This is a genomic window from Streptomyces sp. NPDC048257, from assembly GCF_043201855.1.
GTDB lineage: Bacteria > Actinomycetota > Actinomycetes > Streptomycetales > Streptomycetaceae > Streptomyces.
This window is the reverse complement of record NZ_JBICZI010000007.1, coordinates 111390-225545: the sequence shown is the minus strand read 5'-3', so window position 1 is coordinate 225545 and position 114156 is coordinate 111390. Positions and strand designations below refer to the sequence as shown.

Annotated in this window: 98 protein-coding genes, 1 tRNA gene and 3 pseudogenes (2 of these 102 running past the window's edge); 41 read left to right on the top strand and 61 right to left on the bottom strand. The window is 71.4% G+C overall.

The features are described from left to right. Positions 1–223, top strand: the final stretch of a protein-coding gene (locus tag ACGFZK_RS17850; RefSeq protein ID WP_393849797.1) for a M28 family metallopeptidase. The gene continues 1328 nt to the left of window position 1, outside the view; the window shows 223 of its 1551 coding nt (coding positions 1329–1551); the start codon falls outside the window, past its left edge; the stop codon is at positions 221–223. A gap of 97 nt (positions 224–320) precedes the next feature. Here the strand turns inward: ACGFZK_RS17850 and ACGFZK_RS17845 are convergent, their stop codons facing one another. Beyond that, complete coding sequence (locus ACGFZK_RS17845) at positions 321–1259, bottom strand: SAM-dependent methyltransferase (RefSeq protein WP_393849842.1); 939 nt, start codon at positions 1257–1259, stop codon at positions 321–323. Between the two features lie 155 nt (positions 1260–1414). Between ACGFZK_RS17845 and ACGFZK_RS17840 the strand changes: the two genes are divergently transcribed. Both ACGFZK_RS17840 and ACGFZK_RS17835 read left to right on the top strand, forming a co-directional pair. Beyond that, a complete protein-coding gene (locus ACGFZK_RS17840) occupies positions 1415–2617 on the top strand; it encodes a sensor histidine kinase (RefSeq protein WP_393849796.1) in 1203 nt (400 codons plus the stop codon). A 17-nt stretch (positions 2618–2634) separates the two neighbouring features. Then, positions 2635–3309, top strand: a complete 675-nt coding sequence (locus ACGFZK_RS17835) for a response regulator (RefSeq protein WP_393849795.1) — start codon at positions 2635–2637, stop codon at positions 3307–3309. 253 nt (positions 3310–3562) lie between these two features. Here ACGFZK_RS17835 and ACGFZK_RS17830 read toward each other — a convergent pair whose 3' ends face one another. Together ACGFZK_RS17830 and ACGFZK_RS17825 are read right to left on the bottom strand one after the other, a co-directional pair. After that, complete coding sequence (locus ACGFZK_RS17830) at positions 3563–4990, bottom strand: ATP-binding protein (protein ID WP_393849841.1); 1428 nt, start codon at positions 4988–4990, stop codon at positions 3563–3565. Positions 4991–5142: 152 nt separating this feature from the next. After that, entirely contained in the window at positions 5143–5355 is a 213-nt protein-coding gene (locus ACGFZK_RS17825) for a hypothetical protein (protein WP_393849794.1), read from the bottom strand. 175 nt (positions 5356–5530) lie between these two features. Between ACGFZK_RS17825 and pglX the strand changes: the two genes are divergently transcribed. Next, the gene (gene pglX / locus ACGFZK_RS17820; RefSeq protein ID WP_393849793.1) at positions 5531–9061 is read left to right on the top strand and encodes a BREX-2 system adenine-specific DNA-methyltransferase PglX; all 3531 of its coding nucleotides are present in this window, start codon (positions 5531–5533) and stop codon (positions 9059–9061) included. Here pglX and ACGFZK_RS17815 read toward each other — a convergent pair. Both ACGFZK_RS17815 and ACGFZK_RS17810 read right to left on the bottom strand, forming a co-directional pair. Beyond that, positions 9058–10410 (bottom strand): PH domain-containing protein, encoded by a 1353-nt coding sequence (locus ACGFZK_RS17815; protein ID WP_393849792.1) that lies wholly within the window; start codon positions 10408–10410, stop codon positions 9058–9060. The two genes, pglX and ACGFZK_RS17815, sit on opposite strands and share 4 nt — an antisense overlap. Further along, positions 10407–10898 (bottom strand): PH domain-containing protein, encoded by a 492-nt coding sequence (locus tag ACGFZK_RS17810; RefSeq protein WP_393849791.1) that lies wholly within the window; start codon positions 10896–10898, stop codon positions 10407–10409. The genes ACGFZK_RS17815 and ACGFZK_RS17810 overlap by 4 nt, the downstream gene beginning before the upstream one ends. Positions 10899–10929: 31 nt before the next feature. Between ACGFZK_RS17810 and ACGFZK_RS17805 the strand changes: the two genes are divergently transcribed. From ACGFZK_RS17805 to ACGFZK_RS17795, 3 genes are read left to right on the top strand one after another with little or no spacing between them, the layout of a single operon-like run. After that, positions 10930–12072: an NADH-quinone oxidoreductase subunit D gene (locus ACGFZK_RS17805; RefSeq protein ID WP_393849790.1), complete on the top strand. Its 1143-nt coding sequence runs from the start codon at positions 10930–10932 to the stop codon at positions 12070–12072. A 37-nt stretch (positions 12073–12109) separates the two neighbouring features. After that, a complete protein-coding gene (locus ACGFZK_RS17800) occupies positions 12110–12958 on the top strand; it encodes an arylamine N-acetyltransferase (RefSeq protein ID WP_393849789.1) in 849 nt (282 codons plus the stop codon). Between the two features lie 29 nt (positions 12959–12987). Continuing rightward, the gene (locus tag ACGFZK_RS17795) at positions 12988–13203 is read left to right on the top strand and encodes a hypothetical protein (protein ID WP_393849788.1); all 216 of its coding nucleotides are present in this window, start codon (positions 12988–12990) and stop codon (positions 13201–13203) included. 69 nt (positions 13204–13272) lie between these two features. Here ACGFZK_RS17795 and ACGFZK_RS17790 read toward each other — a convergent pair whose 3' ends face one another. The 4 genes from ACGFZK_RS17790 to ACGFZK_RS17775 form a co-directional block, all read right to left on the bottom strand. Continuing rightward, positions 13273–14301: a hypothetical protein gene (locus tag ACGFZK_RS17790; protein ID WP_393849787.1), complete on the bottom strand. Its 1029-nt coding sequence runs from the start codon at positions 14299–14301 to the stop codon at positions 13273–13275. A 98-nt stretch (positions 14302–14399) separates the two neighbouring features. Continuing rightward, positions 14400–15392, bottom strand: a complete 993-nt coding sequence (locus ACGFZK_RS17785) for an ABC transporter substrate-binding protein (protein WP_393849786.1) — start codon at positions 15390–15392, stop codon at positions 14400–14402. A 66-nt stretch (positions 15393–15458) separates the two neighbouring features. Then, on the bottom strand, positions 15459–16124 hold the full coding sequence (locus ACGFZK_RS17780; protein ID WP_393849785.1) for an ABC transporter permease: 666 nt from the start codon (positions 16122–16124) through the stop codon (positions 15459–15461). A gap of 3 nt (positions 16125–16127) precedes the next feature. Further along, a complete protein-coding gene (locus ACGFZK_RS17775; protein ID WP_393849784.1) occupies positions 16128–16850 on the bottom strand; it encodes an ABC transporter permease in 723 nt (240 codons plus the stop codon). A 150-nt stretch (positions 16851–17000) separates the two neighbouring features. Here ACGFZK_RS17775 and ACGFZK_RS17770 point away from each other — a divergent pair, with 150 nt between their 5' ends. After that, positions 17001–17963 (top strand): ABC transporter ATP-binding protein, encoded by a 963-nt coding sequence (locus ACGFZK_RS17770; protein ID WP_393849783.1) that lies wholly within the window; start codon positions 17001–17003, stop codon positions 17961–17963. A 147-nt stretch (positions 17964–18110) separates the two neighbouring features. On the opposite strand, the gene ACGFZK_RS17765 is transcribed toward ACGFZK_RS17770, so the two are convergent. Further along, positions 18111–19220, bottom strand: coding sequence for an alpha/beta hydrolase (locus ACGFZK_RS17765; protein WP_393849782.1), 1110 nt, complete (start codon positions 19218–19220; stop codon positions 18111–18113). Positions 19221–19372: 152 nt separating this feature from the next. On the opposite strand from ACGFZK_RS17765, the gene ACGFZK_RS17760 reads away from it, so the two are divergent. The 6 genes from ACGFZK_RS17760 to ACGFZK_RS17735 all read left to right on the top strand — a co-directional run bounded on the left by ACGFZK_RS17760 (position 19373) and on the right by ACGFZK_RS17735 (position 24339). Continuing rightward, on the top strand, positions 19373–21223 hold the full coding sequence (locus tag ACGFZK_RS17760; RefSeq protein ID WP_393849781.1) for a phosphatidylglycerol lysyltransferase domain-containing protein: 1851 nt from the start codon (positions 19373–19375) through the stop codon (positions 21221–21223). A gap of 97 nt (positions 21224–21320) precedes the next feature. Next, positions 21321–22193: a dihydropteroate synthase gene (folP, locus tag ACGFZK_RS17755; protein WP_393849780.1), complete on the top strand. Its 873-nt coding sequence runs from the start codon at positions 21321–21323 to the stop codon at positions 22191–22193. A 25-nt stretch (positions 22194–22218) separates the two neighbouring features. After that, positions 22219–22662 (top strand): nuclear transport factor 2 family protein, encoded by a 444-nt coding sequence (locus ACGFZK_RS17750; RefSeq protein WP_079154223.1) that lies wholly within the window; start codon positions 22219–22221, stop codon positions 22660–22662. A 129-nt stretch (positions 22663–22791) separates the two neighbouring features. Next, on the top strand, positions 22792–23151 hold the full coding sequence (gene folB / locus ACGFZK_RS17745) for a dihydroneopterin aldolase (protein ID WP_030010912.1): 360 nt from the start codon (positions 22792–22794) through the stop codon (positions 23149–23151). Next, on the top strand, positions 23148–23756 hold the full coding sequence (folK, locus tag ACGFZK_RS17740) for a 2-amino-4-hydroxy-6-hydroxymethyldihydropteridine diphosphokinase (RefSeq protein ID WP_393849779.1): 609 nt from the start codon (positions 23148–23150) through the stop codon (positions 23754–23756). The genes folB and folK overlap by 4 nt, the downstream gene beginning before the upstream one ends. 97 nt (positions 23757–23853) lie before the next feature. Beyond that, positions 23854–24339, top strand: coding sequence for a DUF3180 domain-containing protein (locus ACGFZK_RS17735; RefSeq protein WP_393849778.1), 486 nt, complete (start codon positions 23854–23856; stop codon positions 24337–24339). Positions 24340–24387: 48 nt separating this feature from the next. Here ACGFZK_RS17735 and folE read toward each other — a convergent pair whose 3' ends face one another. The 6 genes from folE to dacB form a co-directional block, all read right to left on the bottom strand. Next, positions 24388–24996, bottom strand: a complete 609-nt coding sequence (gene folE / locus ACGFZK_RS17730) for a GTP cyclohydrolase I FolE (protein WP_393849777.1) — start codon at positions 24994–24996, stop codon at positions 24388–24390. A gap of 123 nt (positions 24997–25119) precedes the next feature. Next, positions 25120–27144, bottom strand: coding sequence for an ATP-dependent zinc metalloprotease FtsH (gene ftsH, locus ACGFZK_RS17725; RefSeq protein ID WP_393849776.1), 2025 nt, complete (start codon positions 27142–27144; stop codon positions 25120–25122). A 183-nt stretch (positions 27145–27327) separates the two neighbouring features. Then, positions 27328–27888 carry a hypoxanthine phosphoribosyltransferase gene (gene hpt, locus ACGFZK_RS17720; RefSeq protein ID WP_243339812.1) on the bottom strand — a complete coding sequence of 187 codons (561 nt, stop codon included), beginning with the start codon at positions 27886–27888 and terminating at the stop codon, positions 27328–27330. A gap of 66 nt (positions 27889–27954) precedes the next feature. Then, positions 27955–28992, bottom strand: coding sequence for a tRNA lysidine(34) synthetase TilS (tilS, locus tag ACGFZK_RS17715; RefSeq protein ID WP_393849775.1), 1038 nt, complete (start codon positions 28990–28992; stop codon positions 27955–27957). Between the two features lie 225 nt (positions 28993–29217). After that, a complete protein-coding gene (locus tag ACGFZK_RS17710) occupies positions 29218–30360 on the bottom strand; it encodes a zinc-dependent metalloprotease (RefSeq protein WP_393849774.1) in 1143 nt (380 codons plus the stop codon). Positions 30361–30398: 38 nt separating this feature from the next. Beyond that, positions 30399–31877 carry a D-alanyl-D-alanine carboxypeptidase/D-alanyl-D-alanine-endopeptidase gene (dacB, locus tag ACGFZK_RS17705; RefSeq protein ID WP_393849773.1) on the bottom strand — a complete coding sequence of 493 codons (1479 nt, stop codon included), beginning with the start codon at positions 31875–31877 and terminating at the stop codon, positions 30399–30401. A gap of 135 nt (positions 31878–32012) precedes the next feature. On the opposite strand from dacB, the gene ACGFZK_RS17700 reads away from it, so the two are divergent. Both ACGFZK_RS17700 and ACGFZK_RS17695 read left to right on the top strand, forming a co-directional pair. After that, positions 32013–32507: an inorganic diphosphatase gene (locus ACGFZK_RS17700; protein WP_008742522.1), complete on the top strand. Its 495-nt coding sequence runs from the start codon at positions 32013–32015 to the stop codon at positions 32505–32507. A gap of 196 nt (positions 32508–32703) precedes the next feature. After that, positions 32704–34347 carry a threonine/serine exporter ThrE family protein gene (locus tag ACGFZK_RS17695; RefSeq protein WP_393849772.1) on the top strand — a complete coding sequence of 548 codons (1644 nt, stop codon included), beginning with the start codon at positions 32704–32706 and terminating at the stop codon, positions 34345–34347. Positions 34348–34469: 122 nt separating this feature from the next. On the opposite strand, the gene ACGFZK_RS17690 is transcribed toward ACGFZK_RS17695, so the two are convergent. The 9 genes and pseudogenes from ACGFZK_RS17690 to ACGFZK_RS17650 all read right to left on the bottom strand — a co-directional run bounded on the left by ACGFZK_RS17690 (position 34470) and on the right by ACGFZK_RS17650 (position 43840). Then, positions 34470–35180 carry a DedA family protein gene (locus ACGFZK_RS17690; RefSeq protein ID WP_393849771.1) on the bottom strand — a complete coding sequence of 237 codons (711 nt, stop codon included), beginning with the start codon at positions 35178–35180 and terminating at the stop codon, positions 34470–34472. Between the two features lie 120 nt (positions 35181–35300). Next, positions 35301–36059, bottom strand: a complete 759-nt coding sequence (locus tag ACGFZK_RS17685; protein ID WP_393849770.1) for a MerR family transcriptional regulator — start codon at positions 36057–36059, stop codon at positions 35301–35303. Between the two features lie 76 nt (positions 36060–36135). Next, the gene (locus ACGFZK_RS17680) at positions 36136–36948 is read right to left on the bottom strand and encodes an ABC transporter permease (protein WP_393849769.1); all 813 of its coding nucleotides are present in this window, start codon (positions 36946–36948) and stop codon (positions 36136–36138) included. Next, a complete protein-coding gene (locus ACGFZK_RS17675) occupies positions 36945–37922 on the bottom strand; it encodes an ATP-binding cassette domain-containing protein (RefSeq protein WP_393849768.1) in 978 nt (325 codons plus the stop codon). Before ACGFZK_RS17675 ends, ACGFZK_RS17680 begins: the two co-directional genes overlap by 4 nt. A 76-nt stretch (positions 37923–37998) precedes the next feature. After that, a complete protein-coding gene (locus ACGFZK_RS17670; protein WP_393849767.1) occupies positions 37999–38628 on the bottom strand; it encodes a PadR family transcriptional regulator in 630 nt (209 codons plus the stop codon). Between the two features lie 23 nt (positions 38629–38651). Next, positions 38652–39164 (bottom strand): DinB family protein, encoded by a 513-nt coding sequence (locus ACGFZK_RS17665; RefSeq protein WP_393849766.1) that lies wholly within the window; start codon positions 39162–39164, stop codon positions 38652–38654. Between the two features lie 113 nt (positions 39165–39277). Next, a pseudogene (mrdA, locus tag ACGFZK_RS17660) lies at positions 39278–41353 on the bottom strand (penicillin-binding protein 2); the annotation flags it as partial. Positions 41354–41414: 61 nt separating this feature from the next. Continuing rightward, on the bottom strand, positions 41415–42872 hold the full coding sequence (locus ACGFZK_RS17655) for an aldehyde dehydrogenase family protein (protein WP_393849765.1): 1458 nt from the start codon (positions 42870–42872) through the stop codon (positions 41415–41417). An 89-nt stretch (positions 42873–42961) separates the two neighbouring features. Next, entirely contained in the window at positions 42962–43840 is an 879-nt protein-coding gene (locus tag ACGFZK_RS17650) for a helix-turn-helix domain-containing protein (protein WP_393849764.1), read from the bottom strand. Positions 43841–44181: 341 nt separating this feature from the next. Here ACGFZK_RS17650 and ACGFZK_RS17645 point away from each other — a divergent pair, with 341 nt between their 5' ends. Further along, positions 44182–44691: an ATP-binding protein gene (locus tag ACGFZK_RS17645; RefSeq protein WP_393849763.1), complete on the top strand. Its 510-nt coding sequence runs from the start codon at positions 44182–44184 to the stop codon at positions 44689–44691. A gap of 131 nt (positions 44692–44822) precedes the next feature. Here ACGFZK_RS17645 and ACGFZK_RS17640 read toward each other — a convergent pair whose 3' ends face one another. From ACGFZK_RS17640 to ACGFZK_RS17630, 3 genes are all read right to left on the bottom strand, one after another. After that, positions 44823–45068 (bottom strand): DUF397 domain-containing protein, encoded by a 246-nt coding sequence (locus tag ACGFZK_RS17640; RefSeq protein ID WP_393849762.1) that lies wholly within the window; start codon positions 45066–45068, stop codon positions 44823–44825. Positions 45069–45187: 119 nt separating this feature from the next. Continuing rightward, the gene (locus tag ACGFZK_RS17635) at positions 45188–47233 is read right to left on the bottom strand and encodes an FUSC family protein (RefSeq protein WP_393849761.1); all 2046 of its coding nucleotides are present in this window, start codon (positions 47231–47233) and stop codon (positions 45188–45190) included. A gap of 105 nt (positions 47234–47338) precedes the next feature. Further along, positions 47339–48514 (bottom strand): DUF2786 domain-containing protein, encoded by a 1176-nt coding sequence (locus ACGFZK_RS17630; RefSeq protein WP_393849760.1) that lies wholly within the window; start codon positions 48512–48514, stop codon positions 47339–47341. 275 nt (positions 48515–48789) lie between these two features. Between ACGFZK_RS17630 and ACGFZK_RS17625 the strand changes: the two genes are divergently transcribed. After that, positions 48790–50505 (top strand): bifunctional 3'-5' exonuclease/DNA polymerase, encoded by a 1716-nt coding sequence (locus ACGFZK_RS17625; protein WP_393849759.1) that lies wholly within the window; start codon positions 48790–48792, stop codon positions 50503–50505. Positions 50506–50518: 13 nt separating this feature from the next. Here ACGFZK_RS17625 and ACGFZK_RS17620 read toward each other — a convergent pair whose 3' ends face one another. The 4 genes from ACGFZK_RS17620 to ACGFZK_RS17605 all read right to left on the bottom strand — a co-directional run bounded on the left by ACGFZK_RS17620 (position 50519) and on the right by ACGFZK_RS17605 (position 54491). After that, positions 50519–51769, bottom strand: a complete 1251-nt coding sequence (locus tag ACGFZK_RS17620; RefSeq protein WP_393849758.1) for a hypothetical protein — start codon at positions 51767–51769, stop codon at positions 50519–50521. A 60-nt stretch (positions 51770–51829) separates the two neighbouring features. Continuing rightward, on the bottom strand, positions 51830–52345 hold the full coding sequence (locus ACGFZK_RS17615) for a SigE family RNA polymerase sigma factor (protein ID WP_393849757.1): 516 nt from the start codon (positions 52343–52345) through the stop codon (positions 51830–51832). 160 nt (positions 52346–52505) lie between these two features. Beyond that, positions 52506–53027, bottom strand: a complete 522-nt coding sequence (locus ACGFZK_RS17610; protein WP_393849756.1) for a GNAT family N-acetyltransferase — start codon at positions 53025–53027, stop codon at positions 52506–52508. A 225-nt stretch (positions 53028–53252) separates the two neighbouring features. Beyond that, positions 53253–54491: a serine hydrolase domain-containing protein gene (locus tag ACGFZK_RS17605; protein WP_393849755.1), complete on the bottom strand. Its 1239-nt coding sequence runs from the start codon at positions 54489–54491 to the stop codon at positions 53253–53255. A 168-nt stretch (positions 54492–54659) separates the two neighbouring features. Here ACGFZK_RS17605 and ACGFZK_RS17600 point away from each other — a divergent pair, with 168 nt between their 5' ends. The 9 genes and pseudogenes from ACGFZK_RS17600 (at position 54660) to ACGFZK_RS17560 (ending at position 63609) form a co-directional block, all read left to right on the top strand. After that, positions 54660–56210 (top strand): PQQ-binding-like beta-propeller repeat protein, encoded by a 1551-nt coding sequence (locus ACGFZK_RS17600; RefSeq protein WP_393849754.1) that lies wholly within the window; start codon positions 54660–54662, stop codon positions 56208–56210. A gap of 9 nt (positions 56211–56219) precedes the next feature. After that, positions 56220–57035 (top strand): hypothetical protein, encoded by an 816-nt coding sequence (locus tag ACGFZK_RS17595; protein WP_393849753.1) that lies wholly within the window; start codon positions 56220–56222, stop codon positions 57033–57035. Between the two features lie 165 nt (positions 57036–57200). After that, a pseudogene (locus tag ACGFZK_RS17590) lies at positions 57201–57512 on the top strand (hypothetical protein); the annotation flags it as partial. A 215-nt stretch (positions 57513–57727) separates the two neighbouring features. Continuing rightward, positions 57728–57964: pseudogene (locus tag ACGFZK_RS17585) on the top strand (EsaB/YukD family protein); the annotation flags it as partial. A gap of 134 nt (positions 57965–58098) precedes the next feature. Then, positions 58099–58548, top strand: a complete 450-nt coding sequence (locus ACGFZK_RS17580) for a DUF6507 family protein (protein WP_393849752.1) — start codon at positions 58099–58101, stop codon at positions 58546–58548. A 69-nt stretch (positions 58549–58617) separates the two neighbouring features. Beyond that, positions 58618–61356, top strand: a complete 2739-nt coding sequence (locus ACGFZK_RS17575; RefSeq protein WP_393849751.1) for a hypothetical protein — start codon at positions 58618–58620, stop codon at positions 61354–61356. Beyond that, positions 61353–62228, top strand: coding sequence for an immunity 49 family protein (locus tag ACGFZK_RS17570; protein ID WP_393849750.1), 876 nt, complete (start codon positions 61353–61355; stop codon positions 62226–62228). The genes ACGFZK_RS17575 and ACGFZK_RS17570 overlap by 4 nt, the downstream gene beginning before the upstream one ends. A 273-nt stretch (positions 62229–62501) precedes the next feature. Continuing rightward, positions 62502–63146, top strand: coding sequence for a hypothetical protein (locus ACGFZK_RS17565; protein ID WP_393849845.1), 645 nt, complete (start codon positions 62502–62504; stop codon positions 63144–63146). After that, a complete protein-coding gene (locus ACGFZK_RS17560) occupies positions 63031–63609 on the top strand; it encodes an immunity 49 family protein (RefSeq protein WP_393849840.1) in 579 nt (192 codons plus the stop codon). Before ACGFZK_RS17565 ends, ACGFZK_RS17560 begins: the two co-directional genes overlap by 116 nt. A 213-nt stretch (positions 63610–63822) precedes the next feature. Here ACGFZK_RS17560 and ACGFZK_RS17555 read toward each other — a convergent pair whose 3' ends face one another. From ACGFZK_RS17555 to bldG, 11 genes are all read right to left on the bottom strand, one after another. Further along, a complete protein-coding gene (locus ACGFZK_RS17555) occupies positions 63823–64011 on the bottom strand; it encodes a hypothetical protein (protein WP_393849749.1) in 189 nt (62 codons plus the stop codon). 400 nt (positions 64012–64411) lie between these two features. Beyond that, a tRNA-Thr gene (locus ACGFZK_RS17550) sits at positions 64412–64485 on the bottom strand. A 415-nt stretch (positions 64486–64900) separates the two neighbouring features. Further along, positions 64901–66469 (bottom strand): alpha/beta hydrolase, encoded by a 1569-nt coding sequence (locus tag ACGFZK_RS17545; protein ID WP_393849748.1) that lies wholly within the window; start codon positions 66467–66469, stop codon positions 64901–64903. Between the two features lie 216 nt (positions 66470–66685). Beyond that, positions 66686–67897 carry a DNA polymerase III subunit delta' gene (locus tag ACGFZK_RS17540; protein WP_393849747.1) on the bottom strand — a complete coding sequence of 404 codons (1212 nt, stop codon included), beginning with the start codon at positions 67895–67897 and terminating at the stop codon, positions 66686–66688. An 83-nt stretch (positions 67898–67980) separates the two neighbouring features. Beyond that, entirely contained in the window at positions 67981–71262 is a 3282-nt protein-coding gene (gene tmk, locus ACGFZK_RS17535; RefSeq protein ID WP_393849746.1) for a dTMP kinase, read from the bottom strand. 207 nt (positions 71263–71469) lie between these two features. Next, entirely contained in the window at positions 71470–74283 is a 2814-nt protein-coding gene (gene topA, locus ACGFZK_RS17530) for a type I DNA topoisomerase (protein ID WP_393849745.1), read from the bottom strand. A gap of 633 nt (positions 74284–74916) precedes the next feature. Then, positions 74917–76431 carry a methyltransferase gene (locus ACGFZK_RS17525; protein WP_393849744.1) on the bottom strand — a complete coding sequence of 505 codons (1515 nt, stop codon included), beginning with the start codon at positions 76429–76431 and terminating at the stop codon, positions 74917–74919. A 151-nt stretch (positions 76432–76582) separates the two neighbouring features. After that, the gene (locus tag ACGFZK_RS17520) at positions 76583–77149 is read right to left on the bottom strand and encodes a small secreted protein (RefSeq protein ID WP_393849743.1); all 567 of its coding nucleotides are present in this window, start codon (positions 77147–77149) and stop codon (positions 76583–76585) included. 164 nt (positions 77150–77313) lie between these two features. Beyond that, positions 77314–79716 (bottom strand): sodium-translocating pyrophosphatase, encoded by a 2403-nt coding sequence (locus tag ACGFZK_RS17515; protein WP_393849742.1) that lies wholly within the window; start codon positions 79714–79716, stop codon positions 77314–77316. A 268-nt stretch (positions 79717–79984) separates the two neighbouring features. Continuing rightward, the gene (locus ACGFZK_RS17510; protein ID WP_393849741.1) at positions 79985–80425 is read right to left on the bottom strand and encodes an ATP-binding protein; all 441 of its coding nucleotides are present in this window, start codon (positions 80423–80425) and stop codon (positions 79985–79987) included. A 122-nt stretch (positions 80426–80547) separates the two neighbouring features. Further along, positions 80548–80889, bottom strand: a complete 342-nt coding sequence (gene bldG / locus ACGFZK_RS17505; protein ID WP_008743037.1) for an anti-sigma factor antagonist BldG — start codon at positions 80887–80889, stop codon at positions 80548–80550. A 70-nt stretch (positions 80890–80959) separates the two neighbouring features. Here bldG and ACGFZK_RS17500 point away from each other — a divergent pair, with 70 nt between their 5' ends. Beyond that, positions 80960–83455, top strand: a complete 2496-nt coding sequence (locus ACGFZK_RS17500; RefSeq protein ID WP_393849740.1) for a DEAD/DEAH box helicase — start codon at positions 80960–80962, stop codon at positions 83453–83455. Positions 83456–83503: 48 nt separating this feature from the next. On the opposite strand, the gene ACGFZK_RS17495 is transcribed toward ACGFZK_RS17500, so the two are convergent. The 7 genes from ACGFZK_RS17495 to ssd are packed head-to-tail and all read right to left on the bottom strand — an operon-like array spanning position 83504 to position 88388. Further along, positions 83504–83845 carry an Rv3654c family TadE-like protein gene (locus ACGFZK_RS17495; protein ID WP_393849739.1) on the bottom strand — a complete coding sequence of 114 codons (342 nt, stop codon included), beginning with the start codon at positions 83843–83845 and terminating at the stop codon, positions 83504–83506. Then, complete coding sequence (locus tag ACGFZK_RS17490; protein WP_393849738.1) at positions 83842–84231, bottom strand: TadE family type IV pilus minor pilin; 390 nt, start codon at positions 84229–84231, stop codon at positions 83842–83844. The genes ACGFZK_RS17495 and ACGFZK_RS17490 overlap by 4 nt, the downstream gene beginning before the upstream one ends. After that, positions 84218–84415 (bottom strand): DUF4244 domain-containing protein, encoded by a 198-nt coding sequence (locus ACGFZK_RS17485; RefSeq protein WP_393849737.1) that lies wholly within the window; start codon positions 84413–84415, stop codon positions 84218–84220. Before ACGFZK_RS17485 ends, ACGFZK_RS17490 begins: the two co-directional genes overlap by 14 nt. A gap of 49 nt (positions 84416–84464) precedes the next feature. Beyond that, positions 84465–85211, bottom strand: a complete 747-nt coding sequence (locus ACGFZK_RS17480) for a type II secretion system F family protein (protein WP_393849736.1) — start codon at positions 85209–85211, stop codon at positions 84465–84467. 29 nt (positions 85212–85240) lie between these two features. Next, complete coding sequence (locus tag ACGFZK_RS17475; protein WP_393849735.1) at positions 85241–86131, bottom strand: type II secretion system F family protein; 891 nt, start codon at positions 86129–86131, stop codon at positions 85241–85243. Beyond that, positions 86128–87276: a TadA family conjugal transfer-associated ATPase gene (locus tag ACGFZK_RS17470; RefSeq protein ID WP_393849734.1), complete on the bottom strand. Its 1149-nt coding sequence runs from the start codon at positions 87274–87276 to the stop codon at positions 86128–86130. The genes ACGFZK_RS17475 and ACGFZK_RS17470 overlap by 4 nt, the downstream gene beginning before the upstream one ends. Continuing rightward, positions 87273–88388 (bottom strand): septum site-determining protein Ssd, encoded by a 1116-nt coding sequence (gene ssd, locus ACGFZK_RS17465; RefSeq protein WP_393849733.1) that lies wholly within the window; start codon positions 88386–88388, stop codon positions 87273–87275. The genes ACGFZK_RS17470 and ssd overlap by 4 nt, the downstream gene beginning before the upstream one ends. Positions 88389–88966: 578 nt before the next feature. On the opposite strand from ssd, the gene ACGFZK_RS17460 reads away from it, so the two are divergent. Then, positions 88967–89806, top strand: a complete 840-nt coding sequence (locus ACGFZK_RS17460; protein ID WP_393849839.1) for an HAD family hydrolase — start codon at positions 88967–88969, stop codon at positions 89804–89806. A gap of 407 nt (positions 89807–90213) precedes the next feature. Here ACGFZK_RS17460 and ACGFZK_RS17455 read toward each other — a convergent pair whose 3' ends face one another. Continuing rightward, the gene (locus ACGFZK_RS17455; RefSeq protein ID WP_393849732.1) at positions 90214–91035 is read right to left on the bottom strand and encodes an oxidoreductase; all 822 of its coding nucleotides are present in this window, start codon (positions 91033–91035) and stop codon (positions 90214–90216) included. Positions 91036–91144: 109 nt separating this feature from the next. Here ACGFZK_RS17455 and ACGFZK_RS17450 point away from each other — a divergent pair, with 109 nt between their 5' ends. Beyond that, positions 91145–92167: an ATP-binding protein gene (locus ACGFZK_RS17450; RefSeq protein WP_393849731.1), complete on the top strand. Its 1023-nt coding sequence runs from the start codon at positions 91145–91147 to the stop codon at positions 92165–92167. On the opposite strand, the gene ACGFZK_RS17445 is transcribed toward ACGFZK_RS17450, so the two are convergent. Further along, positions 92121–93428, bottom strand: coding sequence for a hypothetical protein (locus ACGFZK_RS17445; RefSeq protein WP_393849730.1), 1308 nt, complete (start codon positions 93426–93428; stop codon positions 92121–92123). The genes ACGFZK_RS17450 and ACGFZK_RS17445 overlap by 47 nt on opposite strands. A 235-nt stretch (positions 93429–93663) precedes the next feature. Here ACGFZK_RS17445 and ACGFZK_RS17440 point away from each other — a divergent pair, with 235 nt between their 5' ends. From ACGFZK_RS17440 to ACGFZK_RS17415, 6 genes are all read left to right on the top strand, one after another. After that, positions 93664–96096, top strand: coding sequence for a SulP family inorganic anion transporter (locus ACGFZK_RS17440; RefSeq protein WP_393849729.1), 2433 nt, complete (start codon positions 93664–93666; stop codon positions 96094–96096). Positions 96097–96255: 159 nt separating this feature from the next. Continuing rightward, complete coding sequence (gene acs, locus ACGFZK_RS17435; protein ID WP_393849728.1) at positions 96256–98253, top strand: acetate--CoA ligase; 1998 nt, start codon at positions 96256–96258, stop codon at positions 98251–98253. Between the two features lie 195 nt (positions 98254–98448). Further along, positions 98449–99882 (top strand): Na+/H+ antiporter NhaA, encoded by a 1434-nt coding sequence (gene nhaA, locus ACGFZK_RS17430; protein WP_393849727.1) that lies wholly within the window; start codon positions 98449–98451, stop codon positions 99880–99882. Between the two features lie 60 nt (positions 99883–99942). Further along, on the top strand, positions 99943–100401 hold the full coding sequence (locus ACGFZK_RS17425) for a phage holin family protein (RefSeq protein ID WP_393849726.1): 459 nt from the start codon (positions 99943–99945) through the stop codon (positions 100399–100401). After that, positions 100398–101357 (top strand): alpha/beta fold hydrolase, encoded by a 960-nt coding sequence (locus ACGFZK_RS17420; RefSeq protein ID WP_393849725.1) that lies wholly within the window; start codon positions 100398–100400, stop codon positions 101355–101357. Before ACGFZK_RS17425 ends, ACGFZK_RS17420 begins: the two co-directional genes overlap by 4 nt. 164 nt (positions 101358–101521) lie before the next feature. Then, positions 101522–101695 carry a hypothetical protein gene (locus tag ACGFZK_RS17415; RefSeq protein WP_393849724.1) on the top strand — a complete coding sequence of 58 codons (174 nt, stop codon included), beginning with the start codon at positions 101522–101524 and terminating at the stop codon, positions 101693–101695. A gap of 30 nt (positions 101696–101725) precedes the next feature. On the opposite strand, the gene ACGFZK_RS17410 is transcribed toward ACGFZK_RS17415, so the two are convergent. From ACGFZK_RS17410 to nth, 3 genes are all read right to left on the bottom strand, one after another. Next, a complete protein-coding gene (locus ACGFZK_RS17410) occupies positions 101726–102928 on the bottom strand; it encodes a MarP family serine protease (RefSeq protein ID WP_393849838.1) in 1203 nt (400 codons plus the stop codon). A gap of 13 nt (positions 102929–102941) precedes the next feature. Beyond that, a complete protein-coding gene (locus ACGFZK_RS17405; RefSeq protein ID WP_393849723.1) occupies positions 102942–103664 on the bottom strand; it encodes an NUDIX hydrolase in 723 nt (240 codons plus the stop codon). Positions 103665–103762: 98 nt separating this feature from the next. Then, the gene (gene nth, locus ACGFZK_RS17400; protein WP_393849722.1) at positions 103763–104620 is read right to left on the bottom strand and encodes an endonuclease III; all 858 of its coding nucleotides are present in this window, start codon (positions 104618–104620) and stop codon (positions 103763–103765) included. Between the two features lie 269 nt (positions 104621–104889). On the opposite strand from nth, the gene ACGFZK_RS17395 reads away from it, so the two are divergent. Then, positions 104890–105564, top strand: coding sequence for a Crp/Fnr family transcriptional regulator (locus ACGFZK_RS17395; RefSeq protein WP_003981529.1), 675 nt, complete (start codon positions 104890–104892; stop codon positions 105562–105564). Between the two features lie 121 nt (positions 105565–105685). After that, entirely contained in the window at positions 105686–106492 is an 807-nt protein-coding gene (locus ACGFZK_RS17390; protein ID WP_393849721.1) for a nucleotidyltransferase domain-containing protein, read from the top strand. An 18-nt stretch (positions 106493–106510) separates the two neighbouring features. Here the strand turns inward: ACGFZK_RS17390 and ACGFZK_RS17385 are convergent, their stop codons facing one another. The 5 genes from ACGFZK_RS17385 to ACGFZK_RS17365 form a co-directional block, all read right to left on the bottom strand. Then, entirely contained in the window at positions 106511–106810 is a 300-nt protein-coding gene (locus tag ACGFZK_RS17385; protein ID WP_393849720.1) for a hypothetical protein, read from the bottom strand. Beyond that, positions 106807–107652: an MBL fold metallo-hydrolase gene (locus ACGFZK_RS17380; RefSeq protein ID WP_393849719.1), complete on the bottom strand. Its 846-nt coding sequence runs from the start codon at positions 107650–107652 to the stop codon at positions 106807–106809. The genes ACGFZK_RS17385 and ACGFZK_RS17380 overlap by 4 nt, the downstream gene beginning before the upstream one ends. Continuing rightward, entirely contained in the window at positions 107649–108557 is a 909-nt protein-coding gene (locus ACGFZK_RS17375; RefSeq protein ID WP_393849718.1) for an NUDIX hydrolase, read from the bottom strand. The genes ACGFZK_RS17380 and ACGFZK_RS17375 overlap by 4 nt, the downstream gene beginning before the upstream one ends. A gap of 216 nt (positions 108558–108773) precedes the next feature. Beyond that, complete coding sequence (locus ACGFZK_RS17370; protein ID WP_393849717.1) at positions 108774–109247, bottom strand: RidA family protein; 474 nt, start codon at positions 109245–109247, stop codon at positions 108774–108776. Then, positions 109244–109405: a DUF4177 domain-containing protein gene (locus tag ACGFZK_RS17365; protein ID WP_007264966.1), complete on the bottom strand. Its 162-nt coding sequence runs from the start codon at positions 109403–109405 to the stop codon at positions 109244–109246. The genes ACGFZK_RS17370 and ACGFZK_RS17365 overlap by 4 nt, the downstream gene beginning before the upstream one ends. Positions 109406–109549: 144 nt before the next feature. Here ACGFZK_RS17365 and ACGFZK_RS17360 point away from each other — a divergent pair, with 144 nt between their 5' ends. After that, positions 109550–110533, top strand: coding sequence for an ArsA family ATPase (locus tag ACGFZK_RS17360; protein ID WP_393849716.1), 984 nt, complete (start codon positions 109550–109552; stop codon positions 110531–110533). Continuing rightward, on the top strand, positions 110530–111798 hold the full coding sequence (locus ACGFZK_RS17355; protein ID WP_393849715.1) for an ArsA family ATPase: 1269 nt from the start codon (positions 110530–110532) through the stop codon (positions 111796–111798). The genes ACGFZK_RS17360 and ACGFZK_RS17355 overlap by 4 nt, the downstream gene beginning before the upstream one ends. 29 nt (positions 111799–111827) lie before the next feature. Here the strand turns inward: ACGFZK_RS17355 and ACGFZK_RS17350 are convergent, their stop codons facing one another. After that, on the bottom strand, positions 111828–112178 hold the full coding sequence (locus tag ACGFZK_RS17350; protein ID WP_181382488.1) for a WhiB family transcriptional regulator: 351 nt from the start codon (positions 112176–112178) through the stop codon (positions 111828–111830). Between the two features lie 384 nt (positions 112179–112562). Here ACGFZK_RS17350 and ACGFZK_RS17345 point away from each other — a divergent pair, with 384 nt between their 5' ends. Continuing rightward, positions 112563–114156, top strand: partial view of a transglycosylase domain-containing protein gene (locus tag ACGFZK_RS17345; RefSeq protein ID WP_393849714.1) — the 5' portion only. It continues 713 nt past the right edge of the window; only the first 1594 of its 2307 coding nucleotides appear in the window; its start codon is at positions 112563–112565; its stop codon lies beyond the right edge, outside the window.

Sequence of the window (114156 nt, the reverse complement as noted above, 5' to 3'; positions counted from 1 at the left end):
GCAGGCGGGCGTCGCCTACGACGTGAACTACCACGGCAAGGGTGACGACATCACCAACATCGACCAGAAGGCGCTCGACATCAACGTCGACGTCATCGCGGACGCGGTCGGTCACTACGCGCACGACCTGGCTCCGCTGTCGAAGCCGGTCGTCTCGCAGCCGACGGGCGGCTCGGGCAGCGGCGGCGGCCTGCACCAGGGCCACGACGAGGTCAAGCAGTAGGCAGGCACATGAGGGGAGGGCCGGGATCCGCCACAGGGTCCCGGCCCTCTCCGTCGTCCGGCGGGTCAGTGCCGCTCGCGGATCAGCCGTTCGCGGATCAGTGCGCCGCGCCCGGTTCCGGCCACGCCGCGATGCCGACCGGCTGCACCAGCCAGCCGAAGGCGCCCAGCCCGGCCCGGTCCGTGAGCTCCGCCGCCTCGCCGGCCGAGGACAGGGCCCGTACGTAGGCCACCGGGTCCGCCGAGGCCAGGGCCAGCGGGGGCCGGGCGCCCGAGACACCGAGGGCGGTCAGCGCCTCGCGCTGGGTCAGCAGCACGGCCCCCGGCCCCGCACAGGAGTCCAGCGCCACGTGCGCGGTGACATCGCAGGAGCCGTCCGGGACCGGCGGGACCTCCCGGCCGGCGCGGAAGCCCGTCAGGGTGCCGTACGGGGGCCTCGCGTCGCGGGTGTGGGCGTAGTCCACCGCCACCGCCAGGCCGCGCTCCAGGGTCCCGGTGGCGGCCGCCCATGCCTCGTCGCGGCTCCGGCCGATCTCCGTGCGGCCGCCGCCGGGCCACCACCGCTCCAGCCAGGCCCGGTCGGCGTCGTCCAGCGGGCCGCCCGCGCTCTGCGCACCGTCCCGTGCGACCAGGACGTAGCGCCCGTCCTCGGCGACCTCCAGGGGCACGTTGTCCAGCCATTCGTTGGCGAAGAGCAGCCCCGTCGTCCCCTCGGGCGGGGCCGTGACCCAGCGGATCCGCGGGTCGGGCCCGGCGGGCCGCTCCGCCCGCTCCACCGCGTACGGGCGCACCCGGGCGGCCGTCTCCGGCTCCAGTGCGGCGAGCACCCCGGCCAGCAGCTCCCCGCGCCCCGCACCCATGTCGACCAGGTCCAGCTCCGCCGGGTGCCCGAGCTCGGCGTCCACCCAGCGCAGCAGACGGGCCACGGCGGCCGCGTACAGCGGCGAGGCGTGCACGGAGGTCCGGAAGTGCCCGGCGGGCCCCGGCCCGCCGGGCCGCACGTAGAAACCGTCGGGCCCGTACAGCGCGGCCTCCATCGCCCCGCGCCAGCGGACCGGACCCACACCTTCACCCTGAGAGCTCACCGGACAAAGGCTAAGGTCACCGTCCACCTTGGGGAGTACGTCCCCGGCGGCAGATTCGGACCTCTGGTTGACTCCAGCACCTATCTGCGTTCCCTACTCTGGGTTACGTGCAGCGCCTCTACGACTTCCTCCGCAGACACCCGACGGGCGTCGACAGCTTCTGGGCTGTCCTCCTCTTCGGGATCGGGATGCTGCAAGTCGCCGACGACAGTTTCAGCAGCACCACCGCGCGGCTGCTGGCCGTCCCGGCGGTGGTCGCGATGAGCGTCGTGGTGGCCCTGCGCCGCAAGTGGACGCAGGGCATGTTCTGGCTGGCCGTCGGCACCGGCGTCTACAAGCTGATCACCCATACCGAGGTGAACAACGCCGACCTCGCGATGCTGATCATCCTGTACACGGTCGCCGCCTCGGCGGAGATCTCACGGCGGATGTCCCGTACCGCGTTCGCCATCGGAGTCCTCGCCTCCCCCCTGTACGCCCTGCGCTTCCAGGTGGACAAGGGCGACTTCCGCGACGACGTCCTCTTCATGCTCTTCGCCATCGTCCCCTTCGTCCTCGCCTGGGTGCTGGGCGACTCCCTGCGCACCCGCCGGGCCTACTACGCCCAGCTCGTCGAGCGCAACGAGCGCCTGGAGAACCAGCGCGAGGCCCAGGCCAAGGTGGCCGTGGCCGGCGAGCGCGCCCGGATCGCCCGCGAGCTGCACGACGTCGTCGCGCACAACGTCTCGGTGATGGTGGTCCAGGCGGACGGGGCGGCGTACGTCATGGACGTGGCCCCCGAGCAGGCCAAGGAAGCCCTCCAGACCATCTCCGGCACCGGCCGCCAGGCGCTGGCCGAGATGCGGCGGCTGCTGGGCGTGCTGCGCACCGGCGAGCCGCAGGAGTCCGAGGACTACGTGCCCCAGCCGGACGTCGAGCAGATCGAGGTCCTGGTCGAGCAGGTACGGGCGGCCGGGCTCACGGTGGACTTCGAGGTCGAGGGCGCGCCGCGGCGGCTGCCCAGCGGGGTCGAGCTGACGGCGTACCGGATCGTGCAGGAGGCACTGACCAACACCCGCAAGCACGGCGGCCCGGAGGCGAAGGCCAGCGTCCGGCTGGTCTACTTCGACGACGGGCTTGGCCTGCTGGTCGAGGACGACGGCCGGGGCGCGGCCCACGAGCTGTACGAGGACGGCGGCGCCGACGGCGCCGGGCACGGACTGATCGGCATGCGCGAGCGGATCGGTATGGTCGGCGGAACCCTGGACGCGGGGCCCCGGCCCGGTGGCGGCTTCCGGATCAGCGCACTGCTCCCCCTGAAGAAGAGATGACGAGGACGAGGTAACTGATGTCCATCCGAGTGATGCTGGTCGACGACCAGGTGCTGCTGCGCACCGGCTTCCGGATGGTGCTCGCCGCCCAGCCGGACATGGAGGTCGTCGCCGAGGCGGGCGACGGCCTGGAGGCGCTGGAGGTGCTGCGGGCCACGAAGGTGGACGTGGTGCTGATGGACGTCCGCATGCCCCGGCTGGACGGGGTCGAGGCGACGCGACGGATCTGCGAGCCGGAGGAGCACCCGAAGGTGATCATCCTGACCACCTTCGACCTGGACGAGTACGCCTTCTCGGGCCTGAAGGCGGGTGCGAGCGGGTTCATGCTGAAGGACGTCCCGCCGGGCGAGCTGCTCGCGGCCATCCGCTCGGTGCACAGCGGGGACGCGGTGGTGGCCCCGTCCACCACGCGGCGCCTGCTGGACCGCTTCGCGCCGATGCTGCCGACGACCACGCAGGAGCCGCAGAACAAGGAGATCGAGCGGCTGACGGAGCGCGAGCGCGAGGTCATGCTGCTGGTGGCGCAGGGCCTGTCGAACGGCGAGATCGCGGCCCGGCTGGTCCTCTCCGAGGCGACGGTGAAGACCCACGTGGGCCGCATCCTCACCAAGCTGGGCCTGCGCGACCGGGTCCAGGTGGTGGTCCTGGCATACGAGACGGGCCTGGTCCGCGCGGGCGGCAACGCGGGCTAGCTAGGGGGCGTCCTGCCGATCGGGCCGGATCGGGGAGCGGTGCCTGGTGCGTGCGGTCGCAAGGCCGGGGAGGGAGCCGACGCGGAGCGCCGGCGGCCGACGAGAACGCGGCGGGCGTGCGTGCCGGGTGTCGCGAGCCCGGCCTGATCGGCAAGACGGGCCCCAGGGCTGCCTTCGGGCCCCCTGGTCGCCCGGCCCGAGGGGAACCCCCGCCGGAGCGGGCGCCTGCGCGAGCCCCTCCTGCCGTTCGGTCCTATCCGAAGAGCCCGGCAGGGGTCACCCGGCCGTAAAGCTCTTCGAGACCGATCAAGAGCACGTCTCCCCCGCCCCGCGCCACCTCGTCTCGCAGTGCGTCGCTGAATCCCCCCGCGCTGAAGCAGGCGAGCGCACACCGGGTGACGTCCATTCCGCGCCCGGCGAGCACCTCTCGCGCGCGCCGGAGCCTCTCCACGTGGTTCTGCCCCATGACCGTCCCCCATTTGGCCTCGCCCAGCATCGCCACCGTCGGCCTCCTGCCTCCGGTCCCGGATTCGACGACGGCGACGTCGATCTGGATCTGCCGGCGGGTCGCGGGATCGGACACGATGCCGCCACCCACCTGACCGAACGAGGTACCGAGCAGGGACCTCCCCGGGCCGAGCACGTACTCACGACAGATCGCCTCGAAGTGCGGTCCTGCCACCTGCGCCGCGAAACGCTCCGCCGACTGCGCCCAGACCTCGGCCGCGTGCCCGCTCTCCAGCCGGGCCCACGCCGGACGCATCACCGCCTCATAGAAGTTGATCAAGGGCTCGGTGATCCGGTACTGGGATTTCCCGGCCCGGAAGAGATCCGCTTCCCGCACCAACAGGTGACTGTCCTCCAGCACGTTGAGCGGGTGGGAGATGTCCACCGACTTGCGGCCGATGTAGCCCGCGATCCCGCCCCTCGTGCTGTTTCCCTGAGCCACCGCGGCGAGCACCGAGTGATACAGGGCGCCGTCACGGATGTCCGCTTCTTCGGCGAGCAGGTACCGCGCCTCGCGGAAGAGCGGGCTGTACGGCGACAGGACCGTACGGCAGATCCAGTCGCCGAACCCTTCCAGGCTCCCGGGAACGTCATCCGCCAGGAACTGCCGCCGGTAGGCGGGCGTACCACCGAGCACGGCGTGGAGCCGGGCGGCAAGGGCGGGACTTCCGGCGACGTCCCAGAAGTCGGCGGCAGCTCGATATCCGAAGGGTCGCACCACCAGTTCCAGCTGCGCCCGCCCCCGCAACGGCGCGGTACTGGCGAGCAGCCCTCCCATGACGGACATCGCCGATCCGCACAGGAGCAACCTCATCCGGTTCTCCTCGACCTGGTACCGGTCGATCTCCCGCTGGATGAGCGAGGGCAGTTCCGGTGCGGCCTTCGCCAGGTAGGGAAACTCGTCGATGACCACGAGCAGTGGCCCGGTCCCCCGGTCAGCGGCGCCGAGCCCGAAGAGGTACGAGATCGCGTCGTCCCAGGTGGCGAAGGAGAAGGGGACCGGGGAGCCCGCGTGTTCCGCCAGCGCTGCCCCGAACTGACGCAGAGACTCCGCCTCGGTCGCAGCCGTGGCCCCGAAGTAGAAGCCCTGCTGCTGCTCCACCAGGGCGCGCAGCAGGTAGGTCTTGCCCATGCGCCGCCGGCCGCTGACGATGCCGAGCATCGCGTGCGGCATCGGTCTGCCCACGAAGGCGGTGAGGCCTTCCCACTCCGCACCGCGATCGAAGACGTGGGACGGCTTGCTCGGCCCTGAGCGATGACGCAATTCTCGTTCTCCTTAGGAGTACACCCCTAAGGAGTGTACTCCTCACCACACGCCCGCCCCGGTCATTCAGTGGGCCCTCCGCCGGCAAGGAACTGCCGAGCGCCGAACCCGAGAAACATGAGCCCCGCGAAGGTGGCCCCGCCGGCCGCACACGAGGCGGCCAGCCCCTCCTTGGCCACCATGAAGATCGCAAAGGCGACCACCGCACCAACGAAGCTGCCGATCGTGATGATCGCCAGCCAGACGCCCCGAAATGCCGGGTTGTTAGCACTCATTGAGACTCCCCTTCGCCGCGGCCGGGTGGAGTCGGTCGACTGCACCGCCAACGAAGAGGCTAGAGGAGCGAGCTAACACTCTCAAGCTTTTACGACACTCTCACGGTGATAACCTGAACGGGATGGACCGGAAGCCCGGGCGCACCGCGAGAACCACCGACCCAGGAAGCGGCACATGATCTCCAGCAACCTCCTGCCCCAGGACCTGGCGCGGCTGGCCACCCTCCTCGGACGAGACCTGCGCGAGCGCGCCCGGACCGGTACGGCCACCGCAGCCCTGGCGGACGAGTACGAGCACCTCAGGGCGAAGTCACTCATCTCCGCCACCTGGCACAGCTGGCTGGACGAAAAGGTCGCCCAAGTGGCCGCTGCCTGGGTGCTCGCCACGGCCATCGTCAGGTTCTGCGAGGACAACGAGCTGCTCGACTCGCCCGCCATCGTCGGGGCCGAAGACGGGGCGCACGCGCGTGAAGTGATCATCAACGCAGTGGACCGGCTCAGCTCCCAGCCGACGATGGCCCAGGTCTTCAGCCGGCGGACGAACCCCATGTGGAGGATCGAGCCCAGTCAGGAAGCCTGCGCCGCGCTCCTGGCTTTCTGGAATCTCCGCTCCCCGGACGGTCTCCTCGTCCACGACTTCACGGACGAGTCACGAGGAACCCGCTTCCTCCTGGACCTGTACTCCGGCCTCAACGAGCAGGCCCGCACGGTGTACGGATCGGTGCCGACCCCAGAGTTCGTGGTCACCCTCATCCTCGATCTCACCCTCGATCCGGCGCTCGACACGTTCGCGCCTTCCCTCTCGGCGCTACAGGAGTTCCGGGCCATCGATCCCGCCTGCGGGTCGGGAAACTTCCTCATCGGCGCCTTCGATCGCCTCTTCCGGCGATGGACCGACATCGGAAGCGACATGAGTCCGTGGCAGCGGGCCGCCCGAGCCCTGAGATCACTTCACGGGTGCGACATCGACCCCTGTGCGGTGAGCATCACTCGCTTCCGTCTCCTCATCGCCGCCATGAACGCCACGGGGGAACGGCGCCTGGACGACGTGCCGGACCTGCCCATCGTGGTCACGGCTGCAGATGCGCTGATCAAGGGCCTGGGTACCGAGCCCACCCCCTCCCTCTTCCGATCGGAACCGGACCCGACCGAGTCCGGGCCGGAGCAGGAGTTCGCCGAGTACGCGGACCGGCACGGGCTCTTCGGTCCCGACGGCTACGACGTGGTGGTGTCCAACCCGCCGGCCGTCACCGTCAAGGACAAGGCGCTGTTCGCGACCTACCGCGACGCCTACCAGAGCTGCAGCGGGCGCTACGCACTGACGGTTCCCTTCACGGAACTCGCCTTCCTCCTCACCAGGAGGAAGGCGGGCCACGTCGGTCAGCTGTTGGCCAATTCCTTCATGAAGCGGGAGTTCGGTCAGCAGCTCGTCGAGCGTGTGCTGACCCAGGTGGAGATCTCTCACGTGATCGACACGTCAGGGGCCTACATCCCCGGCCACGGCGCACCCACGGCCATCCTGGTCGGGCAGAGCCGCACCCCTGATCCGGCACGGCCCGTTCATGTCGTCGTGGGGCGCCGAGGCGAACCCGAGGCCCCCGAGAACCCGGGCGAGGGTCTCGTCTGGCAGTCACTGCGTCGCATGTCCTGTGCGACCGACGTCGCTGACCTGTGGGCCGAGTCCTTCCTCCAGGACCGTGGTGAGCTGGCCGCCTTCCCGTGGAACTTGGCGGACTCGTCCGTCAGGGACCTGCTGCACCACATGGAACGGGGGGAACGGCTCCGCGAACGTGTTGCCCGGATCGGCTACGGGGCCAACACGGGTTCCGACGACGCGTTCTGCGCTCCGGCGCACTCGTTCGACCGCCATGGCACGGAGAAGCAGGCCCGCGTACAGGTACTGACCGGTTCCGGGGTGCGCGACTGGGGTGCGCACGCCGACTCCGAGGCGTTCTTCACCCGCGGGGGCAAACACCTCGAGCTCCTCGATCTGGACCAGCTTCCGGGTCACAGCCGCCGCCTGTGGCCCTACAAGTCGGATCTGAGCCAGCGCGCCGGTATCAAGAAGAGATCGCAGTGGTACGACTGGCATCAGGTCGCCCCGGCCTGGAACGTGCACCCGTGGTCCATCACCTTCCCCTGGGTGTCCACGCACCCGCACTTCAGCCTGCTCCGGGGCTCCCTGGTCCCGCTCAACTCCGCGCCGGTCATCAAGCTCCCGCCGAACGCGTCGGACACGGAACACCTCCAGCTGCTGGGAGTCCTCAACAGCTCAGCCGTCTGCTTCTGGCTCAAGCAGATGAGCCAGAGCAAGGGGCAGCCCAGAGCAGGTCAGCTGCGTGGTGGCGAGTCATGGGAAAAGATCTACGAGTTCACCTCGACCCGGCTGCTCGACCTGCCCCTGCCCGGCACGTTCCCTGCCGGCCATGCCGAAGAGCTCGACCGCCTCGCCACCCAGCTGACGGCATACCGATCGGAAATGTCCGCCCCCGATACGCGGCTCACCCCGGAATACCTGGCATCGGCGGAGCGCCGATACGCTGCGGCGCGCGCCCGGATGGTGAGTCTCCAGGAGGAGCTGGACTGGCAGGTGTACGGCATGTACGGACTGCTCCCCGACGACAGCCACGTGACCGGGCCGCTGCCGGACGTACCGGCGATCGAAGTCGGCCGGCGCGCGTTCGAGATCGTGCTGGCGCGCCAGGTGGCGAGCGGCGAGTCCTCCTCGACATGGTTCGAGCGGCACGGGGTGCTCCCCGTGACCGAACCTCCCCGTGATTGGCCGCCCGCATATCGGGACCTCGTGCAACGCCGCATCGAGGCCATCTCCGGGAGTCCTGTGCTGGCTCTGCTCGAGCAGGCGGAGTACAAGCACCGCTGGTCGGTCCCGGACTGGCCGAACATGGTCCAGGCCACCCTTCGGGACCGCATGCTCGACCTCTGCGAAAGTCCCGGTCTGTGGCATGTGGAAGAGAACGGGCGAAGCCGCCCGGTCACCCACACCGTGCGGGAACTGGCCGAGCTACTGGAGGAGGACGGGGAGTTCGTCGCTCTCGCGTCCCTCTACGCCCCTGAGGCGCGCTTCCTCGACACGGTGAGAAACCTGATCGCGGACACCCATGTCCCTGCGGCCGCGGCACTGCGCTACAAAGCATCCGGGCTGGCCAAGCGGCGGCGATGGGAGGTGACGTGGGAACAGCAATGGCGGCAGGAGCAGGCCCGAGGACACGCAGATGATCAGGGGCCCGGCGTCGGCAACGGCGCATCGCCCGTTCCGCCACGCTTCACCTCCGCGGACTTCCTCAAGCCGTCCTACTGGCAGCAACGCGGCAAGCTCGACATCCCCAACGAACGGTTCACCTCGTATTTGCCGCCCTTCTCTCCGCTGTCATCGACCACGGTGATCGGCTGGGCCGGATGGGACGCCGAGGAGCGCGCGAGGGCACTGCTCGGTCTCCTCGAATCCAGCGCCGCCGCCCTGGCCCAAAGCCCGGAGTCGGCACTGCCTCTGCTCGCGGCGCTGCAGGAAGTCCTGCCCTGGGTACCCCGGACCGGATGCGGACTCGGCCCGGTCGAGCCCTCGCACGCGTACGACGAGATGCGGGTCGCCTTCAACCATCACCAAGACGAGCTCGGGGTCTCCGCGGACGCCATCGCGTCCTGGCGTCCTCCCGCCCCGAAGCGGGGGCGGCCGCGCCAGAGCTAGGCCGTCTCTTCCGGCGCCGTCATCCAGCGGTCCGGGCGGGCCGAGGCGCGGGAGGTGCGGGAGCGGGCGGCCTGGGCGTGGAGCAGGGCCGCGGCCTCGGGTTCCGGGCGGAGCCGGGCCGTGACCGTGCAGTTCGCGCCGGTGTCCACGTGGACGTCGGCCACGCCGCGGGATCGGGCCCACGGGCCCTGCGCGAAGCGCACGCTCTGCACCTTGGCGTGCGGGACGATGTCCGTACGCAGGCACAGGCGGCCGTGCCGGGCGGCGAACACCTCCGGGGAGACGGCCAGGGCGTAGCCCTTCCACCACACCGGGACCACCCAGCGGGATCCGGCCCGCGGGGAGCCGGAGAAGGACAGGGCCGCCAGGTCCACCCCGGGCAGCACCCGGGCGATGACGGCGACGGCGGCGTCCCGCGAGGCCACCGGGACCAGGACCGAGTTCTTCGAGCCCGCGACCTTGAGCTCCACGCGGACCAGGCCGCGCCGCCGCCACAGCAGCGGCTCCACGATCCGTACGCATTGCACGCGCCCCGGCGGCACGGTCTCGTGGGCCCGGTCCAGCATGCCGTGGTCCAGGCGCAGCCCGTCCGGGGACTCGGCGACCCGCCAGTCGTACTCGGTCAGGAAGCGGCCCGCGGTGCCCGCCCAGACCGCGCCGAGCATCGGGAGCACGGAGACGAGGGCCGCCCACGGGCTGGAGCTGAGCCACCACACGACGGCCGGCACGATCAGCCCGGGGACCAGCAGGACCCAGACTCCCAGGTTGAGCAGCAGGGACACGACGAGCTCGCGCGGGGTCACCCGCAGCAGTTCGCGTTCGGGGGCCTCGCCCAGCCGTACGGCCTCCTCGGGGGCGAAGCCCGCCGCCCGGGCGAGGAGTTCGGCGCGCAGGGCGACGGCGTCCTTCTCGCTGAGGAAGGACAGCTGGTCCTTCTCCTCGGTGCCGATGACGTCGAGCCGCAGACTGGCGACTCCGGTGAGCCGGGCCAGGAGCGGCCGGGTGACGTCCACGGCCTGGAGCCGGTCGAGGCGGATGTGCGCGGTGCGCCGGAAGAGGAGCCCGCTGCGGATGCGCAGTTCGGTGTCGGTGATGGCGTAGTGGGTGAACCACCAGCTCAGGAAGCCGTACATGCCGAACACCAGGATCAGGCCGGCCACCGCCGCCACCCGCAGGAGGGTGGAGAGGTCGGCCACCCATCTGCCGGCCCGGTCGCCCTGCTGGGCGATCACGCCGACGGTCGCGGCGATCGGCACCCAGGCGCGGCGCAGCGGGGTGAAGGGGTGCAGCCGGCGTTCCGTGACGGAAAGGGCCTGCTCCGCGGCGCCGTCGGCCGGTGCGGGGCTCACAGACCCGCCGACCTTGCCTCGCCGAGGGCGCTGAGCCGATCGCGCAGCCGCTCCGCCTCGGCCGGCAACAGCCCGGGGATCTTGGCGTCACTGGCCGCCGCAGCCGTGTGCAGCTGTACGGAGGCCAGGCCGAAGCGGCGCTCCAGGGGGCCGGAGGTGACCTCTACCAGTTGCATCCGGCCGTACGGGACCACGGTCTCCTCCCGCCAGAGCACGCCCCGGCTGATCAGCAGGTCGTCCGCGCGCTCGGCGTAGCGCCAGGACCGCCAGTTCCGGCCCAGGAGCGCCCAGCCCCAGGCCAGGACCACCAGCCAGAACGCTCCGACGGCCGCCCACGCCGGGCCGAGCGTCAGCCCCAGGACGACGCCGGTCACCACGGCGGGCAGCACCGTCCAGATCACCAGCAGCGTCCGCCGCAGAGTGAGCAGCCCGCCCGGCAGCGCCACCCATGCGGGTCCGCCCGTCTCACCCATCGTCCCCGTTTCCATGGGTCCACACTAGGGCTGAGACAATGCCCGCATGACGGAGACCACGGTCGGTATCGGCGGAGCGGCGGAGAGCACCGACATGGTGCTCAACATCGGCCCCCAGCACCCTTCCACGCACGGCGTGCTGCGCCTGCGCCTCGTCCTGGACGGCGAGCGGATCGTCAGTGCCGAACCGGTGGTCGGCTATATGCACCGCGGCGCCGAGAAACTCTTCGAGGCCCGTGACTACCGGCAGATCGTGATGCTCGCGAACCGGCACGACTGGCTGTCCGCGTTCTCGAACGAGCTGGGCGTGGTCATGGCCGTCGAGCGGATGCTCGGCATGGAGGTGCCCGAGCGGGCCGTGTGGATGCGGACGCTGCTGGCCGAGCTGAACCGGGTGCTGAACCACCTGATGTTCCTCGGCTCGTACCCGCTCGAACTGGGTGGAATCACCCCGATCTTCCACGCGTTCCGGGAGCGCGAGGAGCTCCAGGCCGTCATGGAGGAGATCTCCGGCGGCCGCATGCACTACATGTTCAACCGGGTCGGCGGCCTGAAGGAGGACCTCCCGGCCGGCTGGCTCGGCCGGGCGCGCGCCGCGATCGCCGACGTCCGGACCCGGATGGACGTCTACGACAAGCTGGTCCACGGGAACGAGATCTTCCGCGCCCGGACCCGCGGCGTCGGGGTGCTGTCCGCCGAGGCGGTGCACGCGTACGGGGTCTCCGGCCCGATCGCCCGCGCCTCCGGCGTCGACTTCGACCTGCGCCGCGACGAGCCGTACCTGGCCTACGGCGAGCTCCAGGACGTCCTGAAGGTGGTCACCCGCACCGAGGGCGACTGCCTCGCCCGCTTCGAGTGCCTGCTGGACCAGACCCACAACGCACTCGACCTGGCCGTGGCCTGCCTGGACCGGATGGACGTTCTGCCGCCGGGGCCGGTCAACCAGCGGCTGCCCAAGGTCCTGAAGGCGCCGGAGGGGCACACGTACGCCTGGACCGAGAACCCGCTCGGCATCAACGGCTACTACCTGGTCTCCAAGGGCGAGAAGACCCCGTACCGGCTGAAGCTGCGCAGCGCCTCGTACAACAACATCCAGGCGCTGGCCGTGCTGCTCCCGGGGCAGCTGGTCGCGGACATGGTGGCGATCTTGGGTTCGCTCTTCTTCGTGGTCGGCGACATCGACAAATAGCCCGTCCCGGGGACATGTCCGGATCTAGGGTGGGTCCATGATCCCTGGTATATACACCGATTATCTGGGCCGGATCGGCATCACGGACCCCGGATCCCCCTCCGCCGAAGGGCTGTTCGCGCTCGCGCGGGCCCATCTGGAGCGGATCCCGTTCGAGAACACCGAGATCCAGCTGGGCCGGCCGCCGGACATCGACCCCGAGCTGTCCGTGCGCCGCCTCGGCGAGGGGCGCGGCGGGTACTGCTTCCATCTCAACGGCGCCTTCGCGGCGCTGCTGGAGCACCTCGGGTACGACGTGACGCGCCACCTCGGGGGCATGTGCGCGGACCGGGACTCCGAGGAGGTGAGCGGAGACCACCTCACCCTGACCGTACGGATCGACGGGCAGGTCTTCTTCGTGGACGTCGGCCTGGGCGACGGACCGCCGGAGCCGCTGCCGCTGCGCGAGGGCCGGTACGAGCGGGGCTTCCGGTACGGCCTGAGGCCGCTGGGGAGCCCGGACGCGGCCGACGCCGGCTGGACCTTCCTCAACGAGGACTCGCCCTTCCCCGCGATGAACTTCCGCTCGGCCCCCGCGGCCATGGCCGACTTCGCGGACGAGCACCTGCGGCTGTCCACCGCCGAGGACTCCCCCTTCCTGCAGTCCTTCTTCATGCTGCGGCGCACCGCCGGGGCCGTCGACCGGCTGCACGGCAGGACCTTGATCCACCTCGACCCGCAGGGCGGGAGCGACAAGCGCGAACTGGCCTCCCCGGAGGAACTCTTCGACGCCATGGCCACGGTCTTCGGGCGGGAGCTCGACGACCTGACGCACGCGGACCGGGCGTCGCTGTGGGCGCGGGTGCAGCGGGCGCACGAGGCGTGGCTCGCCTCCCAGCAGGGCTGATGTCGGTGCGGCAGGGCACACTGGGCGCCATGTCCCACTCTCCCCGCCGGGCCTGCCCCGCCTGCGGCCGCGACTGCGCCGTCACCGCCGGGCGGATCGCCCGCCACGATCCGCCCGGAGGGCGGGGCCGCGGCGACCTGGTGTCCTGCCCCGGATCCCGGGCCCGGGTGGTGCTCGGCGCCTCCGCGCCGACGCTGGACGGCTTCGTGCTGTCCGAACACCCGGGGCAGCTACCGCTGTTCTGAGGCTCCGGGTTCGGGGGTTTTCCCCCGCGGCGCGCGGGTGCCGACCGGATGTCGGGGGCCGGCGGTGCCCTACGAGATCGCGGTGCGGAGGCGGGCCACGTCGATCGGCTCGGTCTCGTCATGGGCCGTCAGGTCGATGACCTGGCCCACCGCGCGGGTCTCGTCGGTCGCCGGCTTGAACTCCGGCTCCACGACGGCCTGCGCGGACTCCGCCTTGTGCACCGCGAGGGCCTCGGCGCCGACCACGTCGGCCAGGTCCTCGTTCTGGACCGCCTCGATCGCCGCGCGGGCCTGCGCCGCGTTCTTGGTGCCGAAGAAGTCGAAGCCGCCCTCGACGCGGGAGGCCGTACGCCGCTGGGCCGCGTACGGGGCCACCGCGGCCGCCGGGCGACGTGCGGGCAGCGAGGCCGCGACCGCGGGGGCCGGTGAAGGGGTCTGCGCGTGGCCGCGACCGGGATCGTGATCGGGGTCCGGCTCCGGGGCGGACGGCGCCGCGGGCAGTTCCCGCGTCTGCATCCTGCGGGCCAGCGCCCCGAGGGCCGCGTGGGCCCGGGCGTAGCCCACCGCGGTGGGCGCGCCCGCCGAGGTGCGCTCCTCGGTGACGGCCGGAAGTTCCTTCGGCGCGGCGGCGGCCGGAGCTGCGGAGGCCTCGATGGCGAGCAGCCGGCGGCCCTCCAGGGCGCTGGCGCGCTCGGTCTCGGCGGTCGCGTACCGCCGCAGCAGCGCCGCGTGCTCGCCGCGCAGGCCCGCGAGTTCGACCCGCTTGGCGCGCAGCTTGGTGTCGAGCCTGGCCCGCAGCATCCGGGCTTCCTCGAGGTCGGATTCGAGCTCGGCTATCCGCTCGTCCGTCCGCCACTCGTCCTTGACGCGCTCGCGCCCGAGCTCCGCGACGCGGCGGCCCGCCGAGCGGTCCCAGGCGCGCATGACGACGGCGCCGGCGACCCCGGCGGCGGCCGTGACGGCCACGAGCAGCCGCAGCGCCATCGGTTCCGCCAGCAACCAGGCCGCGCCCGCGCCGGCGACGGACACGCCGGCCACGGTCGTCGGCGTGAGCAGCCGGTGCAGGGGTTCGGGATTGCGGTGGCGTCCACGGGGCATGGCCCGAAATTTACAGGGCACGGGGGTCGAGTGGGATACCCGCCCGGCAAACTCTTCCCGGGCGGTTACCGCACATTTCTCCATCAACCCCGTGAGCGCTACTTCTTCAGCAGGCCCTTGGCCTCCAGATAGGCCTTCGCGACGTCGGCCGGCTTGGCGCGCTCGGCGTCCACCTTGCGGTTCAGATCGACCAGATCGGCCGTCGTGAGGACCTTGGTCAGCTTGTCGAGCGCGGCCGCGACCTCCGGGGCGCCCGCGTCCTTGGCGTTGACCACCGGCAGGACGTTGTCGGCGTTCTGGAGCTTCTTGTCGTCGTCCAGCAGGACCAGGCCGTAGCCGTCGAGCGTGGCGTCGGTGGTCGTGGTGAGCACGAGCTGGTCGGCGCCGTCCTTGACCGCCTGCTTGGCCTGCGGGGTGCCGACGCCCTTCGGGTCGATGCCGGAAACCTGAATTCCGTACGTCTTGGTCAACCCCGGTGCGCAGAAGGGCCGGACGCTGCATTCGTCGCCCGCAGCGATCTTCACCTTGAGTCCGGACTTACCAAGATCGGAAAGCGTCTTCAGGTTGTTCTTCCCGGCGAATTCCCTGGTCACCGCGAATGCGTTCTGGTCGACCGCCTCTCCGGCGGCCAGCGCCTTCAGGCCGAGCGGGGCCGCGAGCTTCTCCAGGCCCGCCACCGTCGCCGCGACGTCGCTGGAGGCGACCGGCTTCTCCTCGGGCGCCTTCGGGCCGTTCACCTTGGCGTTGAGGAACTCCGCGAGGGTGGCCGCGTACTCCGGGACGACGTCGATCTCGCCCTTCTCCAGCGAGGGCTCGTACAGCTCACGGTTGTTGACCGTCTTGACCGACGTGCTGTAGCCGGCGTCCTTCAGCACCTGCGCGTACAGCTCGGCCAGCACGTTCGACTCGGTGAAGCCGGCCGCGCCGATCACCAGGCTGCCCTTGCCGCCGCCCGCGGACGAGGAGGAGCCGGCGGAGGCCGCGCCGCCGTCCTTGCTCTTCTCCAGGCTGTCGCCGCCGCACGCGGCCAGCGACACCGTCAGCGCCAGGGCGCCCAGGGACGCGCCGAGGACGCGCGTGGTCTTGGTCATGGAGGTACTCCGTTTCGAGGCGATGGACAGGGATCAGCGGGGTCGGCGGGAACGGGATCAGCGCGATCAGCGGGACGCCGCCCGCGGCAGCAGCCGGTCCGCCGCCACCAGCGCGCCCTCCACCAGCAGGGCGAGCGCGGCCACCAGCAGGGCGCCGGCGACGACCTGCGCGGTGTTGTACGTGTTGAAGCCGGCGGTGATGATCCGGCCGAGCCCGCCCTGGCCGACCATGGCGGCGATCGTGGCCGTGGCGATGACCTGCACGGCGCCGGAGCGCAGCCCGGTCATCACCAGGCCGCGCGCGAGCGGCAGTTCGACGCGCAGGAAGAGCTGGCTGCCGGACATGCCCATGCCTCGGGCGGCCTCCACCACCGAGCGGTCCACCTCGCGCATGCCGACGTACGCGTTCGTCAGCAGCGGCGGGACGGCGAACAGCACGAGCGCGGCGATGGTGGGCAGGTAGCCGGCGTTGCGCAGCGGGGAGACCATGAACAGCGCCAGCACCGCGAAGACGGGGACGGCGCGGCCGATGTTGGAGATGTTGATCGCGAGGGAGCCGCCCCTGCCCAGGTGGCCGAGGTACAGGCCGATCGGCAGCGCCACCGCGCAGGCGATCGCGAGCGCGACCCCGCTGACGTAGACGTGCTCGCCGAGCCGGTGCCAGACACCGCTCTCCCCCGACCAGTTGGCGCCGTTCGCCAGCCAGTCCCAGGCCCCTCCGAGGACGCCCACGGCTCAGACCCCCTTCCCCGGCACCGGGGTCGGGGCCGGATCCACGGACCGGCCGCCGGCACCGGCCCGGGTCCACGGGGTGAGCAGCCGCTGCAGGCCGAGCAGCAGCAGGTCGGCCACGAGCGCGAGCAGCACGCACAGCACGGAGGCGGTGAGCACCTGGGCCTTGAAGGAGCTGTTCACAGCCGGGGCGATGAGGTTGCCGAGACCGCCCTTGCCGACGATGGAGCCGACCGTGGTCAGCGCGACCGTCGAGACGGTGGCGATCCGTACGCCGGCGAGCAGCGCGGGCAGCGCGAGCGGCAGTTCGACCTGCCACAGCAGCCGCCCCGGGCCGTACCCCATGCCGCGCGCGGCCTCCCGTACGTCCTCGGGGACGGCCTCCAGGCCGGCCAGCACGTTGCGGACCAGGATCGTCAGCGAATACAGCACCAGCCCGGTCACCACCAGCGACGCCGAGAGTCCGAAGACCGGCAGCAGCAGGGAGAACATGGCCAGCGAGGGGATCGTGTAGAGCAGGGTGGTGAGGGCCAGGACGGGCGCCGCCCAGTGACGGCCGCGGCGGGCCAGCAGGGCGAGCGGTACGGACACGGCGATGCCGATCAGGACGGACACGCCCGTGATCCATATGTGTTCGAGGGTGGCGTCGGTGAGTTCCTGGGAGCGGGAGGTGACGTAGTCCCAGCAGATCCAGTCGTTCGCCACCAGGCAGTTCTGCCCGGCCATGCCGCTCACCCCCCACTGTTCGAACGTACGTCTTCACGATCACCCGGTCAGAGCGACCCTAACCCCCGCCACCCTCAATGGCCGGATTCCTTCGCAGTGGGGCAACATGCCCTTCACAAATCAGCGGCGGCCGTGGGGAAGGATGGGTCCGTGATCCGATTCGAGCATGTGACCAAGCGCTACCCCGACGGGACGACTGCCGTCGAGGACCTGTCCTTCGAGGTCGCGGAGGGGGAGCTGGTCACGCTCGTGGGACCGTCCGGTTGCGGCAAGACGACCACGATGAAGATGGTCAACCGCCTCATCGACCCGACCGCCGGCCGGATCCTGCTGAACGGCGAGGACATCGCGGCCGCCGATCCGGTCGAGCTGCGCCGCCGGATCGGGTACGTCATCCAGCAGGTCGGGCTGTTCCCGCACAAGACGGTGCTGGAGAACACGGCGACCGTGCCGCAGCTGATCGGCACCCCGAAGGCGCAGGCCCGCGCCCGGGCGGCCGAGCTGCTCGAACTGGTCGGCCTGGACCCGTCCGTGTACGGGGGCCGGTACCCGGAGCAGCTGTCGGGCGGGCAGCGCCAGCGCGTCGGCGTGGCCCGCGCGCTCGCCGCCGATCCGCCGGTGCTGCTGATGGACGAGCCGTTCGGCGCGGTGGACCCGGTGGTGCGCGAGCGGCTGCAGAACGAGTTCCTGACGCTGCAGCGGACGGTACGCAAGACGATCCTGCTGGTCACCCACGACCTGGAGGAGGCGATCCGGCTCGGCGACCGCATCGCGGTCTACGGGACGGGCACCATCGAGCAGTTCGCCCGCCCGGCGGCGGTGCTCGGGGCGCCGGCCACCGAGTACGTGGCCTCCTTCGTCGGCGCCGACCGGGGGCTCAAGCGGCTCGCGGTCACCGCGGTCGAGGCGGCGGACCTGGCGCCGGCGGAGGGGAAGGCCCCGGCGGCGTCGGTGGAGCTGGGGGCGACGCTGCGCGAGGCACTCGCGGCCCTGCTGCAGGAGGACTCGGGGCGGATCGGGGTCACGGACCCGGAATCCGGCGCGCTGGCCGGCGTACTGACCCCGGAGGGCGTGCACCGGGCGCTGCGCCGGGCCCGGCTGCAGGAGGCGTAGCGCCCCGGCACGCGGGACCAACGGGACCCGCGGGAGCCCCGGAAGCTCCGGAGCCCCCGGGAGCCCCGCAAGCCCCGGACACAGCTGTGACCGGCCTCGGGAGGCCGGTCACGGGTGCTGCGGCGCCGGGTGGGCGCGCGGGGCGGTTCAGGCCTCGATCCGGCCGCTCATCCACGTCAGCATCGGCGGGATCTCCCGTCGCCACGTGTTGAAGTTGTGGCCACCGCTGTCGAGGATGATGGAGGAAACCCGGTCCGGGCCCTGCACCTTCTTGATGAACTTCCGGGTGTCGCCGAGGTTCGGCTCGCCCTTCTCGCTGCTGGTGACGAGGAAGGACGTACCGGACGGCTTCTTGTTCTCGATGCTGTGCAGAACGTCCGCACGCTTCTTCAGCTTCTCGTCCCCGTGGAACAGGTCACCGGTCGTCGGGTCGTCCGGGGCGTCGTAGTACGCGGACAGCCCGGCGGCCGCGCCGAAGGTCTGCGGGTAGTGCGCGGCGATCTTCAGGGCGCAGTAGCCGCCCGTCGAGTTGCCGATGAAGCCCATGTTCTGGGGCTTCTTGCCGACCCGGAAGGTGTTCGTGATGGCCTGCGGGAGGTCCTCGCCGAAGAAGGTCTCGGTCTGCGGGCCGCCGGGTATGTCGACGCACTCGGTGTCGCGCGGGGGCGCGATGGTGGGCCGCAGCATGACCAGGATCATCGGCTTCATCTTGCCCGACTTGGACAGGCTGAAGGCCTTCATGGGGTAGTCGAGCCCTTTGATCAGGTTCTCGGCGGTGCCCGGGTAGCCCGTCAGGACGATGGACGCGGGGAAGTTCCGGTCCTTGTGCTGGGGCTGGAAGTACTCCGGCGGGAGCCAGACGTAGCCGGGGCTCGTTATCTTCGACTTCTGCCCGGTTATGGCAACCTTCAGGATCTGACCACCGACCTGGGGCTTGGCGCCACCGGGTACGTCCAGCTTCTGCTTGTCGACGACCTTGATGTCCTTGCTGCTCATCGAGTGGTCGACGACCTTGCCCATGGACGTCTCCTGACCGAGCAGGTCGGCCCAGGAACCGTAGAAGAGGAACGACTTGTTAGCCGCGAGCCCCACAGCCGAGAACAGCGCCAGCTGGGTCGCCAGCAGGAGACCGATCCGGCCGGCGAACGCGCGCCAGGTGCGGCCCGAGAGCTTCGGCCAGAACCAGACCGTGGCTGCGAACAGCAGCACACCGGCGAGGATGGCCAGCGCCAGAACCGTATTACTGGTGAGACCCATGAGCAGTCAGTCGACTTTCTGGTGGCAGGACTGTTTTTTTCCGACGAAAGAGTGAACCCGCTCCTCGTCGATGTCGTCCTAAGGGACGCACCACACACCGGAGGCTGTCGCGGTCTTCGGCCACATGATCTCTCGCGGAGCAACGGGAAGCGATGTCTAGCAGGATAGATGGCGATAAGTCGGGACAGGTTCCGAGCAGGGTCCGCCGAATCCTCAGAGGACCACGGCCGGAGTCGGTGCCCGGCCTGGTAGGTACGGCCGTCATGATCGTCGGCCTTCTGGACATCGCGGCAGGGGTGTTCCCGCGTTTCCGGCACAGCCGGATCCACGCGGTCGCCGAAGTCCTGCCCGGCTCCTTCGGGCCGTTCGCGGCCGCTCTCTCGATCAGCGCGGGCGTCCTGCTCCTGCTGCTCGCCCACGGCCTCAAGCGCCACAAGCGGCGGGCCTGGCGTGCCGCCGTCGTCCTGCTGCCCGCGGGCGCCGCGGCGCAGTTCGCCTACCGCCACTCGGTCGTCAGCGTGGTCATCTCGGCGGTGCTCCTCGCACTGCTGCTGCGCCACCAGAACGAGTTCAAGGCGCTGCCCGACCCGCGCAGCCGCTGGAAGGCGCTCGCGAACTTCGTGCTGATGAGCGCCGGCTCCATCGGGCTCGGCCTGGTGATCGTGAACGTCCACCCGGGCAAGGTCGTCGGCAACCCGGGCCTGTACGAGCAGATCACGCACGTCGTCTACGGCCTCTTCGGCTTCGAGGGCCCCGTCGACTACGCGGGCCGCGTGTCCTGGACCGTCGGTTACTCCCTCGGCGCCCTCGGCATGCTGACCGCCCTCACCACCGTTTACCTGGCCTTCCGCCCCGAGCACCCGGCCGCCCGGCTCACCGCCGACGACGAGGGCAAGCTGCGCGAGCTGCTCACCAAGCACGGCGGCCGGGACTCGCTCGGCCACTTCGCGCTCCGCCGCGACAAGGCCGTCGTCTTCTCCCCCAGCGGCAAGGCGGCCGTCACCTACCGCGTCGTCTCCGGTGTGATGCTCGCCTCCGGCGACCCCATCGGCGACGTCGAGGCCTGGCCCGGCGCGATCGAGCGGTTCATGGAGGAGGCCAAGGCCCACTCCTGGACCCCGGCCGTCATGGGCTGCAGCGAGACCGGCGGCGAGGTCTGGACCCGCGAGACCGGTCTCGACGCCCTGGAGCTGGGTGACGAGGCGATTGTCGATGTCAAAGACTTCTCCCTCTCGGGCCGCGCCATGCGCAATGTCCGCCAGATGGTGAAGCGCATCGAGCGCAACGGCTACACCACCAAGGTCCGCCGGGTCAGCGAGCTCACCGAGGCCGAACTGGAGCAGGTGCGCGGCGCCGCAGAGGCCTGGCGCGGCACCGACACCGAGCGCGGCTTCTCGATGGCGCTGGGCCGGGTCGGCGACCCGGGCGACGGCGACTGCTTCATCGCCACCGCCCACCGGGTGGAGGAGGGCGACACCAGCCCCTTCGGCGACCTGAAGGCTGTCCTCCACTTCGTCCCGTGGGGCACCGACGGCATGTCGCTGGAGCTGATGCGCCGCGACCGCGCCGCCGACCCCGGCATGAACGAGCTGCTGATCGTGGCCTCCCTGGAGGCCGCCCCCGGCCTGAAGATCGAGAAGGTCTCGCTGAACTTCGCGATGTTCCGCTCGGCCCTCGCCCGCGGCGAGAAGATCGGCGCCGGCCCGGTCCTGCGGATGTGGCGCAGCCTGCTGGTCTTCCTCTCCCGCTGGTTCCAGATCGAGTCGCTCTACAAGTTCAACGCGAAGTTCCGCCCCCGCTGGGAGCCCCGCTTCGTGGTCTTCCGCACCACCCGCGACCTGCCCCGCATCGGCTTCGCCGCGATGCAGGCCGAGGGCTTCGTCACGCTGGCCCTGCCGCGGCTGTTCGCCAGCCGCCGCCGTCCCAAGCCGGTGCGCACCTGCACCCACACCCACATGACGACCGTGCCCAAGCAGCAGGACCGCGAGGTCCAGGCTGCGTAGGCCCTGGCCACGCGGGTACGAGACCCGTCAGCCGGGCCCCGGCCGCCGAGAGGCGCCGGGGCCCTGTCGTATCCAGGTCAGCCCTACCCTTGGACCTATGAACACGAAGCGCGGAGCCACCGGCAGGGGCCGGGTCGCAGGTCTGCCGGACTGGGACCGCTGCGGGGTCATGGGTGTCGTCAATGTCACCCCCGACTCCTTCTCCGACGGTGGTCGCTGGTTCGACACCACCGCCGCGGTCAAGCGCGGCCTCGACCTCGTCGAGCACGGCGCCGACCTCGTCGACGTCGGAGGCGAGTCCACCCGCCCCGGAGCCTCCCGCGTCGACGAGGAGGAGGAGCTGCGCCGGGTCGTCCCCGTGGTCCGCGGACTCGCCTCCGAAGGCGTCACCGTCTCCGTGGACACCATGCGCGCGGCCGTCGCCGCCCGGGCCGTCGAGGCCGGCGCCGCCCTGGTCAACGACGTCAGCGGCGGTCTGGCGGACCCCGGGATGATCCCGGCCGTCGCCGCCGCCGAGGTGCCCTTCGTGGTGATGCACTGGCGCGGCTTCAGCGCCGGCATGAACAGCCTCGCCGTCTACGAGGACGTGGTCGCCGAGGTCACCGCCGAGCTGCGGGCCCGGATCGACGCGGTCGTGGCCGGCGGGATCGCCCCCGAGCGGCTCCTGGTCGACCCCGGTCTCGGCTTCGCCAAGAACGCCGACCACGACCTGGCCCTGGTCGCCCACCTGCCCGAGCTGCGCGCCCTGGGCTTCCCGCTGCTGGTCGCCGCGTCGAGGAAGCGTTTCCTCGGCCGTGTCCTGGCCGGCGGGACCGACGCCGCCCCGCCGCCCGCCCGCGAGCGGGACGCCGCCACGGCCGCCGTCTCCGCGATCGCCGCCCACCAGGGCGCCTGGGCGGTCCGGGTGCACGAGGTACGGGCGACCGCCGACGCCGTCCGCGTGGCCCGCGCCGTCGAAGGGGCACTCTGATCCTCACCCACCGACAAGGAGCACCGTGAGCAGAACCGACATCGAGGCGGTCGAAGAGGTCAACACGGCCTTCTACGAGGCAATGGAGCGGGGGGACTTCGACTCACTGTCGGCGCTCTGGCTGGAGGACGAGATCTCCTGCGTCCACCCCGGCTGGCCGGTGCTCTCGGGCCGCGGCGAGGTCCTGCGCTCGTACGCGCTCATCATGTCGCACACCGACTACATCCAGTTCTTTCTCACCGACACCAAGGTGGCCGTCATCGGCGACACCGCGCTGGTGACCTGTACGGAGAACATCCTCAGTGGCGGCCCCGCCGAGGACGGCGGAGAACTGGGTCCGCTCGTCGGTCAGCTGGTCGTCGCCACGAATGTGTTCCGACGCACATCCGAGGGCTGGCGACTGTGGTCCCACCACGGTTCTCCCGTCCTCACGGAGTCCGACGAGGACGACGAGGACGACGCCTCCTGACCCCTCCGGCGGGATCCGGAGTATTTCGCAGGTAAATTCGAAGACGGACGACGCCGACCGCACTCGGCGCAGCCATGGCCCCGGGGAGCCCCGGGACCGGAAGCACATACGAAAGCAGGAGTGATTCGCGTGGATCGTGTCGCGCTGCGCGGCCTCAAGGCTCGCGGGCACCACGGCGTCTTCCCCCGGGAGCGCGAGGAAGGCCAGACCTTCATCGTCGACCTCGTGCTGCACCTCGACACCCGTCCCGCCGCGGCCGGGGACGACCTGGCGAAGACCGTGCACTACGGGGTCGTCGCCGAGGAGGTCGTCGACGTCGTCCAGGGCGAGCCCGTCGACCTGATCGAGACCCTGGCCGAGCGGATCGCCCAGCAGTGCCTCAAGCACGAAGCGGTGGCGCAGGTGGAGGTCGTCGTCCACAAGCCGGACGCGCCCATCACCGTCCCCTTCGACGACGTGACCATCACGATCACCCGGAGCCGCGCATGAACAACGGATTGAACGCTCAGAGCGACCCCACCGTCCAGCCGGTACCCGCCTCCGTCGTCGAAGCGGTCGACGCGGCGGACGTCACCCTGTCCAACCCCAAATGGGCCGTCATCGCGCTCGGCGCGAACCTCGGCAACCGCCTGGAGACCCTGCAGGGCGCCATCGACGCCCTCGGCGACACCCCGGGCATGCGGGTCAAGGCCGTCTCCCCGGTCTACGAGACCGAGCCCTGGGGCGTCGAGCCCGGCGCGCAGCCCTCGTACCTCAACGCGGTCCTCGCCGTGAAGACCACCCTGCCGCCGTCCTCGCTCCTGGAGCGCGCGCACGCCGTCGAGGAGGCCTTCGACCGCGTCCGCGAGGAGCGCTGGGGCCCGCGCACGATCGACGTGGACATCGTCGCGTACGCCGACAGGGTCTCCGACGACCCGGTCCTCACCCTCCCGCACCCCCGCGCCCACCAGCGCGCCTTCGTGCTGGCCCCCTGGCACGACATCGACCCGGAGGCCCGGATCCCGGGCCGCGGAGCGGTCGCCGCGCTGCTGGCCGAAATCGGCCTGGTCGGCGTCGCACCGCGCCCCGACCTGGAGCTCCACCTCCCCGAGTAGTCGTCAGCACCCGCCGGACACCAGGCCTCACCATGGATACCGTTAGAAGTCTCTTTAGCCTGGTGACGGCTACACGCTGAAAGTGGGGAACGGGCAAGTGAAGCAACTGAGGCCGGCGGTCCTGGCAGGCATCTTCGTGGTCGCCGGGGTCCTGTCCTGGGCGGGTGCGCGCCTGTGGAACGCCTACGGCTCCCTGCCGGGCGTTCCGCTGGCAGCGCCGATCGTCCTGGGCGTCATCGCGGCGGTGCTGCTGGCCACGGCCCTGTCCATGCGGGCCCGGCTCAAGGCCCAGCGCGAGCGGCGACCGGGCGCCAAGGGCGTGGAGCCGCTGATGGCGGCCCGCGCGGTGGTCTTCGGCCAGGCCAGTGCCCTGGTGGCGGCGCTGGTGGCGGGCATGTACGGCGGCGTGGGCGTCTTCCTGCTGACCGACGCCCTGGACGTCCCCGCCCGCCGCGACCAGGCCTGGTACGCCGGTTTCTCGGTCCTGGCGGGCGCGGCGGTCATCGCCGCGGCCCTCTTCCTGGAACACGTCCTCAAGCTCCCGGAGGACGACGAGACCCCGGAATCCCCGGCGCGCGCCTGACCCCGCCGGCCCGGGGCCCTACGCGCACCGGGCCGGGCCTGAGCGGAGCTAGCGGGCGATGATCAGGCTCATGGCCTCGTTGCGGGTGGCGGGGTCGCGGAGCTGGCCGCGGACGGCCGAGGTGATGGTCTTCGCGCCCGGCTTGCGCACGCCGCGCATGGTCATGCACATGTGCTCGCACTCGATGACCACGATGACCCCGCGCGGGTCCAGGATCTCCATCAGGGAGTCCGCGATCTGGGTGGTCAGCCGCTCCTGCACCTGCGGGCGGCGGGCGAACACGTCCACGAGGCGGGCCAGCTTCGACAGGCCGGTGATCTTGCCGTCGGTGGACGGGATGTAGCCGACGTGCGCGACACCGTGGAAGGGCACCAGGTGGTGCTCGCAGGAACTCATGACCTCGATGTCCTTCACCAGGACCATCTCGTCGTGGCCCAGGTCGAACGTCGTCGTCAGGACTTCCTCGGGCTTCTGGTAGAGGCCGGCGAATATCTCCCTGTACGCCCGGGCCACACGCGCCGGCGTCTCCAGGAGGCCCTCGCGTTCCGGGTCCTCGCCGACCGCGATCAGGAGCTCGCGAACCGCCGCCTCGGCGCGCTTCTCGTCGAACTCGCCGATCCTGCCCTCTTCGCCGGTCAGGGTCACTGGGTCGGTCATTTCTTCCTCGTTCCTGTGTGCAAGTGCGCGCGGCCACCCAAGTATGACCAGATGAAAGTGCCGCGCCCCCCAGGCTAGAACCTGGGGGGCGCGGCTTCCATTCCGGGTGGACGGGCTCGCGGACTAGTCCGTGAGCTCCTCCGGCGAGGCCTCGGGGGCCTTCTCCACGGACACGGCCGACGCGGTCGACGTGCCGTTCGCCGAGTTCGTCAGCTGGAGCTCCTTGGGAGAGAGCACCGGCGGACGGGTGGAGGGGGTGCGGCGGGAGGAGCCGGTCCACGCGGGACGGGCGGGACGCTTGACGATCGTGGAGAAGATCTCGGCGATCTGCTCCTTGTTCAGCGTCTCCTTCTCCAGCAGCGCGAGGACCAGGTTGTCGAGGACGTCACGGTTCTCGACGAGGATCTCCCAGGCCTCGTTGTGCGCGGTCTCGATGAGCTTCTTGACCTCTTCGTCGACCAGCGCCGCGACCTCTTCCGAGTAGTCCCGCGGGTGCGACATCTCGCGTCCCAGGAACGGCTCGGTGTTGTCGCCGCCGAACTTGATCGCACCGAGACGCTCGGTCATGCCGTACTGCGTGACCATGGCCCGCGCCGTGGCGGTGGCCTTCTCGATGTCGTTCGCCGCGCCGGTGGTCGGGTCGTGGAAGACCAGCTCCTCCGCCGCGCGCCCGCCCAGCATGTACGCCAGCTGGTCGAGCATCTCGTTGCGCGTGGTCGAGTACTTGTCCTCGTCGGGCAGGACCATGGTGTAACCCAGGGCCCGTCCGCGGGACAGGATCGTGATCTTGTGGACCGGGTCGGAGTTCGGGGAGGCCGCCGCGACCAGGGCGTGTCCGCCCTCGTGGTACGCGGTGATCTTCTTTTCCCGGTCCGACATGATCCGGGTCCGCTTCTGCGGGCCCGCCACGACGCGGTCGATCGCCTCGTCCAGTGCGTGGTTGTCGACCAGCTTCTTGTCCGAGCGGGCCGTGAGCAGCGCGGCCTCGTTCAGGACGTTGGAGAGATCGGCACCGGTGAAACCGGGCGTACGGCGGGCGACGGCGCCCAGGTCGACGTCCGGGGCGACCGGCTTGCCCTTCTGGTGAACCTTGAGGATCTCCAGACGGCCCTGCATGTCGGGACGGTCGACCGCGATCTGCCGGTCGAAGCGGCCCGGGCGCAGGAGCGCCGGGTCGAGGATGTCCGGACGGTTCGTGGCGGCGATCAGGATGACCCCGCCCTTCACGTCGAATCCGTCCATCTCGACCAGCAGCTGGTTGAGGGTCTGCTCGCGCTCGTCGTGACCGCCGCCGAGACCCGCACCGCGGTGCCGGCCGACGGCGTCGATCTCGTCGACGAAGACGATCGCCGGGGCGTTGGCCTTGGCCTGCTCGAACAGGTCACGGACACGCGAGGCGCCGACACCGACGAACATCTCGACGAAGTCGGATCCGGAGATCGAGTAGAAGGGGACACCGGCCTCGCCCGCGACGGCGCGCGCCAGCAGGGTCTTACCGGTGCCGGGCGGGCCGTACAGCAGCACACCCTTGGGGATCTTGGCGCCGACGGCCTGGAACTTCGCCGGCTCCTGGAGGAACTCCTTGATCTCGTGGAGTTCCTCGACGGCCTCGTCCGCGCCCGCGACGTCCGCGAACGTCGTCTTCGGGGTGTCCTTGGTGATGAGCTTGGCCTTGGACTTCCCGAAGTTCATGACCCGGGAGCCGCCGCCCTGCATCTGGTTCATCAGGAACAGGAAGACGACGACGATGAGGACGAAGGGCAGGAGCGAGAGCAGCACGCTCAGGAACGGGCTGGTCTTGTCCGGCGCGACCTTGTAGCCGTCGGGGATCTGGCTGGCTTCGTACTTCTTCTGGAGATTGTCCGCGAGCTGAACGCCCTGGTCTCCGATGTAGTTGGCCTGGAACTTGCTGCCGGAGTTGTCGCCGAGCTTCTGGTCCTTCTTCAGCTCGACCTTGATCATCTGGCTGTCGCCGGTGGTGAGCTCGGCGCTCTGCACCTGGCCGCTGTTGATCGCCTTGATGACCTCGCTGGTGTCCACCGTCTTGTAGCCGCCGCCGGAGCCGACGACATTCATCAACACGACCACGGCGAGGACGGCCAGCACGATCCACATGACCGGCCCACGGAAGTATCGCTTCACGTCCATCCATACGGGGCGCCAGGCACCCCGTCCCTCCTGCCCGTAGGTAAATGCTGCTGTGAGTAAAGACTGTTCTTCGGAATGTACCCCTGAATTGTCACCCGCGGCCTCGTGGGACGGCTGACAGACCCGCCTTCCCCTGCTCCAACGGCGGGAATCGTTCCAGGGTTCCCCTTCCGGGGCGCCGGTTCAGCCGCCGTAGACGTGCGGGGCGAGCGTGCCGACGAACGGCAGGTTGCGGTACTTCTCCGCGTAGTCGAGGCCGTAGCCCACCACGAACTCGTTCGGGATGTCGAAACCGACCCACTTCACGTCGATCGCGACCTTCGCCGCATCGGGCTTGCGCAGCAGCGTGACGACCTCCAGGGAGGCCGGCTGGCGGGAGCCCAGGTTCGACAGCAGCCAGGACAGCGTCAGACCCGAGTCGATGATGTCCTCGACGATCAGGACGTGCTTGTCCTTGATGTCGGTGTCCAGGTCCTTGAGGATCCGCACCACACCGGAGGACTGGGTCCCGGCGCCGTAGGAGGACACCGCCATCCAGTCCATGGTGAGCGGGGTGGACAAGGCGCGCGCCAGGTCCGCCATCACCATCACGGCGCCCTTGAGCACACCGACGATGAGCAGGTCCTTGCCCGCGTACTCCGCGTCGATCTTCGCGGCCAGCTCGGCCAGCTTCGCGTCGATCTCTTCCTTGGTGATGAGCACCGACTGGAGGTCGTTGCCCATGTCCTTCTCGTCCACCCGCATCACTTTCGTTGTCGGCCGGGGCTCCGGGGGGCCACCCCGGAGGACTCAGCCGTGTTTCAGCACCAATCAGCCCTGCCGGATGACAAGTCTGCCACCCTGCCGCTGGGCCTCGACCCGGCCGGGCAGGTTGATGGCGCCCTGACCGCGCCATCCGGTGATGAGGCGGTCGACTTCTTCGATGTGGCGGGCGAAGAGGGAGCCCGCGGGGGACCCGGCCGCGACCACGGCCCTGCGCAGCACCCGGCGGCGGACGGCCGGGGGCAGGGCGTACAGCTTGGCGCACTCCAGGCGCCCGTCGGCGTCGCGTACGCCGGTCTCCGCCTCGGCGGCCCAGGCGTCCAGGGCGTCGGCGTCGTCCCGGGAGAGCTGCGCGGTGCGGGCGAGTGCCTCGACGACTCCCTTGCCGAGCGCCTTCTCGAGGGCGGGCAGTCCCTCGTGGCGCAGCCGGGAGCGCGTGTAGGCCGGGTCGATGTTGTGCGGGTCGTCCCAGACGGGGAGGGACTGGACCATGCAGGCCTTGCGGGCGGTCTGCCGGTCGACCTGGAGGAAGGGGCGCCGGTAGCGGTTGGTACGGCCGGCGCTGCCGCCGGAGACCTCGGGCATGCCGGACAGCGAGCGGATGCCGGATCCGCGGGCCAGGCCCAGCAGGACGGTTTCGGCTTGATCGTCGCGGGTGTGGCCGAGCAGCACGGCGACGGCTCCCAGCCGGTCCGCGGCCTCGTCCAGGGCCCCGTAGCGGGCGTCGCGGGCGGCGGCCTCGGGTCCGCCGTCGCGGCCGACGCGCACGGCGACGGACTCCACCGGGTCGAGGCGGAGCGCGGTCATGCGGGTGACGACCTCGGCGGCGCGCAGGTCGGAGCCCGGCTGGAGTCCGTGGTCGACGGTGATGCCGCCGGCCCGGATGCCGAGTTTGGGGGCCTCGAAGGCGAGGGCGGAGGCGAGCGCCATGGAGTCGGCACCGCCGGAGCAGGCGACGAGGACGAGCGGCGGGCGACCCCCGGGGGTGCGGGGGCGGGTGGGGCTGTCGGTGAGATCGGTGAGGACGTCGTGGAGTACGCGGCGGACCGCCAGGCGTATCGCCGCGACCGCAGGATGGGGACCCATGTCCGGTGCCCTTCGATGGTGTTCGGATGCCTCGGAGGCGTCGGGGTGGTGTGCTGGGGGTGCTGTGGCCCGGCTGCCCCCGCGGAACGGGAGGATGTCACTCAGAGTGCGTCGATGGTGACAGAGCCGAGCCGTTCCCCGAGCATCGCACGCCCTTCCACGGCCCACGGTCCCTCGGACGGGTGACGCTGCTTCCCCCAGTGGGACAGGTTTACGCCCCTTGTGTCACTCCGCTTCGCTCTGTTCGCTCCCCTTGCGGTGGACGCGGGCCACCCAGTCGGCGGGCTCGGCGATCTCGGCCTTGGTCGGCAGCGTGTTCGGGGAGGTCCACACCCGGTTGAAGCCCTCCATGCCGACCTGGCCGACCACGGCGCGCACGAACCGCTCGCCGTCGCGGTACTGACGCAGCTTGGCGTCGAGACCCAGCAGCTTGCGCAGCGCGGCGTCGAGCCGGCCGGCTCCGCTGGCCCTGCGCTGCTGGAACTTCTCGCGGATCTCGGCGACCGAGGGGACCACCTGCGGGCCGACCCCGTCCATGACGAAGTCGGCGTGCCCCTCCAGCAGGGACATGACGGCGGTGAGCCGGCCCAGGATCTCGCGCTGCTCGGGGGTCTGCACGAGCTCCACGAGGGAGCGCCCCTCATCGCCGCGCTCGGCGTCCGGGCGGGCTCCGGCGAAGGACTGGGCGGCCTCGCGGATGCGTTCCAGGATGGTCATCGGGTCCACGTCGGTGGCGCCGAGAAACGTCTGGATTTCGCCTTCGAGGTGGGCGCGCAGCCACGGGACGGCCGTGAACTGTGTACGGTGCGTCTCCTCGTGCAGGCAGACCCACAGCCGGAAGTCGTGCGGGTTCACCTCCAGCTCGCGCTCGACGTGCACGATGTTGGGCGCGACGAGCAGCAGCCGGCCGCCCGCGGCGGAGGCCGGCAGGTCCCGGGAGACCGGTGCGAAGGTCTCGTACTGGCCCAGGACCCGCGAGGCCAGGAAGCTCAGCAGCATGCCCAGCTCCACGCCGGTGACCTTGCCGCCGACGGCGCCGAGGACGGCTCCGCCGGGAGCGGCCGCGCGGCGGTCCTGCATCTTGCCCAGGAGCGGCTGGAGCAGCTCGCGGAAGCCCGCGACGTTGGCCTTGACCCAGCCGGCCCGGTCGACGACCAGGACGGGCGTGTCGGGGACGGCCGACCCCTCCGGGATCATCCGGGTGAACTCGCGCACGTGCTGTTCCGCGGTCCTGGCGTGGCGCCGCAGCTCCGCCACGACGGCCCGCGCCTCGTCCCGGGTGACCTCCGGGCCGGGTCGTACCAGTCGGGTCGCGGTCGCCACCGCGAGGTTCCAGTCGACCATCTCCGCACCACTGATGCTCGTCATGCGTCAACCGTACGTGGACCGGCCCTCCGGCGGACCCCCTACGAAGCGGTCGCCACGGCGGCGGCCAGCTTGTCGAGGGCTTTCTCGGCGCCCTCGGGGCCGGGGCTGTTCGCCGTGAGGAAGGCGAAGGCGAGGAGCCGGCCGGAGGAGTCGACGACGGTGCCGGAGAGGGAGTTCACCCCGGTCAGGGTGCCGGTCTTGGCCCGGAGCAGGCCGGCGGCCGGGGAGCCGCCGGCGTTACGGGCCTTCAGGGTCCCGGTGAATCCGGCGACGGGCAGTCCGGTGAGGACCGGCCGCAGTTCCGGCCGCTGGGGGTCGGCCGCCTTGACGAGGAGCCCGGTGAGCAGGCCCGCGCTGACCTTGTCGGCGCGGTTCAGGCCGCTGCCGTCGGCGAAGCGGGAGCCGGCCGTGTCGACGCCGAGGGCGGTGAGCCGCTCGGTGACGGCCTTCTCGGCGCCCTCGAAGCTCGCGGGCCGGCCGGAGGCGAGGGCGGTCTGCCGGGCGAGGGCCTCGGCGATGTCGTTGTCGCTGTTGGTCAGCATCCGCTCGACGAGCCCGGCCACCGGCGTGGAGAGGGTGACGGCCAGCGGCTGCACGCCGGCGGCGGCCTTGGACCGGGCCGGTTCGCCGGTGACCTTGATGCCGCGCTCCTCCAGCAGGGTGCCGAAGGCCCGCGCGGCGTCCCCGGACGGGTCGTCGGTCCGGTCCACGGGCCCGGAGGTGGAGTCGTCGGGGCGGCCCTCGTCGGCCGCCAGGGCGGTCACGGGAGCGAGGTTGGGGTTGGCGCCGATCGGGTGGCGGGCGGGGCCGCCGTAGAGGCTGTCGTCGTAGGCCAGGGTCACCGTGTCGGTGCCGGCGGCCTTGAGGGCCTGTGCGGTGTCGGCGGCGAGGGCGACAAGGCTGCCGCCGGATCCGGCGGGGCTCTTCTTCTTGGCGGTGAGCGAGGGGTCGCCGCCGCCGACCAGGACGATCTGCCCGGGGGCGGCGCCGGGCGCCACGGTGGTCCGGATGCGGTGCTCGGGTCCGAGGGCGGCCAGCACGGCCGCGGCGGTGGCGATCTTGACGGTGGAGGCGGGGGTCATCGCGTCCCGCGCCCCGGACTCGTACAGGACCTGCCCGGTGGCGGTGTCGACGACGGACGCGGTACGGACCGTGCCGAGCGCGGAATCGGCGAGCAGCGGCTTGAGGGCGGCGGCCAGGCCCCCGGCGGAGGCGGGCTCGGCGGGGGCGCTCTGCGCGCGGGGGACGCCGGGGCCGATCCCGCCGAGCACCCCGGGGGCGCTGGGCGCGGCCTGCGGCAGACCCCCGGAACCGGGCCGGTCACCGTGATCTGCGCCACCCGTACGGCCCCAGGAGGCGGCTCTGTCCCGCTCGGCCTTACGCTGGCCGGAGTCCCATGGACCGGCGGCCGTCACGGCTGCCACCGACAGGGCCAGGCCGGCGACGGCCGAACCAGCGATGAGCTGCCACGTCTTGACCAATGGCACCTCGGACCAGCCCCTTTCGCGATCACACATATGCGTGAGGGACACTTAACCACTGCGTCTTGCCGCGAGCATGGCACCCCACCCGCAGGGCTGGGCCGGACGCGCGCGTGAGTTGAGATCAACGCAGTTCTCGAAGCAATGAAGCTGATCATGGAGGAGCAGGACGTGGAGTTCGACGTCACCATCGAGATCCCCAAGGGTTCGCGGAACAAGTACGAGGTGGACCACGAGACCGGCCGGATCCGTCTGGACCGTCGCCTCTTCACCTCGACCAGCTACCCGGCCGACTACGGCTTCGTCGAGAACACCCTCGGCGAGGACGGCGACCCGCTGGACGCGCTGGTCATCCTTGACGAGCCGACCTTCCCGGGCTGCCTGATCAAGTGCCGCGCCATCGGCATGTTCCGCATGACGGACGAGGCGGGCGGCGACGACAAGCTGCTGTGCGTGCCGGCCTCGGACCCGCGTGTCGAGCACCTGCGCGACATCCACCACGTCTCCGAGTTCGACCGCCTGGAGATCCAGCACTTCTTCGAGGTCTACAAGGACCTGGAGCCGGGCAAGTCCGTCGAGGGCGCGAACTGGGTCGGCCGCACCGAGGCCGAGGCCGAGATCGAGGCCTCGTACAAGCGCCTGGAGGCGCAGGGCGGCCACCACTGAGCTCACGCTCGGCGGTAGGCAGGGCGGTACCGGGCGGGAGCGCCGCCCCGGGGCCCCACGTGCCATGGCGGGCGGTATCCCTGCGGGGATGCCGCCCGTCGTCATGTCCGCGGGCCGGTACGGCCCGGCTGGGTATGCGGTGGGAGGAAACGATTCCGCATACTGATATCCCGGGTGATCACGGACTGGAGGACGCGTGGCGGAGGCCGACGGGGCAGAGGACAGGAAGCCCCAGTCCGACGAGGCGCACAGCGCCTTCACGCCGCCTCCCGGGATGGAGCCGGAGGTCCTGGAGGAGGACCAGCCCACCTCGGAATTCGCCCGTCCGGCGGGCGCCGATCCGGTGCAGCCCGAGCTCGAGGAGGGGTCGGCCTTCGCCGCCCCGGCCACCTACCGGGCCGCGCAGTCCCCGCCCGCCTACACCCCCGGCCAGGGCTTCCCCGTCGTGCGGATGAAGGAATCGCCCTGGCAGGACCGCATGCGCACGATGCTGCGCATGCCGGTCGACGTCCGGCCCGTGCCGGAGCTGGTCCAGCGGCAGAGCGAGGCCGGCCCCGCCGTGGGCCGTGTGCTCGACCTGACCCTGCGCATCGGCGAGCTGCTGCTCGCGGGCGGTGAGGGCGCCGAGGACGTGGAGGCCGCGATGTTCGCGGTGGCCCGCTCCTACGGGCTGGACCGCTGCGAGCCGACCGTCACCTTCACCATGCTGTCGATCACCCACCAGCCCTCGCTGGTGGGCGATCCGGTCTCGGCCAGCCGGACCGTGCGCCGCCGCGGCCCCGACTACAACCGCCTCGCGGCCGTGTTCCGGCTCGTGGACGACATCAGCGCCCACGAGATCGACGTGTCGCTGGAGGAGGCCTACCGGCGCCTCGCCGAGATCCGCCGCAACCGGCACCCGTACCCCGGCTGGATGCTCACGGCCTCCGCCGGACTGCTCGCCGGGGCCGCCTCCACGCTGGTCGGCGGCGGGGTCCTCGTCTTCGTCGCCGCAGTGATCGGCGCCGTCCTCGGTGACCGCCTGGCCTGGCTGTGCGCCGGGCGCGGACTGCCCGAGTTCTACCAGTTCGTGGTCGCCGCGATGCCGCCCGCGGCCATCGGGGTGGCGCTGAACATGACCGGGATCGACGTCAAGGCCTCCGCCGTGATCACGGGTGGGCTGTTCGCGCTGCTGCCGGGACGTGCCCTGGTCGCGGCCGTGCAGGACGGCCTGACCGGCTACTACATCACCGCCTCGGCCCGGCTGCTGGAGGTCATGTACCTCTTCATCGGCATCATCATGGGCGTGCTGGTGGTGCTCTACGTCGGGCTGCAGTTCGACGCCTCGCCGCGGCCGGAGGAGGTCCTCCAGATCCAGCAGCGGCCGCTGATCCAGATCGCCGCCTCGATGGTGCTGGTGTTCACCTTCGCGATCCTGCTCCAGCAGGAACGTTCCACCGTGTGGATCGTGACGCTGAACGGCGCGGTCGCCTGGGTCACCTTCGGCGCCCTGCACTACGCGGGGGGCATCCCGCCCGTCCCTTCCACGGCCATCGCGGCCGGGCTCGTCGGCCTCTTCGGGCAGCTCTTCTCCCGCTACCGCTTCGCCTCCGCCCTGCCGTACGTGACGGCCGCCATCGGCCCGCTGCTGCCCGGCTCGGCGACGTACTACGGGCTGCTGCTGATCGCCGAGAACCGGCTGAACGAGGGGCTCGGCTCGCTGGTGAACGCCGCGGCCATCGCCCTGGCCATCGCGATCGGGGTCAACCTGGGGTCGGAGGCCTCGCGGCTGTTCATGCGGATCCCGGGGGCCGCGAGCGCCGCCAAGCGCCGCGCGGCGAAGCGGACCCGCGGCTTCTGAGGCCTCGTACGGGTACACGTACGCCCCGGAGACTCCCGTGGGTCTCCGGGGCGTACGGGGGGCGTACGTGGGGCGTACGAGGCCCTACGGCGCTCGTACGGGCGGTGCTGGGGCGGGCCCGTTCAGCGCTTGGCGTGACGGCCGCGCGTGCCCGGGGCCTGCGGGCCGGAGTCGTCGGAGGCGGCCACCGCGGCCGCCCCGGCGGCGGCGTTCGCCTTGTTCTCCTTGCGGGCCTTCATGACCTCGAAGGCCACCGGGATGACCGAGAGCAGGACGATGCCCACCAGGATCGGCTCGACGTTCGTCTTGATGAACTCGATCTGCCCGAGCCAGTAGCCGGCGATCGTGACGCCCGCGCCCCAGCCGATGCCGCCGATGACGTTGTAGGTCAGGAAGGTGCGGTACTTCATCGTGCCGGCGCCCGCGACCATCGGGGCGAAGGTACGGATGATCGGCACGAAGCGGGCGAGCACGATGGCCTTCGGGCCGTGCTTGTCCATGAACTCGTGCGCCTTGTCCAGGTTCTCCCGCTTGAAGAGCTTGGATTTCGGCCGGTTGAAGAGCTTCGGGCCGAAGAACTTGCCGATCATGTATCCGACCTGGTCACCGATGATCGCGGCGGCCACGATCAGGGTGCAGACCAGCCACAGCGGCTGCTTGATGTACTGCCCGTCCGCGACCAGCAGGCCCGCCGTGAACAGCAGGGAGTCGCCGGGGAGGAACGCGAAGAGTCCCGACTCGGCGAAGACGATGACCAGGATGCCGATCAGACCGAAGTGCGAGATCAGGTAGTCCGGGGACAGCCACTCTGGGCCGAGCGCAAGCGTATACACGGGTTCCGGGCTCTCCTGGAATCGGGGGGCGTTTTGCGGAGCGGGCGGTTTCAATTATCAACGCACACGACCCCCGCCCGGTTCCAGGGACCGGAGGGGGTCGCGCGGGTGATCATCCGGCTACGCCTTGCGCACCGCGTTCGCCAGGATCGCGTCCCGGACGTAGACGGCGAGGCCCGGCCGGACGGCCTCGTAGTACTCCGTGAACCGCCCGTCCGCGACGTACATCTCGCCGAGGCAGGTGTGGACCTCGTACGTGCAGAAGTAGTAGCTGCCGTTGATCCAGCCGCGGTGCTCCTCGGCGAGGTCCATGGCCTCCTCGGAGTCCGCGGGCGCACCCAGGGCCAGCAGGTCCGCGAACCGCCGGTTGATGTCCTCGGCCTGCGCCTGGACCCGCTGCCAGTCCTCCTTGGTGTACGAGGCGGTCCGGCGCGCCGACTCCTGGTACGCGTCCGTTCCGCCCCAGCGCTGCTCGGCCTCCGCGGCGTACTGGTCGGGATCGAAGTCACCGAAGACCTCGAACTTTTCCTCGGGCGTGAGGTTGATGCCCATCTTCTTCGCCTCCATGGCGTGCTCAACGGCCTTGGCCATCTGCTGGAGCCGGTCGATCCGGTCGGTCAGCAGGGCATGCTGCCGGCGCAGATGCTCCCGCGGATCCGTCTCCGGGTCGTCCAGCAGGACCGCGACCTCGTCGAGGGGGAAGCCGAGCTCCCGGTAGAACAGGATCCGCTGCAGCCGGTCCAGGTCGGCGTCGTCGTACCGCCGGTGTCCCGCGTGGCTGCGGCCGCCCGGGGAGAGCAGGCCGATCTCGTCGTAGTGGTGCAGGGTGCGCACCGTGACTCCGGCGAATCCGGCGACCTGGCCCACGGAGTAGCTCATCTCTTCCGCCCTCTGGTTGGGTACGCCCTTCACTGTGGTCCCTCACGCGGCGTGAGGTGCAAGTCCGCTGCGCCGGTTACTTGCTCAGGGCCCGGAACCTGGCCACCGCCAGCGGGAAGAAGACCGCCAGCAGCAGGACCGGCCAGCCGACGGCGAGCAGTGCGGCATGGTCACCGGCCCACGACTCCCCGGCGGCGGCCGGATTGCCGAACAGGTCGCGGACCGCGGTCGCCGTCGCCGACATCGGGTTCCATTCCACCACCGTCCCCAGCCAGTCCGGCATCGACTCGGGCGTGGCGAAGGCGTTGGAGAGGAAGCCGACCGGCCACACGAGGATCTGCACCGCCTGCACCAGCTCCGGACGGCCCGCGACCATGCCCAGGCAGATGCCGATCCACAGCATCGCGAAGCGCAGCAGCAGGAGCAGCGCGAAGGCGAGCAGTGCGGCCGCGGGCGAGCCGTGCCAGCGCCAGCCGAGGAGCAGGCCGACGCCCGCGAGGACGGCCAGGCCCACCGCCGACTGGAGCATGTCCGCCACGCTGCGGCCGACCAGCACCGCCGCGGAGGACATCGGCATGGCGCGGAACCGGTCGATCACCCCCTTGCCGAGGTCCTGGGTGACCGCCGCCATCGTCGCCTCCAGCCCGAAGGCCATGGTCAGCGCGAGCATGCCGGGTACCAGGAACTCGACGTACTCGCCGTCGATCCCGCGCCCGCCGCCGACGAGGAAGCCGAACATCAGCAGCAGCATCACGGGGAAGACCAGCCCGACGACCATCTGGACCGGCCGGCACGCCCAGTGCGCGAGCTCGCGCCGGGTCATCGTCCAGGAGTCCAGGAGCACCCAGGGCACGACCGGGCCCGCCGACGTGGGCGTACTCGTGCTCATGCGGCCACCTCCGCGGCGTCGGCGTCCGTCCGGCCGGTCACGTCCGTCCGGCCGGTCACGTCCGTGCGGCCGGTCAGGTGCAGGAAGACCTCGTCGAGCGTGGGGCGGCGGACCGCGAGGTCCGCCGCCTCGATGCCCGCCTCCTCCAGCGCGCGCAGGGTCAGGGTCAGGCCCGCCATCCGGTCCTCCACCGGGAAGCTCAGGGTCAGGGAGTCCGGGTCCACGGCCGGCTCCGGCAGCAGCTGCGCCGCCTGCGCGAGCCGGAGCGCGTCGCGCAGGACGACGACGATCCGGTCGGCCCCGACGAGGGCCTTCAGCTCGTCGGCCGTGCCCTCGGCCGCCACCCGCCCCGCGTCGATCAGCGTGATGCGGTCGGCCAGCTGGTCGGCCTCCTCCAGGTACTGCGTGGTCAGCAGGACCGTCGTGCCGCCGCCCACCAGCGAGCGGACCGCATTCCACACCTCGGCGCGGCCGCGCGGGTCGAGCCCGGTGGTCGGCTCGTCGAGGAAGAGCACCTCCGGCTCGGTGATCAGGGACGCCGCGAGGTCGAGCCGGCGCCGCATGCCGCCGCTGTACTGCTTCACCGGCTTGCGGCCGGTGTCCGCGAGGCCGAAGCGGTCCAGCAGTTCGCCGGCGCGCAGGCCGGCCCGCCGGGCGCCGAGGTGGTGCAGGCGGCCGAACATCTCCAGGTTCTGCCGCCCGCCCAGTTCCTCGTCGAGCGCGGCGTGCTGGCCGAGCAGCCCGATCCGGGCGCGGACGGCCGGCGCCTGGGTGCGTACGTCGTGGCCCGCGACCCGGACCACGCCCTCGTCGTGCCGCAGCAGGGTGCTCATGATGCGCACCGCCGTGGTCTTTCCGGCTCCGTTGGGGCCGAGCACGGCGTGCACCGTGCCGGGCTTCACCTCCAGGTCGAGCCCCGCCAGCGCGGGCTTGCCGCCGTACCGCTTGTGGACACCTTCGATGAAGATCGCCAAGACCGCTCTCCATTAGTCAAATTTGAGTAGCAGGGAGCGTCAAGGTAGTGCCCGCCCTCGGGCTAGTCAAACTTGATTACGCGCCCTGCTGCGTGGCGTACGGGTTCTCCTGGCCGTCCGCGAGGACCCCCACGAACGGATCACCGCCCTCACCTGCGAAGGAGTACGCGCCCCCCTCGATCCGGGCGATCAGCCCCCGCGTCCACTCCGCCTCGGCGTCCGCGGAGTGGACCCACATGTGCATGATCTCGCCGATGTGACCCAGCGTCTCCGGGCCGCCCTCCGGCGTGTAGTACTCCGTCACGGACGACCGCCAGCCCGCCAGCTTCGCCAGCCGCTCCCGCAGCAGCGCGAGCACCTCCGCCCGCGGCAGGTCGACCATGAAGCCGATCGCCGCCGACAGCACGTCCGTCTTCTGGTCGTACGCCGCGAGGGCCTCCCGCAGCAGCCTGAAGTACTCCTCGCGGCCCGCGTCCGTCACCTCGTACTCGGTGCGCGGCGGCCCGCCCGCCGCGCTCGGCGCCACCTCGTGCGCGTGCAGGACGCCCTGCTTCGCCATCTGCTTGAGCGCGTGGTAGATCGATCCGGGCTTGGTGTTCGACCACTCGTGGGCGCCCCAGTACTCCAGGTCGTTGCGCACCTGGTACCCGTGGGCCCGCCCGTGCTGGCGGACCGCGCCGAGGACAAGAAGCCGGATCGCTGACATGGGGCCAGGCTACTCACCCGTGTTCACCCCATGGCGCGGGTGCCGTCCAGGGACTCCCGGACGATGTCCGCGTGCCCCGCGTGCCGGGCGAACTCCTCCACCAGGTGCAGGAGCATCCAGCGCATCGAGACCTTGCCGTTCTCGGGGAACCAGGGCGCCGGCGGGAGCGGGAAGGTGTCGTCCAGGCTCGGGACGGCGGCGACGAAGGCGGCCGTCTGCTCCGCGACCTCGTCCCAGAAGGCCAGGACCGACTCCACGGACTCGCCCTCGACCAGCCGGAACATCTCGCCCCAGGTCTCCTCGGAGCGCTCCCGCTCGTTCGGCGCCTGCTGCGCCATGCGCAGCCAGCCCAGTTCGCACTCGGCCACGTGCTTGAGCAGCCCGGACAGGGTGAGCTCGCTGATGCTGGGACGGCTCGCGGCCTGCTCCTCGCTGAGGCCGAGAAGGGATTCGCGGATCGCCGTGCGCTGGGCGCCGACGAAGGCCAGGAGCGTGCCGCGCTCGTCGCCGGGGACCTCGGTGGAAATCTGAGCCATGACCGACCGCCTTCTGCGTGGGGTGTCCGTGCCGGGGGCTTTCCCCCCGACACGACACACGCTACGGAGCATTGCGGTCAGTTCCTGTCCTCAATGGCCGCTCAGTTGGGTGCGATTTCCCCGTCCGGGCGGATCGCCGGCAGCGCGGTGGCGGGCTTCGGGAGCAGGGCCTTGGTGAGGTCCTGCCTGCCCGTCGGGTCGAGCCCGTACATCGCCTCGTAGATGCTGCGGACCGCCGGTCCCGAGGCCCCGGAGCCGGTACCGCCCTGGGAGATGGTCATGACGATCGCGTAGTCGTCGGTGTACGAGGCGAACCACGAGGTCGTCTGCTTGCCCTGGACCTCGGCCGTGCCCGTCTTGGCGTGCATCGGGATCTGCTTCTGCGGCCAGCCGCCGAACCGCCAGGCCGCGCTGCCGTTGGTGGCCACGCCGGCGAGCGCCTCGTCGATGTTGTCGCGGGTCTTGGCGTCCATCGGCAGCTTGCCCTGCTCCTTCGGCGCGATCTCCTGGACCGAGGTGCCGTCGGCGCTGACGATCGCCTTGCCGATGCTGGGCTGGTGGAGCGTGCCGCCGTTGGCGATGGCCGAGTAGACGGAGGCCATCTGGATCGGGGTGACGAGGGTGTCGCCCTGGCCGATCGAGTAGTTGATGGCGTCGCCCTCACGCATCTGGTTGCCCTGGCGGCAGTTCTCGTAGGCGATCTTCTCGGCGAAGGAGCCGTTCTTCTTGCCGTCGCGGCACCAGGCGTCCTTGTTCGCCTCGAAGAAGTCCTGCTTCCACTTCCGGTCGGGGACCCGGCCGGGGACCTCGTTCGGCAGGTCGATGCCGGTGCGCTTGCCCAGCCCGAACTCGTGGGCGGTCTTGAGGAACCAGTCGTTCGGGTTCTTCTTCGGGTTGATCCCGCCGTCCTTCTTCCACTCCTGGTCCGCGAGGGCGTAGTAGACGGTGTCGCAGGAGACCTCCAGGGCCCGGCCGATGGTGATGTCGCCGTGGCCCTGCGACTCGAAGTTCGTGAAGGTCTGACTGCCCACCGAGTACGAGCTGGGGCAGGGGTAACGGTTGTTGAACGGGTACCCGGCGTTGACCGCGGCGGTGGAGGTGACCACCTTGAAGATGGAGCCCGGCGCCGCCTGGGCCTGGATGGCCCGGTTCAGCAGCGGGTAGTTCGACTCCTTGTCGGTGAGGCCGGCGTAGTCCTTGGCGGAGATGCCGCCCACCCAGGCGTTGGGGTCGTAGGTCGGGTTCGAGGCCATGGCCACGACCCGGCCGGTCTTGGTCTCCATCACCACGACGGCGCCCGAGTCGGCCTCGTAGTTGCGGCGGGTGTTCTTGTCGTACACCTTGCGGGCGTCGATCATCGCGTTGTTCAGCTGGCGCTCGGCGACCGCCTGCACGCGCGAGTCGATCGAGGTCACGATGTTCGAGCCGGGCCGCGCCGGGTCCGTGTCGCCCTGCCCGATGACCCGGCCGAGGTTGTCGACCTCGTAGCGGGTGATGCCCGCCTTCCCGCGCAGCTCCTTGTCGTACGTGCGCTCCAGGCCGGAGCGACCGACCTGGTCCGAGCGCAGGTACGGCGATTCCGACTTCTTGGCCTTGGCGATCTCCTCGTCGGTGACCGGCGAGAGGTAGCCGAGCACCTGGGAGGTGTTGGCCGCGTCCGGGCCCGCGTAGCGGCGCAGGGCGGTCGCCTCGGCCGTGATCCCCGGAAAGTCCTCGGGGTGCTCGCGGATCTGCAGTGCCTGCTCGGTGGTGGCCTCGTCGCTGACCGGGATCGGCTGGTAGGGGGAGCCGTTCCAGCAGGGCTGCTTGGTCTTGGCGTCGCACAGCCGGACCTTGTCGATGACCTCCTGGGCGTCCATCCCCAGCACCCCGGCGAGCCGGGTGAGCACGGACTTGCCCTTGTCCTTCATCGTCAGCAGCTCGGTGCGGCTGGCGGAGACCACGAGGTGGGTCGCGTTGTCGGCGAGCGGAACCCCGCGCGAGTCCAGGATCGAGCCGCGCACGGCGGGCTGGACCACCTGCTGGACGTGGTTGTTCTTCGCCTCGTCCGTGTACTCGGAGCCATTGCGTATCTGGAGGTACCAGAGGCGTCCGCCCAGCGTGAGCAGCAGTGAGAAGACCACGATCTGGATGACGACGAGCCGGTTCTGGACCCGAGGGGTCCGGCCGGTCTCCGGTATGTTGCTCAACTCGATCTCCCCCGGGCGGCTGCCTACGCCCGGCCGAGTCTAGGGGGATGCCGGGGAAGACCTAGAACGGGAAGGTCGTCCGGCCGTGCTGTATGGAGATCCACTTCTGCGTGGTGAACGCCTCGATCGTGGCCTCGCCGTTCAGCCGGCCCAGGCCCGAGGCCTTCTCGCCGCCGAAAGCGGCCAGCGGCTCGTCCCCGATCGTCGAGTCGTTGACGTGGATCATGCCCGTCTCGATCCGCTGCGCGAAGCGGACGCCCCGCTCCACGTCCCGGGTGTGCACGGCGCCGCTGAGCCCGTACGGGGTCGCGTTGGTCAGCCGTACGGCCTCGTCCTCGCCGTCGAAGACCACCAGCAGGGCCACCGGGCCGAAGATCTCCTGGCCCAGCAGCGGGGAGTCCTCGGGGATGCCGGCGAGCACCGTCGGTTCCACCAGGTTGCCGCGCGTAGACCCCCGTACGAGCGCCTGCGCGCCGGATTCCACGGCCTGGTCCACGAGCGCGGTCAGGGCGTCGGCCTGGAAGGAGTTGATCAGGGGGCCGATGTGGGTGTCCGCCTCGTGCGGGTCGCCCGTCTTGAGGGCGCGCACGCGGGCGGTGAACTTCTCGGTGAACTCCTCGGCGACGGACGCGTCGACGAGGATCCGGTTGGCGGCCATACAGACCTGGCCCTGGTAGACGAAGCGGCTGAAGACGGCCGCGTCCACCGCGTAGTCGAGGTCGGCGTCGTCGAGGACGACCAGCGCGCTGTTGCCGCTGAGCTCCAGGACCGTGCGCTTGAAGTGACGGGCGGCGACCGCTCCGACGTGCCGGCCGACCCGGTCGGATCCCGCGAACGAGATGACCTTGGGGACGGGGTGGGTCAGGAGCGCGTCGCCTATCTCGGCGATGTCGGTGACCAGGACGCTCAGCAGGCCGGCGGGCAGCCCGGCGTCCTCGAAGATCTTGGCGATCACGCCGCCGCCGACGACCGGGGCGTTCTGGTTGGGCTTGATGACGACCGCGTTGCCCAGCGCCAGGGCCGGGGCGACCGACTTCAGGGTCACGAGGAAGGGGAAGTTGAAGGGGCTGATCACCGTGATGACGCCCACGGGGAGCCGCTGGACCCGGTTCTCCTTGCCCTCGACCGGCGAGGGCAGGATCCGGCCCTCGGGGCGGACGGCCAGCTGGAGCGACTCGCGGATGAACTCCATCGCGAGGTGGACCTCGTACTCGGCCTTGGGACGCGTCCCGCCGAGCTCGTCGATCATCGCCTCGACGATCTCCTTCTCGCGCTCCTCGGTGATCCGCAGGGCGCGCTCCAGGACCGCGCGTCTGGTGTACGGGCTGGTGGCGGCCCACTCACGCTGGGCGCGCTCGGCGCTGCGGTAGGCCTGGTCCACCTGCTCGACGGTGGCCACGGTGATGGCCGCGAGCTTCTCCCCGTTGTACGGGTTGACGTCGATGATGTCCCACGAACCGGTACCGGCCAGCCATTCGCCGTCGATGTACTGGTGAGCCAGGTCGCTGAATATGGACATGCCATCCCTTACTGCGAGCGCGCACCCGTGCGCTGCACCGGAGACCGATCGGTCATCATGCACTGATCAGGCGTCATACTACGTGCGAATCAAGACAGTTGGAGCAGGCCGCGAAGAAGATCCCGGGTTCGGTCGGGATCGGGGCAGTCCGCCTGAAGCCGTTCCATCGCCCGCCCGTACTGCCCCACTTCCTCGTCCTTGTCCAGGTAGAGGGCACTGGTGAGCTGTTCCAGATAGACGATGTCCTGCAGGTCGGACTCGGGGAAGCGCAGCAGGGTGAAGGCTCCGCTCTCGCCCGCGTGGCCGCCGAAGGAGAAGGGCATCACCTGGAGCTGCACGTTGGGCCGCTGGGAGACCTCGATGAGGTGCTCCAGCTGACCGCGCATGACCTCGCGGTCGCCGTACGGGCGGCGCAGCGCGGCCTCGTCGAGGACGGCGTGGAAGACCGGGGCGTTCTCGGAGACGAGGACCTTCTGCCGCTCCAGGCGCAGGGCGACGCGGCGGTCGATCTCGGCGCCGGTGGCGCCGGGCATGCCCCGCTTGACGACCGCGTGGGCGTAGGCCTCGGTCTGCAACAGCCCGTGGACGAACTGGACTTCATAGATCCGGATGAGCGAGGCGGCGCCCTCCAGGCCGATGTACGTCTGGAACCATCCGGGCAGCACGTCGCCGTAACTGTGCCACCAGCCGGTCGCGTTGGCCTCGCGGACCAGTCCGAGCAGCGACTCGCGCTCCGTGCTGTCAGTGACTCCGTAGAGCGTGAGGAGGTCCTCGACGTCTCTGGCCTTGAAGCTCACCCTTCCCAACTCCAAGCGGCTGATCTTCGATTCGGATGCGCGGATCGAGTAGCCGGCCGCCTCACGGGTGATGCCGCGGGATTCTCGGAGTCGCCTGAGCTGGGAGCCCAGGAGGATGCGGCGCACCACAGAACCGCTTGCTTCTGCGGTCACTAGTACTGCCCTCCCCATCGCATTGGCGTGCGCGTGGTGTGCGCGAGCGTCTCGGGGCCCCCGCACCCCAGGGGCCGCAGTCTGCCACCAAAACGCATCGGCCCGTACTCGTTCTGTAACGGAATCCCGGCTGCGGGAAAAGAAGTCCGTCAGTATGCGTAGGAAGAAATGAGTCAGAACCGTCACGGGAGCGGACAGGTCCGGCGCGTGCACGTGCATCTGCCCTTGCATCCGGCCCGAGCATTCGGAACGATGGTCCCCGCGCACCTGCGTGCTGTTCGCGCCGGCGCCGGACCCACCCCGCAGTTCTTTCTGGACGGAGATGACCGCTCCGCCCGCGAATCCCGGGAGTGCCTCGCATGGGGACGAATGGATCGACCATGCTCGAGCCGTTACGGCAGGGGCTTCCCCCGGTCGACCCCACGGCTGTCTCCGGGTCCGCCTCCTGCGCCCTGCCCGCCCGTTTCGACGCGGTGCGCGGCGCCCGCACCTTCACCCGGTCGACCCTGTCCCAGTGGGGCCTCGACGACCGCTTCGACGATGTCGCCCTCGTCGTCTCCGAGCTCGTCACCAACGCGCTGCGCCATGCCCTGCCCGAGGACACGCGGTGCGCGGACGCGGAGCCGGAGCCGCCGGTACGGCTGCACCTGATGCGGTGGAGCACGCGGCTGGTGTGCGCGGTGCGGGACCCGAGCGAGGACCGGCCCGGCGGGGCCTTCTCCCCGGAGCGCACCGAGGAGAACTTCGACCTGGAGTCCGGGCGCGGGCTGTTCCTGGTGGACTCGTACAGCGACAGCTGGGGCTGGCACCCCCTCGCGGGGCGGCTGACCGGCAAGGTCGTCTGGGCACTGTTCCTGCTCCCGGACTGAGCGGCCGGCAGCCGGCCACCGGCTCCCGCAAGCCGCCGATCAGGGGCGTACACACGACACCTGGCCGGGATTGATCACTGCGATCAGTCCCGGCCAGTGCACGTGCATGGCTTGATGAGTGCGCTGTTCCGTCAGGCGATCAGATGATCGAACTCGCCGTCCTTGACCCCCAGGAGCAGGGCCTCTATCTCGGCAGGCGTGTAGACGAGCGCCGGTCCGTCGGGAAAGCGCGAATTGCGCATGGCGACATCGCCTCCCGGCAGCCGTGCGAACTCCACGCAGGAACCCTGCGAGTTGCTGTGTCTGCTCTTCTGCCACGTCAGCTCAAACAAGGAAGCGAGTTCTGCAGCTGCCATCCCGTTGTACGCGTGGTCCACAGGAAGCCCCCGATAGTGCAGATGTCAACTCCTCCGGATCATAGCTGTGTTCATGGGCTGCTGCATGGGCAGATGCACGTGCACGCGGGGTGGTGCCTTGATCACAGACAGGTTGGCTGTCAGGCCCGCAGGGCCTCGGACACCTCGTCCAGCGACTCCAGGAGCTGCTCGGCGGCCCCGCGCAGCACCCCCGGCCCGGGTGCGTCCCAGTCCGCCAGCACCTCCCGGACCCCGTCCCACCGCGGCACCCGGCGCTCCCGTACCGCCTTGGCGCCCGCCCCGGTGTCGCTGCGCAGGGCCTCGGCCAGGGCGGCCGCGCCGGGCAGCGGGGCGTGCCCGCGGTCCGGGAGGTGGGCCTCCAGCAGCATGGAGCACCGGCCCAGCGCGGCGAGGGCGTCCCCCGCGCCGTCGGCGGCCGCGCGGGACAGCCCGCGGTGGCGCACCGGCTCCCCGGCGGCCCGGTCCAGGGCCTCCTGCCAGGCGATCCGGGCGTCGCGGGCCGCCAGCAGGGCCTCGCGCACGTCGGCGCGCCGGGCCCCGGCCGGGTCGGCGTACTGCTCGAGCACGGCGGCCGCGTACCGTCCGCCGGCAGCGATCCAGTCCGCGAGGCGGGTCCGCAGCCGTGGGGTCTCCCAGGCCGGGTAGAGCGCGTAGCCGATCATCGCGAGCAGTCCGCCGACCAGCGTGAGGGCGACCCGGTCGGGCACGGTCTGGTCCCAGCGGACCCCTCCCATGCCGAGCAGGAAGACCACGTACGCCGAGACGAAGAGCTGCGCGACGGCGTACCCGGTGCGCATCAGGGCGTACATCAGCCCGGCGCTGACCACGGCGAGGAACCCGGACAGGTACATGCCGGGCTGGGCGAGCTGCACGATGCCGGTGGCGACCGCGACCCCGACGAGGGTGCCGCCGAAGCGGGCGACGGCGCGCGCGTAGGTCTGGCTGAAGTCCGGGCGCATGATCATCACGGAGGCCATCGGGGCCCAGTAGCCGTGCCCGAACGGCAGTGCCTGACCGACCACGTAGCCCGCGCAGGCCACGGCGGTCACCCGCACGGCGTGCCGCAGGATCGGCGATCCGCGGTGCAGTTCGGCCCGTACGGCGGCCAGGACCAGCGGCACCATCCCCGGCAGGGTGGGCCGCAGCATCGACTCGCCGGGATCGGCCGTTCGCCCGGATCCCGGCTGGGCCGTCTCCAGTACGTCGTCCAGCAGGGCGGCGAGCCGGCGCGCGGCCCGAAGCGGCGCGCCGGTGAGGAGATCCGCCGTGTCGGGGGACTTCAGGACGGCCAGCGAGGGCGCGGGGAGCCTCACCGGTTCCCCGTACCGGATCGCATGCGCCGCGGCGTCCAGGACCGCCCCGGCGGCGTCGAGCAGTTCGCGCACCCGGTCCCGGCCCGGGCCCTCGGCCGGGGCACCCACCGCCGGATCGGCGAGCGAGGCCAGCACCGGCCGGATCCGCTCCGCGAGCCCCCGCGCCCCGTGCAGCTCGGCGGGGCGGCGACGGGCCTGGCGCGGGGTGACCGTGGCGGCCGCCCGCGCCCGCATCAGGGGGCCGGGGTCGAAGGGCGCGACGGGGTCCCGGCGCAGACGGCGGGCGTAGTCGCCCTCGGCGGCGAGGGCGTCGGCGAGCGCGTCGCGCTGGGCGCCCCAGCGGCGGACGGGGAAGAGCACGATCAGCAGCGCCTGGACCACCCCGCCCGCGGCGATCATCGCGGCGTGCCCGGCGGCCTGCGGCACGGAGGTGGGCAGGGTGACGGTGACCAGCATGACGGCGACGTTGCCGGAGGCGATGATCCCGGCGGTGGGGCCGGCCGCCCAGAGCAGGCCCGCCACGAAGGTCCAGACGGCGAGCAGGGCGAGGAACAGCCCGGTGTGCGAGGCGCCGACGAGGTAGCCGACGAAGGTGGAGACGGCCAGGGTCAGGCCGGACGCGAGGGCGAGCACCGGGCGCGGCCGCCAGCTCTGCTGAAAGGTGGCGATGGCGGCCATGAAGGCGCCGAAGGCCGAACTGGCCGCCGAGCCGGGGCCCAGGAAGGCGAGTCCGGCGGCGATGACGATCGCGAGGCCGGCGGCGGCCCGCAGGGCGACGAGGGGTTCGAGGCGGGTCCGCTCGATCGTCAGACCCGAGCGGGCGGTGCCCTTCAGTGCCCGGAGCCAGCTCATGGCGCCGAGCGTAGCGGTTGTCAGGACTTCTTCGGATTTGTCGGGACCCAGGTCGTACCTGTTCCACGAGCCGTCCACGAGCCCGGCCTGATCGGCAGGATTTTTCTAGGGGGTGAGCGGCTTCCTCCGGCCGCCCACGTGGGCGCGGTCGGCGGCGGCCGTGCCGTCCTCCCAGCCCGCGTGGTCCGTGGCACCGCGCAGCCGGGTCGTGGTGGTCCGGGGGAACATCTCCTCCGCCCGGGAGGTGACCGCCACGTCCCGGGCCACCAGGGCCGGCAGGTTGCCGGGAGCCTCCGACGCCGTGTGCTCGGCCGTCTCGGCGAGCCGGTGGCCGAGCCGGCTGGCGTAGGCGAGCAGGAAGGACTGCCTGAAGGTCTTCGTCCGCTTGCGTCCGCCGGAGCGCTGCGCGGCCTCCGCGCGGGTCATCGCCGCCGTGCCCTGCACGAGCAGCGAGGTGTAGAGCAGCTCCACCGCCTCCAGGTCGCTCTCGAAGCCGACCACCGTGGAGAATTCGAGGCCGCTGTTCCACACCGCCCGGCAGCGGTTGGCGGTGGCCACCGCGTCGAGCAGCACCGCCTTCGCCTCCTCGTACGGCGGCTCGACGCCGATCCGGCAGGCCGCGGGGACCTGCACCGCGCCGCCGCGGGCGGCCAGCAGCGCCTCGTCCACGGTGTGCCGGGCCATCAGCTCCTGGGCCTTGGCGCTGAGCGCCTCCGCCTCGTCCGGGAAGGTGGTCGCCTCGGCCTTGGCGAGCAGGGCCCGGATCCGGCCGAGCATGCGGGGCTCGATGTGGGCGTGTTCGGCGAGGGCGCCGGCCGGGTCGCCGGGGAGCGGACCGACCGGTTCGATCGAGGGCAGCCGGATCAGCAGCCGCAGCACCTCCAGGAAGGCGGTGGCCAGCGTGAACCGGTCGGCCCGTTCCCGCTGCGCGAGCCGGTCGGCGTACTCCTCGTCGCCCGTCCACCACACCTCGTCGGCGCCCCAGCGCGCCGGGAGCCGGGCGTAGCGGCGCGCCTCGGCGGCGATCAGGTCCCCGGTGATCCGCAGATGCCGCTCGTCGAGGTCCCGCCGCACCAGCCGCAGCACGTCGGCCGGCTGCCAGCCCCGCTCCCAGCCCTGGCGCACGTACGCCTCCCCGCGCGCCAGCAGCTCCCGCCCGACCGCGGCCCAGCCCCCCTGATCGGCGACGAGCAGCGAGGCCCCGGTGTCCAGCCCGGCATCGTCCTGGGCGTAGAGGGCGGCGGCAAAGGCTCGATCGACGGTCTCGGCAAGGTCTCTCACCCCCTCAGCTTGGCATGTCCGCACCTCCAGCCCCCCAGGCGCCCTTCACCCCCGCCGGCACCCTTTCACCCCGGTCGGTGCCCATTCAGCCCCGCCATCCCCCCTCCAGCCCCGCCGGCGTGTGAGGCGCTCTTTCAGCCCCGCCGGCGTGTGAGGCGCGGGGGTCCGGGGGCAGCGCCCCCGGCAACGGCGCCGCACCCGGCGCGCGCCACGACACCCCGCACCCCGCGGCCAGCGACCCGGCCCTGTCAGACCCCGGTGGGACACTCGCACCCATGAGCGACCGCACCCCCCGGTGGGCCCTCGCCGAGGACGGCGACGGCTGGTGGCACGCCGCGCCCGTCACCCCCACCGACGGAGTCCGGATGCGCGTCCGCGACCCCGCCGAGGCGGTACGGGCCGCCCCGCCCGGCACCCGCTGGGTCTGGCGGTCCACCGCCGCCGTCTACCCCCGCCTCCTCTCGGCCGGCGTCCGCGTCGAGCGGTGCCACGACATCGAGGACGCCGAGCTGCTGCTCCTCGCCCACGAGGGCCGCTTCGGCGAGCCCCGCTCGGCCGCCGCCGCCTGGGCCCGCCTCACCCACGCGCCCGTACCCCCCGATCCGCCCCAGCGCGCCGCCAACCCCCGCGCCCAGGACTCCCTCTTCGACCCGCAGCCCACCCCCGTCCCCCTGGACGCCCTGCTCGCCGTCCACGCCGACCAGGCGAAACGGCTCGACGCCACCGCCCACCCCGACCGGATGCGGCTGCTCACCGCCGCCGAGTCGGCGGCCTTCCTCGTCGCCGCCGAGATGAACCGCACCGGCCTGCCCTGGCGGGCCGACGTCCACCGCGCCCTGCTGACCGAGCTGCTCGGTGAGCGGTACGCGGGCGGCGGGGAGCCCCGCCGCCTCGCCGAGCTGGCCGACCGCGTGTCCGCCGCCTTCGGCAGACGCGTGCGCCCCGATCTGCCCGCCGACGTCATCAAGGCCTTCGCCGGGGCCGGGATCAAGCTCAAGTCCACCCGCCGCTGGGAGATCCAGGAGCTGGACCATCCCGCCGTCGAGCCGTTGATCGAGTACAAGAAGCTGTACCGGATCTACACCGCGCACGGCTGGGCCTGGCTCGCGGACTGGGTCCACGACGGCCGCTTCCGTCCGGAGTTCATCCCCGGCGGCACCCTCACCGGCCGCTGGGTCACCAACGGCGGCGGGGCCCTGCAGATCCCCAAGGTGATCCGCCGGGCCGTGGTCGCCGACCCCGGCTGGCGGCTCGTCGTGGCCGACGCCGACCAGATGGAGCCGCGCGTACTCGCCGCGATCTCCCGCGACCCCGCCTTCATGGAGGTCGCCGGGGAGGCCTCGGACCTCTACACCGCCGTCTCCCGCCAGGGCTTCTCCGGTGACCGGGACAAGGCCAAGATCGCCGTGCTCGGCGCCGTCTACGGCCAGACCTCCGGGGACGGCCTGAAGAACCTGGCCGCGCTCCGCCGCCGCTTCCCCCGGGCGGTCGCGTACGTGGACGACGCGGCCAAGGCCGGGGAGGAGGGCCGGCTCGTACGGACCTGGCTGGGCCGCACCTGCCCGCCGCCCGCCGGCTCCGGCGAGGGGAACGAAGCCGGCGACGGCGGCGTCGACCCGGGCGAGGGGTACGGGGAGGGCGGGGCCGGGGCCCCGCAGGACCGGGAGGACGGCTGGACCCCCAGTTACGCCTCCACCAACACCCGGGCCCGCGGCCGGTTCACCCGTAACTTCGTCGTCCAGGGCAGCGCGGCCGACTGGGCCCTGCTGCTGCTCGCCGCCCTGCGGCAGGCGACCGCCGGTATGCGGGCCGAGCTGGTGTTCTTCCAGCACGACGAGGTGATCGTGCACTGCCCGGCCGAGGAGGCCGAGGCCGTCGTGGAGGCGATCCGCGCCGCGGGCGACCGGGCCGGCCGGATCGCCTTCGGCGACACCCCGGTCCGGTTCCCCTTCACGACGGCGGTCGTGGAGTGCTACGCGGACGCCAAATGAAGCCGTTCCCACGCTAGTTGCGGGTCCGGTTCCACCCCGGGGCCAGCGCGATCTCCTTCACCTGTTCCAGCGTCAGCGCGGGTTCCCGGCGCGTGGGTGCTCCACTCTGATCGGCCGTGTTGAAGGCGGACACCACCACGCGCAGCCCGTCCTTGCGCAGGGTGTCCACGGTCCACTGGATCACGCCCTTGCCCTTCTCGCCCGGCCCCGTGCTGACCTTCACCTTCGTACCGTCGGGCTGCGTGATGACACCGGCGGCCGAGAAGTCCAGTTCCTTCGCCGCCTGTTGGACGTTGATCTGGACCAGGGACTTGCCCTTGCCGTCGTCGAGGACGGCGTAGCCGTACGTGCCCTCACCGCCCTTGGCGACGATCGGGGCGGTGATCCCGAACCCGCCCAGCAGGTGTTCCAGGGCCGCCCCGGCGTTCCGGTCCCGCAGCGCGGCCGACGAGGACTCCCGGGGCGCCTCCGGCTCGGGTTCCGTCAGTTCGTTCAGCGCCGCGTGCCAGGTGGGGGAGGTGGCCAGGGCCTTCAGCTCCGCCGTGGCCAGCGGGGGGTCGGTCCGGGAGACGGGAGAGCCCTTCTCGGCCGCGGCGTTCCACTCGGACACGTTCACCAGGAAGCCCTGCGGGGCCACGAGCACGGCCCACCAGACCTTGGTGTCCTCCCGGCGGTCCGGGTACTCGTACCCCTTGTACAGCAGCAGCCTGGACCCGTCCGCCAGCTGCTCGGTCCGGCAGTCGTCGTAGCCTCGCAGGGTCTTGTCCCCGCACTCGGTCTGCTCGCGGGCGATGCTGCCCTTCGGGTCCACGCGCTGGAGGCGGACGGCGATGGCGGCCTTGCCCCTCCCGTCGTCGTACACGCCGGAGACGTGGGGGCCCAGCTCGTCACCCGTGCCCCGCGCCTGTGGCTGGGTGAGCTGCCCGCCCGGCAGCAGCCCCCGCAGGTTGGTGATCAGCTGTTCGGCGGTGACCGCACCGCTGCCGGCCGGCGGCTGTTTCCCGTCCTTGCCCGGCAGGGTCGGCGGCGCCGCGACGTCAGCCGTGCCCGAGGCGCCGGAGCCGTCGAACAGGCCGCCGGTGTAGGCGCCCGCCGTGGCGATCACGGCCAGGGCCAGCACGGATCCACCGGCCAGGGCGGCCCGGCGGCGCGCCACCAGTCGGCGGCCACGCTGCTCGCCCGCGTCCACGAGGGCGTGCTGGTCGGTCGTGAAACCGTCCCCGGCACGCCGGAGGGCTCCGCCGAGTTCGTCTTCAAAGGGCATGGGGAACCAGACCTTCCGTTTCAGGGGTGGGGTGAGACGAGGAATCGGCCCGCGCCGGTCTCAGAGGTCGGCGAAGGCGGCCAGGCTGCCGCCCAGCTGCTCCCGCAGCCGGGCCAGCGCCCGCGAGGTCCGGGTACGGACGGCCGCCGAGCTGGCGTTCATCGCGTCGGCGGTCTCCTCGATGCTGCGGTCCTCCCAGAAGCGCAGCACCAGCACCGCCCGGTCCTTGGCACCCAGCCGCCCCAGCGCCTCCAGCAGCGTCAGCCGCAGGGCCGCGTCCTCGCCGCCGGCCGCGGGCGCTCCCGACTCGGGGAACTCCCCGACCGGCCGCTCCCCCGCCGACCGGCGGCGCTGGTGCGTGAGGAAGGCCCGTACCAGCACCGTCTGCGCGTACGCCGCCGGATTGTCGATACGGGAGATCCGCCCCCACTTCAGGTACATCCGCCCCAGGGTCTCCTGCACCAGGTCCTCCGCAAGGTGGGTGTCCCCGCTGGTCAGCAGACACGCCGACCGGTACAGATGACCCGACCGGCCCGCAGCGAACTCACGGAACCCGTCCCCGCGACCGTGCCGCATGCGCTCCCCCTCGCGTCCCCGTCTCACCCCACTGACGCGACGGCGGTGCGGAAATGTTTCATCCCCGGCCGGAAGTCCTTCCGGCGGTTTTTCCGGAGGTCATTCCGGAGGTCATCCCGGAGGTCATTCCGGAAGGGCTTCCCGAGGCCGTTCGGGACGTTCAGCCCAACTCGTGGAAGTACACGTGGAATTCCTCGCGGACGAAGCCCTCCGTCTCGTACAGCCCCTGCGCGACGGTGTTGTCGTACGCGGTCTCCAGCTGCACCCCGGACACCCCGGCCTCGCGGGCCCGGCGCAGCACCTCGCGCAGCAGCGCCCGGCCGGCCCCGGTACGGCGGCCGGCCGGGGCGACGTACAGGTCGTTCAGGACCCAGGCGGTCCGCAGGGAGAGGGAGGAGAACCCGCGGTAGACCTGCGCGAAGCCGACCGTGCCGGCCTCCGGGACGTCGGCGAGCAGGACCAGGGACTCGTCCTTGGCGATCCGCTCCGCGAGGAAGGCCCGCGGGGCGTCCGGGTCCTCGACGTCCACCTCGTAGAAGTCGAGGTAGCCGCGGAACAGCACGGCCGCCGTGTCGACGTCCGCCTCGCCGGCCGCGCGGACCGAGACCGCGGGTGCGTCGAGCGCGGAGTCCTCCGCCGGGGGCTGGGCGCCCTGCTGTGCTGCCTGTGCCTGACCGTTCATGTGCGTCTCCCTCAGGGGTGTTTCGCGCGCCGCGGACCATTGTGCGTGGAGGGCGGCGGGTCGCTGCGAGTCGCTCCGGTCCGCTGCGGGTCGGCCCGGCCCTCGACGCCCTACGCTACGGCCGGAATCGGCCGCCGCGAAGGGCCGGCCGCGCACACGACCCCGCCGGCCCCGGGAGCGAAGTCCCGGGGCCGGCGGTGCACATGGCGTCCGCGGCGCGGCCGCTCAGGAGGCGGGCTGGGCGGGCAGCGTGTAGACCCGGCCGGGGGTCAGGATCTTGGTGATCGCCTCGCCGAACAGGGTGCTGGGCTCCTGGCCCTCGTAGCCGATGTCCGTGTTGAGCAGGACCACCAGCGTGGCCCGGGACTCCGGCAGGTAGATGACGAGCGACCCGTACCCCGGCAGTGAGCCGTTGTGCCCGATCCAGCCCTGGACGTTGAAGATGCCGAGGCCGTAGCCCGCGCCCGGGAGGGCGTCGACCACGTCCAGCCGCTCGGCCTGGGTGGCGGGGGTCAGCAGGGTCCCGGTCGCCAGGGTCTTCGCCCAGCTGCGCAGGTCGGAGAGGTCGGAGATCATCGCCCCGGCCGCCCAGCCCCAGGAGGGATTCCAGTCGGTGGCGTCCTCGGTCTTCCCGGAGGCCGTCTGGTTCGTGTAGCCGTGGGCGTGCGGACTGGGGAACTCCGCGCCGATGGGGAAGAGCGTGTGCTTCAGCCCGGCCGGTTCGACGACCTCCCGGTCGATGAACGTGTCGAGGGGGACGCCGCTGACCTTCTCCACCACCAGCCCGAGGAGGATCAGGTTGGTGTTGCAGTAGTCGAACTTCGCGTTCGGCGCGAACAGCACCGGGTGTTTGAAGGAGTACGCGAGCAGCTGCTGCGGGGTGAAGGGCCGGTCGGGATCGCTGGTCAGCGCCTTGTAGAAGTCCTCGTCCGCCGAGTAGTTGAACAGGCCGCTCCGCATCCCGGCCAGCTCGCGCAGGGTGATCTTGTCACCGTTCGGCACCCCGTCGACGTACGTGCCGATCGGGTCGTCCAGCCCGACCTTCCCGTCGTCGACCAGCTCAAGGAGGGCGGTCACCGTGAAGGTCTTCGTCACGCTGCCGATCCGCATATTCAGGTCGGTGGTCATCGGCGCGTCCGTGGCCTTGTCCGCGATGCCGAAGGACCGTACGTACTCCCCCTTGCCGGGCGCCGACACGGACACCATCACGCCGGGGATCTTCGCCTCGGCCAGGACCTTGCGGATGGCGTCGTCCAACTGCCGGGCCACGGCGGGGGTCAGCCGGGGGAACTGGTCGGAGGAGGCCGTCGGGGCCGGGGTCGGGCTCGGAGCCGGAACGGTCGCGGCCGGCGCGGGCGCCGCCGCGTCCCAGGCGTACACCGCCCCTGCGCCGGTTCCCACGGGCCCCACCACGAGTCCGACCGCTGCCGCGCCCACGGCCACACTGCGCCAACGTGCCGTCATGCCCGGCCTCCTCACATGCCAAGCCAAGGACCCACCTTCCCACGCTAGCCCCGTGCCCCCGGGCGGGCGACCGGGGGCACGGGAGGGGGCGGCGGGCGGCGGGGGGAGGCTGCGAAGAAGTCTAAAAATCTCTTCTGGAAATATCCTCGCACCGGCCAGACTTCCCCCATGACCGGTCGCACTCCCGGCGCACGGCCGGAACCCGACGCTCAGGAGCCCGCCGGCTTCGGGCCGCCTCCCGCACCGTTCGGCCCGCTTCCCGCCGGCCCGCCCCGGTCCCGGCCCGCCGTGGCCGTCGTCGCCGCCGTCGCCGCCGCGCTGGTCACCGCCCTGCTCGTGATCGGCGGCGGTGCGTACCGGCTGACGGTCCGCGCCGGGATCGGCGCGGCGGAGCCGTCCGCGGCCGGGCCCTCCGGTTCCCCCTCCGTCGACCGGGGCGACGGCAAGGGCCCCGATGGGAGCCCCGCCGCCTACGACCCCAACGCCGGCATCCGGCCGGGTGAGGCCCGGGTCTGGCTGCGCGACAACGAGGCCGAGGTGGCCGGATCGGGGACCGTGCAGTACGGCCCGTGGCGGGTGGGCGACACCGTGGTCACCGCGATCTCCAGCGGGCTCACGGCGTACGCGGTGGCCGACGGCAGGCAGAAATGGAAGCTGTCGCTCCAGACACCGCTGTGTGGGGTCCCACCCCTCCCGTCGGCAACCGGCGTCCTCGTCGTGGCGGTGAAGGAGACCGCTTCGGACACCTCGCGGTGCACCCATCTCCAGCAGATCGACCTCGCCGCGGGGAAGGCGGGCTGGAAGGTTGCGGTACCGCCCGAGAACGACCGTGACAGCACGGGGGAGTTCGAGTTGGCGATCAGCGGTGACACCGTGGCCGTCGCCCGGCCCGCCGTCATGAGCGGTTTCTCGGTCACCGACGGCCGCAAGCTCTTCGGCACGTCGAAGAACGGCGGCTGCTACCCGGCCGGCTTCGCCGGTGGCTCGCGGCTGATCGGCATCCGCCACTGTCCCGACCCGGGCGACGCCCGCGCCGCCGGGCAGGCGATGGTCGAGGAGCTGGATCCGGCCACCGGCACCGCGCGCTGGAGCCACAGGTACGACCCGGACTGGACGGTCGGCCGGGTGCTCTCCATGGACCCGCTGGTGATCTCCGCGCACCACAAGGACAAGAAGACCTGGAACATCACGGCGTTCGCCGCCGACGGCACGGTCCGCTCGCGGACCGTGCCGGGCTTCGCGGTCAGCGGCCGGTGCAACGGATTCGGCAACGCGAACGGCTTCCAGGAGTGCTACGCCGCCGCGGCCGACGCCGACACCCTCTACCTCGGGGCGGGCAAGCCGGGCAGCAGCCTCGGCATCGACGACACCGACCAGGTCGTCGCCCTCGACCTGAACACGGGCAAGGAGCGGTGGCGCAGCGCCGAGCAGCCCGAGGGACGCACCATGTGGCCGCTCGCGGTCGAGGACGGCCGGGTCCTCGTGTACGTCACCCCCGGCAGCGGAGAGGCGGGGGCGGTCGTCTCCCTCGCCCCCGCCGACGGGGCGGCGCAGACCGTCCTGCAGAGCCCGGCCGCGGCAGCCGGCGCCCAGGGCGTCTTCTACACCCACGGCGTGCGCATCGCGTGGGCGGGCGGACGGCTGTTCCTGCTGGGCGGCAGGGTCTACAGCCCGGAACCGGGGAAGGCGAGCCGCTCGATCCTCTCGTTCGGCAAGTAGGAGGGCACCGTGCAGAACCCGTACCAGCAGCCGGAACAGCCCGGCGGCGCCGGTGGAAGGAGGAGCAGGAGGAGCAGGAGGAGCATTCTGATCTGGTCCTGCGCCCTGACCGCCCTGGCGGTCGTCGCTGCCGCGACCGGCCTCGCACTCGGCGTCCGCGAGAACCGCGCGCGCGAACGCGCCGTCCTCGCGGCGTCCGCGGCGGACCCGACGAGGCCGCAGATAGCGGGCTGGAAGACCGTGATCAACCCCAAGCACGGCACGGCCTTCGACGTGCCGCCGCAGTGGGAGGTCCTCGAACCCACGGTCTTCAGCGGCCACACGGACCGCAAGGACCGGGACAAGGTCCTCATCGGGCACACGGCCCCCGCCTTCTACAAGTCCAAGTGGTGCAGCATCGACGGGGACGGCGACGGGCAGGTCTCGGACGTCCGGCTCGCCAACGTCGGCACCAAGGGCGCCGCCGGCGCCAGGGACGCCGCCGAGACCGCCGAGAAGGAGGCGCCGACCTGGGTCTACGCCGCCTACGCCCAGCCGGACAAGAGCGTGGTCAAGGCGGACGAGCCGGTGGCGTACACGACGCGGTCGGGCGTCAGGGGGAGTTACGTCAGAGCCCGCTCGACGGGCGTTCCCCGGGCCGACCACTGCGCGGGCGACGGCCAGGCGGTCGTCTTCGGCTTCAAGAACGCGCGGGGCGACTTGGTCTCCTGGGACTTCTACGGCCGCACGGGCGTCCCCGGCGCCGTCGACGACGCCCTGATCATGCGCGTCCTGAGCACGGTCCGTCTGGCGGGCGACCCGAAGGAGCCCGCGCCCGGGCCGTGAGGGGCCGCGGGCCGTTCACCCTCCGGTCCGGGCGTGCCCGGCGCCGATGGATGCTCTATGTTGCAGAGGCAAAACACCGGGGCTCCGTACGGCGCAGGGGCAGGAACCGCGTCCCGGAGCGGTGGTTGGCAGTGGACGAGCCGAGACTGGGGCAGCGGACGACGGATGGCACGGGACTACGACAGCCAGCTTCTGGAGTCGGTGGCGGTACGCCGCCGCAGGATGAGGGACGCGCTGCTCTTCGGTGCGCAGCGGGCTCGGCGCACGGCGGACGAGCGGCTCGGGAAGCTGTTCGCGGGCATCGCCATCGCGGCCGTCCTGTGCGCCGGTTGCGTCGGGTGGTCCTTCGTCCAGCACACCCTCTCGAAGCAGAAGGCCGAGCAGCAGCAGAAGCAGCAACAGCTGCAACAGGGGCCGATGCAGCCGCCCGTGCAGCCCGCCGCATCGCAGCAGCCGTCCGGCCCCGCGGGCGCCCCGGCGGGCAGCACGGGCGGCCCGTCCCCGTCGAAGGCGCCGAAATCACCGAAGTCGTCGTCACCCACGCCCTCGCACCCGGCCAAGTCGCCCACGCCGACGAAGTCGTAGAGGAAGAAGCAGAGACGTGTGGATCCGGGAGAGTTCACAGCCCCGCAGCAACCACATGTCCCCCTTGGCCCGAAAGGTCGCACTCCTGCGATGATAGGTTCCCGTAAGTGGTGAGCACAGCAACGACTTCCCGGTCGCAACTGAGTCGGGTGACCCTGGTCGGCGAGCGGCGCCGGGCCGACATGGTCCTGCCCTCCGACACCCCCATCGGGCAATTGCTGCCGGACATATTGCAGTTGCTCGACGACCGGACCGCGTCCCGTCCGTTGACCCGTCAGCTGATCACCTCGGACGGTTCGGCGCTGCCGCACGACAGCACGCTCGCGACGGCCGGTGTGGCCGACACGACGCTGGCGAAGAATGACGCGACGGCGCACCAGACGCTGCAGCGGGCGCGGACCGCGGTCGACAACATCGGCTGAGCAGGATCGTTTCAGCCAGGCAGTAGGGCAGTCGGGTACACGGGGGTGGGTCGTCCATGACGTCATGGGACATCAAGCCGCAGGGCGTGCAGGGTCATCTGAAGACGGTCGGCGGGAACGCCGGCGAGCTCGAGACGGCTTTGAACGCGCTGCTCACAGCCATGTCGGAGGCGGCTCAGGCTGCGGGGACGGCCGTGCCGGGTTCGCAGTCGGGGATGACTCCGCAGGGTCCGCTGGCGCCGGGTGCGGCTCCGTCTCCCGGAGCGGCTTTCCTGGCGCCTCAGAAGGCGATGGGTCCGGTCGCGGCTGCGCTGGGCGAGTACCTGACCGCCCGCAAGCCGGAGTTCAAGTCGATGGCGGAGCGGATCGAGGCGTGCATCCGCGGTGCGGTTCTGGCGACGAACGAGTACCTGCAAGGCGACCTGGACCAGGCCAAGGAAGCCCAGGACGCGGCGCGGGCCGTGAACCTCGACCTGCTGCGTGAGAAGACGGGGGCCAAGCCGTGAGCGGGGGAGCACGGGTCGATCCGGCCGAGATACCGGTCTTCACGGGATCTGGCAGTACTGGACGAGAAGGTGAAGCTGATCTCGTCGGGCGGCGCCACCGTTTCGACGAAGGCCTCCGACGTCCACACCAGTTTCGGTGGTCTGCAGGCGTTCTACCAGGCGCCGGAGGCGGACCAGCTGTTCGCGACGACGAAGCCGGTCCAGGACCTGGGTCTCAAACTCAGCTCCGACATGTGCACGATCGCCGGTGCTCTGGGCACGTACTCGCGGGATGCCGCGCCGATCATCAAGAAGCTGGAGAGTCTGAGGGCGGAGGCGCAGGCGTTCCGCACGAAGACCGACAAGGACGAGAAGTGGGCCGAGGACGGCGATCTGATCGACGAGAACCTCGAACGCCGTAACGAGGTCGCCGAGGTGTGGGAGCAGTTCCACGAGGTGGAACGGGCCGCTCACGCGAAGATCGTCGCGCTGGTCGGCGGCAAGCCCCTGCGGGTCAACGACGGCTCCAACGCTCCCGACATGTACGGCTACGACGCCGAGGCCCTCAAGCAGGCCAAGTCGCTGCCGTGGGGTGACGCGGTGGAGGAGTCGATCCCCGGCTGGCAGATCTGGGAACACGCCTGGGAGTTCGGCAAGGGCGTCGTCGTCGACGGCGTGTGGGGAACCCTCAAGGGTTTGGGCGGCCTGGTCGGCCTCCAGGGCTGGGACGTGTTCAAGCAGTCCTGGACGGGTCTGGCCAAACTGGGCACCGGCCTGGGCATCGCCATGATCCCGGGTGTGGGCCCCCTGTTCATGGCGGCCCCGGACGACAAGCTGCCCTCGTGGCTGCGTGACTCCCGTACCGCGATGAAGGAGCCGGGCAAGGCGCTCCTCGCGTGGGATCAGTGGGGGTCGAACCCGGGTCGTGCGGCGGGCGCCGTCACCTTCAACGTCGTGACCACGGTGTTCACCGGTGGTGCGGGTGGCGCGGCCTCCGGTGCGGGCAAGGCCGGTGCGGTCGCCAAGACCCTGTCGTTCGCGGGCAAGGCCGGCCGGGCGATCGACCCGATGACGTACATCTTCAAGGGCGCGGGCGCCGGCTTCTCCAAGATCGGCGATGTCATGGCCGGTCTGAAGGGCATGGGCAAGTTCGAGGCCCCGAGCATCAACCTGGACGGCGCGATCGCCCTCCCCGACGGCGCGGTCATGCTTCCCGACGGTGCGATCCACCTCCCGTCCGGCACGGCGGTCCCCGAGGGCGCGCTCAAGCTCTCCGACGGCACCATCAAGCTCCCCGAAGGCACGACGGCCTTCCCGCCCGGCACGGTGAAACTGCCGGACGGCACCTCGCGGTTCATGGACATCGAGGGCAACATCTACAAGGCCGACGGCTCGCTCGACCAGAGCGGAGCGGCCGCCAGGCAGGAGCCCTCGCCGGAGACGGGCGCGGACGTACCGCGGACCGAGGCCCCGAAGGTGGATTCCCCGGCCACGGCCAGGGTCCCGGAACGCGAACTGGCCGGCGTCGGCGCCCGCGGCGGCGACAACGCCATCCACCTCGGCTCCGACATCTCGGACCCCCTCCACGCCCTCGACAACGGCGCACACGGCGCCGACCACACCCCGACGGGCCGCGCCGGCGACCACACCACCCCGGGCGGCCACGCCCCGGACCACGGCCCCCGCGCCGACCTGAACAACCCCGCCAGCAACCCCCACCCGGACACCCCAACCACGGCGGGCACCCACGCGGACGGCCCGGGCGGAGGCAGCACCCACCCGGACACCCCAGGCACGGGCGGCACACACAACCCACTGGTCGGCCACGGCCCCGGCGGCTTCGACGGCCTTCCGGGCCTCGGTGACGATGCTGCCCGTGCGGGAGACGGCGCGACCCCGCCGGGTGGTCACGACGGCCAGCCGACACCCCCCGCCTCCGGGCACCAGATGACGCCCGAGCAGGTCAAAGCCAAGCAGGACGAGTTCGTGCAGAGGGCGAACGATCCCGACAAGACCTGGTTCAACCAGTACTACCGGTCGGACGGGCACCGTCACAGCATCCACACCAAGATCGACGACGTCGAGCTGCCGATCCTGGCGAAGGACAGCGACGGGTCCTGGATCTCCAAGAACAGCCTTCCCTCCGCTGGCTCCGAGACCAAGTTCGGCAAGGATCCGTTCCTCCGCGACGAAACCCATCCGGCGATCGGCCACCTCGACGATGTCGCACGGGACCGCAAGGCCTCCGTGGAACTCGCCAACGCCGAGCGTGCCCACAAGGCCTTGCCCACCGCCGACACGCTGGCCGACCTGGCAAAAGCGCAGGAGCGTTTCGACGCGCGCATGACCCCGCGGTGGGGGGAGAACACCTCCAACAACACCTCGTTCTCGGAACGCCTCGGCGAGGACGCTGCGCGGCTGCACGTGGTCCCGGAGAAGTTCCCCGGCTCGGTGGAGCAGCCACTGCCGAAGACGCCCAACGGCGCCAACATGTTCGACCAGCTGTACCGCCGCCCTGACGGCAAGCTGATGATCATCGAGGCGAAGGCGCCCTCTTCGGGCCTCCTGTGGCGCAAGGGCGTCGGTCCGGCCGAGGGCTTCATGGTGAAGCAGGGCACCGAGCCGTACCTGCGGACCATCATCGCCGAGATGGAACTCCGTCCGAATCTGAAGGTGACCGACGCCTCGGGCAAGGTATGGACGAACTCGGACCTTGCCGATGAGCTCACGAAGGCCCTGGACGCCAAAAACTTGGAGTACGCAATGGTGAAGGCCACTGACGGCGGCAGTAAGTACGCTGGGGCCGTCCTCGAATTCTTTAAGATATGACAAAGGAGACAGCGTCCGTGATCGTGCCGCGCCAGGACTATCCGAAGGACGAGATGGCGGCGGTGGTTCCCGCCATGGAGGGGTCGCTGTCCTATTCACTGGAGCAGATCGAAACCTCGCATAACTCCCGGTCGGGCGCGGTCATGAGGTCGCTGAATGTCGCCCTCGTCCGCACGGTCGGTGACCCTGGTTCCGTCATGCTGGAGACGTGGGAGTCCTGGCTGCTGGCCATGCAGGTGCACTCGGCCGTCTTCGCAGCCGCCGATCCCGACCGGGAGACGGTCACCTGCAAGATCCGCCAGGAGGAGCGCCACCTCGCCACCACCGGCCCGCAGACCTACCTCAACGCGAACACCTGGCTCAACGCCTTCTACCTCGCGATCATCTGCCGCGAGGCAGCCCGCCTCGACATGCTGGCCCGGATCCCGGTCTCCCTGCTGCGCGACTTCGGCGGAACCCTGGACGAATACACCTACGCCTGGGTGGAGACCCTCCAGAGCTTCTGGCTTCACCGTGACGACCTGCGCACGCACCTGGTGCGCGCCGTGGACCTGAGCGCCCCCGAGCAGGCCCGCGTCGTCGACGCGGAGGAGATGAGCAAGCTCCGGTACCCGCCGATCATGATGCTCTACCGGTACCTGCGCAACGACCCCGCCGGCTTCAACGAGGCCCTGGCCGACGCCGTTCGCTGGCACAAGGAGTACTGGACCGCCGACGAGGACCGCGCCCAGAACATCCTGGGCATCGTGGCCCTCGCCCCGCTGGCGATCGCCTGCCTGGCCAAGGCCAACGGCATCCCGGTCGAGGTCGAGACCGACTACCTCCCCGAGGCCCTCCTCGACTTCGGCTGGCGCGGCGAGTTCGACGCGTAGCGCCCCGCCCCGCCGGCCCCACTCCACCCGTTCACTCGTCCTGCCACGAGATCGCGGATTCTCGGGAGCCAGGCCGCTGCCCGTACCGGCGATTCGACATCACAAGGGGACTCTTCCGTGACCGTCACCGTGAGTCGGCATTTCACCCCAGGTGCCACGGAAGAGGAGTGGGCCGAGCGTCCTGGGTGAGTCTGGCTCGGGACATCGACGAGCTGGAGGAGTACCCGAATTCACTCCCCATGGATCCGTGTTGACACCACTCTGGGCAAACGAGTGGTCAACGGCGCAGGCTACTCCCAAGGCTCGCGCACATGTTTCCTCGACATCATCGAGCAGATGGAAAAGCGAGGCCGGAACCCCAAGTTCAAGAGCGACGGCGAACTGGCTGCCGAACTCCGCACCGCCCTCAAGGAGGGGCGCCTTGACTACGTCGTTGTCAAGGGACAGAACAACGCCGGCACGCTCATTGGCTACACCAAGCCGAAGTTCAGACATCAGGGAGATCGAGTGACCGCCACTGTTGACCGGCATGGCGCCGCAGGCCCTGACGACGAGGCCTACGCGGCACGGATGACGACCACGGCGATCGAGGGGATCGAGTCCCTGGAAGATTCCCCTGGAATGCTCGACGCACTGTGGAATTCTGTCCGCCTCAGCGTTGCCGCGCGGTCCGCCGTGGATCCGGACGGTGCGGGCATCAACACCTGGGAGGCTGTGGTCAACGCCGCCCAGGTCGGCTCCGCCCTGTTCCAGGTCACGGGGGCCACCCGAGGGAACCGCGGAATGCCGTATCCACCACGAGATCCGGCGACTTCCCGCCATCGGACCCAAGCAGATCGCGAATTGTCCGAACTGGCTGGACGCCTTCTGGTTTGCGGTCATCTGCCGCGACCAGAAGCGAATGACCGCATTGTGTGAAGTCCCGATGGAGACGCTACGAGCGTCGGGGGCGATGCACGACAAGTATCTGTACCACTGGGTCGCCACCCTGCAGGCGTATTGGACACACCGGCAGGCGGACATGGTGGAGGAGCTGACGCTGGCATTCAAGCAGTCCCACCCTGACGTGGCACGGATCGCCCCGCGGGACTGGTTGCAGCAGATCTCATACCCGCCGATCAACCTCTTCTACTGCTTCGTCAAGCGGGACCATGACGGCTTCAATGCTGCTCTGGTCGAAGCACTCGAATTGCACAAGACTTACTGGAGCCAGGAGGAGCGCGACTTCGACGTCTCCGGCTTGTGGGCAATCGGGCCGCTGGCCGTAGCATGCTTCGCCTACGACGGCGAATTTCCCATCAACGTGGTGTCGGAATACCTCCCTAGCCAGCTCCTGAACCGGCCTGGCTCGGCGAATTCCCCACCTGACAGGTTGGGATGAGGCGTTTAGGCAGCCGCGGTTGAGCGATCTCGGGCGGCGCCCCCGCCCGAGGCACGGCTCGCCTGTCCGGAGGGTTCGTGCGATCTGCAGCAAGGAGCAGTGCGTTGGTCTCGATCATCACCCGTCACTCTTTCCCCACGGAGCACGCAGAGGAAGGCATCGCCGTGCTTCAGGAGGATGCAGATGAGCTGATCGAGGGGTTGGAGGAACGCGTCACCACCGCCACCAGATCACACTCCAAGCAGACGAGCTCCGCGGGTTGTCGTACTGGGCGGTGATGGCTGCTGCTTGGGCTTTGCGGCGGCAGACTTCGTCGTAGGCGGCGTCGAGCCTGAGCGCGCCGTTGCGGACCTGTTCGGCGAGGCCGACGCCGTGTTCGAGTACGACGTTGGGGGAGAGCACGCTGAGGCTGACCGTGTGGAGCCTGGCCTGGGTACGCAGGGAGTGTCCCGAGGGCAGCTCGTCCAGGACGGCTGGGAGTCGAGGCGTCCGAGCCGAAAACGGACAGCGGCTTCCGGGTGGTCGCGCTCGATGACGACATCGTCGGCGTCCTGGAGCGCCACCGCAGCAGCAGGAGGCCGAGCAGGAAGAGCAGGCCCGCAAGGCCGCCAAGAAGGCCAGGCAAGCCGCGAAGGCCAAGGCCAAGGGGAAGAAGAAGGCCAAGGCCAAGAAGGCCGCGAAGAAGGGCTGACAGCCCCTCCGCTCACGCACGGCTCTCGGAACCCAGCCGCCCCATGCTCACCGGACCCAAGAAATAGCAAAACCCCCAGGTCACGGCGAGTGAGTCCTGGGGGTTCTACAGAGCCGCCTTCGGGATTCGAACCCGAGACCTACGCATTACGAGTGCGTTGCTCTGGCCAACTGAGCTAAGGCGGCACCGCTGGTCAGACAAGTATTCCCTCGAAGAGGGGCTCTCATCAGCAGCGGCGCCAAGTCTACAGGGTGTGGACGGGTGCCCCGAACCAGGTTTCGCATGGGTGGGACAGAGCTCACATATACGGGTGTTTGTGTCATCTCCGCGCCTCTTCACCACCAGGCCGGACACGGGTCCAGCAGGTGCGGCGGGGGCTGTTCGGGCGGCCAGGTGTGGCCTGCGTCTGTGTGCCACAGGGAACCCGGGTGCGGAGGGAACCGCTCGGCGGCCGGCAGGGGACCTCCACCAGCGCCCCGTCGTGGAACATCCACGGGTCGAAGCAGCTCGAACCGGCCGCGCCGGGTGCGCGTGCCGGTGTCGTCGTACCGCGTCAGCGGTTCCCTCGCCTCGTCCTCGTATCATGCCGGGCCCTGCGGCTCAGCACTTCTTGCCGTCCTGCGGGGGCTTGCCCTCCAGGAGGTAGCGGTTGATCGCGGTGTCGATGCAGGCGCTGCCGCGGCCGTACGCCGTGTGGCCGTCGCCGTCGTAGGTGAGGAGCGTGCCCGATTCGAGCTGGCCGGCCAGGGCCTGGGCCCACTTGTACGGGGTCGCCGGGTCGCGGGTGGTGCCCACCACCACGATCGGGGCGGCGCCCTTCGCGGTCAGCGCCTTCGCCCTGCCCGTGGCCTTCACGGGCCAGTACGTGCAGTTCAGCGAGGCCCAGGCCAGGCCCGCGCCGAAGACCGGCGAGGCCTTCTCGAAGGAGGGCAGGGCGGCGTCGACGGCCTCCGGGCCGCTGAAGGCCGGGGGCTGGTCGAGGCAGTTGACCGCGGCGTTCGCGAACATCAGGTTGGCGTACTTGCCGTCCGCCTCGCGCTCGTAGTAGCTGTCGGCCAGGCTCAGCAGGCCCGACCCGTCCCCGTTCATCGCCGACGAGAGCGCCTCGCGCAGCTGCGGCCAGGCACTCTCGTCGTACAGCGCCGCGATCACCCCGGTCGTCGCCAGGGACTCTCCCAGCGGACGGTCCGGATCGCCCGACGGTACGGGCTGGGCGTCGACCTTGCGGAAGAACTCCTTCAGGCGCGCCGCCACCGCGTCCGGGCCGCCCTTGCCGAGCGGGCAGTCGGGCTGCTTCGCGCAGTCCTTGGCGAAGGAGGTGAAGGCCGTCTCGAAGCCGGCCGTCTGGTCCCGGTTCAGTTCGAGCGCGGGACGGGCGGGGTCCATCGCCCCGTCCAGGACCAGCCGGCCGACCCGGTCCGGGAAGAGGTCCGCGTACGTCGCCCCGAGCAAGGTGCCGTACGAGGCTCCGACGTAGTTGAGCTTCTCGTCGCCGAGCACTGCGCGCAGCAGGTCCATGTCCCGGGCGGCTTCGACCGTGGAGACGTGCGGCAGGACCCGCTGCGAGCTCTTCTGACAGCCGGCCGCGAACTCCTTGAACGCGGCCACCAGCTCGGCCCGCTCGGCCGCGTCGTCCGGCGTCTGGTCCACCTGCGTGTACTTGTCCATGGCCGGGCCGTCCAGGCACTCGACGGGGCTGCTGCGCTCCACCCCGCGCGGGTCGAAGGACACCATGTCGTACTGGGCCCGGACCGCCGCGGGGTAGCCGATTCCCGCGTACGCCTGGAGATAGCCGATCCCGGAGCCGCCCGGGCCTCCCGGGTTGACCAGCAGCGAGCCGAGGCGCTTGCCGGGGCCGGTGGCCTTGCGGCGCGCCACCGCGATGTCGACGTCACCGCCGGAGCCGGGGTTCGCGTAGTCCAGCGGTGCCTTCATGGTGGAGCACTCGAATCCGGGGACACCGCAGTCGCGCCAGGTCAGCTTCTGCGCGTAGTACGGGCGCAGCGCGGCCGCGTCCGGGGACGGCTGCGCGGACGTCGCCGCGGACTGCGGTGCGAAGGACGCGGCGGCACCTGGTTTCCCCGGCCCTCCCGAGGTGCACCCGGAGAGCAGCAGCCCGGTGGCTGCGATCACGGTCCCGGTGGTACGCAGCAGGCGACTGGTGTCCATCCCCGGAGCGTACGTCCTGCCGGAGGACGACAGGGAGCGGCTCGGGAGCCGGACGGCCGCGCGCCTTCCGTGGCCCGCGCCGGGCGGGCACGGACCGGGCGCTGCCGGGTCCCGGCGACCGGTCCGCCCGTACGGGTGAACCCGTCAACCGGATGTGGACCGCCGGTCCACCACCGCGCCGGTGGTCAGCCCGCGATCGGCCCGTGGTCGGCCCGGTCAGCCCGCGCGCAGCGACATCGTCATCGCCTCGACCGCGAGGAGCGGGGCGACGTTGCGGTCGAGGGCGTCCCGGCAGGCGATGATCGCCTCGATCCGGCGCAGGGTCCGCTCGGGGCCCGAGGCGCGGGCGATCCGGTCCAGGTCGGGCCGTATCTCCTCATTGGCGATGGCCACGGACGAGCCGAGCTGCAGGGCCAGCACGTCCCGGTAGAAGCCGGTGAGGTCGGTCAGCGCCAGGTCGAGGGTGTCGCGCTGGGTACGGGTGCGGCGGCGCTTCTGCCGGTCCTCCAGCTCCTTCATCACGCCCGCCGTGCCGCGCGGCATCCGGCTGCCGGCGCCCGCTCCGGCGCCGAGCGCGGCGCGCAGCTCCTCGGTCTCCTTGGTGTCGACCTCCTCCGCGACCTGCTTGGCGTCCTCCGCGGCGGCGTCGACCAGTTCCTGTGCGGCTTTGAGGCAGCCGCCCACGTCGTCGACGCGCAGCGGGAGCTTCAGCACGGTGGCGCGGCGGGCGCGGGCGGTCTCGTCGGTGGCGAGCCGGCGGGCCCGGTCGATGTGCCCCTGGGTCGCCCGGGCGGCGGCCGCGGCGACGGCGGGCTCGATGCCGTCGCGCCGGACCAGCACCTCGGCGACGGCGTCCACGGTCGGGGTGCGCAGCGTCAGGTGCCGGCAGCGGGAGCGGATGGTGGGCAGCACGTCCTCCAGCGAGGGCGCGCACAGCAGCCACACCGTCCGCGGAGCGGGCTCCTCCACGGCCTTGAGGATGACGTTGCCGGCGCCCTCGGTGAGGCGGTCGGCGTCCTCCAGGACGATGACCTGCCAGCGGCCGACGGCCGGGGAGAGCTGGGCCCGGCGGACCAGGTCGCGGGTCTCCTTCACACCGATCGACAGCAGATCGGTGCGGACGATCTGCACATCGGAGTGCGTGCCGACGACGGTGGTGTGGCAGCCGTCGCAGAACCCGCAGCCCGGCTCACCGCCCAGGGCGCGGTCCGGGCTGGTGCACTGCAGGGCGGCCGCGAAGGCCCGGGCGGCGGTGGACCGCCCGGATCCGGGCGGTCCGGTGAACAGCCAGGCGTGGGTCATCTTGGAGGCCGCGGGCGGGGCGGACCCCTCCGTGATGGCCGTGACCAGCGCGTCGGCATCGCGGGCGGCGGCGGCCAGCTGCGTCTGGACCCGCTCCTGTCCCACCAGGTCGTCCCATACGGGCATCCCGCCCACCACCTTTCACTCTCCGTGCACCCATTGTGGCGGGCGCGACTGACAATCCGGTCCCACCCGGACCCGGCCCGGGGTCAGCGGCGGCGGCGCGGTGCGCGTTCGCCCTCGTCGCCGTCCTCGTCGTCCCGGTGGCGGCCCAGCAGTTCGTCCGCCAGCGTCGGCAGATCGTCCAGCGGGGTCTCCTCGGCCCAGTCCGGGCGCGCCCGGCGCGGCCGGCCCTCGTCGTCGAGGACGGGGAGCTCCCGCGTCCGGTCGTTGCCGGAGTCCCGGAAGATGCCCGACGGCACCCGGTCGGCCGGGTTCTCCTCGGGACGCTGGGCCGTCGGCCGCGTGGCGGACCTGGCCGTCCGACCGGTTCCGCCCTCCTGCGGGGCCTGCGGAGCCTGGGGGGTCTGGCGGGTCTGCGGGGCCTGGCCGCCCGGGCGTACGGGCGGCAGGACCGCCGTCTCGTCCGTCGCGCGGACCGGCGGCAGCACCGTGGTCTCCTCCGCGGACGCCGGGTCGACCTTCGGCACGGGCACGGTCTGGGTGACGTCGTCCGGCTGGACGACCCGCTTGACCGGCTTGGCCACCGCCGGGGTCTCCACCGTCACCGCGTCGTCCGGGTGCGGCTCCGCCTCCGGTTGCTTGGTCATCCCGACCTTGGGCGCTGAAGCGGGAGCAGGTGCGGGAGCAGGCGTGGGCGTGGGCGCAGGCGCAGGTGCGGGCCGGGGCGCGGGAGCCGCCGCGACCGCAGCAGCCTCCGCAGCCGCAGCGGCGGCAGCAGCCGCGGCCTTCGCCGCCGCCTCGGCCTCCACCAGCCGGCGCGCCTCCTCGGCCTTCAGCAGGGCCTCCTCGGCCCGCCGCTGCTTCTCCAGCCGCCGTTCCTCGGCCTCGGCCCGCAGCCGGGCCTCCTCCTCGGCCTGCCGGCGCAGTCGCTCGGCTTCCGCCGCGCGCGCCTTCTCCTCGGCCTCCGCGCGCAGCCGCTCGGCCTCGGCCCGCGCCCGGGCCTCCTCCTCGGCGCGCAGCCGCTCCTCCTCCGCCCTGCGGGCGGCCTCCGCCTCTGCCCGGATCCGCGCTTCCTCGGCCTCGCGGGCCTTGCGGGCCTCTTCCTCGGCTCGCAGCCGCGCTTCCTCCGCCTTGCGCGCCGCCTCTTCCTCGGCCTTGCGCCGGGCCTCCTCCTCGGCGAGGCGCCGCGCCTCCGCCTGGGCGGCCACTTCGGCCTCCGAGAGCGGAAGCATCCGGTCCAGGCGGTGCCGTACCACGGTGGTCACCGAATCCGGGTCCTGGCCCGCGTCGACCACGAGGTAGCGGCCGGGGTCGGACGCGGCGAGGGTCAGGAACCCGGACCGCACCCGCTGGTGGAATTCCGCCGGCTCCGACTCCAGCCGGTCCGGTGCCTCCGTGAACCGCTCGCGCGCCGCCTCCGGCGATACGTCGAGCAGCACGGTCAGGTTCGGGACGAGCCCGTCGGTGGCCCAGCGCGAGATACGGGCGATCTCCGTCGGGGAGAGGTCGCGGCCGGCGCCCTGGTAGGCCACCGAGGAGTCGATGTAGCGGTCCGAGATGACGACCGCGCCGCGCTCCAGGGCCGGGCGCACCACGGTGTCCACGTGTTCCGCACGGTCGGCGGCGTACAGCAGTGCCTCGGCGCGGTTCGACAGACCGGCCGAGGAGATGTCGAGCAGGATCGAGCGGAGCCGCTTGCCGACGGGGGTCGCCCCGGGCTCCCGGGTCACCACGACCTCGTGGCCCTTGCCCCGTATCCAGTCGGCCAGTGCCTCGACCTGGGTGGACTTGCCGGCTCCGTCGCCACCCTCCAGGGCGATGAAGAACCCGGTGGCGGACGCCGCCTGTACGGGCTCCCCGCCGCGCAGCGCCTCGCGCAGGTCCCGCCGCAGGGGAACGCCCCGGCGGTCGTCGGCCTTGGTGAGCACCACGACGGCGACGGGCAGCAGCAGGGCGCCGACCAGCATCAGGGTGAAGGCGGCGCCGCCGTGCGCGAAGACGACCTCGGCGCCGGTCAGCCGGTGCGGGCCGATCGCCGCGGCCAGCAGGGGGGCGGCGACGGCGCCGAGCGCCACGGCCACCCGTACGGCCGCCTGGAGGTGCTCGGTGACGCGGGCCCGGCGGAACTCCTCGGTCTCCTGGTCCAGCAGGGTGTGGCCGGTGTTGGCCGCCACGCCCGCGGCGGTGCCGGCGAGCAGCGACAGGAAGAGCACGGTCGCCATGTCCGGGACGAGCCCGGTCAGCAACAGCGCGAGCCCGGTCACCGCTATGGCGAGGGCCAGCAGCCGGCGGCGGGACAGGGCGGGCAGCACCTTGCCGGCCTGGGTGGCGCGGACGCCCGCGGCGGTGCCGCCGACCAGCGCGAGGACGAACAACGCGAAGGCGGCCGGCCCGCCGCCCAGGTCGAAGGCGTGCAGTACGGCGACGGCCACGGCGCTGGACACCGCTCCGGCGACCGCCGCGCAGCTCACGACGAGCAGCGGGATGGCGCCCGTACGGCCCTTGTCGGGCCGGTCGCCCGCCTTGGGGGCGCGCAGGCCCTCCAGCGGGGAACGCGGACGCGGGGTCGCCCCGCCGGGCAGCACCAGCGGCAGGAGCAGCGAGACGGAGGCGGCGAAGAGGCCGGAGGCCACGTACGAGCCGAGCGCGGCCTGGTTCGCGGCGAACCAGTCCACGCCGAGGCCGAGCGCCTTGCCGACCAGGGTCGCGGCGAGCAGCGCGGCCGCGGCCGCGGGGAGCGCCGCGAAGCTCGTACGCAGGGTCAGCCGGCGCAGTGCGTCCAGGTGGTCCGGGAGCGGCCGTACGGTCGCCCCCTCCGGCGGCGGCGCGGGCAGCAGGGCGGGCGCCGCGCTCTCCTTGGCCAGGGTCCACAGCCGCTCGGCGGCGCCGGACACGAAGACGGTGGCGAGCAGCGCGGTCAGCGCATGGGCCGGGATCCAGTCGAGCCACAGCGGGGCGACGACGAAGAGCCCGAGGCGGACCCCGTCGGCTCCGATCATGGTCCAGCGGCGGTCCAGCTTGCCGCCCGCGCCCAGCAGCCCGGCCAGCGGGCCGAGGAGGACCGCGCCGAAGAGCAGGGTGGCGAGGATCCGGACCCCGAAGACGGTGGCGACGGCGAGGGCCGCGCCGCGGTACCCACCGCCGAAGGCGCCTTCCGAGGTGGCTGCCTGAAGGGCCAGCAGAACCAGCACCAACAGGGCGAGGGCATCGCCGATGCCGCTCACCAACTGGGCGCTCCACAGCCGGCGCAGCCTGGGAGTGCGCAGCAGTGCGCGCACCGCACGCTCGCGGGAGTCCGCGGCTAGGGCTTCGTCGTAGGTGGGATTCGCCGGGGCGGTCACGACCGCCGGCTGCTCGGCTCGCGTCATCCGCCCAGCCTATCCGCTGCGCTTGGCGGGTGCGGAAGCCTGTGGACAAGGCCGGGTGTGACCCCTGACCCACCCTTCCGGAACGGCCCGGCGCCGTCGCGGCGCTCTGCCCCGGACCCCGCGCCTCAAACGCCGGCGGGGCTGAAAAGGGCGGGGCGGACGCGCAAGGGCCCCGCGCTCGGCGCGGGGCCCTTGGTGCGAAGCGACTTACTCGTCCGCAGCCGGGGCGGCGGCCGTCTTCTTCGCCGTCGCCTTCTTGGCGGTGGTCTTCTTGGCCGTCGTCTTCTTGGCGGCAGCGGTCTTCGTCGCCGTCGCCTTCTTCGCCGGGGCCTTCTTCGCCGGGGCCTTCTTGGCGGGGGCCTTCTTCGCCACCTTCTTGGCCGGGCCCTTGGCCCGCTTCTCCGCGAGCAGTTCGTAGCCCCGCTCCGGCGTGATCGTCTCGACGTCGTCGTCCCGCCGCAGCGTCGCGTTCGTCTCGCCGTCCGTCACGTACGGCCCGAAGCGGCCGTCCTTGACCACCACCGGCTTCTCGCTGACCGGGTCCGTGCCCAGCTCCTTCAGCGGCGGCTTGGCCGCGGCCCGGCCCCGCTGCTTGGGCTGCGCGTAGATCGCGAGCGCCTCGTCCAGCGTGATCGAGAAGAGCTGGTCCTCGGTCTCCAGCGACCGCGAGTCCGGGCCCTTCTTCAGGTACGGGCCGTAGCGGCCGTTCTGGGCCGTGATCTCCACGCCCTCCGCGTCCACGCCGACCACGCGCGGCAGCGACATCAGCTTCAGCGCCTCGTCGAGGGTGACCGTGTCCAGGCTCATGGACTTGAAGAGCGAGGCCGTCCGCGGCTTGACCGCGTTCTTGCCCGTCTTCGGGGTGCCCTCGGGGAGGATCTCCGTCACGTACGGCCCGTAGCGACCGTCCTTGGCGACGATCTCGTTCCCGCTGACCGGGTCCTTGCCGAGCTCGAACTCGCCGCTCGGCTTCGCGAACAGCTCCTCCGCGTACTCGACCGTCAGCTCGTCCGGAGCCATGTCGTCGGGGACGTCGGCCCGCTGGTGGCCCTCCGCGTCCTTCTCGCCGCGCTCCACGTACGGCCCGTAGCGGCCGACGCGCAGCACGACGCCGTCGCCGACCGGGAAGGAGGAGATCTCCCGGGCGTCGATCGCGCCGAGGTCCGTCACCAGCTCCTTCAGACCACCGAGGTGGTCCCCGTTGGCGGGCACGACCTCGGTCGCGTCCTCCGAGCCGAAGTAGAAGCGCTTCAGCCACGGCACGGACTGGGCCTCGCCCCGCGCGATGCGGTCGAGGTCGTCCTCCATCTTCGCGGTGAAGTCGTAGTCGACGAGCCGCCCGAAGTGCGTCTCCAGCAGGTTGACCACGGCGAACGACAGGAAGGACGGCACGAGCGCCGTGCCCTTCTTGAAGACGTATCCGCGGTCGAGGATCGTGCCGATGATCGACGCGTACGTCGACGGGCGGCCGATCTCGCGCTCTTCGAGCTCCTTGACCAGCGAGGCCTCGGTGTAGCGGGCCGGCGGCTTGGTCGAGTGCCCGTCCGCCGTGATCTCCTCGGCGGCCAGCGCGTCGCCCTCCGCGACCTGCGGCAGCCGCTTCTCGCGGTCGTCGAGCTCGGCGTTCGGGTCGTCCGCGCCCTCGACGTACGCCTTCATGAAGCCGTGGAAGGTGATCGTCTTGCCGGAGGCGCTGAACTCGGCGTCGCGCCCGTCCGAGGCGCGGCCGCCGATCTTCACGGTCACGCTGTTGCCGACCGCGTCCTTCATCTGGGAGGCGACGGTCCGCTTCCAGATCAGCTCGTACAGGCGGAACTGGTCGCCGGTCAGACCCGTCTCGGCGGGAGTGCGGAAACGATCACCCGAAGGACGGATCGCCTCGTGCGCCTCCTGCGCGTTCTTGACCTTGCCGGCGTATACGCGCGGCTTCTCCGGCAGGTAGTCGGCCCCGTAGAGCTGGGTGACCTGCGCCCGCGCCGCCGACACCGCGGTGTCGGACAGCGTGGTGGAGTCGGTACGCATGTAGGTGATGAAGCCGTTCTCGTACAGCTTCTGCGCCACCTGCATCGTCGCCTTCGCACCGAAGCCCAGCTTGCGCGAGGCCTCCTGCTGGAGCGTCGTCGTACGGAAGGGGGCGTACGGAGAACGGCGGTACGGCTTGGATTCGACCGAGCGGACGGCGAAGGTCGCGCCCTCGAGCGCGGCGGCCAGCGCCCGGGCGTTCGCCTCGTCGAGGTGCAGCACCTCGCTCTTGAGCTGCCCGTTCGAGCCGAAGTCACGGCCCTGCGCGACGCGCTTGCCGTCCACGGTGTTCAGGCGGGCGACCAGCGACGACGGGTCGGAGGCGTCACCGGCGCGGCCGGTGGAGAAGGTTCCGGTCAGGTCCCAGTACTCGGCGGAGCGGAAGGCGATGCGCTCGCGCTCCCGCTCGACGACGAGGCGGGTGGCCACCGACTGCACGCGGCCCGCCGACAGCTTCGGCATGACCTTCTTCCACAGGACCGGCGAGACCTCGTAGCCGTACAGGCGGTCGAGGATGCGGCGGGTCTCCTGGGCGTCGACCATGCGCTGGTTCAGCTCGCGCGGGTTGGCGACGGCGTCGCGGATCGCGTCCTTGGTGATCTCGTGGAAGACCATCCGGTGGACGGGGACCTTGGGCTTGAGGACTTCCTGCAGGTGCCACGCGATGGCTTCGCCCTCGCGGTCCTCATCGGTGGCGAGGAAGAGTTCGTCGGACTCGGCCAGCAGCTCCTTGAGCTTCCTGACCTGGGCCTTCTTATCGGCGTTGACGACGTAGATCGGCGCGAAGTCGTGCTCGACGTCCACGCCGAGACGGCGCACCTCGCCGGTGTACTTGTCGGGAACCTCGGCCGCGCCGCTGGGGAGGTCGCGGATGTGCCCGACGCTCGCCTCGACGACGTATCCGGGGCCGAGGTAGCCCTTGATCGTCTTCGCCTTGGCTGGGGACTCGACGATGACGAGTCGGCGGCCGCCCTTTGCGGTCTCGCTAGTCGGGGACAACTTGGCTCTTCTCTCCGGTCGGCACTCGGTCGCAGTACGGCGACGCTGCGGAGTGTGACGGTACAACCCGCCCCCGTGTCAAACGGCAGAAGCCCGCAACGGCCACTCGAACGGTAACCCGACAAGTGCCGTTTCTGCCGCCCGGATGCCGCGCCGGGGAGTTGCCGATCACCGGCCAGGGTGGTCGGAGGGCCGTCTGGCCGCGCCTTCGCAGCCGGTCCCGGGCCTGGTCCGACGCCGGATCGCAGGGCTGAAGCGACGGCCGGATCCCCGCCCTGGCAGGCCCCGTAATCCCCGGGCGCGACCCGGGCGGGACCCGAGCGGGACACGAGCGGGGCGCCCCGCTCGGGAAGCCGGCGCCGCCGCTTCGACGAGCGGGACCGGCACGGCGACCGCGACGGGGCGCGCGCCCTCTGCCACCGGCGTACGGCGGAAGAGTGCGCGCCCCGTCCAGGCCTGCAGAGCGGCCCCGAACAGCGGGAACACGGCCTCCGCGAAGATCGCCGGACCGTTTTCCGCGCCGCTTCCCCTCGCCCCCGGGTCGCTCTCGGGATCCCCCCGGATCCCTCTGCGCACGAGACTGGCAGCCCCGGGGGTACGGCGGGCGAACCCAGGGTTACATCCCGGTGCCCGCTACTGCGCGGGGCCCGCCACGGGGTCCAGGAAACCCTGCTCGACCAGCGTCCGGATGGCCTCCGGGGTGCGGTCCCGCAGCACGATCGGGTCCTCCTGGACCAGTTGCGCGATCGCGTCCAGGATCCGGCCCGCGCTCAGTGAGCCGTCACACACTCCGGCGAAGCCGGCGCCGACCGTGTCGACCTTGGTGGCGCGCCGCATTCCACGGTTCTGCCGGAGCACGACGTGTTCCGGATCCTCCGCTCCGGGCGCGCCGACCTGCTCCTGGACCACTTCCTCGGCCAGCGCGAAATAGGCCTCCAGCAGGGCCGCGTCGTCGTGGGCCCGCAGGTAGTCCTGGCGCGCGAAGTGGGCCAGGACGGCCTCGCCGAGCGGCTGCTCCACCGTGTGCGGCCACTCCTCGACCACGATCGAGGGCTCGGCCGCGTCCGTCCGGCGCAAGGTGATCCACCCGAAGCCGACGGACTTGGTCCCACGGGCCTCGAACTCGTCCAGCCAGTCCTCGTAGCGCCGGGCGTACTCGGCGGGGTCGGCCCGGTGGTCGCCCGCGTCGCGCAGCCACAGCTCCGCGTACTGCGTCACGTCCTGCACGTCACGCTGCACGATCCAGGCATCGCAGCCGCGCGGCACCCAGGAGCGGAGCCGTTCGTGCCAGTCCTCGCCCTCCACGTGCTGCCAGTTGCCGAGGAACTGCGCGTACCCGCCCGGGTTGAGCCGCGCACCGGACTCCTGGACCAGGGTCCGGCACAGGTCGTCGCCGCTCATCCCGCCGTCCCGGTACGTCAGCCGGGCGCCGGGGGAGATCACGAACGGCGGGTTCGACACGATCAGGTCGTACGTGGCCTCGCCGACCGGCTCGAAGAGCGACCCGGCGAGCAGCTCGGCCTCCGGGGCTCCGGACAGGGCCAGCGTCAGACGGGTGAACGCCAGGGCCCGGGGGTTGACGTCCGTGGCGGTGACCCGGGTGGCGTGCCGGGAGGCGTGCAGTGCCTGGATCCCGGACCCGGTGCCGACGTCGAGGGCGGAGCCGACCGGGGTGCGGACGGTGATCCCGGCCAGGGTGGTGGAGGCGCCCCCGACGCCGAGGACCACCTGCTCCTCGCGGCTGCCGATCCCGCCGGCTCCGCCGACGGAGCAGCCGAGGTCGGAGACGATGAACCAGTCCTCGCCGTCCGGGCCGCCGTACGGGCGTACGTCGACGGTGGCGTGCACCTCGTCGCCCTCCAGCCGCAGCCAGCCGTCGGCCAGGGCGGCCTCGACGGGCAGCGCCCCGGCGGCGTGCACGTACGGCTCCGGCTGCTGGAGCAGGAACAGCCGGACCAGGCTCGCGAGCGCCCCGTCGCCCGGGCCACGGGTGGCGCGCAGGGCGGGGACGGTCTCGCTGCGGGCCAGCGCGGCGTAGGCGGGGGCGCCGAGCAGGTCGAGCAGCCCGTCGGCGGTGAAACCGGCGTCGAGCAGGGCTTCGCGGAGCTCGGCGGCGCGGTCGGGCGTGGGAAGGCTGGTGGTACTCACGCGTCCATTGTGTCCGCTGGGACCCGTCCTGCCGATCGCACCGGGCCAGCGGGCGCAAAAGGGCGGCCGCGGCCCTCACGGGACCCCGGCCGCCCCTGATCGACGTACGCACGGAACGCCGTCCCCCGAGGGCCGGCCCTGCTGTCCGGGCCTACTTGGGCGACGCGGACGACGTCGCGACCTGGCAGCCCTTCTGGCTGTTGATCGCCTTGTCCAGGCCACCCGCGTTGAGCTGGGACAGCGCGTCCTGGCCGCCCTTCGTCGCCGCCTGGAGGCCGCCCGCGACCTCCTTGAGGCCGTCGGCGAACTTCGGCTGGTCCTTGGGGTCGAGGGCGTCCATCTTCGCCTTCAGGTCGGCGTAGCCCTGGGAGGTCTGCTCGAAGCCCTTGGCGGCCGCCGCCTGGGTCGCGGCGCCGTTCTTGACCGGTGGAACGCCCGCCGACTGCAGGGCGGTCGCCATCGCCTTGTACGACTCGGTCATGGTCGCGAAAGCCGCCGAGTCGGTCTTCTGGACCTCCTCGGACTTGCTGCTCTCCGAAGCCACACGCTTGATCTCGGCGTTGGCGCCCTCGATCTTCTTGAGTTCGGGCTGCCACTGGTCACAGACCTTCTTGGCCCAGGCGCTGGCCTTCTGGTCGGTCTCGTCACCGCCGCAGCCGGACAGGACGAGCATCAGCACCGCACCGCCCGACAACGCGGCCGCAAGCTTCTTGTTCACCGGATTGGTCCCTTCGAAGGCTCTCGGCCCGGAAGATACACGCCTGCCATCCGGGGACACACAAAGGCGGACGGACGGCGCGTCAGTACGCGCCGTCCGTCCGCCGTTCGGGCGTACCGGCCGGCCCTGCCCGGCCCTGCCCGTCCCGCTGACCGGACCTCGGGTCAGGAGACCGTCGCGGGGTCGGCCGACTGGGCCACCCGCTCGGCGGCTCCGTCTTCGGTCTCGTCGCCCACGGCGATGCCGCGGCGCTTGGAGATGTACACCGCGCCGATGATGACGGCGATCGCGAGGACCGCGACGACGGCCCGTACGGTCGGGCTGCTGTCCGCGCCGTAGCTGAACTGCACGACCGCGGGTGCGATCAGCAGCGCCACCAGGTTCATGACCTTGAGCAGCGGGTTGATCGCGGGCCCGGCGGTGTCCTTGAACGGGTCGCCGACCGTGTCGCCGATGACGACCGCGGCGTGGGCCTCACTGCCCTTGCCGCCGTGGTGGCCGTCCTCGACGAGCTTCTTCGCGTTGTCCCACGCGCCACCGGAGTTGGCGAGGAAGACCGCCATCAGGGTGCCCGTGCCGATGGCGCCGGCGAGGAAGGAACCGAGCGCGCCCACGCCGAGGGAGAAGCCCACGGCGATCGGGGTGAGAACGGCGAGCAGGCCGGGCGTGGCGAGCTCGCGCAGCGCGTCCTTGGTGCAGATGTCGACGACGCGCCCGTACTCGGGCTTCTCGGTGTAGTCCATGATCCCGGGGTGCTCGCGGAACTGGCGGCGCACCTCGTAGACGACGGCGCCCGCGGAACGGGAGACGGCGTTGATGGCGAGGCCGGAGAACAGGAACACGACGGCCGCGCCCAGGATCAGCCCGACGAGGTTGTTGGGCTGTGCGATGTCCAGGCTGAGGTTCATCTCCCCGGCCTTGGCGCCGACTTCCCTGACCGCGGTGGCGATCGCGTCGTTGTACGAGCCGAAGAGCGCCGCCGCGGCGAGCACGGCCGTGGCGATGGCGATGCCCTTGGTGATGGCCTTGGTGGTGTTGCCGACGGCGTCCAGGTCGGTCAGGACCTGCGCACCGGCGCCCTCGACGTCGCCGGACATCTCGGCGATGCCCTGGGCGTTGTCGGAGACGGGCCCGAAGGTGTCCATGGCGACGATGACGCCGACGGTGGTGAGCAGGCCGGTGCCGGCCAGGGCCACCGCGAAGAGCGCGAGCAGGATCGACGTACCGCCGAGCAGGAACGCCCCGTAGACGCCGAGGGCGATGAGCAGGGCCGTGTAGACGGCCGACTCCAGGCCGACGGAGATGCCGGCGAGGACGACGGTGGCCGCGCCGGTCAGGGAGGACTTGCCGATGTCCCGGACGGGGCGCCGGTTGGTCTCGGTGAAGTAGCCGGTCAGCTGCTGGATCAGGGCCGCGAGCACGATGCCGATGGCGACGGCGACGACGGCCAGGATGCGCGGGTCACCGGAGTGGTTGGTGATCGCCGGGTTCTCGACGCCGACGAGCTCCTTGTAGGTGGCCGGCAGGTAGGCGTAGACGGCGATCGCGACCAGCGCCAGGGAGATCACGGCGGAGATGAAGAAGCCGCGGTTGATGGCGGTCATGCCGCTGCGGTCGGACCGGCGCGGGGAGACCGCGAAGATGCCGATCATGGCGGTGATCACGCCGATCGCGGGGACGATCAGCGGGAAGGCCAGGCCCAGGTCGCCGAAGGCCGCCTTGCCGAGGATGAGCGCCGCCACGAGGGTGACGGCGTAGGACTCGAAGAGGTCGGCCGCCATTCCGGCGCAGTCTCCGACGTTGTCGCCCACGTTGTCGGCGATGGTCGCGGCATTGCGCGGGTCGTCCTCCGGAATGCCCTGCTCGACCTTGCCGACCAGGTCGGCGCCGACGTCGGCGGCCTTGGTGAAGATCCCGCCGCCCACGCGCATGAACATCGCGATCAGGGCGGCGCCGAGGCCGAAGCCCTCCAGGACCTTGGGGGCGTCGGCGGCGTAGACCAGGACGACGCAGGAGGCGCCGAGCAGGCCCAGGCCGACGGTGAACATGCCGACGACGCCGCCCGTGCGGAAGGCGATCTTCATCGCCTTGTGGGAGACCTCGGTCAGGTCCTTGGCGGGCTCCCCCTCGGCCGGGGTGGCCTCGCGTGCGGCGGCGGCGACACGGACGTTGGCGCGGACCGCCAGGCGCATGCCGATGTAGCCGGTGGCGGCCGAGAAGAGGGCGCCGACGAGGAAGAAGGCGGAACGTCCGCCGCGCTGCGACCAGTCGTCGGCGGGGAGCAGGAAGAGCAGGAAGAAGACCACGATGGCGAAGACGCCGAGGGTGCGCAGCTGCCGGCCGAGGTAGGCGTTGGCGCCTTCCTGGACGGCCTCGGCGATCTTCTTCATGCTGTCGGTTCCCTCGTCGGCGGCGAGGACCTGGCGGACCAGGATCTGCGCGACGACGAGTGCGGCGAGTGCCACGACCGCAATGACGATCACGATGAGCCGATTGTCATCGGTGAGTACTGCGGATGCCAGATCTGTGGTGCGATCCGGCGCGATAGGGGTGAAGAGCCCCGTCATTCGTCCTCCTTGACGTGATGAGCTCAAGATGTGGACGGATTGTAGGGAGCGCGCCCCGATCAAAACAGTGCGCAGGAAACGCAATTGGCGTGCTCTTGCTCCTCAGCAATAGATCGCGTCACTCCATTACCCTCGAAAGTAGTAATGGGGCAAAGGCATTGACGCCCGATCATTGATCAAGAGAAATGAAAAAGGCCCTGCTCAGCAGGGCCTTGATAAAGATCGGAAGATACGAAGGATTGCGCGCGGCGGTGGAGCGCGGTGGACCTCAGGGCAGCTCGGAGACTCCGGCGACGGGCCAGCTCATCCGGATGGTTCCGCCCGATTCCCCACTGCTCACCTCGACGTCGTCGACGAGCCCGCTGATCACCGCGAGGCCCATCTCGTCCTCGGTCTCGCCGTCGGACTCCAGGACGGCGGTGATCCCGGGCACGGCGTCGGCCGCGCTGCCGGACGGTCCGGGGACCTCGTCACCGACCTCGATGGAGAAGACCTTGTCGTCCTCGGTCAGCACCACCCGAACGGGCGCGGTCAGCCCATTGCTCCGATGGAGGCCCACGGCACGCGAACAGGCCTCGCCCACGGCGAGGCGGACCTCGTCGAGGACGGCTTCCTCCACGCCGACCCGGCGCGCCACGGCGGCCGCGACCAGGCGGGCCGTCCGGACGTGTTCGGGCTGGGCGCTGAAGCGCAGTTCAACGGTGGCCATGCGCGTCCCCCTCGGACTACGGGCGTGCCTTGACAGGGGCCCGGGCCAACCATGGCCCGGTACCCCCGCTCTCGTTGTCGGCTCCCTGCCGCCCGGAGGCCGCGGGGAGCCGCCCGGAGCCGTCAGTCAGTGGCGTTGACGGCGTCTTCCACGGTGGTGTGGATCGGAAACACCTTGGTCAGACCGGTGATCCGGAAGATCTTCAGGATGCGCTCCTGGTTGCACACCAGACGGAGCGAGCCCTCGTGCGCACGGACGCGCTTGAGGCCTCCCACGAGCACACCAAGACCGGTGGAGTCGAGGAAGTCCACTCGCTCCATGTCGACAACCAGGTGGTAGCTGCCGTCGTTCACCAACTCGACCAACTGCTCGCGCAGCTTGGGCGCGGTATACACATCAATCTCGCCACCGACCTCCACGACCGTACGGTCGCCGACAGTGCGAGTCGACAGGGACAGGTCCACGGATCCTCCAGCACCTTGCTATCGAGCGACGCCCCCTCACCCGAAGGTAGGCGAGGGATTGGCTGCCGCGATGGCATTCAATCACTTACCGGCAGGCGCGCACGACGCCTTCGGACCATTGTCCCGCACGCCGGTGACACACTCGGTTCCGATGGCCAACACTCACGGTCCCGGTCGGCCCACGGCGCCCGCGGACCCTCGACCCACCCCCGACGCGGTCCTGGACCGCCTGTCACGGGGGCCTTCCCGTGCTGCGCGCATCACCCATACGGAGCACTTGCCCCCTCGGGCGGGTCGTCATGCAGTCTGGCCGGACCGCATCCGAACAGACGTCGTAGCCGCAATCCGTGCGGCCGGAATCGACCATCCGTGGGAACACCAGGCCGCGGCGGCCGAGCACGCCCTCGACGGAACGTCCGTGGTCGTGGCCACCGGGACCGCCTCGGGCAAGTCCCTGGCCTACCTGGCACCCGTGCTCTCCGCCCTCGCGGACGGCGCACAGGCCCCGAACGGCAGGGGCGCGACCGCCCTGTACCTGTCCCCCACCAAGGCCCTGGCGGCCGACCAGCGGCGCGCCGTACGGGAACTGGCCGCCCCGCTGGGCAACGCCGTACGCCCCGCGGTCTACGACGGGGACACGCCCGTCGAGGAACGCGAGTGGGTGCGCCAGTACGCGAACTACGTCCTGACCAACCCCGACATGCTGCACCGCGGGATCCTCCCGGCCCACCCGCGCTGGTCCTCCTTCCTGCGCGCCCTGCGCTACGTCGTGATCGACGAGTGCCACACCTACCGCGGGGTCTTCGGCTCCCACGTGGCCCAGGTCCTGCGTCGGCTGCGGCGGCTGTGCGCCCGCTACGGCGCGGACCCGGTCTTCCTGCTGGCCTCCGCCACCGCGAGCGACCCGGCGGCGGCCGCGTCCCGGCTGACCGGCGTACGCGTGATCGAGATCACCGACGACGCCTCACCGCGGGGCGAGCTGGTCTTCGCCCTGTGGGAGCCGCCGCTGCTCACCGAGCTACGGGGCGAGAAGGGCGCGCCCGTCCGCCGTACGGCCACGGCGGAGACCGCCGACCTGCTGACCGACCTGGTCGTCCAGGGGGTCCGTACGGTCGCCTTCGTCCGCTCCCGGCGCGGCGCCGAGCTGATCTCCGTGATCACCCAGGAACGGCTCGCGTCGGTCGATCCGTCACTGCCCCGCCGGGTCGCCGCCTACCGGGGCGGCTACCTCCCCGAGGAGCGCCGGGCCCTGGAGCGGGCCCTGCACTCCGGCGAGCTGCTCGGACTGGCCGCCACGACCGCCCTGGAGCTGGGTGTGGACGTCTCGGGCCTGGACGCCGTCCTGATCACCGGCTACCCGGGCACCAGGGCCTCCCTGTGGCAGCAGGCCGGCCGAGCGGGGCGCTCGGGCCAGGGCGCCCTGGCCGTGCTGATCGCCCGCGACGACCCGCTGGACACCTACCTCGTCCACCACCCCGAGGCGCTGTTCCGCCAACCGGTGGAGGCCACCGTCCTGGACCCCGACAACCCGTACGTCCTCGCCCCGCACCTGTGCGCGGCGGCGGCGGAGCTGCCGCTGACCGACGCGGACCTGGAACTCTTCGGCCCGGCGACCAAGGACCTCCTTCCCCAGCTCGAAGCGGCGAAGCTGCTGCGCCGCCGGGCGACCGCCTGGCACTGGACCCGTCGGGAACGGGCCTCGGACCTGACCGACATCCGGGGCGGCGGCGGCCGCCCGGTGCAGATCGTCGAGGCCACGACCGGCCGGCTGCTGGGCACGGTCGACGAGTCGGCGGCCCACACCGCCGTCCACGAGGGGGCCGTCCACCTCCACCAGGGCCGCACGTATCTCGTGCAGCACCTGGACCTGGAGGATTCCGTGGCCCTCGTGGAACAGGCTGACCCGCCCTTCTCCACCACCGCCCGTGACACCACCTCCATCTCCATCCTGGAGACCGAGACCGAGATCCCGTGGGGCTCGGCCCGGCTCTGCTTCGGCTCCGTCGAGGTCACCAACCAGGTCGTCTCCTATCTGCGCCGCAAGCTGATCACCGGCGAGGTACTGGGCGAGGCCAAGCTCGACCTGCCGCCCCGCACCCTGCGCACCCGGGCCGTGTGGTGGACGGTGACCGAGGACCAGCTCGACGAGGCCCGGATCAACCCGGAGATCCTCGGCGGGGCCCTGCACGCCGCCGAACACGCCTCCATCGGCATGCTGCCGCTGTTCGCCACCTGCGACCGCTGGGACATCGGCGGCGTCTCCGTGCCGCTGCATCCCGACACCCTCCTCCCCACGGTCTTCGTCTACGACGGCCACCCCGGCGGCGCCGGCTTCGCCGAGCGGGCCTTCCACACCGCCCGCGCCTGGCTGACGGCGACCCGCGACGCCATCGCCGCCTGCGAGTGCGAGGCCGGCTGCCCCTCCTGCATCCAGTCCCCCAAGTGCGGCAACGGCAACGAGCCCCTGCACAAGCGCGGAGCCATCCGCCTCCTCACCCGCCTCCTCTCCGAATCGCCACCGACCCCACCGGCCCCAGCTGCCCCGCCCGCCCCCACCGAGGCCTGACGGGCCCTGACCGCCCCGGCCCCGGCCCGGGGCCTCAGCCCCCAGCCCTCAGCCCGGCGGTGCCCCCGGCGGGCCCGCCCGGGCCCGGATCGCGGGGTGGAAAGGGCCCGCAGCCACCCGCGCGGTGACCTCGGCGACCTCACCCCGCAGCAGGCACCCGCCGAGCTCCGCGCCCTGCGCCCGGGCCACCCGCAGGGCGCTCGCGCACGCCGTCTGCGGCCCGTGGGCCCAGGTGGCCGCCGCCGCGAGCGCCGCCAGGTCGGCGGCCGCCGCCGCCCGGTGGCGGGCCACGACGGCCTGGCCGAGGAGCAGGACCCCGCCGAACACCGCGCCCAGCACCGTCGCCACCAGCGCCGCCCAGACCGTGGCCGAGCCCCGGTCCCGGCTCACGGCGGCGGCCCCACGCTGTCCTCCGCCAGTGCCACCGCCTGCGCGCCGAGCCGCACCGGCAGCCCGTTCGGCCCGGGCGCCGGCGCCGCCACCCGGACCCGCCAGAGGTCACCCGACCGCTCCAGCTCCACCCGCGCCCCCGGCGGGGCGGCCGCCCGGGCCGCCGCCTCCGCCACCTCCACCTGCTCCGATCTGGCCGCCGCCCGGGCACCGGCCCGAGCCGCGTCCACACACCGGATCTGCGCGGCCGCCGCCATCAGCGCCCACACCAGCAGCGCCGCGAAAAGCACCAGCGCCGGGATCACCAGGGCGGCCTCCGCCGTCACATATCCCCGGTCCGACTTTCCCCGCCCGCCGCTCCCTGACCCACCCTCAGAACGGCACATCGAGCGCCTTCCCGATGGTCGACTGAAGGGCCGTGGCAACGACTTCACTCGTCACCACCTTGTAGAGGACGGCCGCGAATGCGCAGGCCGCGATCGTGCCCATGGCGTATTCCGAGGTGGACATCCCCGCGTCGCCCCCGCGCCCCCCGAGCGCCGTCCGCACACGAAACCAGATGATCCTCATGACAACCTCCTGTGGATTTCCGCTGTTGATGTCTGTGGTCAATGCGACTTCAGGTGTTCGAGAGAAGTCCCGAGGCCATACCGATCACCACCGGCGCGACCCCGATCGCGAGAAATGCGGGGAGAAAACACAACCCCACCGGCGCCGTCACGAGCACCGCCGCCCGCTGCGCCCTCGCTCCCGCGCTACGGGCCCGGTCCTCCCGCAGCCCCGAGGAGAGCCGGGAGACCGGTTCGGCCGCGGGCGCCCCCGTCCGGGCGGCCCGTTCCAGGCATTCCGCGAGCGCCCGGGCGCCCGGTATCTCCGCCAACCTCCCCCACCCGGCGCCCGGTTCACCCCCGAGCCGCAGCTCCGCGCCGGCCCTCGCCAGCCGCTCGCCCACCGGGCCGCCCAGCGACTCCCCCACCACCTCGGCCGCCTCCACCGGGCCCGCCCCGGCCGCCAGACATGCGGCCAACAGATCTGCCGCGAACGGCAGCTGACGCTCCGCCTCCTTCAGGTCCACCACGGCCGGTGGCCGCGCCCTGGCCTGCCAGCGCCGCACGCCGAGCGCGGCCAGGCCACCGAGGACCGCACCCGTCACCCCGCCGACCAGCATCCAGCCCGCGAGCAGCGCCCCGGCCGGCCCGGCCCACACGGCCACCGCGTCGCGCACGGCGGAGCCGAACACCGGCCCGCGCGCCACCGGTTCGACCCCCAGCAGGGCCGCGGTCCTGCGCCGGGCGGCCCGCCTCCGGACCCGCGCCGCCACCGCACGCACCGCCCACAGCGCCACCACCGCCAGGCATACGGCCATCCCCAGCCTGTGGACGACATGGCCGCCGGTCACCGCTCCCCCGCCCGGACGATCCGCCGGCACCACAGCAGCCCCAGCGCCTCCAGAGCGCCGCCCGCCAGCAGGCACCCCCACCCCATCGGCGTGTGCAGCAGTACCCGCAACGGATCCGCGCCCAGCCCGGTGCCGATCAGCAGGCCCACCAGCGGCAGCAGGGCGAGCACCAGCACCGTCGAGCGCGCCCCCGCCAACTGGGCCCGCAGCGACTCCTGCCGGTCCCGCTCGGCCCGCAGGGCCCCCTCCAGCCGTTCCAGTCCGGCGGCCAGTCCCGCACCGCCGTCCACCGACACCCGCCAGCAGGCGGCCATCCCGGCCAGCCCCTCCGCACCGGGCTCGCGCGCCGCCTGGCGCAGCGCGCCGGGCACGTCCCCGCCGAAGGCCGCCGCGGCCAGCACCCCCGCCTCCGCCGCACCCGGCCCACCGGGCCCGGCGGCCGTGCGCCGCATCGCCGCCGTCAGGGCCTGTCCGGGCTGGGCTCCCGCCCGCAGCTCACCCACCACCGCCCCGCACAGGGCCACCACCTCGGCCGCCCGCGCCGCCCGGGCCCGCTCCCGCGCCCGAACCCGCAGCCACCGCCGCACCAGCGGCATCGCGGCCGCCCCCGCCAGCAGCGGGATCACCGACCCGCCGAGCGCCGCGACCACGAGCCCGGCCGCAAGGCAGGCCCACTCCCGCCACCGCACCGCCCGCACCCGTACGGCGATCAGCAGCCGCTCCCGGCGCCGCGGCCCGCCCGGAACCACCGGGCCGCCCGCGGCGAACACCACCCGGGCCCGCCGGGACAGCCGGTCGCCCCCGGCGAGCCCCCAGGCGGCCGCCCCGGCGCACATCATTCCGGCGAACAGCGGCACCGGCAGCGCCAGCCCCGCCCCCGCGCTCATCGGGCACCTCGCAGCAGCGGGCGAAGCCGTTCCCAGCCGCGCTCCCGTACGAAGCCCCGCGCGGCCCAGCGCAGCGCCGGCACGGTGACCACCAGTCCGGCGGCGTCCCGCTCCAGCACGTGCACCTCGGCCAGCCGGCGCCGCCCCTCCCGATCCCGGACCAGATGGAGCACCAGGGTCAGCGCCGCGGCCAACTGGCTGTGCAGGGAAGCCCGGTCGAGCCCCGCGGCCGTCCCGAGCGCCTCCAGCCGCGCGGGGACATGGGCGGCGGCGTTGGCGTGAACCGTTCCGCACCCGCCCTCGTGCCCGGTGTTCAGGGCGGCGAGCAGGTCCGCCACCTCGGCGCCGCGCACCTCGCCCACCACCAGCCGGTCGGGCCGCATCCGCAACGCCTGCCGGACCAGGTCCGCCAGGGTGACCAGGCCCGCGCCCTCCTGGTTGGCCGGGCGGGTCTCCAGCCGCACCACATGCGGATGGTCGGGGCGCAGCTCGGCCGAGTCCTCGGCGAGCACGATCCGCTCACCGGGGCCGACCAGACCCAGCAGGGCGCTGAGCAGGGTGGTCTTGCCCGTTCCCGTGCCACCGGAGACGAGGAACGACAGCCGGGCCTCGACCATGTCCCGGAGCAGCCGGTGCCCACCGGGCGGCAGCGTCCCCGCCGCGACGAGCTCCTCCAGCGTGAACGCCCGCGGCCGCACCACCCGCAGCGAGAGACAGGCCGAGCCGACCGAGACCGGGGGCAGCACGGCGTGCAGCCGGGTCCCGTCGGGCATCCGGGCGTCCACCCAGGGGCGGGCGTCGTCGAGGCGCCGCCCCGCGACCGCGGCCAGGCGTTGGGCGAGCCTGCGCACGGCCTCGGCATCGGTGAAGGTCACCCCGGTCAGCTCCAGCCCGCCGCCCCGGTCCACCCACACCCGGTCGGGAGCCGCCACCAGCACATCGGTGACCTCCGGATCGGCGAGCAGCGCCTCCAGCGGGCCCGCGCCGACCAGTTCGGACCGTAATTCGGCGGCCACACCCAGCACTTCGGCGTCCCCGAGCAGCCTGCCCTGGGCCCGCAGAGCCGCCGCCACTCGCGCCGGCGTCGGTTCCGCCCCGCTCTCGGCGAGCCGTCGGCGCACCGCGTCCAGGAGTACCGCGCTCATGCCGGCACCCCCTGGGCGGAGCCGAGTGCCCGCTGCCAGAAGCCGTCGCAGAAGCGGGCGAGCGCGCCCCGCCCCTGGGTCCCCGGCGGTTCCCCCTCGGCCACCCGCCCCGGGAGCCCCACCTCGACCGGCACCTCCCCGGCCAGCGGCGCCCCCAACAGCCCGGCCACGGCCTCCGGATCGAGACCGCCCGGGCAGCGGCCCCGTACGACGACACGCACGTCCCGGGCCACCATCCGCACCCCGGCAGCCACCCGGCCCGCGGCGGCCACCGACCGCAACTCGCCCGGTACGACCATCAGCACCAGGTCGAGCTGGGCCAGCACCTCGGCCACGGCTTCGTCGACCCGCCGCGGGAGATCGACCACCACCACTCCGCCCCGGCGGCGCGCGGCGGCGACCACGGACCGCATCGCGGCGGGCGGCACCACCCCCCGGTCCCCGCGGTCCCAGCTGAGCACCCGCAGGGCGTGCAGCTCGGGCAGGGACTCCTCCAGTGCTCCGGCGCCGACCCGGCCCCGCGAGGCCGCGAAGTCCGGCCAGCGCAGCCCCTCGGCGCTCTCGCCCCCGAGCAGTACGTCCATGCCCCCGCCCAGCGGGTCGCCGTCGATGAGGATGGTCCGCTCCCCGGCGCGGGCGGCCCGCACGGCGAGTGCGCAGGCGAGGGTGGAGGCTCCGGCGCCGCCGCTGCCGCCGATCACCCCCACGGCGAGGGCGGGCCGCCCGGCCCCCTCCACGACATCGGCGATGCGGTCGACGAGCCGGCTCTCGGCGTCCGGGAGCCGCAGCACCTCCTCGGCGCCGATCTCCACCGCCCGTTGCCAGACGTCGGGGTCGTCCAGTTCCCGGCCGACGAGGAACACTCCGGCCCGGCGCGGCGCTCCCCGCACCCGCCGCGCGGCGTCGTCGCCCACCAGCACGAGCGGCGCGGATTCCCACCCGACGCTGCCCGCCCCGCCGCCCGTCCCGACGGCCCCGTCCTGCCCGGGGAGCGCGTGGTGCACATGTGGCTCGGCACCGGCCGCGGCGCACAGCCTCAGCAGATCGTCGAGCAGCAGCGGGTCCTCGGTGATGATCAGCGGACGTCCGCCACCGGGTGCGGATCCGGCCACGGGACCGGGCCCGATGCCCCTCCCGGCCCTCGTCCGCCTTCCGGCGACCACGGACTCCGGGGTTTCACACGACTTCGATCGCGCCACGATCTCCGCCTCCTTCTCACTGCAAATCCCTGCACCGCGGACTTCGCGGCCGGAATCACCGTGCAGCGATCAGGAAAAAGAAGTGGATCTTGCTGGATAACTGTGGACAACCCATCGATTGTGAATAACCCGGTCACCCTCACAGGTGAGTTCCGGAGCGCGGCGGAACCACTACGCACCGTCACGAGTCTGATGTGGTGAGGGGCCTTCGCCACGCCGGCCCCACACAAGAGGAAGGGCTGGAGGATGGTCGCTTGGGGCCGAAGGCAGGGACGCGAACCGCGTCCGGACATGCGACGACCCCCGCCGGGGGGGAGAGCGGGGGTCGTCCCCACGGTCCGACTCGGGGGGGAGGAGCCAGACCGGGTTAGCACGGTCGCGAACGATCCGTGACTTCCATGGTGTACCCGAGAGCCTTCTCAGGCAAACCCACGCGCCACACCTTACGCCGAATGGTGGGCGCATATGCTCGGGGCGTGGAAAATCAGCCCTTGCCGCACTCCTCGCCTCGCACCGCAGCCTTCTTCGACCTGGACAAGACGGTCATTGCGAAGTCGAGCACCTTGACGTTCAGCAAGTCCTTCTACCAAGGCGGCCTGATCAACCGGCGAGCCGTGTTGCGCACCGCGTACACGCAGTTCATCTTCCTGGCCGGCGGCGCCGACCACGATCAGATGGAACGGATGCGGGAGTACCTGTCCGCCCTCTGCAAGGGTTGGAACGTGCAGCAGGTCCGGGAGATCGTCGCGGAGACCCTGCACGACCTCATCGACCCGATCATCTACGACGAGGCCGCGTCCCTGATCGAGGCCCACCACACCGCGGGCCGCGACGTGGTGATCGTGTCCACCTCCGGCGCGGAGGTCGTCGAGCCGATCGGGGAGATGCTCGGCGCCGACCGGGTCGTCGCCACCCGCATGGTCGTGGGTGACGACGGCTGCTTCACCGGCGAGATCGAGTACTACGCCTACGGGCCCACCAAGGCGGAAGCCGTACGCGAACTCGCCGAGTCGGAGGGGTACGACCTCACCCGGTGCTACGCGTACAGCGACTCGGCCACCGACGTCCCGATGCTCGAAGCCGTCGGACACCCGCACGCCGTCAACCCCGACCGGGCGCTGCGGCGGGAGGCCGTGGCACGCGAGTGGCCGGTCCTGGTGTTCAACCGGCCCGTGCGGCTGAAGCAGCGCCTCCCCGGGCTGTCCATGCCGGCCCGGCCGGCCCTGGTCGCCGCGGCCGCCGTGGGAGCGGCAGCCGCCACGGCCGGGCTGGTCTGGTACGCGAGCCGCCGCCGCGCCCACGCACTCGCCGCCGCCGCCACCTCTGCCTGAATGTCCCGACCTGCACGGATAAAGACTGTCCGGTTCGCCCTCGATCGCCCCGGAAAGTAAAAAACCGGAGCCAGGGGTTTCGCATGGCTCCGAAGCGGAGTACAAATAAAGCAACGGCCCGCGAGACCAAAGAACATCCGAGAGGATCATCTTTAAAACGCAGCAAGGCCCACGGACCGAAGCATGAGCGCCGAGCACCCACGCGACGTCGACCCGTCGATTACGGGCCAGCCGCACCAGGTAACGGGCAAAGACCCCGACCTGATGGGCATATATCGAGGACGCTTGGTAACTGGACGCAAGTGCCAGCGGCGACACCAAAGCAAGACGGTGTCGCCGCAACCCATGTCCGGGGCCCGCAGGCCCCTGTCGGCAGGCCCCCCTGGCGCCAGGGGCGGGAAAGACGATCAGGCGGCGCCGCGCTGCAGCGCCTCGCAGACCGCCGTCGACTCGCGGACACCCAGCTCGATCGCCCGGCCGCAGTGCGCGATCCAGGCCGCCATCCCCTCGGCCGTCCCGGAGACATAGCCCTCGAAGGCGGCCAGGTAGGCGTCCCTGCCCTGCTCTGCGTGGCCGACCTCCGCCGGGCAGATCGCCTTCGGGTCCAGACCGCTGTTGATCAGGACGATCCGCTCGGCCGCCCGTGCCACCAGCCCGTTATACGAGGCGAACGGACGCAGGGCCAGCAGTTCGCCGTGCACCACCGCCGCCGTGATCAGGGCCGGTGCGGAGCCGCCCGCGATGATCAGACGGGACAGTCCGCCCAGCCGGCCCGCCACCTCCTCGGCGCTCGGCAGCGGGAGTTCCACCAGAGGCTCCACCACCGGCTCGCCCGCCAGCCGCGGCCGGCCCACCACATCGCCGTCGGCCGTCGACCCGCACGCCACCAGGTGCAGCCGCGCCAGGACCCGTAGCGGCGACTGGCGCCAGATGCTCAGCAGCTGGCCGGCCTCCGCCGTGAGCCGCAGCGCCGCGCCCACCGTAAGCGCCTCCGGCTCCGACCCGAAGTCGGTCCGGCGGCGCACCTCCTCCAGCGCCCAGTCCGCACCGGACAGCGCCGCGCTCCCACGGGCGCCGCGCAGGGCGGCCTCCGAGGTGATCTCGCCGCTACGTCGGCGCATCACGCGGTGCCCGTAGACCCGGTCCACGGCCTTGCGTACGGAATCCACGGACTCGGCCACACCCGGGAGCCCGGCGAGAGGGGCCAGCGGGTCAGAAGCGCTACTCATAAGTAGGGAGCCTACGCACTGTGCACCCATAGCACCGACCCCTCCTTGGAGTGGTCTTCTTCACTCACCTTGACAACACCCTGCTACTGACCCACTACGCTTGGTGAACATGAAGATCGCTTTCGTGGGAAAGGGCGGCAGCGGCAAGACGACCCTGTCCTCCCTCTTCATCCGCCACCTCGCCGCCAATGAAGCCCCTGTCGTCGCGGTGGACGCCGACATCAACCAGCACCTGGGCGCCGCGCTCGGACTCACCGAGGACGAGGCCGCCGAACTGCCCGCCCTGGGCGCGCACCTGCCCCTGATCAAGGAGTACCTGCGGGGCTCCAACCCGCGCATCGCGTCGGCCGACACGATGATCAAGACCACCCCGCCCGGCCGCGGCTCGCGCCTCCTGAGCGTCACCGAGGACAATCCGGTCTACGAGGCCTGCGCGCGCACGCTCCTGCTCGACGGGGAGCCCGTACGCCTCATGGCCACCGGTCCGTTCACCGAGGCCGACCTGGGTGTGGCCTGCTACCACTCCAAGGTCGGAGCGGTCGAGCTCTGCCTCAACCACCTCGTCGACGGCCCGGACGAGTACGTGGTCGTCGACATGACGGCCGGGTCCGACTCCTTCGCCTCGGGCATGTTCACCCGATTCGACGTGACCTTCCTGGTCGCCGAACCGACCCGCAAGGGCGTCTCCGTCTACCGCCAGTACAAGGAGTACGCACGGGACTTCGGGGTCGCGCTCAAGGTCATCGGCAACAAGGTGCAGGGACCCGAGGACATCGAGTTCCTCCAGGACGAGGTGGGCGAGGACCTGCTGGTCACCGTCGGGCACTCGGACTGGGTCCGGGCGATGGAGAAGGGCCGCCCGGCCCGCTTCGAACTGCTGGAGGCGTCCAACCGGTTCGCCCTGCAGGAGCTCCAGGACGCCGCCGACGACTCGTACGCGCTCCGGGACTGGGCCCGCTACACCGAGCAGATGGTGAACTTCCACCTCAGGAACGCGCAGAGCTGGGGCAACGCCAAGACCGGGGTCGACCTGGCGGACCAGGTCGACCCCGATTTCGTCCTGCGCGAAGGGGTGGAGGCGCTCGTCAGCCCTCGTCCCCACTCTCCTCAGCCGGCTCCGCAGCCGGCTTGACGCCCGCGGGGGCGGCCGGCGCCGCCGGCGGCCCCGCGGTCAGGAACTTCGCCCAGCCCTCCTTGGGCGTCTCGCCGACGTCGAGGGTGCGCATCCACTCGAGGGCCTTCGGGTCCTGTGCGTCCAGCCAGTCCACCAGCTCCCGGAACGGGACGCAGCGGACCTCCTTCTGGGTGCACATGGTCTTGATGGACTCCTCGACGGCGCGCATGTAGGTGCCGCCGTTCCAGGACTCGAAGTGGTTGCCGATGATCAGCGGCGCGCGGTTGCCCTGGTAGACGCGGTCGAAGGCCTGCCGCAGGCCGTCGCGCATCTGGTCACCCCAGTACACGTGCTGCGAGGGGTCGCCCTGTGAGGTCGTCCCGGACTGGTTGACCATGTAGTTGTAGTCCATGCTCAGCGTGTCGAAGGCGCGTCCCGGCATGGGCACCAGCTGGAGCGGGACGTCCCAGAGCCCGTCCGTCTTCTTGGGCCAGATCTGCTTGCTGATGCCGCTGGAGTCGTAGCGGAAGCCCATGTCCTTGGCCGCCAGCATGAAGTTCTTCTGGCCTTCGAGGCAGGGGGTGCGGGCGCCGATGAGCTCCTTGTCGTAGTTGAAGGGGAGCGCCTCCATGCTCTTCAGGCCGGAGTTGGTCTTCCAGTTCTTGACGAAGGACTTGGCCTGGTTGATCTCGCTCTTCCACTCGTCCACCGACCAGGTGCCGACCCCTCCGTCGGGGCCGCAGAAGTGCCCGTTGAAGTGGGTGCCGATCTCGTTGCCCTCCAGCCAGGCCGCGCGGACTTGGGTGGCGGTGTCCTTGATGCCCTGGAGGTCGCCGAAGCCGATGTCGGAGCGGCCGGGCGAGTGCTGGGGAGCGGTGTAGAGGGAGCTCTTCTCCTCCGGGAGCATGTAGACGCCGCTGAGGAAGTACGTCATGCGGGCGTTGTACTTCTTGCCGACCTCGCGGAAGTGCGAGAAGAGCTTCTGGCTGTCCTCGCCGGCTCCGTCCCAGGAGAACACCACGAACTGCGGCGGCTTCTCGCCGGGCTTCAGCTTCTGCGGCTTCTGCACGTTCGGCTGCGTGCCGGTGTACGCGGTCGAGCCGTCGCCGATGGGCCGGTTGACGCTGCCGGGCGCCTCGGGAACGGCGGCTCCCTTCAGCGCGTTCGGGGACCCGGGAGCCGGGGACTTGGCGGGTTCCGAGGCGCTGCACCCGGCGACTCCCAGGACCAGCGCCGTGGCGGCCAGGCCGCCGGCGATCTTCTTCGTGGCGGCGATCATCCGCCCCACCTCTCCCTCGCAGTTCCATCGCAGGACTTCCGCGTCGCAACGTCCCATGCGGTCTGCTTTGAGGAAGGTATGACAAGCCGTACAAAATGCTTAATCACTCTTGAGTGGTAATTCGTACGCTATTTGCCCGTATTATTCACCGTTCGCCTTTACTCCCCATTACCATCCATTTACCGAGTGTTGAGACTCCCGCCGCTTCATCCCTCCCCCGAGGAGACGGGACCCGATGACAGCCACCTCCCTCACGCGCAAGACCCAAGAGATCCGCAAGGACCTTCCCGCGGATCTCTCCGCCTCCATCGCCGTTTTCCTGATCGCCCTGCCCCTCTCGCTCGGCATCGCCCTGGCCACCGGCGCCCCGCTCCAGGCGGGGCTGGTCGCCGCGGCGGTCGGCGGGATCGTCGCCGGGCGGCTCGGCGGTGCTCCGCTCCAGGTGAGCGGTCCCGCCGCCGGACTCACCGTGGTCACCGCCGAGTTGATCCAGCACTACGGATGGCGCACCACCTGCGCCATCACCGTGCTCGCCGGCCTGTGCCAGCTCGGCCTCGCCGCGCTGCGCACCGCCCGGTCGGCGCTGATGGTCAGCCCGGCCATCGTGCACGGCATGCTCGCGGGCATCGGCGTGACCATCGCGCTGGCCCAGCTGCACATCGTGCTCGGCGGCACACCTCAGAGCAACGCCGTGGCCAACGTCCTCGGGCTGCCCGGCCAGTTGGCCGATCTGCACCCGGTCGCACTCGGCGTCAGCGTGCTCACCCTGCTCGTCCTGCTCGGCTGGACCCGAATGCCCGGGCGGGTGGGCCGCGCCCTGCGCAAGGTGCCCGCGGCCCTCGCCGCCGTCGCGACGGCCACCGCCGTCGCCGCACTGGGCGGGCTCAGCCTGCCCCGGGTGGACCTGCCGTCCTGGCGCAGCCACGCCCTGCCCGAACTGCCCGAGGGCCCGGTCCTCGGTCTCATCGCCGCCGTACTGACCATCACCCTGGTCGGCAGCGTGGAGTCACTGCTCTCCGCCGTCGCGACCGACAAGCTGATCGCCTCCGAACGGCGCACGGGCAATCGCCCCCCGCGCGCCGACCTCAACCGCGAACTGCGCGGTCAGGGCGCGGCGAACATCGTCTCCGGCGCACTGGGCGGACTGCCCGTCACGGGCGTGGCCGTCCGGAGCGTGGCGAACGTCAAGTCCGGTGCGGCCAGCCGGAAGTCGGCCATGCTGCACGGCTTCTGGGTGCTGCTCGCGGCCGGGCTGCTGGTCCCGGTCCTCGACCTGATCCCGCTCGCCGCGCTGGCGGCCCTGGTGATGGCGGTCGGCGTGCAGATGGTCAGCATCACGCACCTGCGCAGTGTCACCCGGCACCGGGAGATCCTCGTCTACGCCACGACCATCGTGGCCGTGGTGCTCGGCGGTGTCCTGGAGGGCGTGGCCATCGGTATCGCGGTGGCCGTCGCGCTGGCCCTGCACCGGCTCGCCCGGACGCGGATCACCTCGGAGCTGCTGGACAGCGGGGTCCACCGGGTGCGGGCGCGCGGGCAGTTGACCTTCCTCGCCGTGCCCCGGCTGAGCCGGGTGCTGAATCAGATTCCGCACGACGGGCACGCGGTGATCGAGCTGGACGGCTCGTTCATGGACCACGCGGCCTACGAGACGCTGCACGACTGGCAGGAGTCCCACCTGGCGCACGGGGGCTCGCTGGAGGTGACCGGCCGCGCCGGATCGGCCGCGCGACTGCCCGGCTCCGCTCCCGCAGACGAGCCCGACGCAGCCGAGCAGGCCGACGGAGGCCACCACGCGGACCGTTCCCGCCGCGCGCCGCAGCGCGGGACACACCAGTGCTGCCGGCCCTGGACCCCGTGGCAGAACCACTGCGACCACCGCCCCGCGGGCACCCGTACCATCACTGCCGCGGACGCGGCCGCCGCTGCGGCCACCGACGCGCAGGTGGAAGCGGAGGCCGCAGCGGAGCAGGCGGCCTCGCCCACGCCCCGACGGCGCGGCGCGGGTCAGCTGGCGAACGGAATCAGCGCCTTCCAGCGCGACACCGCACCCCACGTGCGGGACGAGCTGGCCCGGCTTGCCCGCGAGGGGCAGCGGCCCTCCCAGCTCTTCCTCACCTGCGCGGACTCCCGCCTGGTGACCAGCATGATCACGGCCAGCGGCCCCGGCGACCTGTTCACGGTCCGCAATGTCGGCAATCTGGTCCCGCTGCCCGGCGCGGAGTCCACGGACGACTCCGTCGCCGCCGCCATCGAGTACGCCGTGGACGTGCTGCAGGTGGACAGCATCACGGTGTGCGGGCACTCGGGCTGCGGGGCCATGCAGGCTCTGCTCAGTTCCGCGCCCGGGGCCCCGATGACCCCCTTGCGCCGCTGGCTCAAGCACGGGCTGCCCAGTCTGGAGCGGATGGCCAGCCGCCACCACGCCTGGGCCCGGATCTCGGGGCGGCTCCCGGCGGACGCCGTGGAGCAGCTGTGCCTGACCAATGTGGTGCAGCAGCTGGAGCACCTGCGGGCCCACGAATCGGTGGCGAGGCGGCTCGCCGAGGGCACCCTGGAGCTGCACGGGATGTACTTCCACGTGGGTGAGGCGCAGGCGTATCTGCTGTCGGAGGGCGAGGACTTCTTCGACTGCCGCGTCTTCGACAGCGTGGGCCAGCACGCCTGAACCGATACCCTCCCGTATTCGTGCAATCGTTTGGCCCCTTCCCGCCCCTGTAGCGGGGAGGGGCCATTCGCACTCCGTTCCCGCGCGGACCGAGTCGTGATATAGGTCTAAACCAATTCTCGGCTACCCCTTGTCACCTGGGCCGCTGACTGATGAGCTATGCCCGGGGACACAACGGACACCCTGGGAAAGGGAGATGTCGTGAGCAATGAGAGCCTGGCCAATCTGCTCAAGGAGGAGCGGCGGTTCGCACCGCCCGCCGATCTGGCCGCCGCCGCCAACGTGACCGAGGCTGCGTACACACAGGCCGACGCGGACCGGCTGGGCTTCTGGGCCGAGCAGGCCCGGCGGCTGACCTGGGCCACCGAGCCGACCGAGACGCTCGACTGGACGAACCCGCCCTTCGCGAAGTGGTTCGCGGACGGCAAGCTCAACGTCGCGTACAACTGCGTGGACCGCCACGTGGAGGCCGGCAACGGCGACCGCGTCGCCATCCACTTCGAGGGCGAGCCCGGCGACAGCCGCGCGATCACCTACGCCGAGCTCAAGGACGAGGTCTCCAAGGCCGCCAACGCCCTGACCGAGCTGGGTATCGAGGACGGCGACCGGGTCGCCGTCTACCTGCCGATGATCCCCGAGGCGGTCGTCGCGATGCTCGCGTGCGCCCGTATCGGCGCCGCGCACTCGGTGGTCTTCGGCGGCTTCTCCGCCGATGCCGTCGCCTCCCGCATCCAGGATGGCGACGCCAAGCTGGTCATCACCGCCGACGGAGGCTACCGCCGCGGCAAGCCCACCGCCCTGAAGCCCGCCATCGACGAGGCCGTCGCCAAGTGTCCGCAGGTCGAGCACGTGCTCGTCGTGCGCCGCACCGGCCAGGACACCGCCTTCACCGAGGGGCGCGACCTCTGGTGGCACGACCTGATCGGCCGCCAGTCCGCCGAGCACACCCCGCAGCCGTTCGATGCCGAGCACCCGCTCTTCATCCTCTACACCTCGGGGACCACGGGTAAGCCGAAGGGCATCCTGCACACCTCCGGCGGCTATCTCACGCAGACCGCGTACACCCACCACGCGGTCTTCGACCTGAAGCCGGAGACCGACGTCTACTGGTGCACCGCCGACATCGGCTGGGTGACCGGGCATTCCTACATCGTCTACGGGCCGCTCGCGAACGGCGCCACCCAGGTGATGTACGAGGGCACCCCCGACACCCCGCACCAGGGCCGGTTCTGGGAGGTCGTCCAGAAGTACGGCGTCACCATCCTCTACACCGCGCCCACGGCCATCCGTACGTTCATGAAGTGGGGCGACGACATCCCCGCGAAGTTCGACCTGTCGAGCCTGCGCGTACTGGGCTCGGTCGGCGAGCCGATCAACCCCGAGGCCTGGATCTGGTACCGCAAGCACATCGGCGGCGACCGCTGCCCGATCGTGGACACCTGGTGGCAGACCGAGACCGGCGCGATGATGATCTCCCCGCTGCCGGGCGTCACCGCCACCAAGCCGGGCTCGGCCCAGCGGGCCCTGCCCGGAATCTCCGCCACCGTCGTCGACGACGAGGCGCACGAGGTCCCGAACGGCGGAGGCGGCTACCTGGTCCTCACCGAGCCGTGGCCGTCGATGCTGCGCACCATCTGGGGCGACGACCAGCGGTTCATCGACACCTACTGGTCGCGCTTCGAGGGCAAGTACTTCGCGGGCGACGGCGCCAAGAAGGACGACGACGGCGACATCTGGCTGCTCGGCCGGGTGGACGACGTGATGCTGGTGTCCGGCCACAACATCTCCACCACCGAGGTCGAGTCGGCGCTCGTCTCGCACCCGTCGGTCGCCGAGGCGGCCGTGGTCGGCGCCAACGACGAGACCACCGGTCAGGCCATCGTGGCCTTCGTCATCCTGCGCGGCACCGCCTCCGAGACCGAGACCCTGGTCTCGGAGCTGCGCAACCACGTGGGCAGCACGCTCGGCCCGATCGCCAAGCCGAAGCGGATCCTGCCGGTCCAGGAGCTGCCGAAGACCCGCTCGGGCAAGATCATGCGTCGTTTGCTCCGCGACGTCGCGGAGAACCGCGCGGTCGGTGACGTCACCACGCTGGCCGACTCCTCCGTCATGGACCTGATCCAGAGCAAGCTCCCGGCCGCCAGCAGCGAGGACTGAGACACACCGAAAGGGGCACCCGGCGCGGCGCGCCGAGTGCCCCTTTCGCGCTTAAAGTGATGATCACCGGATACGTCCTCGTGTGCACCCTGTAACGTATTCAAAGCGTAAAGAAAGACCACAGGGTGCGCCGGGAAGTCTGGTCGGCAATGAGTTCCGCCATGCCGTCCAACCGTCCCCCGGAGGTGTCCCCTCGTGGCCGCGCCCAGCCCCACCGACCCCCAGCGCCGCAAGCTGCTCGACCGCCTCTCACTGCCCGAGAGCCGTTTCGTGGCCGACGCCCTGCGCACCGAGACCGTCGGCGGCGTCCTGCTGCTCCTGGCCGCGATCGCCGCCCTCCTGTGGGCGAACATCCCCGCCATCTCCGACAGCTACTCCACCGTCGCGTCCTTCCACATCGGCCCCGCGTCCCTCGGCCTGGACCTCTCGCTCCAGCACTGGGCGGCCGACGGGCTCCTCGCCCTCTTCTTCTTCGTCGCCGGAATCGAGCTCAAGCGCGAACTCGTCGCAGGCGATCTGCGCGACCCCAAGGCGGCCGCGCTCCCCGTGATCGCCGCCGTGTGCGGCATGGCCGTACCCGCGCTGGTCTACCTGCTCGTCAACGTGCTCGGCAACGGCTCCACGGACGGCTGGGCCGTCCCGACCGCCACCGACATCGCCTTCGCGCTCGCCGTCCTCGCCGTCATCGGCACCTCGCTGCCCTCGGCCCTGCGCGCCTTCCTGCTGACCCTCGCGGTCGTCGACGACCTCTTCGCCATCCTGATCATCGCGGTGTTCTTCACCAGCGACCTCGACTTCCTCGCGCTCGGCGCCGCCGTCGTGGGCCTGGCCCTCTTCTGGTTCCTGCTCCACCGGGGCGTCCGCGGCTGGTACGTCTACGTACCGCTCGCCCTGGTCATCTGGGGCCTGATGTACAACAGCGGCGTCCACTCCACCATCGCCGGCGTCGCCATGGGCCTGATGCTCCGCTGCACCCGCCGGGAAGGCGAGGAGTCCTCCCCCGGCGAGCACATCGAGCACATCGTGCGGCCCCTGTCGGCCGGGCTCGCCGTGCCCCTCTTCGCCCTGTTCTCCGCCGGCGTCTCCCTCTCCGACGAGGCCATCGCCCAGGTCTTCACCCGGCCCGAGACCCTCGGGGTGGTACTCGGCCTCGTCATCGGCAAGACCGTGGGCATCTTCGGCGGCACCTGGCTGGCCGCCCGCTTCACCAGGGCCGAACTGAACGAGGACCTCGCCTGGCCCGACGTGCTCGCCGTGGCCTCGCTCGCCGGCATCGGCTTCACCGTCTCCCTGCTGATCGGCGAACTCGCCTTCACCGACGACCCGGTCCTCACCGACGAGGTCAAGGCCGCCGTCCTGATCGGCTCCCTGATCGCCGCCGTGATCGCGTGCGTGATGCTCAAGCTCCGCAACCGCAGGTACAAGGCGCTCACCGACGCCGAGGAGCGCGACGAGGACCACGACGGCATCCCGGACATCTACGAGGAGGGCAACCCCGAGTACCACCTGCGGATGGCGAAGATCTACGAGGACAGGGCCGCGGAACACCGCCGCAGGGCCGAGGACACGGCCGCCACCGCCCTCCAAACAGCAGCCGGGTCCACCACCGAGGGCGACCGTCCGGCATGATCTGACTGACGACGCAGGACAGCCGCGCCGACCGGCAGCAGACGACAGAGGGAGAGAGCGATGAGCGCAGTGGACCAAGAGGCGCAGGGAGCCGAGCGCACACTCGGCCAGCTGGTCGCCTCGGCCACCGCCGAGATGTCCGCGCTGGTGCACGACGAGATCGCCCTCGCCAAGGCGGAGATCCGCGAGGACGTCAAGCGCGTGGGCAGCGGCTCCGCCTCCATCGCCGTCGCAGGAGTGTTCGCGGTCTTCTCCCTCCCGGTGCTGACCTTCGCCGCGGCGTACGGGATCCACAACCTCGGGCTCGGGCTCGCGTGGTCCTTCCTCATCGTCGGCGGCGCGTTCCTGCTGATCGCGGGCGTGCTCGTGCTGATCGCCGTACGCAAGTTCAAGAAGGTCAAGCCGCCGGAGAAGTCCATCGCCTCGGTCAAGCAGACCGCCGCGCTGGTCGGGACCGTCAAGCCGCACCCGCGGCCGGTGAGTGACAAGGCTGTGGGTGTGGCACGCTCGTCCTCATGACAGCGCCCACGCCGGACTCCAGCGTTCCACCCACAGCTGCCACGGCGGTACGGCTCGACCTCCCCGGCGGGCAGGCGGTGACGCACCGGGACGTCGCCGCCAACGGCGCACGTTTCCACGTCGCCGAGCTCGGTGACGGGCCGCTCGTGCTGCTGCTCCACGGCTTCCCGCAGTTCTGGTGGACCTGGCGGCACCAGATGGCCGCGCTCGCCGACGCCGGGTACCGGGCGGTCGCGATGGACCTGCGCGGTGTGGGCGGCAGCGACCGCACCCCGCGCGGCTACGACCCCGCCAACCTGGCGCTGGACATCACCGGGGTCGTACGGTCCCTCGGCGAGCCGGACGCCGCCCTCGTCGGGCACGACCTGGGCGGGTACCTCGCCTGGACGGCGGCCGTGATGCGGCCCAAGCTGGTGCGCCGGCTCGTCGTCTCGTCCATGCCGCACCCGCGCCGCTGGCGCTCGGCGATGCTGTCGGACTTCGGGCAGACGCGGGCGAGTTCACACATCTGGGGCTTTCAGCGGCCGTTCGTTCCCGAGCGTCAGCTGGTCGCCGACGGCGGAGCCCTCGTGGGGGAGCTGATCCGGGACTGGTCGGGGCCGCGGCCGCCCGAGGACGAGGATCTGGCCGTGTACCAGCGGGCCATGTGCATCCCGTCCACGGCGCACTGCTCGGTCGAGCCGTACCGCTGGATGATGCGGTCGATGGCGCGGCCCGACGGGATCCAGTTCAACCGGCGGATGAAGCGGCCGGTGCGGGTGCCGACGCTGCATCTGCACGGTTCGCTCGACCCGGTGATGCGGACGCGGAGCGCGGCCGGTTCCGGGGAGTACGTCGAAGCCCCGTACCGGTGGCGGCTGTTCGACGGGCTCGGGCACTTCCCGCACGAGGAGGACCCGGTCGCCTTCTCGTCCGAGCTGGTGAACTGGCTCAAGGACCCCGAACCGGACCGCTGACGGCACGTCGGGTCAAAAGCCTTGACCCGACCGGCGACCAGCCCCTGAACGGGCGGCAGTTCATTCGTGCGCTTGTCCTACGAGCATTCAATTGCCCGGCGCATAGGCCAATTGGCCGCCCCTGACGGGATTACGGACCTTGGGGCCCGGGCAGAGCTCGGAGTATGAGCTGGACGCACGACTACGGTGACACCGCGCACGAACGCCGCTCGGCAGCTACGCCGGGCACCCACGAGAGGGCCGGCCGGTACGGCCACGACTCCCGCCTCGGGATTCCGCTCATCCTGCGCCGACGGGCCCGCTGGGTCTCCGCGCGCCTGCGCCATCCACGGACGTAGGGACCGCAGGGGCCCGGCAGGAGCGGCGTCTCAGAGGGCGCAGCCCTGGCTGTCGACCCGGCGTACGGCGTCCTTGCCGATCCGGATGTCGTCGCGGATCTCGTCCACCGTCAGCACGTAACCGGTGTTGGGGTCGTCGAGGGACTTCGCGAAGACGACTCCGTACACCTTGCCGTCGGGTGTCAGCAGCGGTCCGCCGGAGTTGCCCTGGCGGACCGTCGCGTACAGCGAGTAGACGTCCCGCCGGACAGTACCGCGGTGGTAGATGTCCGGGCCGTTGGCGTTGATGCGGCCGCGGACGCGGGCCGAGCGGACGTCGTACGCGCCGTTCTCCGGGAAGCCTGCGACGATCGCGTCGCTGCCGCTCGCCGCGTCCTTCTCGGAGAACTCCAGCACCGGGGCCTTCAGCTTCGGCACGTCCAGGACGGCGATGTCGCGCGCCCAGTCGTAGAGCACGACCTTGGCGTCGTACAGCCGGCCCTCGCCGCCGATCTGCACGGTCGGCTCGCCGACCCCGCCGACGACGTGCGCGTTCGTCATCACCTTGCCGGGCGCGAAGACGAAGCCCGTGCCCTCCAGCACCTTGCTGCAGCTGGGCGCGGTGCCGACGACCTTCACGATCGAGCGCTTGGCCTGCTCGGCGACGGGGCTGCTGGCGAGCGCCGGGTCGGGCGCGCTCACCTCGGTGATGGGCTCGTTGGAGAACGGGCTGAACACCTGTGGGAAGCCGTTGCGCGCGAGGGTGGAGCTGAAGTCCGAGAACCAGGTGTTCGCCTGGTCGGGCAGCACCCGCGACACGCCGAGGAGGACCTTGGAGTTACGGACCTCCTTGCCCAGGGTGGGGAGCGAGGTGCCGGCGAGCGCAGAACCGATCAGCCAGGCCACCAGCAGCATCGCGACCACGTTGACCAGGGCCCCGCCGGTCGCGTCGACCGCGCGCGCCGGTGACCAGGTGATCTGACGGCGGAGTTTGCTCCCGAGGTGGGTGGTCAGGGCCTGGCCGATCGAGGCACAGATGATGATCACGACCACGGCGATCACGACGACCGTGGTGGACACCTGGGTGCCGTTGTCCGTCACCCGGTCCCAGATCAGAGGGAGCAGGGACACGGCGACGAGACCACCGCCGAGGAATCCGATCACCGACAGGATGCCGACGACGAACCCCTGGCGGTAGCCGACGATCGCGAACCACACGGCGGCGAGCAGCAACAGGATGTCCAGCACGTTCACGTGGGTCACCGTCTCATGCGCGCCAGTCGAGCGGGACCTGCCGCGAGCGGTCCCATGGGCGTTCCCAGCCTGCGAAGTGCAGGATCCGGTCGATCACTCCGGCGGTGAAACCCCAGACCAGAGCCGATTCGACGGTGAATCCCGGCCCCAGGTGGCCGCGCGGGTGGACGGTCATGACCCGGTGTTCGGGGTCGGTGAGATCGGCCACGGGAACCGTGAAGACCCGGGCCGTCTCGGCCGGGTCCACGGCGCCGACCGGGCTGGGGGTGCGCCACCAGCCGAGGACCGGGGTCACGACGAACTCGCTGACCGGGATGTAGAGCCGGGGCAGCACGCCGAAGAGCTGGACACCGGAAGGATCGAGTCCGGTTTCCTCTTGGGCCTCGCGCAGCGCGGCCCGCAGCGGGCCGGTGGTGTGCGGATCGCCGTCCTCCGGATCCAGCGCGCCGCCGGGGAAGGACGGCTGGCCCGCGTGCGAGCGCAGGGTGCCCGCCCGCTCCATCAGGAGCAGCTCGGGGCCGCGGGCGCCCTCCCCGAAGAGGACGAGCACGGCGGACTGCCGCCCACGGCCGTCCTCGGGCGGCAGGAACCGGCTCAGCTGCCCCGGCTGGACGGACCGGGCGGCCTCGACGACGGGGTCGAGCCAACCGGGCAGGCCGTCGGTGGTGACGACCGGGCCGCCGCCCTCGAGGCCCTCCATCGTGGCCTCGGTCTCGTCCCGCGTACCGCGCGTCATAGGCACCCCTGTCCGCGTTGTCCTGTGCAACGCCGTCTCCCACACCGCCAACGCGGTCCAGGTACCGATTCGTTCCTAAGTCCCCGTGTGATTGGTGCCTACGCGCCCGGATCCGCCACGGCGCCGCCGCCCAGCGGCGGAGCCGGGAGGCCCGGGTAGTCCGGGGGCGGGGTCAGCCGCTGGCCCGGCTGGCCGCCCTTCTCGTACTTGAGCAGCTTCTTCGCCTTCTCCGGGTCGGTCTCGCCCTCCCCGTACGCCGGGCAGAGCGGGGCGATCGGGCAGGCCCCGCAGGCGGGCTTGCGCGCGTGGCAGATCCGGCGGCCGTGGAAGACGACCCGGTGCGAGAGCATCGTCCACTCGCTCTTCGGGAAGATCGCACAGATCTCCGCCTCGACCTTCTCCGGGTCCTCCTGCCCGGTCAGCTTCCAGCGGCGCACCAGCCGCCCGAAATGGGTGTCCACGGTGATGCCCGGGACACCGAACGCATTGCCGAGGACCACGTTCGCCGTCTTGCGGCCCACTCCGGGCAGCGTCACCAGGTCCTCGATCCGGCCCGGCACCTCCCCGCCGAAGTTGTCCCGCAGGGCCTGCGAGAGGCCGAGCAGGGACCTCGACTTGGCCCGGAAGAACCCGGTCGGCCGGATGAGCTCCTCCAGATCCTCCGGGGCGGCCGCAGCCATGTCCTCGGGGGTCGGATAGGCGGCGAAGAGGGCCGGGGTCGTCTGGTTCACCCGCAGGTCGGTGGTCTGGGCGGACAGCACCGTCGCGACGAGCAGCTCGAAGGGATTGCGGAAGTCGAGCTCCGGATGGGCGTACGGGTAGATCTCGGCCAGCTCACGGTTGATGCGGCGCGCCCTGCGCACCATGGCCAGGCGCGATTCCGGCCTGGCCGACTTCGGTTTCTTGGCCGAAACTTTGCCCTGAGGGGTGGCCGCGACCCTCGCGGACGTCTTCACTGGGACATGTTCGCCCACGGCTGAAATTGGGGGCTCCGTCACTCCGGCGGACCCCTTGGCCTGTGCTCTCACCGGCTTATTGGACACCCGGCCAGCCTAAGGCCGGCCGCTGACACCCGCCCGGACCTCAGGTAACACCACTCCGATTGGCCTCTGGCCGCACAGCACGCCCGTCCGTCCGGCATCCTTGTGATTGATCGCACTGTTTGAGCCGTCCGGCAAAATGGGGAGCACGGTCCCCTGAGCTGGTCGACATAGGAGAGAGACTCGTGGACGACGTTCTGCGGCGCGCCCCGCTCTTCGCGGCGCTCGATGACGAGCAGGCCGCGGAGCTCCGCGCCTCCATGGGCGAGGTGACCCTCGCACGCGGTGACGCCCTGTTCCACGAGGGCGACCCCGGCGACCGGCTGTATGTCGTGACCGAGGGCAAGGTGAAGCTCCACCGCACCTCCCCCGACGGTCGCGAGAACATGCTGGCCGTCCTCGGCCCCGGCGAGCTGATCGGCGAGCTGTCGCTCTTCGACCCGGGCCCGCGCACCGCCACCGCCACCGCGCTGACCGAGGTCAAGCTCCTCGGCCTCGGCCACGGTGACCTCCAGCCCTGGCTCAATGCCCGGCCCGAGGTCGCGACCGCGCTGCTGCGCGCCGTCGCCCGCCGCCTGCGCAAGACCAACGACCAGATGTCCGACCTGGTCTTCTCCGACGTCCCCGGCCGTGTGGCGCGGGCGCTCCTCGACCTGTCGCGCCGCTTCGGCGTGCAGTCGGAGGAGGGCATCCACGTGGTGCACGACCTGACGCAGGAGGAGCTCGCACAGCTCGTCGGCGCCTCGCGCGAGACCGTGAACAAGGCCCTGGCCGACTTCGCGGGCCGCGGCTGGCTGCGCCTGGAGGCCCGTGCGGTCATCCTGCTGGACGTGGAGCGCCTCGCGAAGCGGTCCCGCTGACCGTCGGCCCACAGCCGTTCGAAGGGGTCCTGCCCGACCGGGCAGGGCCCCTTCGCGTTTCCGGGCCCGTGCCCGGCGTTGGCTCGGCCGCCCCGGACGGGCGGCGGGGCACAGTGGAGCCATGGAGCACAGAGGGCTGGACGCGTACGGGTACTTCGAGCGGGAGGGGTCGCTCGGGAGGGTGCAGGGCGAGTTCAGGGGGGTCGTGGCGGCCGCGCGGACACGGACCGCCGAGGCGTACGGGCGGCGGCTGCACAGCGCGTACCTCTACGGGTCCGTGCCGCGCGGGGCGGCCCGGCCCGGGCGGTCGGACCTGGACCTGCTCCTCGTACTGCACCACGAGCCCTCCGGCGAGGACCGCGACACCGCCGAGGTGCTCGCACGCGGGCTCGACGAGGACTTCCCGGAGATCGACGGGGTCGGCATCCTGCTCCAGGACAAGGCCGCCGTGCTGAGCGAGGCGGAACGATTCGACCTGGGCTGGTTCCTCGCCTGCCTGTGCACCCCGCTGCTCGGCGCGGACCTGGCCGAGCACCTGCCGCGCTACCGCCCGGACGGCCTGCTCGCCCGCGAGACCAACGGGGACCTGGCCGACGTACTGCCCGCGTGGCGGACGCGGGTGCGGGAGGCGTCCACCCCGGAGGAGTACCGGAAGCTGAGCCGCCTCTTCTCGCGGCGTCTGGTGCGCACCGCCTTCACGCTGGTCATGCCCCGGTGGGGCGGCTGGACCAGCGACCTCGGCGAGTCCGCGGAGATCTTCGGCATGTACTACCCGGAGCGCGCGGCCCAGGTGCGGGCCGCGGCCCTCGTGGCGCTGGAGCCGGTGGCGGACCCGGAGCTGCTGCGCTCGTACGTCGAGGACCTCGGGCCCTGGCTCGCGGACGAGTACACCGCCCGGCACGGCACGAAGGCGCCGCGCGAACGCTGAGGGCGTCCGGGGCCGGCCTCAGGACTTCCCGGCCTCCGCGAGGGCGTCGACGGCCAGCTTGGCCTCCGCCAGGCCCGCGCCGGTGATCCGGCGGTACTCCTTGATCGCGGAAATCTGGCGGTCGGCCCGGAGCAGGGCGCGTACCTCGTCCATGCCGGCCGGCTCCGGCTCCTCGATGCCGAAGTGGTCCAGCACCAGGGCCAGGCGGCGCTCCATCCGGTCCGCCTTGTGCTGCAGGCTCTGCACCCGCAGGGTCACCGTCGAGGTGATCCATCCGGCCGTTGCCACCAGCATGACCAGCAGGAACACGGTGTTCATTCGGGTCCTCCAGGGATGAGTCCGTGATCTTGAAGGTACTCCAGCTGCGCCCGAACGGACCACTCAGCGGCCGGCCACAACGAGCGGTCCACGTCCGCGTAGACCTGGGCGACGACCGCCTCCGGTGTCACGAAGCCGTTCTCGACGGCGGTCTCGACCTGGGCGAGCCGGTGCGCGCGGTGGGCCAGGTAGAACTCGACGGCGCCCTGCGCGTCCTCCAGGACCGGCCCGTGGCCCGGCAGGACGGTGTGCACCCCGTCGTCCACGGTGAGCGAGCGCAGCCGGCGCAGGGAGTCCAGGTAGTCGCCCAGGCGGCCGTCGGGGTGGGCGACGACGGTCGTGCCGCGCCCCAGGATGGTGTCCCCGGTCAGCACGGCCCGGTCGGCGGGCAGGTGGAAGCAGAGCGAGTCGCTGGTGTGGCCGGGGGTCGCCACCACGCGCAGCTCCAGCCCGCCGGTGCGGATCACGTCCCCGGCGGCCAGGCCCTCGTCGCCGAGGCGCAGGGCCGGATCCAGGGCGCGGACCTTCGTACGGGTGAGCTCGGCGAACCGGCCCGCGCCCTCGGCGTGGTCGGGGTGGCCGTGGGTGAGCAGGGTGAGGGCGATCCGCTTGCCCGCCTGCTCGGCGGTGGCGATGACCGCCCGCAGGTGTATGTCGTCCAGCGGGCCGGGATCGATCACGACGGCGAGGTCGGACCCCGGCTCGGACACCAGCCAGGTGTTGGTGCCGTCCAGGGTCATCGCGGAGGCGTTGGGGGCCAGGACGTTCACCGCGCGGGCGGTCGCGGGCCCGGAGGTGACGACTCCGCGGGGCTGTCCGGGCAATGCGGCGGCATCGGTCATGCGGGGCCTCCGGGACGTCCGAGGTGGACGCGCTTGGTGAACTCGTCGTGCCCCGGCCAGCTGAGCACCAGCTCGCCGTCCTCCAGCGAGGCCTGGGCCAGGATCGCGGTGAGGTCCTGACCGGAGGCGGCGGCCAGTGCGCCTGCGGCGCTCCCGTACGGCTCCAGGGACCGCAGGGTGGAGATGGTGGGCGGCATCATCAGCAGCTCGCCCTCGTCGTATCCGGCGGCCGCCTCGGCCGGGCGGATCCACACGGTCCGGTCGGCCTCGGTGGAGGCGTTGCGGGTGCGCTGGCCCTCGGGGAGGGCGGCGACGAAGAACCAGGTGTCGTAGCGGCGCGGCTCGAACTCGGGGGTGATCCAGCGCGCCCAGGCCCCGAGCAGGTCGGAGCGCAGCCGCAGGCCGCGGCGGTCGAGGAACTCGGCGAAGGACAGCTCCCGCGCGACGAGGGCCAGCCGGTCGGCCTCCCAGTCGTCTCCGGTGGTGTCGCCGACGATCGTGTCCGGGGTCTGCCCGGCGAGCAGGACGCCCGCCTCCTCGAAGGTCTCCCGTACGGCGCCGCAGACGATCGCCTGGGCGGTGAGGGGGTCGGTCCCGAGCCGGGCCGCCCAGTCCTCGCGGGAGGGACCCGCCCAGCCGACCTGGTGCTCCTCGTCGCGGGGGTCGACCCCGCCGCCCGGATAGGCGTACGCGCCCCCGGCGAAGGCCATGGAGGCCCGCCTGCGCAGCATGTGCACGGCGGGGCCGTCGGGGGTGTCGCGCAGGAGCATCACGGTGGCCGCGCGCCGCGGCTCCACCGGGACGAGCGAGCCGTCCGCGAGCGCGCGGATGCGGTCGGGCCACTCCGGCGGGTACCACTGGCCTCCGGCGGGGGGCTGCTGCTGACCATGCTGACCATTCGGCATGGCCGGATGCTACGGCCATCCGGCCCGATGTTCGAGGGTCCCCCGGCGCGAGCGGCCCTCACGGGCCCGCCCAGGCCGTCCCGGGCGGAGCCGGTCCCGGCGGCCCGGTCCGGCGGGCCCGTCCCCGGCGGCCCGTTCGGGGGCGCCACGCAGGACGGGCCGGGAACCGCGCTGCACGCGCGACCCGGCCCGTCCCCGCGGAACCGCCCCGAGGGGTCAGGCTCCGGCGACCAGCTCGACCTGGATCTCGACCTCGACCGGGGCGTCCAGCGGCAGGACCGCCACGCCGACCGCGCTGCGGGCGTGCACGCCCTTCTCGCCGAGGACCTCGCCCAGCAGCTCGCTCGCACCGTTCAGCACGCCCGGCTGGGCCGTGAAGTCGGGGGCGGAGGCGATGAAGCCGACGACCTTCACGACGCGCGCGATCTTGTCGAGGTCACCGACGACGGACTTGACGGCGGCCAGGGCGTTCAGCGCGCAGATCGCCGCCAGCTCCTTGGCCTGCTCCGGCGAGACCTCGGCGCCGACCTTGCCGGTGACCGGCATGCTGCCCTTGACCATCGGGAGCTGGCCCGCGGTGAAGACGTACGCGCCCGACCGCACGGCCGGCTGGTACGCGGCCAGCGGCGGGACGACGCCCGGAAGCGTCAGGCCGAGCTCGGCCAGCTTCGCCTCGACTGCACCGCTCATGCCTTCTCCCGCTTGAGGTAGGCCACGAGCTGCTCGGGGTTGTTCGGGCCGGGCACGACCTGGACGAGCTCCCAGCCGTCCTCGCCCCAGGTGTCCAGGATCTGCTTGGTGGCGTGAACCAGCAGCGGGACCGTCGCATATTCGAACTTCTTGGTCATGGGAGCGAGGGTAGTGCCTGTGGTGCGGGGCGCATGCCGCCCCCGCAGCCGTCGGCCGGGCGTAACGGAGCTCACCCCCCGAACACTCCGGCAGAACCACCCGGCACCACCGGAGTCGAACCGGAGGAATTAGGCTCGGACGCTGTGAGCAGGCTCCAGGTGGTCAGCGGCAAGGGCGGCACCGGCAAGACCACGGTCGCCGCAGCACTCGCGCTTGCCCTCGCACGCGAGGGCGGCCGGACTCTTCTGGTGGAGGTCGAGGGCAGGCAGGGGCTCGCGCAGCTCTTCGGCGCCGAGGCACTCCCCTACGAGGAACGGAAGATCGCCGTGGCGCCCGGCGGGGGCGGTGAGGTCTTCGCGCTCGCCATCGATCCCGAACGGGCCCTGCTGGACTACCTCCAGATGTTCTACAAGCTCGGCTCGGCCGGCCGCGCGCTCAAGAAGCTCGGCGCCATCGACTTCGCGACGACCATCGCCCCCGGACTGCGCGACGTACTGCTCACCGGCAAGGCGTGCGAAGCGGTGCGGCGCAAGGACAAGGCCGGCCGGTACGTCTACGACCACGTGATCATGGACGCTCCGCCGACCGGGCGGATCACCCGGTTCCTGAACGTCAACGACGAGGTGGCGGGCCTGGCCCGGTTCGGGCCGATCCACAACCAGGCCCAGGCCGTCATGAAGGTCCTCAAGTCCCCCGAGACGGCCGTGCACCTGGTCACCCTCCTGGAGGAGATGCCCGTCCAGGAGACCGCGGACGGCATCGAGGAGCTGCGCGGGGCCGGGCTGCCCGTCGGACGGGTCGTCGTCAACATGGTCCGGCCTCACCACCTGGACGAGGACACCCTGCGCACCGCGGCCGGCGACCACCGCGCCGAGGTGGCCAGGGCCCTGTCCCGGGCGGGCCTCGGCGGCGCGCGCCGCGGCGGGGTGGCCGAGCGGCTGGTGGACCCGCTGCTCGCGCAGGCGGCCGAGCACGCGGGCAGGGTGGAGCTGGAGCGCGCGCAGCGCACCGTACTGGCGGGGCTGGACCTGCCGACGTACGAACTGCCCCTGCTCGGCGCGGGGATGGATCTGGCCGGGCTGTACGCACTGGCCAAGGAATTGCGGAAGCAGTCGGTGGCCGAATGAGCGAGGGGGTGGACACCGTGGGCATGGACACTCCGCCGCGGCTGGCGGTCGACCGGCTGTTGGACGACCCGGAGACCCGGATCATCGTGTGCTGCGGGGCGGGCGGGGTCGGCAAGACCACGACGGCCGCGGCGCTCGGCGTACGGGCGGCCGGGCGCGGGCGAAAGGCCGTCGTGCTCACCATCGACCCGGCGCGGCGGCTCGCGCAGTCGATGGGGATCGACTCGCTGGACAACACCCCGCGCAAGGTGGGGTCCGTGGGGGCGGGCGACGGCGAACTGCACGCCATGATGCTGGACATGAAGCGGACCTTCGACGAGATCGTCGAGGCGCACGCGGACGGCGAGCGGGCCCGGGCCATCCTCGCCAACCCCTTCTACCAGTCGCTGTCGGCCGGCTTCGCGGGCACGCAGGAGTACATGGCGATGGAGAAGCTGGGGCAGCTGCGGGCCCGGGACGACTGGGACCTGATCATCGTCGACACTCCGCCGAGCCGGTCCGCGCTGGACTTCCTGGACGCGCCGAAGCGGCTCGGGTCCTTCCTGGACGGGAAGTTCATCCGGGTGCTGATGGCTCCGGCGAAGGTGGGCGGCCGGGCCGGGATGAAGTTCCTGAATGTCGGTATGTCGATGATGACGGGCACCCTCAGCAAGCTGATGGGGGCCTCGCTGCTGAAGGACGTCCAGACCTTCGTGGCCGCGATGGACACGATGTTCGGCGGCTTCCGCACGCGCGCGGACGCGACCTTCCGGCTGCTCCAGGCTCCCGGCACGGCCTTCCTGGTGGTCGCTGCGCCCGAACCTGACGCGCTGCGCGAGGCCGCGTACTTCGTGGAGCGGCTGGCCGCGGAGAGCATGCCGCTGGCCGGTCTGGTACTGAACCGGGTGCACGGCAGTGGCGCCGACCAGCTGTCCGCCGAGCGGGCGTTGGCCGCCGCAGAGAATCTTGAAGAAGGCGGCATTGTCGATCAGGAGTCCGGGAAAGCTGGACTTCGTGACTCGGGCGACGCGGAACCCTCCGGCACGGAACCGTTGGGAACCGGCGACACCGCGGTCGTCGACCGGATCACGGCAGGACTGCTGCGCCTGCACGCCGAACGAATGCAGGTGATCGCGCGTGAGCAGCGCACTCGCGATCGCTTCACCTCACTGCACCCCGAAGTGGCGGTGGCGGAAGTGGCCGCCCTGCCCGGCGATGTGCACGACCTCGCCGGGCTACGGGCCATCGGAGAACGACTCGCGGCCGGGGTACCGACCGGAGCGTAGGCGTTCGTACGTCGTGGCGTCCGTGTGGTCTACCCGGCTGCCGCGTATGTCTCGTACGCCACGTCGATCTCCGCGTCTGCATCCATGGTGAGGATGCCCGTGCTGCGCTCGTACTCCGTACGTGCGGTTTCGAGCAGCCGTCGCCACGAGGTGACGGTGGGACGCCGGCGCAGCAGCGCACGTCGTTCCCGCTCGGTCATTCCGCCCCACACGCCGAACTCGACACGGTTGTCGAGCGCGTCGGCCAGGCATTCGGTCCGCACCGGACATCCGGTGCACACCGCCTTGGCCCTGTTCTGTGCCGCTCCTTGAACGAATAGTTCATCCGGATCGGTAGTGCGGCAGGCTGCCTGCGCACTCCAGTCGGTAACCCAGCCCATCCCGGCGCCGTCCTCTCCCGAATCGAGGCTCCCCCACGGCGGTAGCGGCATATTCACCGCTGCCAGTTGAGGACGTTACGGAAGGCGGGCACAGTGCAACACCCCCGACGGGCCCAATCTTGAATGGTCCGAACGGACTATGGGTAAGCGGCAGATCACCCGACGGAGTGATCCGGCGACATGCCCGACCATTCCGGCAATTCGGGTGTAATCGTCGGTTCGACTTCAGCAGAGGGGCGAGATTCGGACATGTGTCCACCCCATTCGGGAAGGGTGAAAATCAAGCCGAGGGGTTGATGTCGCACCACACTGCTGTGACAGTTGGGGACAGCTTAGGCCAAGGCATTCGCGCGTGTCCGGCGAATCAGAACGTAGGCTGCCCCTATGGGAAAGAAGCGCTCGGGCGGCGGGCTCACGGGGAGCCAGCAGGCCGCCAAGTTCCTCGGAGTGTCCGTTCTCTCCGGGGTTGTACTGGCCGGCATGGCGATTCCGGCCGCCGGCGCCCTGGGCCTGGCGGCCAAGGGGACGGTCGAGGGATTCGATGAGATCCCGGCCAATCTCAAGACTCCGCCGCTGAGTCAGCGGACCACGATTCTGGACGCAGAGGGTGGCCTGATCGCCACCGTCTATTCACGCGACCGGCAGGTGGTCCCGCTCACGGCGATCTCCCCGTACATGCAGAAGGCGATCGTCGCCATCGAGGACTCGCGTTTCTACGAGCACGGTGCGGTCGACCTCAAGGGCATCCTGCGCGCGGTCAACCGCAACGCACAGGAAGGCGGCGCCGCACAGGGCGCCTCCACCCTCACCCAGCAGTACGTGAAGAACGTGTTCGTCGAAGAGGCCGGTGACGACGAGACCAAGGTGCGCGAGGCCCAGGAGAAGAGCCTCGGCCGCAAGATCCGCGAGCTGAAGTACTCGATCCAGGTCGAGGAGGAGCTCGGGAAGAAGAAGATCCTCGAGAACTACCTCAACATCACGTACTTCGGCCAGCAGGCCTACGGAATCGAATCCGCGGCCCAGCGCTACTTCAGCAAGCCCGCCAAGGACCTGGCGCTGGAGGAATCCGCGTTGCTGGCGGGCGTCGTGCAGTCGCCGAGCCGGTACGACCCGGTGAACGACGCGCAGGAGGCGACGAAGCGCCGCAACATCGTCCTCCAGCGGATGGCCGACACCAAGGACGTCTCACAGGCCGAGGCCGACGCGGCGAAGGCGAAGCCGGTCACCCTCAAGGTCACCAAGCCGAAGAACGGCTGCATCACCGCCGTCAAGGGCGCGGGCTTCTTCTGCGACTACGTGCGCAACTCCTTCCTGACCGACACCGCCTTCGGCAAGACGCGCGAGGAGCGGGCGAAGGTCTGGAACCAGGGCGGCCTGACGGTCCGCACGACCCTGGACCCGCAGTCGCAGGACGCGGCCAACGAGTCGATCAAGGACCACGTCTACCAGGACGACGCGATCGCGACGGCTGTGACCATGGTCCAGCCGGGCACCGGCCGGGTGCTGGCGATGGGTCAGTCCAAGCCGTACGGCTTCGGGAAGAACGAGACGCAGATCAACTACTCCGTGGACAAGCGGATGGGCGGCTCGAACTTCGGCTTCCAGGTGGGCTCCACCTTCAAGCCGTTCATCGCGGCGGCCGCCCTGGAGCGGGGCATGCCGCCGACGAAGGTGTACCCGGCGCCGAACAAGATGGAGTACCCGACGCCGATCCCGCGCTGCGACGGCACCGAGTGGCTGAACCTGCCGATCAACGGCAAGACCCAGACGGCGAAGAACGAGACCGAGGACGAGGTCGGTCCGTACGCGCTGAGGACCGCGATGGAGAAGTCCATCAACACGTACTTCGTCGAGATGATCGGCGAGATCGGCCTCTGCCCGGTGACGGAGATGACGCAGAAGCTCGGCGTGGTCCCGGCCGACGGCTCCAAGATCCCCGAGTCCCCGTCGATCGCGCTCGGCTCCGCCGAACTCTCCC

Excerpts from the sequence above, each read along its gene's own strand:
- ACGFZK_RS17540 (WP_393849747.1), bottom strand. The coding sequence starts at position 67,897 with ATGCCCGTATGGGACGACCTGGTGGGACAGGAGCGGGTCCAGACGCAG.
- ACGFZK_RS17835 (WP_393849795.1), top strand. The coding sequence starts at position 2,635 with ATGTCCATCCGAGTGATGCTGGTCGACGACCAGGTGCTGCTGCGCACC.
- ACGFZK_RS17625 (WP_393849759.1), top strand. The coding sequence starts at position 48,790 with ATGAGCGACCGCACCCCCCGGTGGGCCCTCGCCGAGGACGGCGACGGC.
- ACGFZK_RS17790 (WP_393849787.1), bottom strand. The coding sequence starts at position 14,301 with ATGCCCCGTGGACGCCACCGCAATCCCGAACCCCTGCACCGGCTGCTC.
- ACGFZK_RS17710 (WP_393849774.1), bottom strand. The coding sequence starts at position 30,360 with ATGACGAGCATCAGTGGTGCGGAGATGGTCGACTGGAACCTCGCGGTG.
- ACGFZK_RS17620 (WP_393849758.1), bottom strand. The coding sequence starts at position 51,769 with ATGCCCTTTGAAGACGAACTCGGCGGAGCCCTCCGGCGTGCCGGGGAC.
- ACGFZK_RS17450 (WP_393849731.1), top strand. The coding sequence starts at position 91,145 with ATGAAGATCGCTTTCGTGGGAAAGGGCGGCAGCGGCAAGACGACCCTG.
- ACGFZK_RS17445 (WP_393849730.1), bottom strand. The coding sequence starts at position 93,428 with ATGATCGCCGCCACGAAGAAGATCGCCGGCGGCCTGGCCGCCACGGCG.
- pglX (WP_393849793.1), top strand. The coding sequence starts at position 5,531 with ATGATCTCCAGCAACCTCCTGCCCCAGGACCTGGCGCGGCTGGCCACC.
- ACGFZK_RS17805 (WP_393849790.1), top strand. The coding sequence starts at position 10,930 with ATGACGGAGACCACGGTCGGTATCGGCGGAGCGGCGGAGAGCACCGAC.
- ACGFZK_RS17365 (WP_007264966.1), bottom strand. The coding sequence starts at position 109,405 with ATGACCAAGAAGTTCGAATATGCGACGGTCCCGCTGCTGGTTCACGCC.
- acs (WP_393849728.1), top strand. The coding sequence starts at position 96,256 with ATGCCCGGGGACACAACGGACACCCTGGGAAAGGGAGATGTCGTGAGC.
- ACGFZK_RS17650 (WP_393849764.1), bottom strand. The coding sequence starts at position 43,840 with ATGGGGAGGGCAGTACTAGTGACCGCAGAAGCAAGCGGTTCTGTGGTG.
- folK (WP_393849779.1), top strand. The coding sequence starts at position 23,148 with ATGAACAACGGATTGAACGCTCAGAGCGACCCCACCGTCCAGCCGGTA.
- dacB (WP_393849773.1), bottom strand. The coding sequence starts at position 31,877 with ATGTGTGATCGCGAAAGGGGCTGGTCCGAGGTGCCATTGGTCAAGACG.
- ACGFZK_RS17670 (WP_393849767.1), bottom strand. The coding sequence starts at position 38,628 with ATGTCAGCGATCCGGCTTCTTGTCCTCGGCGCGGTCCGCCAGCACGGG.
- ACGFZK_RS17370 (WP_393849717.1), bottom strand. The coding sequence starts at position 109,247 with ATGAGCGGTGCAGTCGAGGCGAAGCTGGCCGAGCTCGGCCTGACGCTT.
- folP (WP_393849780.1), top strand. The coding sequence starts at position 21,321 with ATGAACACGAAGCGCGGAGCCACCGGCAGGGGCCGGGTCGCAGGTCTG.
- ACGFZK_RS17600 (WP_393849754.1), top strand. The coding sequence starts at position 54,660 with ATGACCGGTCGCACTCCCGGCGCACGGCCGGAACCCGACGCTCAGGAG.
- ACGFZK_RS17830 (WP_393849841.1), bottom strand. The coding sequence starts at position 4,990 with ATGCCGCACGCGATGCTCGGCATCGTCAGCGGCCGGCGGCGCATGGGC.
- ACGFZK_RS17655 (WP_393849765.1), bottom strand. The coding sequence starts at position 42,872 with ATGTCCATATTCAGCGACCTGGCTCACCAGTACATCGACGGCGAATGG.
- ACGFZK_RS17580 (WP_393849752.1), top strand. The coding sequence starts at position 58,099 with ATGACGTCATGGGACATCAAGCCGCAGGGCGTGCAGGGTCATCTGAAG.
- ACGFZK_RS17470 (WP_393849734.1), bottom strand. The coding sequence starts at position 87,276 with ATGAGCGCGGTACTCCTGGACGCGGTGCGCCGACGGCTCGCCGAGAGC.
- ACGFZK_RS17645 (WP_393849763.1), top strand. The coding sequence starts at position 44,182 with ATGGGGACGAATGGATCGACCATGCTCGAGCCGTTACGGCAGGGGCTT.
- ACGFZK_RS17785 (WP_393849786.1), bottom strand. The coding sequence starts at position 15,392 with ATGACCAAGACCACGCGCGTCCTCGGCGCGTCCCTGGGCGCCCTGGCG.
- ACGFZK_RS17490 (WP_393849738.1), bottom strand. The coding sequence starts at position 84,231 with ATGTGCCGTTCTGAGGGTGGGTCAGGGAGCGGCGGGCGGGGAAAGTCG.
- ACGFZK_RS17355 (WP_393849715.1), top strand. The coding sequence starts at position 110,530 with ATGAGCGAGGGGGTGGACACCGTGGGCATGGACACTCCGCCGCGGCTG.
- ACGFZK_RS17775 (WP_393849784.1), bottom strand. The coding sequence starts at position 16,850 with ATGGCCGGGCAGAACTGCCTGGTGGCGAACGACTGGATCTGCTGGGAC.
- ACGFZK_RS17810 (WP_393849791.1), bottom strand. The coding sequence starts at position 10,898 with ATGGAAACGGGGACGATGGGTGAGACGGGCGGACCCGCATGGGTGGCG.
- ACGFZK_RS17680 (WP_393849769.1), bottom strand. The coding sequence starts at position 36,948 with ATGAGCACGAGTACGCCCACGTCGGCGGGCCCGGTCGTGCCCTGGGTG.
- ACGFZK_RS17425 (WP_393849726.1), top strand. The coding sequence starts at position 99,943 with ATGAGCGCAGTGGACCAAGAGGCGCAGGGAGCCGAGCGCACACTCGGC.
- ACGFZK_RS17415 (WP_393849724.1), top strand. The coding sequence starts at position 101,522 with ATGAGCTGGACGCACGACTACGGTGACACCGCGCACGAACGCCGCTCG.
- ACGFZK_RS17455 (WP_393849732.1), bottom strand. The coding sequence starts at position 91,035 with ATGAGTAGCGCTTCTGACCCGCTGGCCCCTCTCGCCGGGCTCCCGGGT.
- ACGFZK_RS17480 (WP_393849736.1), bottom strand. The coding sequence starts at position 85,211 with ATGGCCGTATGCCTGGCGGTGGTGGCGCTGTGGGCGGTGCGTGCGGTG.
- ACGFZK_RS17760 (WP_393849781.1), top strand. The coding sequence starts at position 19,373 with ATGTCTAGCAGGATAGATGGCGATAAGTCGGGACAGGTTCCGAGCAGG.
- ACGFZK_RS17665 (WP_393849766.1), bottom strand. The coding sequence starts at position 39,164 with ATGGCTCAGATTTCCACCGAGGTCCCCGGCGACGAGCGCGGCACGCTC.
- ACGFZK_RS17795 (WP_393849788.1), top strand. The coding sequence starts at position 12,988 with ATGTCCCACTCTCCCCGCCGGGCCTGCCCCGCCTGCGGCCGCGACTGC.
- ACGFZK_RS17380 (WP_393849719.1), bottom strand. The coding sequence starts at position 107,652 with ATGACCGATGCCGCCGCATTGCCCGGACAGCCCCGCGGAGTCGTCACC.
- ACGFZK_RS17420 (WP_393849725.1), top strand. The coding sequence starts at position 100,398 with ATGACAGCGCCCACGCCGGACTCCAGCGTTCCACCCACAGCTGCCACG.
- ACGFZK_RS17825 (WP_393849794.1), bottom strand. The coding sequence starts at position 5,355 with ATGAGTGCTAACAACCCGGCATTTCGGGGCGTCTGGCTGGCGATCATC.
- ACGFZK_RS17500 (WP_393849740.1), top strand. The coding sequence starts at position 80,960 with ATGGCATTCAATCACTTACCGGCAGGCGCGCACGACGCCTTCGGACCA.
- folE (WP_393849777.1), bottom strand. The coding sequence starts at position 24,996 with ATGACCGACCCAGTGACCCTGACCGGCGAAGAGGGCAGGATCGGCGAG.
- tilS (WP_393849775.1), bottom strand. The coding sequence starts at position 28,992 with ATGGGTCCCCATCCTGCGGTCGCGGCGATACGCCTGGCGGTCCGCCGC.
- ACGFZK_RS17800 (WP_393849789.1), top strand. The coding sequence starts at position 12,110 with ATGATCCCTGGTATATACACCGATTATCTGGGCCGGATCGGCATCACG.
- ACGFZK_RS17635 (WP_393849761.1), bottom strand. The coding sequence starts at position 47,233 with ATGAGCTGGCTCCGGGCACTGAAGGGCACCGCCCGCTCGGGTCTGACG.
- ACGFZK_RS17845 (WP_393849842.1), bottom strand. The coding sequence starts at position 1,259 with ATGGAGGCCGCGCTGTACGGGCCCGACGGTTTCTACGTGCGGCCCGGC.
- ACGFZK_RS17475 (WP_393849735.1), bottom strand. The coding sequence starts at position 86,131 with ATGAGCGCGGGGGCGGGGCTGGCGCTGCCGGTGCCGCTGTTCGCCGGA.
- tmk (WP_393849746.1), bottom strand. The coding sequence starts at position 71,262 with ATGACGCGAGCCGAGCAGCCGGCGGTCGTGACCGCCCCGGCGAATCCC.
- ACGFZK_RS17390 (WP_393849721.1), top strand. The coding sequence starts at position 105,686 with ATGGAGCACAGAGGGCTGGACGCGTACGGGTACTTCGAGCGGGAGGGG.
- ACGFZK_RS17385 (WP_393849720.1), bottom strand. The coding sequence starts at position 106,810 with ATGAACACCGTGTTCCTGCTGGTCATGCTGGTGGCAACGGCCGGATGG.
- ACGFZK_RS17615 (WP_393849757.1), bottom strand. The coding sequence starts at position 52,345 with ATGCGGCACGGTCGCGGGGACGGGTTCCGTGAGTTCGCTGCGGGCCGG.
- hpt (WP_243339812.1), bottom strand. The coding sequence starts at position 27,888 with ATGCGGGTGGACGAGAAGGACATGGGCAACGACCTCCAGTCGGTGCTC.
- ACGFZK_RS17510 (WP_393849741.1), bottom strand. The coding sequence starts at position 80,425 with ATGGCCACCGTTGAACTGCGCTTCAGCGCCCAGCCCGAACACGTCCGG.
- ACGFZK_RS17570 (WP_393849750.1), top strand. The coding sequence starts at position 61,353 with ATGACAAAGGAGACAGCGTCCGTGATCGTGCCGCGCCAGGACTATCCG.
- ACGFZK_RS17545 (WP_393849748.1), bottom strand. The coding sequence starts at position 66,469 with ATGGACACCAGTCGCCTGCTGCGTACCACCGGGACCGTGATCGCAGCC.
- ACGFZK_RS17375 (WP_393849718.1), bottom strand. The coding sequence starts at position 108,557 with ATGCCGAATGGTCAGCATGGTCAGCAGCAGCCCCCCGCCGGAGGCCAG.
- ACGFZK_RS17515 (WP_393849742.1), bottom strand. The coding sequence starts at position 79,716 with ATGACGGGGCTCTTCACCCCTATCGCGCCGGATCGCACCACAGATCTG.
- ACGFZK_RS17350 (WP_181382488.1), bottom strand. The coding sequence starts at position 112,178 with ATGGGCTGGGTTACCGACTGGAGTGCGCAGGCAGCCTGCCGCACTACC.
- ACGFZK_RS17610 (WP_393849756.1), bottom strand. The coding sequence starts at position 53,027 with ATGAACGGTCAGGCACAGGCAGCACAGCAGGGCGCCCAGCCCCCGGCG.
- ACGFZK_RS17605 (WP_393849755.1), bottom strand. The coding sequence starts at position 54,491 with ATGACGGCACGTTGGCGCAGTGTGGCCGTGGGCGCGGCAGCGGTCGGA.
- ACGFZK_RS17405 (WP_393849723.1), bottom strand. The coding sequence starts at position 103,664 with ATGACGCGCGGTACGCGGGACGAGACCGAGGCCACGATGGAGGGCCTC.
- ACGFZK_RS17485 (WP_393849737.1), bottom strand. The coding sequence starts at position 84,415 with ATGAGGATCATCTGGTTTCGTGTGCGGACGGCGCTCGGGGGGCGCGGG.
- ACGFZK_RS17440 (WP_393849729.1), top strand. The coding sequence starts at position 93,664 with ATGACAGCCACCTCCCTCACGCGCAAGACCCAAGAGATCCGCAAGGAC.
- ftsH (WP_393849776.1), bottom strand. The coding sequence starts at position 27,144 with ATGGACGTGAAGCGATACTTCCGTGGGCCGGTCATGTGGATCGTGCTG.
- ACGFZK_RS17765 (WP_393849782.1), bottom strand. The coding sequence starts at position 19,220 with ATGGGTCTCACCAGTAATACGGTTCTGGCGCTGGCCATCCTCGCCGGT.
- ACGFZK_RS17685 (WP_393849770.1), bottom strand. The coding sequence starts at position 36,059 with ATGAGCTACTCCGTGGGCCAGGTCGCCGGATTCGCCGGAGTCACGGTG.